This window comes from Martinezella sp. CNPSo 3795 (assembly GCF_057784475.1).
In genome coordinates, this window is sequence record NZ_JBXSOQ010000010.1 from 57,168 (window position 1) to 172,510 (window position 115,343).

Here is a 115,343-nt window from a genome sequence, read left to right on the forward strand (position 1 = left end):
TTCTGATTTCAGAGACCCGGCTTCGCATCGAGGCAAGTTCGTCGATCCACAGCTTTCGACGGCCCGGATCGCCAAGCACAGCCGCCACAATGGCCGCACCGTGAGCAGGTGGCATCGAATAGCTGGCGCGCGCATGGTACGCGAAATTAGCGACGCCTTTGTTCAGGTCTGTTGCCGAGTTGCCCAACACGAATGCCGCGCCGGTTCGCTCGCGATAAAGCGAGAAGGACTTGGAGCATGATATGGCCACGATGGCCTCATCCGCTGCATTCAACACGGTCAGCATGCCTTCGGCATCCTGTACAAAGCCGCGTCCCAAACCTTGATAGGCGTTATCGAATAGCGGGATGAGGCCTTTCCGCGCGACTACCTCAGCAATCGCCGACCAAGCCTCTTTCGAAATAGCTGCTCCGGTCGGATTGTGGCAGCTTGCATGCAGTAGGATTGCGTCGCCTGATTGTGCGCTCTCAAAGGCAGAAAGCATCTCATCGACATGGACGGCTTGGCTCCGGGGATCGAAGAAGCGATATGTCTTAATGCTCAAGCCAACCGTCCCGAAGATCGCATTATGGTTTGCCCAGGTCGGTGTTCCAATCCAAATGGTCCGGTCCTTGTCATGGGCGAGGATTTCAGCGCTAAGACGCAAGGCAGCAGTTCCACCCGGCGTCTGCACCCCAGCCAATTTTTCGGTCACCGTTCCTTCGCCGAACACCTCGTGTGTCAAAAGCGATACGAATGACGGATCACCCTCGGGACCGATGTAGGACTTTGTGTCCTGAGTTTCCCACAGATGATGCTCTGCGGACTTGACCGCTGCCATGACAGGAGTCCTACCGGTTCCGTCCCGGTATACACCTACGCCGAGATCGATCTTATCGAGACGCTCATTGCTCGCGAATTTCTTGATAAGGGCAAGCAGGGGGTCTGGTTTCCGGTCAGGCAATCCTGCCAAAAGGTACTGCTTAGTCACGCTTTTCCTCCTATTCTATAAAGAAACCGGTCACCTTCGCTCAACGCCGGCAAGGACGCTCAGGCTGCCTCCTGAAGCGCCTGGTCCACGCTACGTTAAGCGCATCAGAGCGGACGCTGGCAATCGTTAGGAAAATATTTTCCTGTGATGAAATGCTCAGAGGTCCGGCCGTGAGTTTCATGACGGGAAAATATTTTCCAGACAATTGATCTCGTGGCGGATTGCCGTAACCTCTCCAAAAAATCGGCCAAAAGGCTGCATCGAAAAAAACAATGGGAACTGAACAAGGAACTCACAAAGACGGCGACGCTTTTCTGGCAGGATCGTTAGGAAGATCTCACGTCCAAATGGAATAGCTGGGTAGCCAGCAACTAAATCTCCTCCCGCACCTTGCGAGACGTCCCGGCCAGCAGGCGTCTCGCTTTTTTGTGATGCATGACATGACTGCTCGATCCGTAGCCCGCTTACAAACTTGGCCTGAAGAAATCCGGTCTACGACGAAGCTGTCTTGGCCACTCATCCTTGGTCAAATCGCTCAGCGTCTGATGCTCATCATCAACGTTGTCATGATAGGCCATCTAGGTGCGAAGGAACTGGCCTCTGGTACGCTGGCAATGGCCATGCTTAACCCGATACTGCTATGCACAGGCGGCATCTTGACAGCTGTGGCTCCGCTCACGGCCCAGGCAATTGGGGCAGGGGATAAATCGGGCGGTCGCGCCTTCTTCCAACAGGGTATGTGGCTCAGCGTAATCCTGTCGTGTCTCGCGGTTCCGCTGCTCTATAATACGGGAACGGCGCTTGAATTCCTGGGGCAGTCTCCTGAGCTGTCACGGCAGGCAGGAGAGTTTGCGAAAGCACTTTGCTTCATGCTTCCACCTTATATGGTGATGCTTGTGGCAAGAAATTTTCTTGCCGCACACGGCCAGACTGTTGTGGCTTTGGCGATCCTGGTGGCCGGCGCCGCATTGAACTTTGCCATCTGCTACCTGATCGTTGAGAACGTCTGGGGCTTAGGGCAATACGGCCTGTTTGGGATCGGCCTGTCTACGGCATTGGCCAATCTTGCCATCGCGGTGGCGCTTCTGTTCTACATTTCGTCGAATCCACACACCAACGTTGTTGCTCCCTACCGCGGTCTTCACCGGATGGACCTTCTTTCGCTCAAGGCAGTCTCCATCGTCGGGACACCTATTGGGGCAGCCACCCTTCTCGAAGTGGCATTCTTCAGCGCAAGTTCTCTCCTGATGGGTTATCAAGGCGACGCTGTGCTGGCTGCCTATGCTCTGTCGGGACAGCTCAACGGTCTCGCATTTGCGATCCCGACAGGGATCGGCGTTGCGGCGATGGTGCGCGTTGGCTGGGCCTACGGCGCGCGAAGTTGGATCGCGATGCAAAGGGCGTGCTTTGCAGCAATAGGTTTGGGCGTCGGGACGGGATTGTGTGTTGGGCTCATGTACGCCATGTTTCCGAGCCTTTTTATCTCCATCTTTATCGACGTCACCGTTGCCGAAAACGATGCTGTTGTGAGGATAGCCACGCTATTTTTGTATATAGTGGCGACCCTGCAGCTCGTGGACGCAGTCCAAGGTATCGTTTCGAATGTCCTACGCGGCATGTCCGATACCTTTGTACCCCTGCTTCTGGTCCTGACCGGATACTGGGTTTTCGGCTTTCCGGTGTCCGTTATACTATCAGGTCCTGCAGGATACGGTGGAACGGGCGTTTACATTGGCCTATTGATTGGCGTTGTTGTGGTCGCGGTGGCACTCACTGGAAGGCTGTTGTACCACCTCGGCGAAATGAAAGAGGCAGCGGAGCGAGCGTTCCTTCCTGCTTTCCCACATGAGCTGCCTGTCGTTCTAGGCGCGGAGATTAAAGACCACTGACAGGTACTTTACTGGCGCGTTGATAAGCTTTTCATGGCCATGGATTGAATTTGCGTCGAACACCATCGTATCGCCGGGGCGCAACTCAACCAAGGCATCCGCATACCGGTAGACCATCGAACCTTCGAGGACGTACATGAACTCGATCCCGGTGTGCTGAAACCCTGGGCTAACACTGGAGTCGCTGCTCAGAGTGACAAGGTATGGCTCAACATACTTCTCCCCTGACAGCAGGTGCCCGAGAAGTTCATAGTCTAGCCCGACCTTCGAGCCCCGCCGCTGGACCGAAATGCCTTTTCCGGCCCTCACCAGGGAGTAGTCAGCACGTTGCTCGTGGCTCGCAAAAAGGCGGGCGACCGGGACCTTGAGAGCAGCCGAAATGGCGACCAATGTTCCAAAGGAGGGTGTTGTCGTTCCGCGTTCGATCTTCGATAGCATGCCGTTGGAAAGTCCTGCCGCTTCAGCCAACTGATTGGCTGCCATGCTCAAGCTCAGCCGGAGACTTTTGATCTCCTTGCCAACAGCAACGGCCAGAGCCTCACCGGAGGGAGCTTTGACGGACGAGGAGGAACTTGCGGATGGAGTCGCCTTTTCGTCGACCTCATCCTGCGTGTTCGGACGGATCATCATGGAAAGAGCACCGCGCTTTACGCGTTTGCCCTCTACGACTTTCTTCTTTCCATCATGCACGGCTTTCCTACTCCATTTTCCATGCACTGTAGAGTGTTTTAGCGTCCATAGTAAGAGCTGGCGGGGCGTCGAACGCGTCAAGCATGGATAGGACTTCCGCCGATGCCGAGCGCGGCTTCCTTAATCGCTTCGCTGTGCGTCGGATGGGCATGACAAGTGTATGCCACGTCCTCGGCTGTTGCGCCAAACTCCATCGCTTGGGCTATCTGGCCAATCATCGTCCCAGCGACCGAAGAGATGATGTGCGCCCCCAAAACGACATCAGTCTTTTCGTCCGCGATCAGTTTGACAAAACCATCGGTCTCCCGATTCGCCTTTGCTCGGCTGTTGGCGACCATGGGGAATTTTGAAACTTTGTAGGATCGACCCGACAACTTGAGAGCGTCCTCCGTTAGACCAACACTGGCGACCTCTGGGTCTGTATAAACTACAGCAGGGATGACGTCGTGATTAACGTCGCGTAGTATGCCCGCCAGGCGTTCAGCCAGCGCGATGCCATCGTCCTCGGCACGGTGCGCCAGCATCGGGCCAGCTGTGACATCGCCGATGGCGTAAACGCCCTCGATTGCGGTTCTCGCCACGCGGTCAACGGGGATAAAGCCGCGCTCGTCGACCGTGATGCCGACGATCTCAAGCCCGAGCTCAGAAGTGTTGGGACGCCGTCCGGTGGCGATAAGAACGGTATCGGCCTCGATCTCTTCGAGCTTCCCTTTTTCTTTAAAAGAGACTTTCGCAGAGGAGTCAGCCCGGTCGATGGTCTGGACTTCAACCGATGTTCTGATCTTGAAGCCTTGCTTCTGCAGCAGTTGCCTCATCGTCTTGCGAACATCGCTGTCCATTCCCGGTAAAATCTCGTCCAGGTACTCCAGGACTGTCACCTCCGCACCAAGCCTGCTCCAAACGGAGCCGAGTTCGAGACCAATCACTCCGCCACCTACAACTATGAGACGTTTTGGAACGGATTTCAGAGTAAGCGCTCCCGTAGAGTCGACCACGACGCCGCCGTCGTTGTTGATCTCAACCGAACGGAAGGGTGAGGGGTCTGACCCTGTCGCGATAATTATGGATTTCGCAGTGTGACGTTTTCCTGAGACTGAAATTGCATGAGCGTCTTCGAACCGCGCCCAGCCATGTAGCAGCTCCACTTTATTCTTCTTGAACAGGAACTCGATACCCTTGGTAAGGCTGCGGACCGTCTCGTCCTTCTGCAACATCATCGTCGGCAGATCGAGTGAGACGCTTTCGGCTTTTATTCCGAAGCTGGACCAGGTGCCATGGGCTGCCGCGTGATAAAAGTGCGAAGCGTTGAGCAATGCCTTCGACGGTATGCAACCCACGTTCAGGCAGGTGCCTCCCAATGTCTCTCGGCCCTCTACACATGCGGTCTTCAAACCAAACTGAGCGGCCCGGACCGCGCAGGCGTAGCCGCCTGGTCCGCCACCGATGACGATGACGTCGAAGTCATAGTTGGCGCTCATCAGGACCATGTCTCCAGCGTCCGCACGAATTCCGTTAGCCACGTATTGGTCTGGTGACCGTCGAGGGAGCGATGGTCAATCGTCAGAGATATATAAGCCATCGGGCGAATCTGGATGGTATCGACACCATCGACTTCGCGGACGACGACCCGTTTTTCCAGCTTGCCCACTCCGAGAATCGCCGATTGGGGCTGATTGATGATAATTGGAGCTGCGAGCAGGGAACCTGAAACGCCGTGGTTGGAGATGGTGAACGTCCCACCCTTGAGGTCATCGCCTTTCAACGTGTTGGACCGCGCCTTATTTGTCATGTCCTGCAGACGAGCTGCTATACCCTGCAGGGACAGGTGCTGGGCCTGCCGGATCACAGGGACTACCAAGCCCTTGTCTCCCAGCGCGGTGCCGACGCCAATGTTGACGTCTCCGAAAACCTCAAGACTTTCGTCGTGCCACTGGCTGTTGATCTCGGGCACTACCTTCACGGCGGCGACGCACGCAGCCACGATGTACGCAGTGTACGATAGATTGACACCCTCAGCCTTCATACGAGACTTGTTTGCGTCGCGATGGCGCACAATCGCTGTGAAGTCCGCTTCGAACACCGCAGTGACCTGAGGCGCTGTCGAAAGGGAGTGCGACATATGCTTGGCGATGGCCAGGCGCATTGATGAGTGCGGCACCTTACGAGAGGAGCCGGTCTCCACGCCCATGACCTGGGCGGGAGTTGGTGAAGTGGCGCCTGCTTGCACAGGAGCGACCGTAGCAAGAGGTGCTGCGACCGGTGCCACAGCCTTTTTGGGCTTCCCTTCGTTGGCTAGGTCCATATCGGCTCTGGTCACGCGTCCACCCTTGCCGGTGCCGCTAACCGTTGACGGATCAATGCCATATTCCGATGCAGCCCGTCTCACTGCTGGTGAGTAGTGCTCGTTCGGTGTTGCTTCTGCGACTACAACCACTGGGCTGGTTGCTGCTGCCGTCGGCATCACCGAAGCGCTACCGCATGTGAGGCGGCCAAGGATCGAGCCTGGCGTCGCGTCAACGCCATTGGTCATAGTGATCTCGGTCAGAATGCCGTCGCAAGGGGCAGGTACCTCTTGCGTTACCTTGTCGGTTTCCAGCTCAACCAGCGCATCGCCTTCAACGACGTTGTCACCAATCTCCTTCAGCCAGTTCCGAACAACGGCCTTGGTCCCTTCCTGCTCAATAGGAGCAAGGATATCAATTACGTCGGCCATACTTAGAACTCCAGAAGCTCGTTGATACGTTTGGAGATACGTTCGACCGAAGGAACCGCCCAGTCTAGAAGGATAGGGTTATGCGGGCTGGGGATATCCGGCATGGTGAGGCGGGAAACGGGGGCATCTAAGTCCATGAAAGCTCTGTCGGCGACAACGGCAGAGATTTCAGCGCCGAAACCAGCCGACCCCAAATCCTCGTGAATAATGAGGCAACGCCGCGTCTTCCTCACCGAGGTCAGGACAGCGTCCTGATCCCAAGGCATCAGCGTGCGAAGGTCGATCACATCAGCTGAGATACCTTCTGCCGCCTCCTCACAACGTTGGACCATAGCACCCCATGTTACGATGGTGATGTCGTTGCCGGTGCGGGTGAATTTCGCTTTCCCGAATGGCAGTGTGAAGTTGTCGCCAGGGTAGCGGCGTCGAGCCCAAGCGTGGTCAAGCATGGCGCGATGTTCGAAGAAGATAACGGGATCATTGCCCCGCAGCGATGTGCGAAGCAGCCCTACCGCATCCTCTGCGTTCGAGGGGACCGCGACTTTCCAGCCGGGCTGGTGCACAAAAGCGACCTCGTTCGTCTGACTGTGCCAAGGGTCGCCGCACTTGAAGAAACCACCAGGCATGCGCACGACGATGGGTGCGGCGAAGCGGTTATTTGTGCGCCAGCGGATGGTACCACAGTCATTCAACTGTTCGGTCGCCGGTTCAGCGTACTTGCGGAATTGAATTTCAGGCACGGGTACAAGGCCAGCAAGGGCCATTCCGACGGCGCGACCGATGATGCCTTCTTCTGACAGGGAGGTGTCAAACACGCGCTCGATGCCGAATTTCTCCTGAAGACCAAGCGTAACGGCATGAACGCCGCCCTTGGGGCCAATATCCTCACCGAAGATCACGACGCGTTCGTTGATTGACATCTCATGATCAAGTGTCTTTCGGATCGCGGTTACCATGTTCATCCGCGCACCGGATGGCTCAGGCGTCTCGGTGCTCTGCGGCGCGACATAACCGTCACGGTGCTGACCACCCATGACCTGCATTTCGCCACTAAAGAAAACATTCTTCGTAAGGGTCGAAGGGTCGGCTACAGGTCGGGCTTCAGCTGCTTCCCGAGCCATTTCGGCAGCCTGTCGTGCACTGCTTTCTGTTTCGTCCCACTCGTCAGCTGTCATGACAGCCGGGACAAGATATTCTTTCAAACGGGGGAAGGGATCACGATCCCACTCCTGTTTTACCGTGTCTTCGCTCTTGTAGGTCTGAGTATCCTGGAAGCTATGTCCTTGCAGGCGTGGAACGGTCAGTCGCAGCATGGCTGGCTTGCGCTGATCGCGCACAAACGCAACAGCTTCTTGAGTAAGGCGAGCGGCGGCTGCCGGGTCGCAGCCATCACCGTCGAAGATTTTAAGATTTTTCCAGCTCGCCAGGTTGGCAGCGATATTCCCGCCCGGCGTCTGGACGGTTGAAGGAACGGAGATGCCGAAGCCGTTGTCCTCGATGTAGAACAACATCGGGAGCGATTGAGTTGTGGCGGCGGTGATCGCCGCCCAAAAGCCGTTCGAGGCAACCGACCCGTCGCCACCGAGCACCACCCCGATGTCCTTCGCATATTCGGCTTTTCCAAGCGTCTTGGCATAGTAGTTCATCGCTTGGGCCCAGCCTGCAGTGGGCGTGTATTGCGCTCCAACACCACCGCACATCGGGAGCGCGGATGCACCCGAGAGGTTGGGATAATTGAATACTACACCGATGTCGCGTCCGTCTGAGTATCCGCCCGCGCGGCCCATCGCGGAGCCAAGCGCATCAACAGGATCGACGCCAAGAGACAGGAGAAGGGGCCGGGAGCGGTAATACCCGCAAGTAGCATCGTGCGATCCGGTCAGCTGCATGCCCAAAAGAATTTGAGCCATGTCATGTCCGCGAGCGGAAAATTGATAAAGGACCTTCTTCTCCGGGACGAGGCGCGTCTCTTCCATTTCATCGAGAGCCCGAGAGAGCTGAAGGTAGTATGCGGCTTTGCGCCAGTCGATCTGCTCATCTGGTGAGTTTCGCTCGTGCGATTTGATAGCGACGTGATCCATGTCGTCCTTCCGAAATTCGTTCGGAACAGCATATTAAAATCGGGCGCGGGATTCTTTTCAATGTTGGCCGGTTTGGTGTAGGAAATGAAATAGATCGTTCACAGTTGCGGGGAAACATGAATGGAAAAGATCACGCTAGACTCGGTCGATAGAGCAATCCTCAGAGCTGTGCAGGAGCAGGGCGATATCAGTCAGGCACAGCTCGCACAAAAAGTAGGGGCCTCCGCCGCGTCTTGCTGGAGACGGATTACAAAGCTCGAAGAGGCGGGGGTGCTGACCAAGACAGTGCGACTGGTGGATGCTGATGCTATCGACAAAGGCCTCAACGTGTTTTGCCAGGTGCGGATGAAATCACATGATCCTGGCGCACGACGTGACTTCGAACGGTTCATAGACAGCCATCGGGAAGTGCTGGAATGTTACTCGATGTCGGGTGAGTGGGACTATCTGATACGGGCAGTCGTCGGCGATGTCCGTGAGTATGAAACACTACTCATGAAGGGCATCCTGACCCACGATGCTGTCCTAACCTCATCCTCCCACTTCGCGCTGAAAGCGGTAAAATACACCACAGCTCTGCCGGTCTAACTACCGGACTTCATCACTTTTTTCGCTCTGCCTTGCTATGACGAACGACGGTTCTAAGCAGCGAAACTGGATTTTCACGTCGTGAACTCTTGATGATATTTTACTTTAAATCAGCCATATAAGCTTTAGGAGCAGCATAATTAACACCGCCCTCTAACCCTCCAATAGCTGTCGTTCGATTTCCTGTGATGAAAATATTTGCGGTCAGATTGACCGGACAGGGTGAACGGACAAACAATCATGACAGCTCAATGACGAGCCAAAAAAAGAGGGAACAAAATGATGGAATTCCGAAAACTCAAGTCCGTCTTGGCAATGTCGGTCGTAGCGCTTGGCGCTCTCTCGACCACCGTCATGGCCCGTGATCTCCGCATCGCCACCGAGGGCACCTACGCGCCTTGGAGCTTCGTCGACGAACAGGGAAAACTGACTGGCTGGGACGTCGATATCGCCAACGCGCTTTGCGAAGAAATGAAGGTCAAGTGTGAAATCGTCGCTCAGGAATGGGACGGTATCATCCCAGGCCTGAATGCGAAGAAGTACGACATGATTGTCGCCAGCATGACGGTAACCGAGAAGCGCAAGCAGCAGGTTGCGTTCTCGAAGAAGTACAAAAACACGACCAGCCAGTTTGTTGCCGCCAAGGGCACTTATCCCGACACCTCCCCCGCCGCTCTGGCTGGCAAGCGTATTGGTGTTCAGCGCGGCAGCAGCCAGGACACTTTCCTGACCGACAACTACAAGGACTCGGAAATCGTTCGTTACGACAAGACGACCGATCCTGAGATGGATCTCATCGCTGGTCGCGTCGATCTGATGATCGCAAACCGCGTTACGTCGATGGTCGGCTTCCTTGCAACTCCTGAAGCTGCAAATTTTGGTCTCGTGGGCCAGGAATACTCCGGCGGCGTTCTGGGTGAGGGCAATGCGATTGCGTTGCGCAAGGACGACACTGAGCTTCTGAAACAGGTGAACGCGGCGCTCGATGCGATCTTCGCCAACGGCAAGTACGACCAGATCACCTCCAAGTATTTCAAGTTCAAGCTAATGTAAGGCAAACGGCGTCCAGCGAAGCGGCGGCCAGATCGCCGCTTCATCTGTTTTTCTGATAGGTGCCCAAATGATCACTTTCGCTACCTTCGGCCCGATAGGGACGAACCACGAACGCGTGACCAACGAATATATTCGTTTTCATGGGATTGAAAACGCGCGGATCGAACTGGTTCCGAACTTTGACGTGGCCACCAAAGGTCTTCTGAACGGTGATTTTGATTTTGTGGTGCAATGCGCCGTCCATCCGGAAACTCCGGAGACCATGGGAGCCCATTTCAATAAGATGTTTGCTGTCGATTCCTTCATCTCTCGCAGCAAAGAACTCGCCGTTCTGACCCGCAAAGACGTTGAAAATCCCAAGACCATCGGACTGTTGTCTCCTGCGACCGAGAGCTACATAGATCACGACAAGTGGGAGACCCTTATCCCTGGCGTCTCGCTCCCGATCATCTTCGACAACCTCTTGAACGGCGCGTATGACTCGGCGCTCGTTTATCTGGAATATGCTGAGCAATTTCCCGACCGCGTGCGGGTCGAAGAGGTCATTGGCTCACCGGACGACGTCTGGATCGTATACGCCCGCGAACGCACGTCGGGCGGGAACTTGCAGGCGTTTAAGAACGCGCCGATCCGCCGTCTCCTCACTGAAAAAGGCGCTCGCTTTAGCGCGGAAAGGGAGGCGGTATGACTGTTTTTTCAGGATACGGCATTCAGCTTCTCAACGGAGCGATGGTCAGTGTCGCCGTGACCATAGCGGCGCTGATTGTGGGCACGGTGTTGGGGGTGTTCCTTGGCGCGGTTAAAACCTATGCGAGCCGTCCCTTTCGATATGCCGTGGAGGCTTACACGGCGATTGTTCGGGGCGTTCCCGACCTGATCATCATCTACCTGATCTATTTCGGAAGCACGGTTGCCCTCACGAAACTGACCGGCGACTACGTCGACGTGAACGGGTTCACAGCGGGTGTCTGCGCGTTGGCCTTCATTTTTGGCGCCTATGCGAGTGACATCATTCGCGGTGCCATCCGCCAGGTCCCACGTGGACAAACCGAAGCGGCAATGGCTCTCGGGTTGAGCAGCAAGGTCTGTTTCATCAAGATTGTGATGCCCCAGGCCTGGCGGCTTGCACTCCCGGGCTTCGGCAATCTGTCCATCATTCTTCTTAAACAGACATCGCTGATCTCGGTTATTGGCTTGGAAGAGCTTCTTCGTGCTTCCTCCGTCGTATCGGGAGCGACACGCCAACCATTCTACGTCTACTCCGCGGCTGCCGTCGTCTATTTGATTTTGACGGGTGTGGCGACTTTGGGCCTCCGATACGCTCGTAAGCGAGCTGATCGCGGCTTTGCATAAGGAGGCCAGAGATGCTTGACTTTCAATTGATGTCTGATGCCTTCCCAAAGCTCATCGAAGGCGTTGGGCTGACCGGCAAACTTGCCATCCTTATCCTTTTGCTGGGCATGATCCTGGCGATCCCGATTGCATACGCTCGCAACGCTCAGAGCGTATGGCTCCACGGACCGGCCAACACCTACATCCTGCTTATCCGGGGCATCCCGTCACTCTTGCAGGTGTTCCTGGTCTATTACGGCATGGGACAGCTCGGCTTCGTTCGGAATTCTGCTCTTTGGCCGATTCTTCGTGATCCATTTTGGTGTGTGATTATCGCTCTGGGCTTGAACTCGGCGGCTTATACAGCCGAAATTATCTCGGGTGCACTCCGACTGATCGCAAAGGGACCCGTGGAGGCAGCTTACGCCCTAGGCTTGTCCTGGTGCCAGACGCAGAGGAAAGTGACGATTCCGCTCGCCATTCGCGCGGCCCTTCCAGCCTACGAGAACGAAATCATCTTGACGGTCAAGGCTACGTCGCTTGCCAGCACCGTCACGCTCATGGACCTCACCGGGGTTGCTCGCCTCGAAGTCTCCAACACGTATGCACCGTACGAAATCTTCCTGACAGCCGGTGCAATCTACTTCTGCATAACGACCACCCTTTCGTGGTTGTTGAGACGGCTGGAGCAGCGCCTTTCGCTCGAAAACATGAAAACCCTCAACCCCACGCCGCTGCAGCAAACTGAAGCTGTTCACGCTTGAGCTTGGTGGTACGAGAAAGGAACCGAATATGACCAACAGTGCATTGGCTAAGGAACAAACGGCGGGCGAAAATGGACAATCCGGCCAAATTAAGGTCGTAGGGGTTGGCAAACGTTTCGGGCCCTTCCAGGCCTTGAGTGATGTTAATCTTGAGATCGCTTCGGGGGAAAAACTCGTCATCTGCGGGCCGTCCGGTTCTGGAAAGTCCACGCTAATCCGCTGCATGAACGGGATCGAAAGCCACGATGCTGGTACTATCGTGGTCAACGGCGTTCCCCTCGACAAGGTGAAAGCGAACAGAGACCAAATTCGGCGTGAAGTTGGAATGGTGTTCCAAAGCTTTAATCTCTTCCCGCACATGAGCGTGTTGGAAAACTGTCTACTCGCTCCGATGTCAGTGAAGGGTATGAGTCGCCAGGATGCCAAGGAAGTTGCGATGCATTTCCTTAGCAGGGTGCGAATCGCAGAACAGGCATTGAAGTACCCTTCACAGCTTTCGGGCGGCCAGCAGCAGCGCGTTGCGATTGCACGCGCGATGTGCATGAAGCCGAAAATCCTCCTTCTGGACGAGCCGACATCGGCGCTCGACCCGGAGATGGTCAAGGAAGTTCTCGATACGATGGTCGGTCTTGCGCAGGGCGGTATGACCATGGTGTGCGTCACTCATGAAATGGGCTTTGCTCGTGAGGTTGCCGACCGCGTCATCTTCATGGACCGCGGATCGATTGTCGAAGAAGCCCCGCCGGAAGAGTTCTTTGGCAATCCAAGAACGCCCCGTGCGCAGGACTTTCTGGCACAAATCCTACGGTAGGTGGCCAGACAAGAGAGGCGGAGACGCCACCTTTTATGGACCGCAATCTCCGCAATCGAAGTGTCGGGCTCACAATGTCAGCAGATTTCAAGGTCTTCCACGGCAAGGTCGCTTACCTCGGACCCGCTGGATCGTGGACGCATCAGGCTTGTATCGACCTTTTCCCGCTTGCCGAGAAGGTGCCGTTATCTCGTGATGAGATGGTAAGCGCATGCGACGAGGGCAGGGTAGACCTCATCTGCCTTCCCGTAACCACATCCATAGTCGGTGTTACGCCCTATATGGACCTGGCGCTTTCGATGAAAGGTATGCGCGTCATTGCAGAGTATCCAAAGATGCTCGGCTACAGCCTTATAGTGAAGCCTGGGACGAAACTCGAAGACCTTGCAGAGATATATGCTCATCCGGTCGCGTTCGAAGAAGTGCGTCCTTGGCTTGACCGTGAGCTGCCGAATGTAAGGCGCATCGAAGTATCAACGGGCGGGCGGGCGGCGAGCTTGGTCGCGGAGAGCACTATAGCCGATAAGGGATCATTCGGGCCCAGAACTGGGGCAGACATTTATAAACTGGCTACGCTCGTCGATGATATCGAAGAAGGCCCGCATAATGTCACCCGATGGTGGGTGCTTGGCCGCATAGGGCCTGCACCTACGGGAGACGACAAAACGTCGATGGTTGTCGAGTTGGACGACAGCGATTTTACGCCATTTATGACCTCCATGTTTCGGGGAAATATCAACGTCCTGACCGTCTACGAACGTCCGGCCAAATCCGCTTTGGACCGCCATTTCTATCTCGTTGAGGCGCAGGGGCATCAGGACGACGCTCCCTTACGCTTGTTCTTGCAGGACAATCCACATGTCGATGTGCGAGGATCATATCCTCGCCGGTATTAGCGAAAGTCGCTTTATCTTGAATTTCCTATGGCCGTGGCGTTATGAGGATGGCTTATCCTCGCGTGGAGCGCCGCCGATTGGCCGAAGAGAATAGCAAGGGACGTTCGTCAGCGGAAAAGGCTGTATCGGCCCTCTTAGACGATAAGCCTATCAAAGCTGCCAGCTTTATCGTGACGGTCTATGGCGACGCTGTGGAACCTCGCGGCGGCGTCGTCTGGATCGGGAATTTGATCGAGGTTTGCGGCGCAGTGGGCATTAGTGAGACGTTGGTTCGGACAGCCGTTTCGAGGCTCGTTCGCGGCGGCCAGCTTGTTGGGGAACGGTCGGGCAAACGCAGCTTTTACAGATTGACCCCCTCGGCTCGGGTTGAGTTTTCGCTTGCCGCCCAACAGCTCTTTTCTCCTGGCGATCACGACCGGTGGCGATTCATTTGCCTCACCGGCGTGGCCATCGAAGAGGAAGTTCGCGATCTTGAACGGCATGGATATGCTCGCCTCACCCGGGACATGCTGGTCGGTCTGAGACCCCTTCCACCCACGATGAATGCGAATGCGATCGTATTCGATGCAAGCATAAGCGAAGGCGAGGCTTTTCTTTGCAGGTTCGCGGGGGACCGTTTTGCCTTAGCACCGCTGGCAGACTCCTACCGCGCCTTTATTGATCGATACTCGAAGTTGGCTACCGGACAAGTGACAGGTCCAGACGCGCTATCGCTGCGCCTCCTGCTGGTACATGATTTCCGATCTATCGTGCTGCGCGATCCGAACCTGCCTGTTGCCGCGTTGCCCGACGATTGGCCCGGCATCCAGGCTCGTAGGCTGTTTTCCAAGCGGTACCTGGATTGGTCGGCAGCTGCTAATCGACAAATTGGTCTAATGTTCGTCAATGAAGGCGGGCCGTTGCTCCAGCAAACGCATGCCACTACGACACGTGAAAACCAACTGCAGGCATACTCGACCTAGCCCACCCGCGATCAAGTTTCCTGCGGCGGAATTATTTTCCGCATAATTGACCGGTCGCCATCAGCCATTGCTCTCGTGTTCGAAAATGCGAGAGGCTTGCAATGCTAAACGTTGGTCAAGATGAGATACCGCTTAAACCGCACCCGCCATCTGCTCGTAAAGTCAACGTCGTGCCTAAGGCGGCTTGGGATTGTCATGCGCATGTCGTCGGCGATCCGAACGTCTTCCCCTTCATCGAGGATCGGGCCTACACCCCGGTGGCGATGACCGACAACGAGTTTCTCAACGCTTTGGATGTCGCAGGGATCGATTTTGGCGTCCTGGTCCAGGTTAGCGTTCATGGCACCGATCACCGCGCGCTTTTACAATCGCTTCAAAAACATCGAGACAGTCTTGTCGGCGTTGCAGCCTTATCGCCATACGACTGATGCCGAGGTTGCCCGCCTTTCCCGGAACGGCATGACGGCCACTCGTCTATTGGATCCCCTCGTGTATCGCGGCGGCACCATCCACGGGCTTTTCTCAGAGTCAGTTATCCATCATGGCGGCCTTCTATCTACGGTTGAGGCGACCGCTGCTGTTACTTTCAAACGTCACACGAAAGCTAAAAAATTGATTTGATATGTGACATATCGAATGCTAATAAGGTGACCGAACGGTCGGTTAAATTTGCTGACATTGTCGCATCGAGGAGGAAGGCGTGAGCCAAGCATACATTTGTGACGCCATACGAACGCCGATTGGTCGTTATGCCGGCCTACTGTCGTCGGTACGTGCCGATGATTTGGCCGCGATCCCCTTGGCCGCATTGATGGCCCGCAACCCTCAGGTCGATTGGGCTAAGGTCGAGGATCTCATCTTCGGGTGCGCCAATCAGGCGGGCGAAGACAACCGCAATGTCGGGCGTATGGCCGTGCTTCTCTCTGGCATGCCGGTTACCGTTCCGGGAACGACGATTAACCGCCTTTGCGGCTCGGGAATGGATGCTGTGGGCATGGCGGCGCGTGCGATCAGGTCCGGCGACTGTGAGTTTGTCATTGCTGGTGGCGTAGAAAGTATGAGCCGTGCGCCGTTCGTCATGCCGAAAGCGGAATCGACGTTTTCTCGTTCCAACGCTGTTTACGATACGACAATCGGATGGCGCTTCGTGAACCCCAAGATGAAGAAGGCTTTCGGCGTCGATTCAATGCCTGAGACGGCCGACAATGTCGCTGCCGATTTTCATGTGAGCCGGGAAGATCAGGACGCCTTCGCGGCCAGGAGCCAGGCGCGCTGGTCGGCCGCCCAAGCGGCAGGAATATTCGCTGACGAGATCATCCCTGTATCTGTCGCGCAGAGGAAGGGCGACCCGATCATCGTTGACCGCGATGAACATCCGAGGCCGGGCACAACACCTGACCAGCTGGCCAAGTTGAAGGGCGTCAATGGTCATGATCTTCCGGTGACAGCAGGAAACGCTTCTGGCGTCAACGATGGCGCGGGCGCTCTGCTGATTGCGAGTGAAGCGATGGCAAAGGCTCAGGGTTTGACGCCTAAAGCCCGCGTAGTAGCGATGGCCGCAGCAGGCGTCGAACCCCGTATCATGGGTGTTGGCCCGGCCCCGGCAGCTCGTCGCGTTCTCGAAAAAGCGGGGCTCACCCTCGATCAAATGGATGTCATTGAGCTGAATGAAGCCTTTGCTTCTCAAGCGCTTGCTGTTCTTCGCGACCTTCATCTTCCGGATGACGCCTCGCACGTCAATCCGAATGGAGGTGCGATTGCTATGGGGCACCCATTGGGAATGAGCGGTGCACGCCTTGTGACCACGGCAGCGTACCAGCTCCACCGTCAAGGCGGTCGTTACGCTCTCTGCATGATGTGCATTGGCGTCGGTCAGGGCATTGCGATGATCATCGAGCGCGTCTGACGCGCGAACCAGGAGGAAAGACCATGTATGCACAGATGGTAAAGACCGACGTGGCTCGGGTCAGGTCTCTCGACGAGATGGATCCCGTTGAGCGTGGCTTCCAGGAGCGCGTCGACGCAGGCCAGAAGATCGAGCCGAAGGAATGGATGCCGGAGGGATACCGTAAGACATTGGTTCGTCAAATCAGCCAGCATGCTCATTCTGAAATTGTCGGGCAGCTGCCTGAGGGAAACTGGATCACTCGTGCTCCGACCCTCGAACGTAAAGCCATTCTTCTGGCGAAGGTTCAGGACGAGGCTGGCCATGGTCTATACCTCTACTGTGCGGCGGAAACTCTCGGGGTTTCCCGCGACGAGATGTACGAGCAGCTCCATTCGGGGAAGGCAAAATACTCGTCGATCTTCAACTATCCGACGCTGACGTGGGCTGACATTGGAACCATCGGGTGGCTGGTCGATGGCGCGGCCATCATGAACCAGGTTCCCTTGCAGCGCTGTTCCTATGGTCCGTATTCGCGGGCCATGATCCGCATCTGCAAAGAGGAGAGCTTTCACCAGCGGCAGGGTTACGACGCACTCATGCGCATGGTGAAGGGCACACCGGCGCAAAAGGCGATGGTTCAGGATGCATTGAATCGCTGGTGGTGGCCGTCGCTTATGATGTTCGGCCCCTCCGATGACGCCTCCGTCCATTCGGCTCAGTCCATGGCATGGAAGATCAAGCAGAACTCGAACGATGAGCTTCGCCAGAAATTCGTCGATCAGACAGTGCCGCAAGCCAAATACCTCGGTCTCACTGTTCCTGATCCGGACCTCAAGTGGAACGAGGAAAAGGGCGGCTACGATTTCGGCAAACCCGACTGGGAAGAATTCTTCAATGTCATCGCGGGCAACGGCCCCTGCAATGCAGAGCGCCTGAACGCGAGGAAGAAGGCGTGGGATGACGGGGCATGGTTCCGAGATGGATTGACCGCTCATGCCAACAAGGTGGCAGACCGTCGAACCGCTTCAAAGATCGCAGCTGAGTGAGGCTTGTGGGCACAATGGGAGATAGGAACATGTCCAACGAATGGCCTCTTTGGGAAGTCTTCATCCGTGGTCAACACGGTCTAAATCACCGCCATGTCGGAAGCTTGCACGCTCCCGATGCGGAAATGGCCGTACACAACGCCCGCGATGTTTATACGCGTCGCAACGAGGGCGTCAGTATCTGGGTCGTAAAGTCCAGCGACATCACGGCCAGTGCACCTTCCGAAAAGGGTCCATTGTTCGATCCGTCGAACTCTAAGGTCTACCGTCACCCGACGTTCTTCAAAATTCCGGACGAAGTAGGGCACATGTGATGGAAAGCGACCTCAAGCCAGCGGTCGACCAGGCCGCTCTTTTCGAATTCCTTGTCCGCCTAGGCGACAACGCTTTGATTCTCGGTCATCGGGTATCGGAGTGGTGCGGGCATTCTCCGGCATTGGAGGAGGACATCGCGCTGTCGAACACGGCCCTCGACCTCATTGGGGAGACACAGCTCTGGCTTGGTTTGGCGGGTCAAATCGAAGGGAAGGGCAGGTCCGCTGATGACTTGGCGTACCTGCGTGACGGCAACGAGTTCCGGAACATCCTGCTTGTCGAACGACCAAATGGCGACTTCGGGAAGACGCTGATGCGTCAGTTCCTCTTCGATACCGCGCACTACCTGCTCATGAAAGCCCTGCAGAATTCCACCGAACGAAGGATCGCGGAAATCGCGGAGAAGACATTCAAGGAAGTTGCGTATCACCTTGAACGCAGCCGAGACGTAGTCATTCGTTTAGGTGACGGGACCGACGAGAGCCATCGACGAATGCAGGAGGCCCTCAACGATCTCTGGCCCTACACAGGCGAGATGTTCGCAAGCGACGACGTCGAGCAGAGCCTGTCGGCCGCTGGTGTCATCCCACATCCGCAACGCTTGAAGTTGGGATGGGATGAGATCGTCTCGGAGACGCTTTCCGAGGCGAGACTCAAGAAGCCGGACGACAGGTATATGCACAAAGGTGGCCGCCGTGGCGTCCATACCGAGCATCTCGGCTTCATTCTCACGGAAATGCAGTTTCTTCAGCGGGCCTACCCGGGCGCGGTCTGGTAGGAGGCGCTCATGGCCACGGCAGTCCGTCCTTCAGTTGAAGAGGTTTGGTGCTGGCTTTCGGACGTGCCGGATCCGGAGATACCAGTCATTTCGCTGACCGAACTCGGCATCGTTCGCGATGTCGAATGGCGGGAAGATGAACTGGTCGTCACGGTAACTCCAACCTACTCGGGGTGTCCCGCAACGTCGATCATCAACGTCGACATCGAGCGTGCGCTGACCGAGAAGGGGCTTGATAAGGTTCGACTTGAGCGCAGGCTTTCTCCTGCGTGGACCACGGACTGGATCACGGCCGAAGGCCGCGAAAAACTCCGGACGTATGGGATCGCGCCGCCAATTGATGGCACCGCTGCCGATGGCGTGCTGATGAAACGGATTGATCGGCTTTCAGGCCGCTCGAACCTGACAATTGCGTGTCCTCGTTGCGGATCGACCAACACCGAGAAAGTCAGCCAGTTCGGTTCCACGCCTTGCAAGGCGAGCTACCGCTGTAGCGATTGTCTCGAACCCTTCGACTACTTCAAGTGCATCTGACCCGAGGGCTGGCATATGGCAAGATTTCATTCGCTTACTGTAACCGACGTCCGCCGCGAGACGCGAGATGCCGTCGTCGTCACACTCAAGCCCTCCGACGAAGATCGCTCGATCTTCGACTTCACCCAGGGCCAATATCTGACATTTCGCCGAAAGTTCGATGAAGAGGAACTTCGCCGGTCTTATTCGATTTGTGCTGGCAAGGACGAGGGTGTCCTTAAGGTAGGCATCAAGCGCGTTGATGGCGGCTCCTTCTCAACCTGGGTGAATGAGAATTTGAAGGCTGGCGACATCCTTGAAGCCATGCCTCCGATGGGAACGTTTTTCACTGCTCTCGACCCCGATGCACCGCGCCATTATCTCGGGTTTGCCGGAGGAAGCGGCATCACGCCGGTTCTTTCGATTATCAAAACCGTTCTGTCACGGGAGCCGAAGGCCCGGTTCACCCTGGTCTATGCGAACCGACAGATCAGCTCGATCATGTTCCGTGAAGAGCTGGAAGACCTGAAAAACATCTACCTCGGCAGGCTTTCGATTCTGCACGTCCTGGAAAGCGAAGCGCAAGACATCGACCTGTTCACCGGTCGTGTGGACGCGCAGAAGTGTGCCGCGCTGTTCAAGGGATGGATTGACCTTACGTCGGTAACGACTGTCTTCATCTGTGGTCCAGAACCCATGATGTTGGCCATCGCGGGATCATTGAAAGAGCACGGCCTTCGTGACGACCAAATCAAGTTCGAGCTTTTCGCGTCCTCGCAGTCTGGTCGGGCGCGGCAGAAGGCGGTGTCTGCAACCGGTGCCGACCATGCAGCGACGTGTCGAGCCACGATCACGTTGGATGGTGCGACGCGAACATTCAATTTCCCGAAGCATGGTCAGAGGCTGCTTGACGCTGCGCTCGAAAACAACATGGACGCCCCCTACGCCTGCAAAGCGGGGGTCTGTTCGACCTGCCGAGCAAAGGTCCTCGAAGGTGAGGTCGAGATGGAAGTCAATCATGCCTTGGAGGATTACGAGGTCCGTCAAGGTTACGTTCTGACGTGCCAGTGCTTCCCGCTCACCGACAATCTGGTCGTTAGCTACGATCAGTAGGCCAGGCTTAAGCGAATTGGAGGTCAATGATGTCCGATACGATCCCCATCGAAGAGTATGTCGCCCAAGGTGGTGTTCTATCGTCGCCAGACAACGTCACGCCACGATATCGCGGTGAGCTGTTACGGCTGATGGCCAGCTTTGTCGATAGCGAGCTGGCGGGTTCAGCAGGTTTCGCAGACGTGATCAATGACGCGCCTGGTATCCAGGAACGGATATCGGCTGCCCGCATCGTATTAGAAAAGACCGACCATGCTGGACAAGTGCTGAAGGTCATGGAGACCATTCGGCGCGAATGGGTCTCGGTATGCAGCGCATCATCCGTGGTCGAAACGAATGGAGAGAGACACGGAGATCGGAGCTTCGCGTCAAGGCGACGATATGCGTCTTTCTGTTTTCCATTATCCTCTGCGTGGTTGGACAGACGCTGTTGTGATGAATGTCTTGATGGGCTTGGCGACGGTCATCCAGCTGGACGAACTTTCCCACGTTTCATACCAGCCGCTGGCAGAGGCTTTCCGGGCTATCCGATTGCGCGAACTGCGCCATCAGGAATTGGGCGTGCAAGGACTCAATCGGATCGTCGCTTCCAACGAGCAGCGCGATCTAATGAAAAGCTCAGTCGAATACTGGCGTCCTCGCATAGCTGCGAGCTTTGGGCACTCAGATTCCAAAAGGTTCGAGACGCAATCGCGCTTTGGTCTGCGTCACAAGCCGAACGAAACATTGCTAGCCGAATGGGTTGCTGCGACGGAGCAGCAGCTTGGCTCGCTTGGCCTGAATTGAAAGGGTAACAAGAATGAACATCAGTGTCAGGCAGCCGGGCCGCCTAGAAAGTTATGTCTGTGGCGGTTGGGTAGCAGGTTCGAAGGAAGGTAACGCTCTTCTCGACGCTTCGACCGGGACACCGGTTGCCTTCATAGATTCTACCGGTATCGATTTCACAGCCGTGCTGGCTTACGGTAGAGAAAAGGGTGGGTCCGCCCTCCGACGGCTGTCGTTCCATGAGCGTGCCTTGATGCTCAAAGCACTTGGCATGGCTCTGCTGGAGAGAAAGGACGAGTTTTACGCTCTCTCTACCGCAACCGGGGCGACCAAGGCCGATAGCTGGATCGATATTGAGGGCGGTATCGGCACATTGCTATCCTATGCGTCGAAAGGTCGACGCGAGCTTCCAAATACCCGCGTCCTCCTTGATGGAGACGTCGAAGGGTTGTCAAAAGACAATTCATTCTCGGCGCAGCACATCCTGACCCCGCTGCTTGGGGTGGCGGTTCACATCAACGCGTATAATTTCCCTTGCTGGGGAATGCTGGAGAAACTGGCCCCGACGCTCCTCGCCGGCGTTCCTGCCATTATTAAGCCAGCAAGCCAGACAGCCTATCTGACCGAACTCATGGTCCGCAGAATCATCGAGACAAGCATTCTTCCAAAAGGTTCGCTTCAGCTGATTTGCGGTTCAACAGGCGATCTGCTCGATCATGTTGATGGTCAGGACATCGTCACCTTCACCGGATCGGCCACGACCGGCCAGCGCCTGAAGACAGGCAAAGCGATAGTGGCCAATTCCGTTCGCTTTACCATGGAGGCTGACAGTCTCAATGCTGCGGTGCTTGGTCTGGATGCGGCGCCTGGTACCGACGAATTCGAACTCTTCGTCAAGGAAGTGGTGCGCGAGATGACCGTCAAAGCTGGACAGAAGTGCACAGCCATCCGCCGCGTCATTGCTCCACGCTCTTATACCGAAGCTCTGGTCGCCAGCCTTCGAGACCGGCTGGCGAAGACATCCGTTGGCAATCCGGCCGATGAAGGAGTCCGCATGGGGCCGCTGGCGAGCTTGGATCAGCGAGACGAAGTCCGTGCTCGTATTCGCGATTTGATGGCAGATGCTGAGATCGTTTCTGGCGACCCGGAAAACCCCGCGATTGTGAGTGGCGATGCCGCTGGTGGAGCATTCCTCAATCCCGTTCTTCTATATTGCGACAAACCTGCAGCGGCCGGGGCCGCTCACGACGTGGAAGCATTCGGCCCGGTTAGCACTGTCATGCCTTACGAAACAGCCGAAGAGGCCGTCTATCTCGCTCGTCGAGGCAAGGGGAGCCTTGTCTCGTCCGTCTTCACCAACGATTCCGGTTTCGTTCAAGAGGTGGTTCTGGGCCTCGCGCCCTATCACGGCCGTGTCGTGATCGGTAATCGTGTCAGCGCGAAATCATCCACCGGACATGGTTCGCCCTTGCCAGGACTGGTGCACGGTGGGCCAGGTCGGGCCGGAGGTGGGGAAGAGCTGGGCGGCATGCGCGGCGTCAAACACTACATGCAGCGTACAGCGGTCCAGGGGGCTCCCTCGATGCTGGCCGCAGTGACCGGGAAATGGTTGCCCGGAGCAGCGGCAAACAGTGACGGACCCCACCCGTTTCGCAAATCGCTTGCGGAATTGAATGTCGGCGACCAGCTCATCACAGCAAGCCGGACCGTCACGCTGGATGACATCGAGCACTTCGCAAACTTCACCGGTGATACCTTCTACGCTCACATGGATGAGGAAGCTGCCAAGGCAAACCCGTTCTTCGAAGGCCGGGTGGCGCACGGTTATCTCATTGTTTCTTTCGCTGCTGGCCTTTTTGTGGACCCGGATCCGGGACCGGTTCTGGCGAACTACGGTGTCGATAACCTTCGGTTCCTGAAGCCCGTGAACCCCGGAGACATGTTGAAGGTCCAGCTGACTTGTAAGGAGATAAATCCCCGCGCCAGCGCAGAGCACGGCGAGGTAAGGTGGGATTGTCTCGTAACGAACCAGAACGGTGAGCCGGTCGCGCAGTATGACGTTCTGACGATGGTTGCGAAGGTCGGGAAGTATCAGCTTTGAAAGCAGGCCTGCGACAGAAGGGGCAAATCTATTCGGTGACGGGTGGTCCCGGTCTTTGACCCAAAGCCTTCGTTCATCCAGCTGCGATTATCGTAGTAACGTAATAGTTGTCCACGCTTGTTGTGCAACTAATGAAATTACCTGGGGTAGAGAGGATTTGAAGATGATCAAGTCACACGCATGTGATAAGCGGTCGGGGCTGGCACACATCCGGCTAGCATTGTGGGTAAAGGTTCGACGGGCCTCCGTTTTCGGTGCGGTGGCTAGCTCGCTAACTCTGGCGGTGCCGGCTGTGGCTGAGCCAGCAGTAGCTACATATCTGGCAAATGGCGAAGTTCCTGCTGCAGTGCAGGAGCTCCGGAGGCACATGCTGGATTCGGATATTAATGTGCTCACGTTCCGCAGCATGGACAAGATCTTCGAGACCAGGCTTGTCCCCCGCGCAGGTCCGGTGTGGCAACTTGACCGTGGTGAGACCCTCATTCTCCCTTCCTATGAGTTCAACGGGCGGACTTTCGCCAGCGAGCAATTCTTCGAGCGAACGTTCACCAATGCGCTACTGGTTATCCGCAACGGAAAAATTGTATCCGAGACGTACCGGAACAATACAGACGCGAGTACTCACTTCATTTCGTTTTCCATGGCAAAATCACTTACGTCTATCCTTGTCGGCATTGCCGTGGAGCAAGGCTCGATAGAATCGATCGAGGATTTCGCTACGAAGTACGTCCCGGAGCTGAAATCGTCTGCCTATGATGGCGTGACGATCCGGCAGCTGCTCGAAATGCGATCCGGTGTAGACTATGAGGAGCGCTATGACTTTGGCGCTAATCCGAGCGCCGCCGCGCAGGTGTTCGAGAAGACTTTGGTGCAAAATCGGCAGCGATTTGTCGAAATGGCCCCACAATTAAAGCGAAAAAATGCGCCAGGGACCGTCTTTAACTATTCGACAATGGACACAGCGATTCTCGGGTGGATTCTAGAACGCGCGACCAACAAGCCTTTAGCTGCGTTCATGAGTGAAACCCTCTGGCAGCCCGCGGGAATGGAATCGAATGGTTTTTGGATCGCCGACGGACCTCCGGGCGTCGGCCGTGAACTTAGTGGCATGGGCTATAACGCCGTCCTTCGCGATTTTGGCCGCATCGGCCAGATGATGCTTGATCAAGGAAAGGCAAATGGCCGACAGATCGTTCCCGCACAATGGGTGAAGCTATCAACGACCATGAAACCTTTTACGCCGGGCGCCACAACAGGTTACGGCTTCCAATGGTGGCACCGAGACTCGACCGGCGCGTACGTTGCCATCGGACTGCAAGGTCAGTACATTTATGTGCAGCCGGCGACGAAAACCGTCATCGTCAAGCTTAGCTACTTTCCTCCGAAAGATAATAGCGCAGTGAGCGAAGAAACATTGACCTATATGCAGCTTATTTCCAAACTCTAGTATTCATACATCGATCTGAGGCGGTCCATGCTGACGGTACCAATTGCGCTCAGAAAGCAAGAAGGACCGATCCGCTGCTGAAATATTGCCCACTATCACTGAAAGGATCGTGGATTGAACCTGTGTGAGTCCCGCCAAGCCAGTCATTCGAAGTGAAATGTTTATCTGCTTAAAATATAAGACGCCAACCTGAGGAAGGATTCCTCAAGTCCGCAGAGAGAAAGCTACTGATTTGCAAGCCGGGCGGCACTACGGGGCTTGAGCTTGCGGTTACTGGGGTCTTTAGATGCCAGGCTTTGGCTGCTTGGTGGTCGCTTTAGAAGCGGCCATTTGCCAAGCATTCAATCACAGATCGATAAGCCGTTGGCGCAGTACTGCGTTCTCACACTGGTGGCTAAGACTTGGGCGGCTTCTTGAAGCCATTTCTGGAAAGTGACCTAATACATCTGGCCGCCGCTACCTTGGAGTGAAATCGTGTCCCAAATCTACGCATATGACGGTGTGATACCCGTCATCGACCGAACCGCATTTGTTCATCCAGCGGCAGTGCTTATCGGGGATGTGATTGTTGGGCCGGGCTGCTACGTGGGGCCTTGTGCGGTCCTTAGAGGGGATTTCGGGCGAATTTTGCTGGAGACTGGCTCGAACATTCAGGAGACTTGCGTCGTTCACAGTTTCCCCAACTTAGAGGTCATTGTCGGAGAGTCCGGTCACATCGGTCATGGAGCCGTACTGCATGGATGCAAGATTGGTCGAAACGCCATGGTCGGGATGAATGCGGTCGTGATGGATGAAGCTGTCGTCGGCGAGAACTCCATTGTCGGAGCAATGAGTTTCGTGAAAGCCGGGTTTGCCATTCCGCCAAACAGCCTCGTCGTCGGTTCGCCCGCAAAAGTCATTCGTGAGCTAAGTGACGAGGAAATCGCATGGAAGCGACAAGGCACCGGCGTCTATCAGCGCTTGGCCCTCGACGCCAGGGATAAGCTGGTAGCGACAACCGCGTTGACAGAGGTTGAGCCCGATAGGCGGCGTATGAGCGCACCGGAGTATGATCCTTTAATTCTGGAGAGACTTAAGTTCAACGAACAGCCTTAAGGCCTTCTAGCATCAATGTTGTCGCGATATCAGCGTACTCGTCTCTGCTGATCGGGCCATTAGGGCGGAACCACATGTACACCCAGTTCATCATTCCGAAGAGTGACATGGTGACTGGCATCAGCAATGGGCGGTCCTTACTTAAGTCGGGATTTATTTCGCGAATGACTGACGAGAATCGCTTCACAATTTGCCGTTCGATCTGTTGCAGCTCAGCCAACTGGGTCTCCGAGAGCGCGGTGGTACCCATCAGCTGAACCTGATGCTCGTTGTCGCGACCTTCATAGTTTCTCAAAACCGCTTTCACCAGCAACCGTAGCCGATCATGCGGAGCCAAGTCCAGTTTGTCGGCGGCCTCGATCGCTGCATCAAGTTCCGTCAGGTGAATGCGAACGATGTCGAAGATCAGCGCGTCCTTGCTCTGATAGTAATGATAGAGCAGGGCCTTTGACACACCTCCTTGGGACGCAATCATAGACATAGACGCTTTCTCCATGCCTTCCTTGGCAAATACAGCCGCAGCGTTCGCGAGGATTCCTCGACGCTTTTCTTCAAAGTCAACCGCTCGTGTTCGTGCCATGCAACCCTGTTTCTCTCGTTCACGCAGTTTTAGAAAGCTAAACTTCCTATAAACTGAGATTTGGGGGTCGGGCTATCCCGACCTCCCGGTCATTCCTTCGGTCGTTTATCCACCACCCGTTTTGCCTTGCCTTCGGAACGAGCAACACCACCAGGCGAATGCACCTCGATCTTTGTCGAAACGCCCACGATGCTCTTGATGTGATGCGCCAATTCCTTGGCCGAACCGGCCCGAACACCGTCTTCAGCCGCATCATCGATGCATTCGACATGGACGATCATGTTGTCCATGCGACCAGCACGTGTCAGCTCGATCTGGAAATGCGGTGCCAGGCCACGGCATTTGAGAATCTGCTCCTCGATCTGTGTCGGGAAAACATTCACGCCACGCAGGATCATCATATCGTCGGAACGCCCGGTAACCTTCTCCATACGGCGCATGGTACGGGCTGTGCCTGGAAGGAGACGTGTGAGATCGCGGGTCCTGTAGCGAATGATCGGCAGGCCCTCCTTCGTCAACGTCGTAAATACCAACTCGCCGAGTTCACCGTCAGGCAGCACTGCTCCCGTCTCGGGATCGATGATCTCCGGGTAGAAGTGATCCTCCCAGATGTGAAGACCGTCCTTTGTCTCAACGCACTCGTTGGCAACTCCTGGTCCCATAACCTCGGACAGGCCATAGATGTCAACAGCATGCATGTCGAAAGCCCGTTCGATTTCCTCGCGCATGGCGTTCGTCCATGGTTCGGCACCAAAAATTCCAACGGCAAGGGAGCTTTCCCTGGGATCAACGTCCTGACGACGGAACTCGTCGAGAATCGAGAGCATGTAGGATGGCGTTACCATAATGATGCGCGGCTTGAAGTCCTGTATCAACGTGACCTGACGCTCTGTCATCCCGCCGGAGATCGGGACCACAGTACAGCCGAGCTTTTCTGCGCCGTAATGTGCCCCAAGCCCGCCCGTGAAGAGACCGTATCCGTAGGCGACATGGACAATGTCCCCGGCTCTACCACCGGAGGCCCGGATCGAGCGCGCAACGACGGTCGCCCACGTATCGATATCCTTCTGCGTGTAGCCAACAACGGTCGGCTTGCCGGTCGTTCCTGATGAAGCATGGATTCGAGCAAGCTTTTCACGCGGAACCGCGAACATGCCGAAAGGGTAAGTGTCCCGAAGGTCTTTCTTCGTCGTGAACGGAAATTTGGCAAGGTCCGAAAGAGTTTTCAGATCAGACGGGTGCACGCCAGCTTCATCGAAACGTTGACGATAGAAAGACGAGTTTTCGTAGGCGTGTGTCAGGGACCACTTCATACGCTTGAGCTGGAGGCCCCCGATCTCGTCGCGAGATGCAGTCTCAATCGCCTCAAGGTCGCCGCCAGGGCGTGGTTCAAGATTTTCCATATTGTCCTCCTCCAAGGAATTAACGCGTCAGCCGGCTACCGATTTTCAGGAATGTGCGTGCCTTTGACCGTCCGAGAATGACCCCGGAATTCGGCAATCTGTTCACCCTGTTGGTTGACGACGGTCACGTCATAGATACCTCCGCGACCCCGTCGGGAGACTTCCTTTGCGCTCGCTGTAAGGACATCGCCTTCGAAGGCCGGAGCGATAAACGTCACTGAACAATGTTGGGCCACTGTCCACTGGTTGTAGCCGTTGCAGGCGAAGGCGAGGGCCGAATCCGCCACCGTGAATATGTACCCACCATGACAGGATTGATGACCATTCAGCATGCATCGCGTGACTGTCATCTGGATCGAAGCTTTGCCAGGTGCCACCTCGATCAGCTTCATGTTCAAGAACTGAGACGCGTGGTCATTTGCCCACATGGCTTTGGCGCATGCCTCAGCAAGCTCTTGCGGTGAGAGCTGTTCAGCAACGCTCATTGTCCCTTGAACTCCGGCTTCCGTTTGTCGAGGAAGGCAGAGACACCCTCGGCATAATCAGCACTGTGGCCTGCCTCACGCTGAAGGTCGCGTTCGAGGTCAAGCTGTTGATCAAGAGAGTTCGTTGCGGCAGCCTGGATTGCTCGCTTTGTAAGTCCCAGTCCTTTCGTCGGACCGCTTGCGAGCTGCTGTCCCAGCTTCGTGGCTTCATCCAGGAGCTGTTCGTCGTCAACAGCCTTCCAGATCAGGCCCCAGTCAGCTGCCTTTTCCGCACTCAAAGGCTCAGCGGTCAGCACCAGGGCCTTTGCACGTGCTTCCCCGATCATGCGAGGCAAGCTCCAGGTTCCGCCCGAGTCCGGGACAAGGCCTATCTTTGCGAACGCCTGAATGAAGCGAGATGAGCGAGCGGCCAACGTGATGTCGCAGGCAAGTGCGATGTTTGCGCCTGCGCCAGCGGCGACCCCATTCACGGCGCAGACGATCGGCTTTTCGATTGTCCTGATAAGGCGGAGCAGGGGGTTGTAATAGGTCTCGATTGTGTGCCCGAGATCAGGCGTACCTTTGCGGGGATCGCGGTCTCCCAGGTCTTGCCCAGCGCAGAAGCCCCGACCCGAGCCCGTCAGAAGGACCGCGCGAATCTCTGCATCATCGCGCGCACGCTCAAGGCCCCGTCGAAGGGCGAGATGCATATCCTCGTTGAACGAGTTGAGCTTGTCGGGTCGGTTGAGCGTCAGGCGCAATAAGCCCTGGCTGAAGTCCTCAAGGACAGTATCGATCTCGAGCATATTTCCTCCTCGGCCGCGACAGGGCGATAAAAAAGACTTGCATAAACCGACCGGTCGGTCAATTGTATTCTCTGCAACAAGGGAGGCTTTCTTGAGCGAATTGTTTGAAAGACATTGGGTCCTGCTGGAGCGGGCTGTGCAGGCAACCCAAGAGCGCACATATTGGTCAGCATTTTCCGAGGTTCCCAGCGGGAAAATATATGGCGAATCCGCCAAGGCCGATGCAGCTGCCGCGTTCGATTCAAGACTTGGAAAGCCGTTTAATCTGCCTGATCATCCGGCTGAGGCGCCTATCGGAAACGAGGTTTCACCATATGGATTTCGCCTTGGCATCACCTATCCATCTGCCTCCATCAACACCTTGGTGAACGCCTCAAAGGCAGCTTCAAAAGCGTGGGCGGAAGTCGAGCCGGAGGCTCGTGTCGGGTCTTGCCTGGAAGCGTTGGTTCGTCTGAACAATCGAAGCTTTGAAATTGCGAATGCGGTGATGCATACGAGCGGACAAGCGTTTGCGATGGCTTTTCAGGCTGGTGGGCCTCACGCTCAAGAACGAGGACTTGAGGCTGTCGCCTATGCCTACGCGGAAATGAAGAAGGTGCCGTCCAAAGCCATTTGGTCGAAGCCCCAAGGCAAGGGCGAACCCATTGTGCTGGAAAAACATTGGCGAATCATACCAAAGGGCATATCAGTCGTCATCGGATGCAACACTTTTCCGACGTGGAATAGCTATCCCGGGCTTTTTGCGAGCCTAGCGTGCGGCAACACCGTGATTGTGAAGCCTCACCCCTCCGCTATCCTTCCCTTGGCAATGACAGTCGACATCGTACGCCAGGTCCTTGCTGAGCAGGGTCTTCCACCAGATGCAATTTTGCTTGGTCCAGATACGGCAGGTTCTGAAATCACGCGGGACCTCTTAAGTCACCGCGATGTCGCTATTATAGATTACACCGGTTCAACGTCATTCGGGGAATGGATTAAAAACAACACACAAGGTGACGTTTACACAGAGGAAGCCGGGATAAACTCTGTAGTTATAGGCTCGACCGAGAACTTTGCCGGGATGTGCGACAATCTGGCGTTCTCTCTGTCGCTCTATAGTGGGCAGATGTGCACGTCTCCGCAAAATATCTTCATCCCGAGTAAGGGGATTGAGACGAACGAAGGTGCAAAGACGTTCAACGAGGTCGCAAATGGCATCGCCTCCGCCGTCGACAGGCTACTTGCGGACCCGGCCAGAGCGGCGGGCGTCTGTGGAGCGATCGCGAACCCTGCCACACTAGAGCGTGTAGACAGCGGCAGGACGCTCGGTCGTCTCATCCGAGACTCTTCAGCAGTCGAGGGGCAGGGCGATGCCAGAACTGCTACGCCACTTATCGTGGCAGTCGAACCCGACGCCAGCGACACTTATGGCGAAGAACGGTTCGGTCCGATTTCGTTCGTCATACCGGTGGATGATGTTCGAGATGGCATCGACCGCGCAACTGCGTTGGCGTCGAAAAAGGGAGCTATAACAGCAGCTCTGTATAGCACGAACGTTGACGACATTGATTTTGCCGCAAATCGATTCGCCCGAGCTGGGGTGAATCTGTCAGTCAATCTCACCGGCGGCATTTTCGTCAACCAGAGTGCCGCGTTCAGCGATTTTCATGTCACTGGCGGCAATCCGGCGGGAAATGCAAGTCTAACCGACGCTGCATTCGTGGCGAATCGGTTCCGTGTGGCGATGTGGAGAAAACCATTTCAGGAAGCTGCTGAATAGGTCGCCCGTCCAACCGAATCTTCTTCCTTTCGCTCATCGACCACATGAGATTCTCATATGACCGTGACCACTTCATATCAGGGCCAGATTGCTGTTGTTTCAATCGATAATCCGCCCGTCAACGCCTTGTCCAAACACCTGCGGCACGACCTTTTAGATGCTGTTATCCGCCTGGATGCTGAGCCCGCTGTCGAGGCTGTTGTGCTGGCATGCGAGGGTCGCACGTTTATCGCTGGCGCTGATGTGAATGAATTCGGTAAGCCACCTGAGGCACCGCATCTGCCGGATGTTGTCGCATCGATCGAGCATGCCAAGAAACCTTGGGTGGCTGCGATACACGGCAACGCGCTCGGTGGTGGCTTGGAGATAGCTCTGGGCTGCAGTTATCGACTCGCCGCGCCCAAGACAAACTTCGGCCTTCCGGAAGTGAAACTTGGGATCATTCCCGGCGCAGGCGGCACAGTCCGTCTGCCGCGACTGATCGGTGTCGAGGCTGCCGTTGACCTCGCGACGTCCGGAGCAGTGATCGGTACCGATAAGGCGCGGGTTCTCGGTCTGATAGATACCGTCGTGGAAGGTGATCTTCGGGAGGGCGCAGTCTCCTATGCGCAATCGATTATCGGTCTGCCGAAGCCGCCACCACTCTCCCTGCGCAGTGCACCACAAAAGGACGGCGACTTCTGGGGCCAAGCCGAGTCCACTGTCAGATCCAAGTCAAAGGGGGAGATAGCGCCCTCTAAGGCGTTGGCTTCCATTCGTAACGCCACCGAGGTCGACTTCCATGCCGCAATGGCTTTCGAGAGAAGCACATTCCTGGACCTTCGGGCTTCCAAACAGGCTGCGGCGTTGCGACATGTGTTTTTTGCGGAACGCGCTGCCCCGCGTCCTCCGGAACTGAATGGCGTACCCGCGCTGGAAATTCGTTCGGCTGCGGTCGTCGGCGGCGGCACGATGGGGGCGGGCATCATTGCTGCTCTTAGAAACGCCGGACTTCCTGTTATCCTGATCGAGAGGGATGAAGAGGCTGCAGAACGAGGTCTGTCCAACGTCCGCGCCATTTTCGACGGCTTGGTGAAGCGTAGCCGGTTAACGGCTGAACTCGCCGCAGATCGCCTTGCGGGGGTGCAGACGTCCACGGATTACGACACGCTCAAAGATGTTGATCTGGTGATCGAAGCCGTCTTCGAAGATTTGGTTGTCAAGCAAGCTGTCTTCAAGAGCCTTTCTGAAGCTTGCAGTGCAGAGGCCCTTCTGGCCACCAATACGTCGTATCTCGACCCCAACCAGATTGGGGCGCACGTAGAGAACCCGGAGCGGTTCCTCGGCCTGCACTTCTTCAGCCCAGCCAACGTCATGAAGCTTTTGGAAATCGTGCCGACCTCTGTGACAAGTCCAGAGGCCGTTGCAAGAGGGATCGCCTTGGCTCGCTTGCTCGGGAAAATTCCAATCCGCGCCGGTGTATGCGATGGCTTTATCGGCAATCGCTTGCTTAAAGTTACCCGTGCGCAGGCCGAGCGCCTTCTCCTTGCAGGCGCAACGCCGTCTGCTGTCGACGCCGCCATGAGGCAGTTTGGTATGCCGATGGGACCTTTTGAAGCTCAGGATCTTGGCGGACTTGATATTGCCGCCTTTCAGAGGAAGGCGGCGAGGACTCGGGGTGAGGCAGTATTTGCCCCCATCGCTGATAGGCTGTGTGAGATTGGACGCTTGGGCCAGAAAACATCGGGCGGCTGGTACGACTACGCTCCCGGTGACCGCAAGCCACTTCCGTCGGACGTCGTTGCGGGAATTATCGCCAGCGAAGCTGGTGATCGCCCGTCTTTTCCATGGGACGGTGAAACTATTGCCGAAGCTATCATCTTCCCCATGATCAGCGAGGGAGCGGCGATTTTGGACGAAAGGATAGCCCTTTGTGCTGCCGATATCGATCTCGTGGAAATCCACGGATACGGCTTCCCGCGTTGGCGAGGTGGCTTAATGCACTATGGACTGGAGGTCGGTCTCACTAACGTCGTTGAACGGCTTAAGGATCTGTCGTCGCAGGGGCTCGCTCCAACGCCATCACGAGGCTTGGTTGAAGCGGTCGTTTCGGGCTCGTTCGGGGGCTGATGGAGCAGTCTCTCTCGTGGCGCGATCGTGCATCGACGAGTTTGCCCATGTCGGCGGAGGGCCCGATCCGCGCGACAGGCCGAAGCCGGTTGCTCCGCGGTGCATATTCGTACCTGATCTTCATACCGATACGCTAAAGGTGAAAAGCCGGATTTTCATTATCGTCCTTTAAGTGAAACGCGGCAAAAGCGGGACCATTTCAATCGCCCGCCGGAGCATTCCCCCTTGAACAAACATCGCGCAATTTGGAAAAACGAGCCACTCTTCAAATAAACCGTCACCGTCGTTTACTACTTCCGCATCGCTGATTGAACGCGGGAAGGCATCCCAACTTATAAGGGGTGGGGCTCGCTTTGACTTTCATTATCAGACTTTGCCGTCTATATCTGTTGGCAAACGTGGCCCTATTTGCGAGTAGGTTTTAGTCCGTGAATGACGTAACTACAACAAAGATTGAAAACACTACCTTGGCCTCATCGGGTAAGCCCCTGTCTATGCAGCGGCAATCATCCGTGCGTCGGACCATGGAGATTGTTCTGGATACCTGGAACTTCCTGATCCTTCGGGAAGCCTATTTTGGGGTGCGCAGGTTCGACAAGTTTCAGCAGCGGTTGGGAATTCCGCGGCAGACCCTCTCCTCCAGACTGTCTGCGCTTGTCGCAAACGAAATCCTAAGCACCGGGAAACGACCGAACGAACCAGGGCAGCAGTATTTTTTGACGGTGCGTGGCAAAGATCTTTTCCCAACAATGCTCTCTCTTATGGAGTTTGGTGACAAGTGGCTGACCGGCTCAAGCGAGCCACCCCTCCAACTCATCCACAAGAGCTGCGGCTGCAATTGCCATCCTGTAACCGTCTGCGGTGAATGTCTTCAGCCATTCACCGCCAAGGAGGTGGCACCGAGGGACGGGCCTGGGGCAGGCTATGCTCCAGTTGAAAATCGCCCCACATCGCGACGAAGCTCCGATCCTAGCCTCTTGGAGAGGGTCCGACCGTGTTCGGTGGCACGCACGCTGGGGATTATTGGAGACCGCTGGAGTTTTCTGATCCTCAGGGAAGGATGGAACGGCGTGCGGCGTTACGAAGAAATGCGGGAAAATCTCGGGATCGCGACGAATATCCTGTCCGACCGTCTGGCGCGGCTGGTGCAGGCCGGCGTGTTTCGGAAGGTCCCGTACAATTCCGGCGAGCGGTTCGAATATCGGTTCAGTGAAATGGGTCTCGATCTCTACAAGCCAATGCTGGTGATGATGGCATGGGGGGACCGTTGGCTGGCTGACGGCAAGCCCCCAATGAGGCTGCGCCACAAGGCCTGTGGTCAGGACTTCTCGGCGATCGTCGTGTGCTCGGAGTGCCGCAAGCCGATCGCGGCCAAGGATACCGACTATGTGCTCCGATATCAGTTCGACCTATAGCCGGTCGGCCATCGATTACGGCGCGCCTGTCGCTTCCGTGGAAGTCTGACGTCTCTCGCGGAGCATCTGGAAGATTCTTTCGGGCGTGACCGGGAGTGTCTCCACGGACACGCCGAGATGAGCCAGTGCGTCGGATACGGCGTTAGCGATTGCCGCCGGTGCACCGATCGTGCCGCCTTCGCCCATACCGCGGAAGCCACCGATATTGTTGGGTAGATCGGCCTCGATATGGACGATGCCGATTTCGGGCACGCTGCTCGCGACCGGCACAAGATAATCCGCCAGGCTGGCGGCCACCGCCTGTCCCTGATCGTCATGGACGATTTCTTCGAGCAAGGCCGCCCCAATTCCCTGCGCCACCGCGCCATGAACCTGTCCGTCCACGATCATCGGGTTGATGATCTTGCCGCAATCCTCCGCCACCACATAGCGGAGGATCTTCACGCCATAGGTTTCTGGATCGACCTCGACCATGGCCAGATGCGTCGATGAGCAGGCTGTTCCGAGATAGGGGTCATAGGTCTCCGATGCGGTCAGGTCCTCGCGCTGGTCGCGCGGAATACGGCCCATCTGGCTATAAACGGCGGAAGCGACCTCTTTCAACGTCATCGACAAGTTCGAGTTCCGGCTGCTGATAATGCCGTCGTGGATGTCCAGGTCCTCCACTTTTTGCTCCATCAGATAGGCTGCTGCGCGCAGCACCTTTCCTTTGACAACGCGAGCGGCAAGCGTTGCGGCGCCGCCGCCGAGCACGGCCGAGCGACTGGCATAGGTGCCGCTCGCCATTGGGACAAGAGCGCTGTCGCCGTGCTTGACCTCAATGTCTTCCAGCTTGCAACCGAGTTCGTCAGAGATAACCTGCGCCAGCGTCGTCTCCAGACCTTGACCGTGGGAAGAAATGCCGAAGGCGGCCGTGATCGCGCCGGTCGCGTCAATCTCGATTTTCGATGTTTCGGTCCCGGTATTGATCGGCATGCCAGGGGCAACCGAAATACGCGATCCGATGCCAGTGAGTTCCGCATAGCTCGCAAGCCCGATGCCGACCCAGCGGCCGGCCTTTCTCGCCTCGTCACGCTCGCGAACCAGCACTGGATAATCGACATGTCTGCAAGCGCCTTCGAGACACTCCTGAAAGGCAGACTTGTCCCAGATGATGCCGGAGGCAGTGCGGTAGGGAAATTCGTCATCCCTCACAAGATTCTTTCGGCGAAACTCGACCGGGTCCATGCCCAGTTTACGCGCCGCCATTTCGATCAGACGCTCCATTGCGAAGGTGGACGAGGGGCGCCCGACGCCGCGATATGGGCCGGTGGGCGGTTTCGGGGTCAGCACGCCGCGAATGCGGCCGCGGTAATGTTCCATCCGGTAGGGGCCGGGAAGGAAACTGACGACCTGCACCGTTTCGAGCGCCGCGGTCCATGGATAGATCGAATACGCGCCCACATCGCCGATCACATCAGCACGGAGGCCGATCAGCGTACCGTCTTTTGTAACCGCCAGTTCCGCCTCGATCAGTTCGTCGAACGCCTGGCTGGTGGCGGAAAGATCTTCGAGACGGTCGCTGATGTATTTTACGGGCCGCTTCAGCTTCCGCGCCAGTGCGCAGACGAGAATTTCCTCGCCGTAGAGCGATCCCTTGCCACCAAAGCTGCCGCCGACATCCGGCGCAACGACGCGCATCCGCGTTCCAGGAAGATCGAGACAGCCGGAGAGCACGTCGCGGATGACGCCTGGTATGTTTGAGGAGGTATAAAGCGTCAGCGATTGCTTGCGACTATTCCATTCGGCGAGATAGGATCGGTTCTCCATTGCCACAGCCGTCTTGCGGGTCATTCTGAACCGGCCCCTTACGGTCACCGCCGCGTCCTTGAAGGCTTCGTCGACATCGCCGCGCTTGAATTCGCGGCGGATGATCGTATTCGTTCCCGCCTCTTCATGCACGAGCGGCGCGTCATCCTTGACCGCATCGACCTGCCGGATCGCGAAGGGAAGGGGCTCGTATTCGATGGTAATGTGTTCCAGCGCGTCCTCGGCGGCATAGCGGCTCTCCGCCACGACGGCAACGACCGGTTCGCCGACATAGCGGACCTTGCCACGTGCTAGCGGCCAGATCGGCGTGGCGTAATAGCCCGGCATCCGTGAGGTCGGAATGGCAGGCTTTATCTCTCCCTCGATATCGCTTGCATCATAGATCGCGACGATACCCGGGACCGAGAATGCGTCACCAACATCGATGTTGAGGATTTTCGCATGAGGCTGGTCGGAGCGGCGCAACGCGACATGAAGCATACCGGCAGGCGCCATGTCGTCGACATATTGCCCAATCCCGGTCAGAAGACGAGGATCCTCCGTGCGCTTGACGCGCTTGCCGACCAGTTTGGGGCGAAGCTCGACGGAATGGTCAGAAGGGGTCATTCATAACACTCCGGACCTTTTTTCAGTCCCTGCCACTGAACGTCGTCATGGCCTGAGATAATCGTATCGCCGCTGTCGCGTAAGGCCTTGAGCCGCGCGAGCGATGTCGCTGCCTTTTCCATGTCCCACGTGTTTTTCGGCGCAAGACCAGTTTCGACATTGGCCTGAAGGGGTGCCGCATCCGAAGCGAGAACGAAGTTGCCGTCCTTCTCCAGCTCGACGCGCGCCACGCTCATGCCCGGCGTATGGCCGGGCATTGGCATGACGACGATACGGCCATCGCCGAACACGTCATGGTCTGCATGGAAAGTCTGGAAGCCCTGCGGCTGTTCCCATTCCGTTCGAAGATAGCCAAGATTTTCTGCACCCTCGGCCTTGGCTGCCGCGGCCTCAGCTTCGTGGCACAGGATGGTCGCCTTGCGGAAATAGGAATTGCATCCGCAATGGTCGGGGTGAAGATGGGAGCAAATGACGACGTCGATGTCGTCGGGCTGCAGGCCGATGGCTTCGAGCTGGTGGACGACGGTCTGCTCCGGTGAAAAGATTGGCGTCATGACCTTGCTGAGGCCGCCCCAACGCGCCTGCGGATCGATCGCCGCTTCCGGATTGCAGCCGCTGTCGAAGAGCACATTGCCCCGGATATGGCGCATCAGCGCGGCATGCACGGGCAGTTCGGTGGTTTCTTCCTTTGCAGCTCCCGCTACAAAGATCGAGCGGCGCATCCGCAGGCGGCCGCCCTCGAGAAAATGCATCTTCATTAGAGAGGTCCTCTTTCCCGCGCCAACTCGCGCACGGCATTGACGATGTGCTCATAGCCCGTGCAGCGACAGATGTTTCCGGAGAGCGCTTCACGGATCTCCTCGTCGCTTTCCAGCGAGTGGTGGCGAAGAAGATCGGTGATAGCCATGATGAAGCCCGGCGTGCAGAAGCCGCATTGCAAGCCATGGTGTTCCCGAAACGCCTTCTGGACGCGCCCGAGCCTGTCGATGCTTCCCTGGCCCTCGATGGTCTCGATCTCCAAACCTTCTGCCTGAACGGCGAGCGTGAGGCAGGAGCGCGCGCTACGCCCGTCAAGAAGGACGGTGCACGCGCCGCATACACCGTGTTCGCAGCCGACATGGGTTCCCGTGAGCCCGAGTTCATGCCGCAGGACATCGCTGAGGAGCACGCGGGGCTCAACTGTGCACGTATAGGACTGGCCGTTGACGCTGAGAGTGATCTGCTTGTCAGCCAAGGCGTGATATCTCCCCATTGGCGCGGCCCCATGCTGCACGCAGCCCACGCCTTGCCAATACGCCAGACAGGTGCCTGCGATAATCCGCTGATGCGTGGATATCTGAGTTGGGGGTGAGGATGTTTGCCAGTCTCTCTACCACCATATTGAGGACGGGTTCGGAAAGATCGGTGCCCTCAACAATCTCCTCGATTTCGGGCAGGCGCAGCGGGGTTTCACCGACGCCCATCATGCCGATGCGAACGCCGCTCGCCGTACCGTTTTCGATGCAAAAAGTTGTTGCGAAGCAGGCAAGCGCAAAGTCGCCGTGGCGGCGGGCGAATTCTTCGAAGGCCCATCCCGCATCCTTAGGCATGGCATCGATTTCTACTGCGATGACGAGTTCGTCGTCTTCAAGGGCATTGACGAGTGAACCGGTAAAGAAGTCCGCGGCCGGGATGCGGCGCTCGCCACGCTCGGAAAAGGCAATGATAGTGCCGTTGAGGAAGCGGGTCATCAGCGGCATTTCGGCTGCCGGGTCCGCATGCGCGACGCTACCGCAGAACGTGCCACGGTTGCGCACAGTCATGTGCGCGACGTGACGCATAGCGTCAGGAATGATCGGCAGGTGCCGGGCGACGAGCGCATCGGTGGCCGTCATGCGATGACGGACAGTTGCCCCGATCTTCAGCCGGCCGCGGTCGAACTCTATCTTATCCAATCCCACGATCCGGTTGATATCGATAAGGATGGCGGGCTTCACCAGCCGGAAATTGATCATCGGCATCAGGCTCTGCCCACCGGCGATGATCTTGCCGTCACCAGCCGATGCGGCGAGTGCCGCCGCTGCTTCCTCCACAGTTGTCGGTGCGATATAATCGAACTGCGCGGGCTTCATGGATTCGCCCGTGGCGCCAGCGTGGCCGCCGCTCTGACTAAAGGTCGTGCCATAAGTGTTCCTCCGGCATCATCTCCAACAATGAGGCTCATTGAATATTTGACTTGCATTATTAGACTTAAAAAGAGAATGTCAAGCACGCTGCTCGCGCCGTGCGGGGCGTTCCCGTTCCGATGACAGTTGAGGAGGATTATCCATGGAAATGTCTGGCCAACAATTGATCCCGGCCACCAAGGAAGAGGTCTGGGAAGCGCTCAACGATCCTGAGGTGCTCAAGGTCTGTATCCCCGGCTGCCAGGAATTGACGAAGTCATCTGACACGGAAATGGCTGCCGTCACGGTCATGAAAGTCGGGCCGGTCAAGGCACGGTTCCAGGGGGCGGTAACACTGTCAGATCTGGATCCTCCAAATGGCTACAAGATAACCGGCGAAGGGCAGGGTGGCGTTGCTGGATTCGCCAAGGGGATTGCTGTAGTCAAGCTTTCCGCAACGGATGGCGGGACCGTATTAGACTACATCGTGGACGCGCAGATTGGCGGAAAGCTTTCGCAACTTGGCGGTCGATTGATCGACGTGACGGCGAAACAAATGGCCGGCCAGTTCTTCAAGCGATTTGCCGAGGAAATTCAGGTGCGACAAAACCCGCAGGAGGCCTCCATGGCCGCGGGGTCGGTAGGCGCCGATTCAATGCCGCTACAGGCCAAAGCCGGTTCGTCGCAGTTGGATATGCCTGCGCTGCCCGTTGTTCGACCTCGCGCCCAGGCGGCAGCGACGGCCGGCTCCGGCGTCTCGCTGCCGGTGCTTGGGCTGGTGGTCTTTGCTTCAGTGTTTGTCGCCCTTTGGGTCGTCTATGGTGGGTTGTTGCCGAGCCTTTCTTCCGCGCCCGATCTGCCGGCGCGCATCTCGCCCGATCTTGCCAGCATCGTTCAGCTGGTCATGGCGGCGAGTATCGGCTACCTCTTCGGGCGAACGTCAAAGTAGCCTTTCCCCGCCCCAGCAAAAAAGCCGAAGCGCGAGCTTCGGCCTTTTAATTTTTGCTTGCACAGGAAGACTTCTATTCGCTCCTACGTCGCTCCAGTAGGAGCTTAAGTTCGCCGAACACGCCCCGTCTGAACATCATCACACAGACCACGAAGAACAGGCCGATGATGAATGTGATGGGCAGCCCACTGGTCGACAGGAAATGCTCGAGCCCGAGGACAATTGTTGCGCCGACGATCGGGCCAATGAGCGTTCCCATGCCCCCGAGAAGGGTCATCAGAATAACTTCCCCGGACATGTGCCATGTGACATCGACCAGCGATGCGAGCTGGAAGGAGATCGCTTTCAGTGAACCGGCAAAGCCCGCCAGAGCTGCTGAGAGCGTGAATGCGATCAGCTTGTAACGCTCCGGCTTCAGGCCCAGCGAGATAACACGCGTTTCGTTTTCGCGAATTGCGGACAGCGTATGCCCGAAAGGCGACTTGACCGCGCGCCAGATAACGAGGAGACCGATGACCGTGCCGCCGAGCACGGTGTAGTACATTGCGGTGATGTTCCTCAGATCGATCAGGCCGAGCAGATAACCGCGGGGCACAGCCTGAATGCCGTCTTCACCGCCTGTGAACGGCATCTGGACCGCCATGAAATAGACCATCTGAGCAAGTGCCAGCGTGATCATGGCGAAATAGATGCCGTGACGGCGGATGGCAAGCGCTCCAAAGGCGAGCCCCAGCAAGGTCGCAAACAGCGTTCCAGCCAATACCGCCAGTTCGAATGGCCATTGCCATACCTTTGCAGCCTGGGCCGCGATGTAGGCACCGCCGCCGAAGAAGGCGGCGTGTCCGAAGGACAGAAGACCTGCATAGCCGAGCACAAGGTTGAAGGCCGCCGCGAACAACACGAAGCAGAGGATCTTGATGAGAAAGAGCGGATAGACCACGAGTGGCGCAATCAGCATGATACCCGCAATGGCGAGCATCAGGATGCGGCCGATCATCTGGCCGTGACCGGAGGTGGTGGCCGCATTGGAAAAGGTTGCGCTTTTCATGTCATGCCTCCCGGCTGAACAGGCCAGCTGGCCGGATGAGGATCACGAGCACCATCACGACGAAAACCGCGATCGAGGAGGCTGCCGGGTAGAATGTCTTGGTGAGGCCTTCGATGATACCAAGACCAAGCGCAGTGACGATCGCGCCGCGGATCGACCCCATGCCACCGATCACGACGACGGCGAAGACCGTGATGATGATGCTCGAGCCCATGCCGGGGCTGACCTGATAGAGAGGTGCCGCGAGCGCGCCGGCAAAGCCAGCGAGCCCGACGCAGAAGGCATAGGTTAGCGTCAGCATGAGTGGCACGTTGATACCGAAGGCCTGGACCAGCGACGGGTTTTCGGTCGCCGCCCGCAGATAGGCGCCGAGCTTGGTCCTCTCGATCGCAATCCAGGTCAGCAGACAGATAATGAGCGAGATGACGATTACCCACGCGCGGTACATGGGCAGAAACATGAAGCCGAGATTGATGCCGCCCGTCAGTGCCGCTGGAACTGGATACGGTTTTCCGGCTGCGCCGAAGACGTGTCGGAACAGACCTTCCAGCATCAGCGCGATGCCAAATGTGAGGAGCAGGCTGTAGAGATGGTCCATGCGATAAAGCCGCCTCAGAAACAGCTTTTCAACCACAACGCCGGCGAAACCGACCAGTATGGGGGCCGCGACGAGTGTTCCCCAATACCCAAGACCGAGCCTCGACAGCATGTACCAGGCGACGAAGCCGCCCAGCATGTAGAACGCTCCATGGGCGAAATTGATGACGTTAAGCATGCCGAAGATGATCGCCAGCCCGAGGCTGAGCAGAGCGTAGAATGAGCCGTTGATCAGCCCGAGTAGCAGTTGGCCGAGGAGAACGGGTATCGGCACCCCGAGAAAATCTGTCATGTGATTTTGACCTGTTGAAGTGGGCGCATGGCAATCAAACCCCCAGATATCGGTTTAGCCGGTCCATGTTGGCGTCGAGCGCATCATTGGAGATTTCGTCGATGACCTTTCCTTGGTCGAGGACGAAGTGCCGGTCGGCGACGGAGGCCGCAAAGCGCAGGTTCTGTTCGACGAGAATGATGGTCATGCCGCGATCCTTGAGGATGCGCAGCCCCGCGCCGATCTCCTCGACGATGACGGGGGCGATGCCTTCGGTCGGCTCATCGAGCAGGATGAAATCGGCGCCGGTGCGCAGGACGCGTCCGATCGCCAACATCTGCTGTTCGCCGCCTGAAAGCCGCGTGCCGGGCGTGGTGTCGCGGCCCTTGAGATTCGGGAAGAGGCTGTAGATTTCCTCTACACTCATCCCGCCCGTTTGCCAGGCTGGCGGGAACATCAGATTTTCGATGACGTTCAGCGTTGAAAAAATGCCGCGCTCCTCCGGAACGTAGCCGATGCCGAGCCGGGCGACTTTGTGCGCCGGTGTCCGCAAAAGATCGACACCTTTGTAGATGCTGCTGCCGGCCCGCTTGCTGACGACGCCGATCAGGCTGCGCAGGGTCGTGGTCTTGCCGGCGCCGTTGCGGCCGATCAGGGTGACAACCTCGCCCTTCCTGACGTTGAATTCCACGCCGTGAAGCACGTGGCTTTCGCCATACCAAGCCTGAAGATTGCTGACGTTTAAAAGTGTTTCAGCCATGGGTTCCTCCCATATAGGCCTTGCGAACTTCGCTGTTCGTCGAGACGTCAGCATAGGTGCCCTCGGCAATCACCTCCCCGCGGCGCAGCACCGTGATCGTGTCGGAAAGATCCGCGACGACGCCAAGATTGTGCTCGACCATCAGCACCGTGCGACCCGTGCCAACGCGGCGGATCAACGCCGCCGTCCTGCCGATGTCTTCCGTGCCCATGCCGGCCATGGGCTCGTCGAGCAGCAGCACGTCCGGTTCGAGCGCGAGCGTCGTCGCCAGTTCCAGCGCACGCTTGCGTCCGTATGAAAGCTCGCTGGCTTTTGTCCGGGCCTTTTCGGCGAGACCAACGCTTTCAAGGAGCGCCATCGTCTCTTCGTCAAGGCGTTCCAGACACCGGTTGGACTTCCAGAAGGAGAAGGTTTCCCGCTCGCGGGCCTGCAGCGCCACGCGCACGTTTGCAAGGGCGCTGAGGTGCGGAAAGACCGACGAGATCTGGAAGGACCGGACGAGGCCAAGCCGGGCGATGTCGGCAGGCGCCATCTGTGTAATGTCGCGACCCTTAAAAAATATCTGACCGGAGCTTGGCGAAAGAAACTTGGTCAGCAGATTGAACAGCGTGCTTTTGCCGGCGCCGTTCGGTCCGATCAGCGCGTGGATGGTCCCCGGCCGAATCTGGATGTCGACATTATTGACGGCAATGAAACCGCCGAACGAGCGCGTCAAACTACGCGCCTCGATGATGGGTGCGTTCTCCGGCACGAGTCCTCCCTACCGGCTTGATTTTCTCCTCCGGTGGCCGGGTCGAAACCGGGCCACGTGCCTCATCTAGTAGAAGAGGCAATTTCAGAAAAACACATAAAGTCTAATAATGCAAGCTTGCGTGACGGCGAAAACTCTGCTTATCTTACTCAGGCATAAGGGTGCAGCGCACCATAACGCCGGTTCTTAATCAGAAACAAGTATGATAGCGCAAGTTTAACGTCGGCACTTGAGGAGGAGTTCCAGTGCCGCATCTGGGAGGATGGATTGATGAAGCATCTGCGAATTTTGCTGTCTTGCACGGCGGCTTTCGCCGCTATGGGAATGGGTGCCCAAGCACAGGAATCGCGGCCGATTCGGATCGGCGTCCTGACCGATGTCAGTGGCCAGTTCTCGCATGAGGCGGGCGAGGGGGCGATTGCTGCGGTGAAAATGGCCGTTGAAGATTTCGGCGGCAAAGTGCTCGACCGTCCGCTGGAAGTGGTCGTGGCCGACCACCAGAACAAACCTGAGGTCGCCGTCTCCACCGCTCGGGAGTGGTACGAGTCGCAAGGCGTGACGATGATCAACAATCTCATCAATTCTGGTATCGCGCTGGCTGTCACGCAGGTTGCCAAGGACGAAGACAAGATCGCGATCGTTAACGGATCCGGCTCGTCGCGTTTGACGAACGACGGCTGCACGCCAAACAGCATCCATTACTCGTACGATACCTACGCACTGGCCAATGGCACCGCGAACGAACTGATCCGGGAAGGCAAGAAGAACTGGTACTTCCTGACTGCCGATTATGCCTTCGGGCATGCGCTGGAGGCGGATGCAAGCCAGATCGTCAAAACCAACGGTGGCACTGTTTCGGGCGCGGTTCGCTATCCCATTGAGACCTCCGACCACAGCGCCTTCATGCTGCAGGCGCAGGCTTCGCCTGCGGATGTCGTTGCGATGGCAGGGTCCGGAACGACCTTCGTCAATGCCGTGAAATCCGCCGCCGAATTCGGTCTTGCATCCTCGGGCAAAGCCGTGGCCGGCCTGCTCGTGTGGGATACAGACGTCCATTCACTCGGGCTTGAAACCGCACAGGGCATGATCCTGACCAACGCCTTCTACTGGGATCGCGACGAAGAAACCCGTGCCTTCGCCAAGAAATTCGAGGCGCTTGTCGGCCGTCCGCCACATATGGGCGATGCGGGCGATTACTCCTCGACGATGCATTACCTTCAAGCGGTAAAGGCTGTCGGAACCACCGACACGAAGCAGGTGATGGCGAAGATGAAGGAAACACCGGTCAATGACTTCTTCGCCAAGGGCGGCAAAATCCGCGAGGACGGCCGCATGGTGCATGACATGTATGTCTATCAGGTCAAGACACCGGCTGAATCGAAGAGCGAATGGGACCTTCTGAAGCTTGTCACCACCATTCCAGGCGATCAGGCCTTCCGTCCTCTCTCCGAAAGCCAGTGCCCTCTGGTCAAAAAGTGACCCAAAGACGTGCCCGGCTCTCCTGCGCCGGGCACACCCAAGCATCGAACCCGGTTGCGATCGGCAGGAAGAGATGAGCAGTCATGACTGACATTAAGGTCGAGAAAACTGATGGCGTCGCCATCGTTACACTGAACAGGCCCAACCAACGCAATGCCGTGACCTATGCCATGTGGTGCGAGGTTGCCGAGCGGTTCCGCCAGTTCGACTCGGATCCGGATGTCCGCGCCATTCTGCTAACCGGGGCCGGCGCGGACTTTTCCGCCGGCGCCGATATCAACGAGTTCGATGCGGTAAGGGGCGGTGCGGAGGAAAGTACGCGTTACGAGGTCGCCGTCGACGCTGCGGGCGATGCCATCTATGACGTCTCGAAGCCGACGATCGCGGTGTTGCGCGGCTATTGCCTTGGTGGCGCCGCACATCTGGCCATGTCCTGCGATTTCCGCATTGCAGAACAAAGCGCCGTGTTTGGTATTCCTGCCGCCCGCTTGTCGATCGTCTATGGCGTCTCCGCGACACGCAAACTCTTTTCGCTCGTTGGTGTCACAGAGGCGAAAAGAATTCTCTATTCGGCTAACCGTTTTACCGCCAGTCAGGCGCTTGGCAACGGCTTCATCGACACGCTGGCGGATGATGCCACCGCGGCCGCCTTGGAGCGCGCCAATGCCATGGTCGCGAATGCACCCCTGACGATCAAGGGCGCGAAGTTCATCCTCAATGGCTGCGCCCGGGGCGCTCTCGACCGCGCCGAAGCTGAGAGGCTGATCGATCACGCAAGTTCCAGCGACGACTACGCCGAGGGACGCAAGGCCTTCGCCGAAAAACGGTCACCACGATTTACGGGCCGCTGAAGGCCTGTTTTCAACGAACCCATCAATCCGCTGCAAAGGCAGCATCTCATCCCAAGGAGACATTCAATGGAAACCAATCTCAAGGGCAAGGTAGCGCTCGTCACGGGCGGCGGCCGCGATGTCGGCGGCGATATCGCGAAAGCTCTTGCGGCCGAAGGCGCCATGATTGCGGTAAATTACGCCCGGTCGAAAGACGAGGCCCAAGCAGTTGTGCAGTCAATCGAGGCTGGCGGCGGCAAGGCGAAGGCGTATCAGGCGGATATCAGCGATAATGCTCAGGTCAAGACGATGGTCACCGCGATCAAGTCGGACTTCGGAACGATCGACATCCTCGTCAATAATGCTGGTTACGTCAAATACCAGCGCTTTGTGGATTCGACGCCGGACGAATGGAGAAAACAGATCGACGTGTGCCTCTATGGGGCGATCAATTGCTGCCACGAGGTTGCGCCAATGATGATCGCCCAGAACTCCGGCAGGATAATCAATCTCGTCGGCGACAGCTCCCGCATCGGCGAGGCCAATCTTGCTCTGGCGGCGGCGGCGCGTGGCGGCACGATCGCGCTCGGCAAGTCGCTTGCTCGGGAATTCGGTCGCAACAACATCACCGTCAACACCGTCTCGCTCGGCCTGATCGAGACCTCGCACTCCGATCCCGACTTCCTCGAAAAGAACCGCGAAAAGATCGTCAAGGCCTATCCGCTGCGGCGAATCGGCAAGCCTGACGACGTGGCGCCGATGGTGGCTTTCCTTGCCTCTGGCGCATCCTCCTGGGTAACCGGTCAGGTCATCAGCGTCAACGGCGGCTTTGCGATGGTCTAACCGGAGGAAGGGGAGGAACTGAAATGATACACTTCGAGCTCATTGCACCTGTCGGAGAGATTCTTCGGCGGAACGCTCGCCTGTACGCGGAGAAATTGGCATTCGAGGACAAGACGAGATCAGTCTCCTATGCGGAGCTTGACCGTGAAACGGAGGGCCTGGCGGCACGTCTGATCGCTCTTGGTCTACAGAAGGGTCAGGCGGTCGCGATCTATCTGCCGAATTCCGTCAATTGGGTCGTGGCATGCCTCGCCGTGGTTAGGGCCGGCGGCGTGGCGGTCCCGATCAGCATTGAATCGACGGAAGCCGAAACATGCTATCGCATCACCGATTCCGATTGCGTTGCCGTCATTACTCTACCGGACCTGCGCGCGGCGACCGAGTCCTTGCTGCGGCGGCTGGATCGGAGCGCCGTCCTCATCACGGCGAACGATAATGCCGTCTTCGATCTCGTGAACTCTGTCGACTTCGAAGACGATCAGGACGTCGACCGCCACGCCTATATCGTCTACACCTCCGGGACGACAGGCCAGCCAAAGGGCGTGCTGCTCTCGACGCGGTCGATGCTGTGGGTCACAAGTGCGTGCTGGGCTCCGATCGCTGGGATGAACAGTAACGATGTCGTCCTCAACACGCTGCCGCTCTACCATTCCTATGCCCTGAATATCGCGGTGCTGTCGATCATCGCGACCGGTGCCAGCGAATACATTATGGAAAAATTCTCCACAACGCAGGCGACAGAACTCCTCCGCACAGGCCGCTTCACGTTCATGCCCGGCGTGCCGACGGTCTTTCATTATTTCCTGTCGACCTGCCAGGCGAGCAATGAGAAGCTCCTCGACTCGGTCAGGGTTTGCGTGTCGGCCGGCGCGATCATGCCCGGAACCCTTAATCACGATTTCGAAGAGTTTTTCGGCGTGCCCTTGCTTGACGGCTATGGGATCACCGAAACATCGACAATGGTGACCATGAACTGGCCCGGCCGCTGGCGGGTCTCCGGATCGTGCGGTCTGCCGCTTCCGGGGCTCACGGTACGCCTCGTAGATCCAAACACCGGTCTCGATGTACCGGTCGGCATAGAGGGTGAGCTGATCTGCAAAGGGCCCAACCTGATGCAAGGTTATCACAACAAGCCGCTCGAAACGCAGAAGGCTGTGGTGAACGGTTGGTATCATACGGGTGATCTTGCCAGGAGCGATGAGAACGGCTTTCTGACGATCACCGGCCGGCTCAAGGAACTCATCATCCGCGGCGGCCAGAATATTGCCCCCGCAGAGGTCGAGGAAACAATCCTCCTTCACGACGCGATCATGGATTGCGCAGTGATTGGAATGCCTCACACCATGCTCGGGGAGGTTCCCGTCGCCTGCGTGGTGCTGAGGTCGGCGGACCTCTTCGACCAGAACACCCTGCTGCGCCACTGCAAGGAACGCCTGTCCGCCTACAAGGTGCCCGACCGCGTGTATGTCGTCAACGAAATTCCCCGCACCGGCTCCGGCAAGATCCTGAGGATCAAACTCAGGGAAAGCCTGCCCGGCGCATGATGCAGTACCATAGGAGATGCCCATGAACCCGTTTGTTTTCAGCACGACCAGCCAGATCGTGTTCCGGCCCGGCGCTTCAGCGGAAATCGGTGGTCTCGTCAAGCCGAAGCTCGGGAACCGGGTCCTGTTCGTCACCGACCCTGGGTTGCGCAAGCTCGGTCTTTGTGATCCGGCGCTGACGTCGCTTTCTAAGGCCGGCATCGAGACGACCGTTTTTGATAGTGTCGAGGCGGATCCGTCGCTTGCGACTGTGCTTGCAGCCAGCCATGCTGCGAAATCCGCCAGCGTGACGGGTGTTATCGGCTTTGGAGGCGGCTCGTCACTCGACGTTGCTAAGGTTGCAGCATTGCTCAGCGGATCCGGCGAGGACATCGAAGGCGCCTGGGGCGTCGGCAATGCCAAAGGGCCGCGGCTGCCACTTGTTCTCGTGCCGACGACTGCGGGGACTGGCTCGGAAGTCACCCCTGTGTCGATCGTCACCGTCCAGGGCGACGAAAAGCGGGGTGTATCCTCGCCGATCATCCTTCCCGACATTGCCATCCTCGATGCCGATCTGACCGTCGGTCTGCCGGCGCACATCACGGCTGCAACGGGGATCGACGCCATGGTGCATGCCATTGAGGCCTATGCGTCCAGGAACGCCAACAATAATCCGCTGTCGAAGATGCTTGCCCGTCAGGCGCTTCAATTGCTCGGCGCAAACATCGAGAAAGCGGTTTTCGATGGCAAGGATCGTGACGCCAGAGGTGCCATGCTGCTTGGCTCGATGCTGGCCGGCCAGGCATTCGCCAACTCGCCCGTGGCGGCCGTCCATGCGCTTGCCTATCCGATTGGTGGGACTTTTCATATCCCGCATGGGCTCTCCAACGCGCTCGTGCTGCCACACGTCCTGCGCTTTAACGCACCCGAGGCTGCGTCCCTCTATGCGGACATCGCAGCGGACGTCTTCCCCGATCTCGCGTCGGAACAAAGCACCCAAAGCCGCTGCGCCGCTTTCATCGAGCGGCTTGCCGATCTTTCCTCGAAGCTGGGATTGCAGCCTCGCTTGCGCGATGTCGGTATCGGTGAGGAGCACCTCGCCGCCATGGCGCGCGATGCGATGAAGCAGACGCGGCTTCTCGTCAACAATCCGCGTGACGTCAATGAGGCGGATGCGCTTTCGATCTATAAGGCGGCATGGTGATGGCAGAACGCGCAGCGCCCGCAAGCAGGTCCTCCTACAAGGTCTTTCGCACCATCGCGACGCGCTGGTCCGACAATGACACCTACGGTCACATGAACAATGTCGTCCACTACAGTTTGTTCGACACGGCCGTGAACAGCTTCCTGATCGAAAACGGCGCCTTGAATATCAAAGACGACGCGCATGTCTTTCTCGTGGTCGAAACGGGTTGCCGGTATCACGCTGAGATGACGTTTCCCGATATGGTTACCGCCGGAATTCGCGTTTCGAGACTAGGCAGCTCATCGGTTCGCTACGAGATCGGACTGTTTCGAAACGACGAAGACACGGCGTCTGCGGAAGGCTTTTTCGTCCACGTCAATGTAGACCGCATCTCGCGTAGGCCGAGCCCGTTCGGCGACGCGGCCCGTCGGCTGCTGGAACCGCTCGTCGTCTGAGCAAGAACAAATTTCACGAAAGGACAGTCAAAATGGCAGCACTCAAACTCAAGGATCCATCCCTTCTGCGCGGCCAATGTTTCATTGCGGGCGAGTGGCTGGACGCTGATGACGGCCAGGCGATTGATGTCGACAATCCGGCAGACGGCACGACGATCGCTACCGTTCCGAAGATGGGCCGCACCGAGACCAGACGAGCCATCGCGGCGGCGGAGGCGGCATTGCCGGCCTGGCGCGCACTGACCGGCAAGGAGCGGGCGGCGATCCTGCGCAAATGGTTCGAGCTCCTGATGGAGAACCAGGACGACCTCGCCTCCATCATGACCGCAGAGCAGGGCAAGCCTTTTCCGGAAGCCAAAGGCGAAATTGTCTATGCCGCGTCTTATATCGAATGGTTCGGCGAAGAAGCAAAGCGCGTCTATGGCGACACTATTCCGGCTCCGACCGCGGACAAACGTATCGTCGTCATCAAACAGCCGATCGGGGTGTGCGCAGCGATCACGCCATGGAATTTTCCGGCTGCAATGATCACCCGGAAAGTCGGACCAGCGCTCGCCGCGGGCTGCACGATGGTGATAAAGCCGGCGAGCCAGACGCCATTGTCGGCGCTAGCCCTGTGCGTGCTGGCCGATCGGGCCGGCGTGCCGAAGGGCGTGTTGTCGTGCGTGACCGGATCGGCCTCGGACATCGGCGCTGAGTTGACCTCAAATCCCACCGTTCGAAAGCTGAGCTTCACCGGTTCGACGGAGATCGGCAAGGCCCTGATGGCGCAATGCGCGCAGACGGTCAAACGGACGTCAATGGAGCTTGGGGGCAACGCGCCGTTCATCGTCTTCGACGATGCCGATGTCGAAGCGGCGGTCAAGGGTGCGATTGCTTCAAAATATCGAAATGCCGGTCAGACCTGCGTGTGCGCCAACCGCTTTCTGGTCCAGTCAGGAATTCATGACGCTTTCGTCAAGCGGTTGGCAGAAGTAGTGTCCGGCCTCAAAGTCGGGAGCGGTTTTGATGAAGATGTCCAGATCGGTCCACTGATCGACGACAAGGCCGTCGCGAAAGTCGAGGAGTTGGTCTCGGATGCCGTCGGCCGTGGCGGCCGTGTCGTGGCAGGAGGACGCCGCCACGCCCTCGGCCACCGCTTTTTCGAAGCAACGGTCCTTGCCGATGTATCGCCCGATGCTCAGATCTTCGCTGAAGAAATCTTCGGGCCTGTTGCGCCCGTCTTCCGTTTCGACACCGAGGAGGAGGCGATCCGCCTCGCCAACAACACCCAGTTCGGGCTGGCCGCCTATTTTTATGGCCGTGACATCGCGCGCGTCTGGCGCGTCGCCGAGGCGCTCGAATACGGCATCGTCGGCATCAACGAGGGTCTAATCTCGACCGAGGTCGCTCCTTTCGGTGGCGTGAAGGAAAGCGGCAACGGTCGCGAGGGATCGAAGTACGGCATGGATGATTATCTAGAGATCAAATATATGTGCATGGGGATTTCATGATGGTCAATCTGGTCCTCATTGGCCCCCCGGGAGCCGGGAAAGGGACGCAGGCCGAGCGTCTCGTGCGGGACTACGGGCTTTTGCATATCTCCACCGGAGATCTGCTGCGCGAGGCGATCAGAGCAGAGACATCGCTCGGGCTTGCGGCCAAGGCGGCAGTCGATAGCGGGACACTCGTCCCGGATGAGGTCGTAGTCGACCTGGTTGAACAACGTTTGTCTGACAGAAAACCGGAACAAGGATTTATCCTGGACGGCTTTCCGCGAACGGTTGCGCAGGCCGAGGCGCTAGAGCGCCTGCTTTACAGCCTAAACAGGCCGCTCGATCACGTCGTCATATTCGATATCGCGATCGACCTCCTCGAAGCGCGGATTGCGAAGAGAGCCGAACAGTCGCGCGCCGTCGGCGCTCAAACACGCTCCGACGATAACGCCGAGGTGTTGAAGAAAAGAGTCGAAGAGTTTGCTCGCGCTACGGCGGCGTTGTCGCCGTTCTACGAACATCGCCGGTTGCTTCGTCGTGTTGACGCTGCGGCCGGCATTGACAACGTCGCCGCCCAAATCGGCGCTTTGCTGGAGCGGTGAATTAAGTCTGGTGGTGAACTTCTGACCAATATTGATGGGAGGTCGCTAGTGACCCGGCAGGATTTTTGTGAGAACGATGTGGTGGTCCCGACGGTCGCGCTTGTGACAGACGAACCGGCCAGAATCCTGCGCTATGCGCGCGATTCTTTTCTTGCCGGTGTCCCAGTTGCCTTGGTTACGCTGGTTGAGGTTCGCGGCGGCGCGGCGCGCGCGGTTGGAGCACAGATGGCAGTGCGAGGAGACGGCCGATACTGCGGCTTTGTCTCCGGTGGCTGTACCGAAGCAGCCATTGCCGCGGAAGCTGTCGAGGCTCTGCGCAATGGGCGTGATCGATTCCTGCGGCTTGGAGAAGGTTCGCCATTCTTCGATATCGTGCTTCCTTGCGGGGGAGGGATCAACCTCTCAATTCACATCCTCAAAAATGCAGATCCGGTGGGCCAGGTTTTGTCACATCTGGCCTCCCGACGCCCCGCTAGTCTTCGGTATACGCCTGGATCAGAATCAATTGAGTTCGGTGGAGAGGGCAGCCGGAACCAAATCGGCTGGTTCGACGGAACTTTCATTACGCGCTACCAGCCGGTCATCCGCCTCCTTCTTTGCGGACGATCGGTCGAACTGGCAACAACCGCCGCTGTGGCGACGGCGGCCGGCTATCAGGTCGAGCAGATGGACCCGACCATCGAAAGTAATGCGTTCGCTTCTAAGATTGACATGTTTTCCGCAGTTGCGTTGCTGTTCCACGACCTTGACCGGGAGTTGCCATTGCTCCAGGGCGCGTTGTCCTCCGATACATTTTACATCGGCGCTCTGGGAAGCAGGCGGACCCACGAGAAACGGATCGCCTTGCTTCGCAAGCATGGCTTTGATGACGCGGATATCGCCAGGATCAAAGCGCCGATAGGCATCTTCGACAAGGCCAGAGATGCTTCATCGATAGCGCTTTCTGTAATTGCCGACATCGCAGCGACCAGAACTTTGGCTCAACAGGGATGGGCGGAAGGATAGATGTTCGACTCCGTGGCCCCGGCTATGATTGGTTCCGAGCTGTGTCAGAAGCATCGCGCATTGTCGGAATAGTTCGGGCGGCGTCGCGAACACACGAGAGATCGATCAGATTACGCTTTCAGTATTCCGCCAGCGGCGCGTATCGCCTCGGGCGTGTCCACGTCCAGCAATGCAGCTTCCCCGATCTCTACGGAAACGATTGGCAGGCTGGACGTTTCTATAATCTGACGAGCTCCAACATCGCCTTCGAGGTGCGCCACCGCCTGGAACAGCGATTTTGGAAGTATAACGGGATTTCCCGGCTTGCCGTCTCCCGTCGCGCGGACGACCACTTCGCCATCGGCGATACTGAAAGCCGCAATAAGCTGATCCAGATCGTCGCTTGTCAACCCAGGCATATCGGCGAGCATGACCAACACCGCATCTGCTCCTAGAGCATTGCAGCGTATAACCCCTGAAGCAAGTGATGTTGCCATCCCTTGCTCGTGTATCGGGTTTTCGACACACTCGACAGCCAAGCCATCGAGCGCACCTTCAATTTCAAGTCGGCGATGGCCTGTGACAACGATCACAGTATCGGCAGTCGAACCGAGCGCCACCTGGGCGGAACGTCGTACGAGAGCAGTGCCGTTAAATTCCGCAAGCAACTTGGACGCACCTGCCTTTCCTATTCGACTGGAACGTCCCGCCGCAAGCAAGATAACGAAAACACGGGGATCGAGAAGGCGCTCTTTGGGTCGCTGATCATTGTCTTCTCTGTTAGACATTGTTTCTCCTACCATATCCGTGCGCGCTACCCGTCAGCCTCTGTGCGTCCGGCGCTCCTTGAGCCTGCAATACCCTATGATTGAGATCAATGGCCGGATTCAATGTTAAGAGGACGCCGTCGCTTTGTCGCAAAGGAATTGTTCGATCTGTCAGGCGACCTCGTCGGCTTCGGTGATCGGAACGCGGCGTTCAACCTGTCGACCGGTCGTGGCGATGAGTTTGCGTATGGCGGACGGCCCTATCCGAGCGACAGACCGAAGCCCTCTGTCCCACGGGACATGTTCACGCCCGATCTTCGTATTGATGCCCTGAAGGTGCAAAAGCAGAAATTCACTGATTTGCGTTTGCAAGCCAGAGGTCGGAGGTTCGGAATTGGTTCAACTGCAAAACGTTGGCTGAAAGGAGGCTCGCGCGGCACGCGGCTTTGCGGAGCGTGTCAGGATTGGCACCAGTCCTCATCCGCGGATTGGAGGCGCGTCCAAGTGTACGCCGCAGTGACGCGATATCCGATAGATTCTGCGGTGCAGACCTCGAGCGAAAAGAGGAATCGTCAGGTGATGCGCCGGATGCTGTCGGCGATTTCCTTGGGCTCGAATACTTTCTTCCAGTCGTCCCTCATCAGAGCAGGAATGCCAAATTCGATCGCCTTGTTGCACGCGTCTGAGAAGACACCAGGCGTTTCCTCGAAAATCACCGCGCCTAGGACGTTCAGGTGGCCGAGCAGGAAATCCCGAGCCGCTTCCTTCGGGACTCCCCGTGCGACGCATTCGTCCATGGCCTGGCGCATGACGACAAGGAGCGAAGCGCAGACCGTTTCCGACAGGCCGGGTTCGAGCAAGGCGATTTGTTCAACCGTGACCCGGTGCGATCGCATGACAGGTGCCCAGATCACTTTGGCCACCTCTTCCCCAAGAGCATAATGTTCTTCGGGGCCTTGCATCAGCGCGGAGACTATGTGCTGCTTGGCCGCCATTCCTCCGAAGAAATCGCGCTTCGCGTGCGGGTCCGTCTCGTCGTTGAAGATCGGAGGATGGCATGGATGGGTCACGAAGTACGTGAGGTCCGGACGATCCGGCAGGTGTCCGGCCGCCGGAGCCGCGGCATCGAGCGCAATCACCATCGTGCCCGGTCGGAGTTTCGGCTCAATGCTCGAGGCCACTTTGCCTATTGCCGTGTCCGGGACGGCCAATATGACCACGTCGACGCCCTCAAGCGCCTGATGGACATCAACGGCGCGGATGCCAAGTTCTTTCTCGAGGCGAGTTTTGCCGCTGGCGCCCACTTCAACGTGGCGGACGTCGAACCGCGAGCCCTTGAGATTTTTCGTCAGCCGGCATCCCATTTTTCCACCAGCCCCGAACAGTGCAACTGAAGTCATGATCTCACCTCATTGAATGATATGACGTTATACCTTTTCCAAGACTAAAACAGCAAGTTGTTGACACCGATCCGACCGCATTGGTGCTCTTCGCACTTTGTCAGCGCCGGCTTTCAGCTTTCTGTTTTCAGGGCGTGCTTAACGCGAAGGATGGTGATCGCAACGGCTCCCACAACCACCGGAACAGCAACAAGCATGATCACGGGATTGATGTGGAAGCCAGCATGGCCCGCCGTCTCATATAAAAACTTGAGCAAGCTCAGCAGATAGTAGCTGATCGCGATGATCGAAAAGCCTTCGACCGCGCGCTGGATTTTGACCTGCGTCGCAGCTCGATCAGCCATTGCCTGGATCTGTGTAGCGTTCTGGAACTCGATCTCGACCTGAATTCGGGTTTGCAGGAGGTCGAGCAGGTGCATCGTCGCTCTTGACAGGTGCTCGAGCCGCAAGACTGTCGCCTCGCAGGTGCGAACCGCCGGCTTGAATCGCCGCTCGACGAAAGTGCCAAAGCGTTGGAAACCAGGGACATGGGTTTCCCGCAGAAGCGCGATCCTCTCTTCAACGATTTTGGCGTAGGCCGCGGTTGCCCCAAACCTGTTTCTGGTTTCAGCGGTGGCCGAGATGATATGCGACGAAAGAACCGTGATCTCGTCGAGCAGTTGCTTGTGCTGATGTGCAGGAGTACGCAAGTTGCGATTGGTCAGATGAACGAGTTCCGCATCGTATCCGCCGAGAATGGGGGCGAGACGTCGCGCCTCCGGCAATCCGAGCAGCGCCATTGATCTGTAGGTTTCGATCTCAAAGATACGACGCACCATGCGCCCCAGGCGATGTGCATTGAGGTCCTTGTTAAACAGGATGATCCTGCTTGAATTATCTCCTCGCACCCGAAAATCGGAACAGACTTGTGCCGAGCCACCGCCGATCGAGGACGCAGCGGTATCGCCGAAACCGAAGGTTTTCAAAACCGGTCCCAGCTCGTCAGGAGAGTTCCCGAGGGCAAGGATACTTACGTGGCAAATAAGCCGAGGAGAGTTCAATCCTGCGAGCCGCGCAAGATCACTTTCCGTGAGATCGGATTCGGGCCAACGCTCGGGGTCTGAGTCCAACTTCCGTAGGCGTGTGACCGTCACGAATTCAGTATGCCGTTCGACCCTGACTGAAATCTCGCCATCGACTTCAAGGGTATCGTGAAACTCCTCGATCGCCCCATCCAAAGGCATGAATGCAACGTGCTCGACGATCGCCGGACCGATGAAATATATCGATGGCCGAGCGTGAAGCTCGGAGTTGAAGTCGGCTGTCTCCGGTTTAAAAGTAGCGGAGCTGCAAACATCTTGTGTGGAAGCGGACGTCGTCGCCGAAACTGCTTCTTCTGCCCAACTTAAAGTCACGTCTATTTCCCCATCCCATCAATACACGAAACGGCGAACCTATATGAACCGGACGGAATCAACTTGAAAACCCCGCTGGTGCAAAGAATCCACCAGCCCGGCGTGCTCGAAGAGCTGCTGAACATCCAGCCGCTAAGAAACTTCCGTTCGACCGTGGCGCCAGCTGTACCTCGGACGATATCCAAGAACGTCTTTGGCCAACTGGCTTGAAACAAGGCTGCCATGCTCTGCGATTTGTCCTTGGATCGGAACATCGGGATAGTAAGTGGCCACGAGGGCACGTGTTGGTCGCGCCATCACGGTATCATCTGCTGCGATCACGAAATGATGGAACCCGCTGAGGTCTGAGTTCAATGCAAGCGAAATAGCCTGAGCACAGTCTCGGCTGTCAACGTAAGACCACAGGTTCCATTTCTGAAGGTCTGGATTCTGTTCTGTAGCCTTGAACTCTTTGTATTGGTGGGGTTCTTTCACCCAGGAAAACCGCAGACCAATCATCTTGAGAGAAGGATCCCAACGGCAGAACTCGGCTGCGACGGCTTCGTCCACAAGTTTGGAAAGAGCGTAACTACTTTCCGGCTTTGATTTGACGCTATCGTCGACCGGGAAGTAGGGAGGTGGCTCGGTAAAAGGAATGCCGAGCAGGGTCTCGCTGCTTGCAAAAATAATGTTTTTGACGCCTGCGATCTTTGCCGCTTGGAAAACATTGTAACTGATGGCGGTATTTGTGTGAAATATGTGTGTGCTCGGAGCGACGCTCGCGCCCACAATCGCAGCAAGATGAACAATCGCATCAATCTTCGGTTCGAGATCAACGACCGCGTCCAAAACCTGGCCGTAATCCCGCATATCAACGCGAGCGAATGGCCATCTGGTGTCCGACGATGGTACCTCATCAATCCCGATAACCTGATGCCCCTCTTCAAGGAGGCGCTCAATCGCGGCCCGTCCGACTCTTCCACTGCTTCCAGTTACGAGAATTTTCATGAGACAATCTCCTATCGTGGCTGGCTCAACAGTAGGACGCCAAGGCGAAGCGTCGCAACTCAAGCGCCGTCATGTTAACATTCGAGGACATCGGCGAGCTCCGCCAGATCCTTGACAGCTATGTCGCACTCGTCGTCGGCCACTAGATCAGTCGTCTGATCCGGCCCATGTTCGGTCGGCCTGCGGACAAAAACGGTTTTCATTCCGCACCCTCGCGCAGCTTCAAGGTCGTCGTTATGCGCGGCGACCATGGCGGTCTCCTCGATTGATAGGCCGGCACTCTCCGCCGACCTGAAATAGACTTCGGGGCGTGGCTTGTAGTTCTTCGCCGTCTCCGCACCCAGAATGACATCCCAATGCAATTCGGCAAATTTAGAGAGCCACAGCATACCCGCTACGTGTCCGTTCGAGATTGTACCGACGGCGAATTTCCGCTTGAGGCGGTCGATCGCCGCGACCGAGTCCGGCCAGGGGGCGAGTCTTTCCCAGGCCTTGTTGAGATCATTGAGGCCCTGCGCTGTAAACCGTGTCGCATCGACGCCGCTGTAGGCCAGAGTCACCTTCAGATTCTCCAGATTCAAGACGTCAAGGGGCACCCAGGAGCGCTCACCCGTACGCACTCGTTCCATCGCCGGCTGGTACAGCGAGCGCCAATCGCTCGCGAACTTGTACGGATCGAGTACGATGCCTTGGGAGGAAAAGACCTTGTCGACATGACGGGCCACACTGCCTCGCCAGTCGACGACGGTGCCGAACACGTCGAAACCGAGAAGCTTTACGTCCTTGAAATCTGGCATCTCAAAATCTCCTTGTGTGTGGCCGGACGCTTCCGTCCGGCCATTCATTTCAGACAGTCTTGGGTTTCACGAACATCAGCGCGATCAGCGCGGTGGCCGCCCAGACGGCGGCTACGAGGTAGATGCCCGCATCCGGACTTCCGGTCAGGGTTGTCAGGTAGCCGATGATGAAGGGCGCGACGAACCCAGCGGTAAGGCCGATGCTGTTCACGAACGCGATACCTGTTGCGGCTGCCTTGCCCTTGAGGATCGCGGTCGGGAGCGTCCAGAAGACGGGTAGCGATGCCATCACACCGCTGATCGCCATGCTCATGCCGAGGACAACCATGACGATGTTCGCCTTGAAGATGGTGCTGACGATGAAGCCAGCGATGCCGAGCACGCAGCTACCGAACAGGTGCCAGCGCCGTTCGCCGACGTGGTCCGAATGGCGGTTGACGATCAACATCACAACGACCGCGGCGCCATAAGGTACCGCTGATAGGATGCCGAGTTGAATGGTATCGGTCACGCCAGCGTTTCGGATGAGCGAGGGCATGTAGAAGAAGACGCCCGTCTGGGACAGAACGATACCGAACAATATCCCAGCCAAGAGCAGTACGCCCTTGTCGGAGAAGATTGCCTTAAAGTTGATATCGTGCTTGCGCGTGTCTTCGGCGTCGAGATTGCCGCGTAGCGTCTTCTTTTCGGACGTCGAGAGCCAGGAAGCCTCTTCGATGCTGTTGGTCAGCCATTTAAAGACCACGATTGCCATCAGCACCGCAGGAAGGCCTTCCAAAAGGAACATCCACTGCCATCCCGACATGCCCCAAGCTCCATGCGTTCCCGCGATGATGAAGGCGGAAACTGGAGCACCCAGGACGCCTGCGAATGGAGCGGCGAGATAGAGAAGTGACGTGATGCGCGCCCGGCGATGCGCGGGATACCAATTGAGCAGATAGAAAATCACGCCCGGAAAGAGGCCAGCTTCGCCGACGCCGAGCAGGATTCGTAAGACGTAGAATGACGCTTCCGAGTACACGAAGAGCATCGCCATCGAGATGCAGCCCCAGGTGAATAGGATTCGCGCGAGCCACCGTCTCGCTCCGAAGCGATGAAGCATGAGGTTGCTTGGCACTTCCGCAAGAGCGTAGCCAATAAAGAACAGGCCGGCGCCCAGGCCATACACCGCTTCGCTGAAATTCAGCTCGGCATTCATCGGGACCTTCGCGAAGCTGATGTTGATGCGGTCGAGATATGAGATCGTGTAGCAGGCGAGCAGAATTGGCAGCAGCCTCAGCGTCACCTTCTTATACAAGCTGTCCTCGGCGTCCTCGCTTACTTTTACAATGCCGGATATCGGCGGGTTGTCTGCCCGTTCCATCATGCGTCCTCCTCTTGGTGTTTCGGTTTTAGTGCCGCCCCTCCAGCCGGTCACTTCGACGGATCGATTAGGGCACTCCTCTGCTCCTCCGTAAGCGGTCGGATTTCGTGGTTGTGCAGCAGCAAGAAGAGCTTGGCGGTTTCCTCAAGCTCCTCCGTTGCGTATTGGGCCTCGGTGAGTGTCTTCCCTGCGACGACCGGGCCATGGTTTGCCATCAGCACTGCATGATGATCCGCGGCGGCGGCTCCCACCGCCGCCGCCAGGGCTTGGTCTCCGGGAGGAAAGTACGGCACGAGCGGCAGGGTGCCGACGCGCATCACGTAGTAGGCGGTCAATGGGGGCAGGACGTCTCGGTGATCGACCTTTTTGAGAATGCTGGCGGCCACCGAATAGGTTGAATGCAAGTGCACGACAGCGCGTCGCCCATCCTTGCCGCAGTACATGCACTGGTGAAGGAACGCCTCCTTCGTCGGCCTGTCCCCGCTCTCGTGAATGCCGTCCGCGGAGAACAGGGAGAGTCTTGCGGGGTCGAGGCCGCCAAGCGACGCGTTGGTTGGTGTCATGAGCATGCGACCATCTGAGAGTCGGACGCTGATGTTGCCGGTCGACCCAGCTGTCAGACCACGGTCAAAGAGAGATTTGCCAACGTCGACGATCTCGTCTCGAACCTTCGTTTCCTCGGATATCGTCGCGGTCATCAGAGACGATCCCATGCATCGATGAAGAAACGCGGGCCACCGAAGTTGCCGGACTTGAGTGCTAGCGAAAGTTGCCGTCCATTGCTGGTCGCGCCGACCCAAGGAACGCCGGGAGCGATCTCGTTTCCAATAGCAAGTTGGTCGACGCCAAGCGACTTCACGACTGCGCCCGAGGTTTCGCCGCCGGCGACGATCAGCTCGTTCACTCCGTTCTCGACAAGCTTGCGTGCGATTGCCGACAGGGCTTTCTCGACGAGGTCGCCGGCCTCCGAGACACCCATCCTGCTCTGGTTCGCCTTCACCTCGTCTGGCTTAGCGGTGGCGTAGAACAGGAGCGGTTTCCGGCCGAGCCGTCCGGACGACCACTCGATAGCCTCCCGGACGACATCTCCTCCTTCAGCGAGCCTTGCAACGTCGATGCGGAAACCTTCATGATCGGCCAGCATTGCCGCAACCTGATCGTTGGTGGTGACGGAGCAACTCCCGGAAATAACCGCGCGATGTCCCTCCCTGCCGAGCGAGAGAGGAACTTCCGGGCTGGCCTGGTCACGAACGAGATAATGAGTCAGCCCGTAGGCGAGACCGGATGCTCCGGTGAACAGCTTAAGATCCTTGAACCCTATTGCGATCTCGATGAGGTCCCCGTCGGTTATCGCGTCAACGACAGCGATCTGGGGCGTACCCTTGTCCGCTGTGGCAAGCCATTTGCTGATCGCGGATGCCCCAAGCTTCACGGTGTCATAGTAGCAGCAAGAGATCTCGGCGTTGGACTGCGGGCCGAGGACCCTCAGCAGGTTTGCGTCCGTCATCGGCGTCAGCGGATGATTGCGCATTCCGGACTCGCTTAGGGGGACGTCGCCGACGAACAGATTGCCCTTGTAGATCGTACGAGCGTTCGCCGGAAACGCCGGGCAGGCGATGGTCAAGGTTTCGCCAATCTCCGCCAGCATCGCATCCGTAACCGGCCCGATGTTGCCTTCGGCCGTGGAATCGAAGGTCGAGCAGTACTTGAAGAAGAATTTCTCCGCTCCTCGCGCCCGAAGCCACCGGACAGCCGAGAGCGATTCCTCGACCGCCGCTTGCGTGGCGATGGTCCTCGTCTTTAGCGCGACCACAATGGCATCGGCGTCGATCTGCCGGTCGCCATCGGGAACGCCAATGACGACCGTGGCTTTCAGCCCGCCCCGTGCGAAGATGTTGGCGACGTCCGTCGCGCCCGTGAAGTCGTCTGCCACGCAGCCGACGAGCAGCTTTCCAGAGATTGCCATGGATCACCTCATGATGAAGGGGTTGGCAACGTTCTCGGCTGTCGAGATCATCACGCTCTTCGTCTGCATGTACTGCTGGATCGACGCCATGCCGTTCTCGCGTCCGATGCCGGAGTGCTTGTAACCTCCGAGCGGCGACATGTAGCTGATCACTCGGTAAGTATTGACCCAGACGGTGCCAGCCTGGATGGCGGCCGATACCTTCAGGATGCGGCGCATGTCCTGCGTCCAGAAACCGGCGGCAAGCCCGTAGTTCGTGTCGTTCGCGATATGCACGGCTTCCTCGTCCGTATCAAACGGGATGACCGAGAGCACGGGACCGAAGACTTCCTCCTGCGCGATCCGCATGTCGTTGCGGACGCCAGAGAAGATGGTTGGCTCGACGAACCATCCGTTGGAAAGTTCGGGATTGCTCGGTCTGCCGCCACCGAGAACGCATTCCGCGCCTTCGTTCTTAGCGATATCGATGTATCCGAGGATCTTTTCGAGCTGCGGCGGCGTCGTTACCGGACCGACTTGCGTGTGCGTCGAAAGGGGATCACCCATGCGCGCCGTCTTAGCGAGATTGACGATCTTCTCCAGGAACTGGTCGTGGATGCTGCGCTGGACGAGAAGGCGGGAACCGGCGATGCAAGTCTGGCCGGTTGCAGCGAAGATGCCCGAGATGACACCGTTCACCGCGTTGTCGATCTCAGCGTCATCAAAGACGATGTGGGGGCTCTTGCCGCCGAGCTCGAGCGTGACCTTCTTGAAGTTGCGAGCTGCGAGTTCGCCGATCTTGCGTCCGGTGCCTTCGCTGCCCGTGAAGGCGATCTTGGCGGCGTGTTTGTGCGTGGTCAGCGTCTCGCCGACATCCGCACCGAAGCCAGTGAGGACGTTGAAGACGCCCGCTGGAAAGCCTGCCTGTTCCACAAGCTTGGCGAATTCCAATGTGGAGGCGGAGGTGAACTCGGACGGCTTTGCGACAAAAGTATTCCCGGCAGCGAGCGCCGGCGCCAGCTTGTAGGCAAGCAGCAGAAGGGGGGAGTTCCACGGCGTGATGCCCACGCACACGCCGAGCGGTTCATTCCGAGTGAAGTTGAAAGTCTCCGGCTTGTCGATTGGGATGACCGCGCCTTCGATCTTGTCGGCGAGACCGCCGAAATAGTAGTACCACTGAGGAATGTACTTGAGTTGGAACAGCATCTCGTTGATGAGCTTGCCGTTATCAGTGACCTCAATCCGAGCGAGATGCTCGGCGTTCTCTGCAATGAGGTCACCAAGGCGTCGAAGAAGATGACCGCGTGCGCTGGCGGTGAGCTTCGGCCATGGGCCGCTGGTGAAGGCCCGGTACGCAGCCTCGATCGCGCGTTCGGCGTCTTCCTTGCCGCCCTTCGGGATCGCTGCCCAGACCTTGCCGTTGAAGGGGTTCTTCGTCTCGAACGTCTCGCCGCTGGCAGCGTCCTCCCAGCGGCCGTCGATGAACATCTTGTATGTCTGCATTGTCTTTCTCTCTTCTAGCATCCGAGCTGTCGAGCAAGGTCTTCGAGATCGTCGGCGACGTAGTCCCAGTCCTGCTCGGCCGTCAGGTCGGTTGTCTGACCCTCGCCGTATTCGGTGGGTCTTGCGATGAATGCGGTTCGGAGACCTAGGCTGCGCGCGGCGGCCAGGTCGTAGTTGTGCGCGGCGCACATCATGACGGCGTCCGGCTCCAGATAGAGGAGCTTGCAGACACCGAGATAGGTCTCGGGATCGGGCTTGTAGTGTTGGAATAACTCGCAGGAGAACACGTTGTCCCAAGGGAGGTCTGCGTGCTTCGCCATGTTGACCAGGATGGCGACATTGGCGTTCGACAGGGGGCCAATAATGAACTTCGTCTTCAGCCTGTGCAGGCCGCGCGAGGCGTCCGGCCAGCCTTCCAGACGATGCCAGACCCTGTTGATATGCATCATCCGGTCGTGATCAAACTCGGGGAGTGCCATCTCATCGAAAACTGCCTTAAGTGCGTCGAAATGCAGTTCGTCGAGGTTCGTCCACGGCAGCTCGCCGCTGCGCACGCGCGCCTTCTGCGGATTGTAGCGATCACGCCAGCGGTCGACGAGATCGGCCCAATCGACGTTCATATCCTGGGCGTTTCCCCATGCCGTAAGATCGCGAATGATTGAGCCGCGCCAGTCGACGACCGTGCCGAAAGTGTCAAAGACAATCGCCTTGATACCGGACATCACAATTGTTCCTTCTTTCCTGACGACATCCGTTCGAACGTCTCGACGATCTTATCGGTGACCCAGTCGCGAACGGTCTCATCGAAGCTGAGAAAGTGCGGCGTCTTCAGGTGGAAGTCGAAATCAGCCTTTGAGCCGTAAACTTCATAGAGGTAGATCCGCTCCGGTCGCTTTGGGTCGCGGCAGACGTCGAACACTTCGCAATTCTGTTCGTCACGGAGCGATTTGGCGGCGTTCTCGATTATCGCCGCGTGGAAGCGCTCTGCGAACTCGCTCAGGACGATGAATTCGACGACGACGACGTATCCGGTGCAAGCGGCCGCGCTCATGCGACTTCCTTTCGGACAGCGCCGAGCGCGCCGATGACGCTGCGGGTCATGTCCGCGCAGTTGGCTCCGCCGCCGTATTCCATCGGAACCGCGGTTTTCGTGGAGAGGGTGTGCTCGACCGCAGCCTCGATAAGACGCGCGGCATCAGCAAGTTTCGGCTCGCAATGCTTCACCGCCAGCCAGTCTAGCATCATTGCTCCCGACAGGATCATGGCGCTGGGGTTGGCGACGCCTTTCCCGGCTATGTCGGGCGCCGTTCCGTGAGCGGGCTGGAACAGTCCGTAGTGCTCGCCGATGTCGGCGGAGGCGGCCATTCCCATGCCGCCGATCAGTCCAGCTGCGAGGTCCGACAGAATGTCACCGAACATGTTCTCAGTCACAAGAACGTCGAGGGCCCAGGGCTTCTTCACCATGTTAAGCGCAAGCGCATCGACGTAAGCGTAGTCCTTCTGGACGTCCGGATGCTTCTCTGCCACTTCGTCGAAAATCTTCCTGAAGAAGGCCATCGAGCTGAAGACGTTGGCCTTGTCCACGCAGGTAACAATACCGGGCCTCCCACGGCTCTTGCGCTGCGCGGCGAGCTGGAAGGCGAATTCGGTGACCCGCTCGGTACCGGCGCGGGTGATCTGCATCGTGTCGTAAGCTTCCTGGTCGTCTCGGATCTCACCGCGGCCTCGGGCGTAGAACAGGCCCTCGGTCTGTTCGCGGATAAGGACGAAATCGATCCCTTCTGCACGCGGATCTGACAACACCTTCGGAAGTCCCGGAAACCAGCGGATGGGGCGTACCCCTGCGAATAGGCCGAACTCCATGCGCAGGTCGAGCTGGGGAATGATCTCCGTGCCATCAGGGAAGCGGATGTCTGGCCAGCCCATGGCGCCGAAAAGGATCGCATCGGCGTTGCGGCATGCTTCAAGAGCGCTCGCGGGCAGGGCTTCCCCGGACTCGGCGTAGAATTGTGCGCCTGCCTGATGGGTTTCGAAGGACATCGTTGGTGCGCCAGCCACCTTTATGGCAGCGTCGATAACTTCGAGGCAAGCGGGCATGACCTCGCGGCCGATACCGTCTCCAGGAAGGACTGCGATCTTGAACGAGTTTTTCAGGGATGACATTATTCAGCCTATTCTAAAGATGATTGAGCCCGAGGCGTTCGAGGAGCGCGAGCAGTTCTGTGCCCGCACGCTCGCGGTGCGCCCTATGAATGTTTCTGGCCTTCTCGCGGTCTCCTGCGCGAATTGCCTCCACCAGAGCGGCGTGTTCGCGCGTGGAATTCACGGGCTTTGGACGCATCTTCAAAGTCAGCATCCGAACGCGATGTGCCCGGTCGATGAAGTTAAGCACCACCGACTTCAGCATCTGGTTTCCGCCCAGCTCCAAGAGCTGTTCGTGGAACCGCGCATCGGCCTGCGCCCAGCCTTCCAGATCGTCTTCCGACAATGCGTGATCCATGTCGGCGGTCGCCTTTTCCAGACCCTGAAGCTGCTCGTCGGAAAGGCCGCGTCCGGCGGCGAGTTCGGCCGCCGTGCTTTCGAGGGACGTGAGGATCTCGTAGATCTCCTTCATATCCGCCGTCGACACGGGAAGAACACGCATGCCGTGACGGGGGATCACAGAAACGAGACCGTCCTGCTGCAGGCGCATGAGCGCCTCGCGGACAGGGGTGCGACTCATGCCGAGCTGAGAAGCAACCTCCTGCTCGGTTGCCTGGAAGCCAGGTGGCCATTTGTTGTTCAAGATAAGCTGCCGAAGCTTAAGGTGAGCCGTCGCGGTCATAGTTTTCGCAAAGGATTCCTCCCTGATCTCGGCCGTTTTGGATTGACTGGTCGACGCCATGTGATTCCCCCTGGTCTGGCTGGTTTGCTTAGCCTTCGGCATATCTGCGCCAACTGTGCTCAGGCTTATATCCGAGAACGGACTTAGCCTTCTCGATCGAAAGCAAGGTTTCGGTCCCGTGGGCCGGACGCTTGAACGGAACGCCCGGATACCATTTGGCCACGAGCTCTTCGTTTGATGTGCTCATCACGCTATCGTCGTTAGCGATGATGAAGACTTCAGCACCCGTACCCTGCCATTCAAGCGAGAGCCTGATGGCCTGCGCGCCGTCGCGCGCGTCGATGTAGGTCCACAGGTTGAAGCGACGGCTGCCTGGGTCCTTCTCGAAGTCCGGGAAGCCCGCATATTCGCTCTCGTCCATAACGTTAGAGAAGCGGAGGCAGACGATCTTGAGATCCTTGTCCCAGCGGCAATACTGCTTGGCCATCTCCTCGCCGAGGTGCTTGGAGAGTGAGTAGGACGTTTCGGGGCGGGATTCATACTCCTCGTCGGCAGGGAAGTAGTCCGGCTTGATCGCGTAAGGGATGCCGAGCAGCGTCTCGCTTGATGCCCAGACAATGTTCTTGATGCCGAGCAGCCTGCAGGATTCGAACACGTTGAAGGTCGAGATCGTATTCACCCGGAAGACCTCGGCCGGGGGAACACGGCCCGGCATCGGGACGGCGGCCAGATGCACTACGGCATCGGTCTTCCGGTCGTGATTCCAATCGTAGCCAGCGATGGCCTCCATGGTCGCCCGCATGTCCTCGAAGTCGACCTTGATGAACGGGCACCTGTTCAATTGCGGCTCGACTGTATCGGCGTTGACGACGTCGTGGCCGTTCTCGAGAAGATCCTTGATCGTGGCCCGGCCAAGTTTGCCGCTTCCGCCTGTCACTATTACTCGCATTAAAATATTCCTCCTGAATATCTGTTATGGTTAGCGGCTGCGGCCGACCGCGACGGCGAGGATGATGAGCATCCCGCGTGCGATAAGCTGCTGGCTGTAGTCGAGACCGCCAAGGATAAGACCGTTGTTGATGACACCGATGAGCAGGGCGCCGACGATGGAACCGATCACGGTTCCGCGTCCTCCGAAGAGGCTCGTTCCACCAAGCACCACGGCTGCAATGACGGACAGCTCGTCGCCCTCGCCAAGCTGGAAGCGTCCCGACTGCAGGCGTCCGGCATAGAGCATGCCCGCGATCGCAGCGGCTGTTCCGGTAAGCAGCAGCACCTGGAACTTGATCTTTCGGACATCAACGCCACTGTAGCGGGCTGCGATCGCGTTGCCACCTGCGGACATCACCTTGCGGCCGAATGGAGTCTTGCGCAGCGCGATGTGGGCGATGGTGCCGAGAACGGCGACCCATAGGACGAGCACGGGAACGGGACCGATGTTGCCTGAGCCGAAGATGAAGATGAACGTGTCATCGATGATCGGAACAGGGGAGGTGCCGCTCACCCACATTCCGACGCCGCGCGCGATCCCCATCATGCCGAGCGTCACTAGGAACGACGGAATGTTGAGGTAAGCTGTGAGGCCCCCGTTGATCGCGCCGACCAGCAAACCGAGCGCCAAACCCGCCAGAATGCCAGGGACAAGGCCATAATGCGTCAGCACCAGGCCAGCGATCACGGATGACAGTCCAGCGATCGCGCCGACGGAGAGATCTATTTCGCCTGCGGAGAGGACGAAGGACATCGCCATGGATACGATCGCGACGATCGCCGTCTGCCGAAGGATGTTCAGCAGGTTATTCGAAGAAAGGAAACCGCGGTCCTGCAGCAGGATCGCAAACACGATGAAGATGACGACGAAGCCGATATAGACGACGTAATCGCGCCAGTTGCTGTGCCAGGGTCTGCGGAGAGATTGTGAGTCAGCCGCTGGCTTCAAGACTTTGACCTCAGTGGACATTTTGGGTTGCCTTCTGAATCGCGACCTGCAGACCGAGTTCGGTGCGGATCAGCGGAGATTGCGTTTCATCGCCGGCACTGGTGGCCCAGCTTTCGATTTCGTCGCGTTCGATCTCGCGCGCGAGCCGTCCGTTGTTCATGACGAGGATTCGGTCACTGGTTGCCAGCAACTCGGCTGGCTCGGACGAGATAACGATCACAGACTTGCCGGACGAGGCGACGCTCCGGATCAGTTCGACGATTTCGGACTTGGAGCCGATGTCGACGCCCGCTGTCGGTTCGTCGAGAATGACGACCGAAGGGTTGGTCGCCAGCCACTTCGCAATGACGATCTTCTGTTGGTTTCCGCCGGAAAGGTTCCTCACCTTGTTTTCCGCAGAGGGCGTCTTGATCCTAAGTTGCTTGATGAGATCGGACGTCAACGAACCTTCCCGCCGACGGTCGATGAAGGGGCCGCGGACGAGCTGGTCTATCTGAGGGAGGCCGAGATTTTCGCCGACGCTATGCTCGACGACGAGGCCTTCGTCGTGGCGGCTCTCGGGAACGAGCACGATGCCGGCCTTAATCGCGTCCGAAGGCGACTTGAAATCCACGGCCCTCCCGCTGAGCTCCACGGTTCCCGTAGTCTTCTTGTCGACGCCGAAGAGGAGGCGGGCGAGTTCGCTCCGGCCTGCGCCCATGAGGCCCGCAATGCCTACGATCTCGCCCTTGTGAACGTCGAAGCTGACATCGCTGGGCTTTCCCGAGGCCCCGGAAAGGCTACGCACGGTCAGCGCGGGATTGCCGCTGCGGTCAATGGGGCGCGCCTGGTACTGGAAGCCCGTAACACGCTTGCCGACCATGTGCTGCACGATCGAGTCAAGCGTGAACTCTGAAGTCCTTCCGGAAGTCACGTTCTGACCGTCACGCAGTATCGTGATCTCGTCCGCGATGGTCATGATCTCGGTCATGCGGTGCGAAACGTAGATTACGGCTGTTCCCGCGGCGGTGAGCTTCCTCAACATGCCGAACAAAGTGTCGGCTTCCTGTGCGCTCAGAGACGAGGTCGGTTCGTCGAGGATCAAGATCCTCGCCCTCTGGTGGATGGCCTTCGCGATCTCGGTGAGCTGGGCCTGGCCAGGGCTGAGTTCGGAAACAGGTGTCCGGGGATCGACCCTGAGATTGAGCTGTCCGATGATTTCTGCTGCCTGTGCGTTTTCCCGGCGCTCGTCGACCAAGATCGACAGGTGGCGGGGCTCGCGGTTCAGGAAGATGTTCTGGGCAACCGACAGCGTGGGGATCAGGCTAAGGTCCTGGAAGATCATCTCAATGCCGAGCCTGCGGGAGTTCTCCGGAGAGTTCGACGACATGTGCTCGCCGAAGACCTCGATGGATCCCTCTGTCGGTGTGACGACACCCTGCAGGATCTTAAGCAGGGTAGACTTGCCCGCGCCGTTTTCCCCGACCAGCGCATGGATGGTTCCAGGCTGGATCGTCAGGCTGACACCGCGCAATGCGTGCACGCCGCCAAACGATTTCCGGACGTCGCTCATCCTTACGGCCGCGACGCTTTCGGTGATTGATTGAGGTTTCATGGTCGTTGTCCGCCGCCGGGGACGGGAGCGACCGGAGTCGCTCCCGCGCACCTTTAGTTCATTGCGTCGGTGAGGATCTTCGGAGCTTGGTCGCCGTTCGACTGCGGCCATGCCTCGATCAGGTTGTCGCGGGTAACCGCAAGCGCAGGGAGCACGACGTAAGGAGGTGCGTCCTTTCCAAGGAGAGCGTATCCCGCAAGAATGCCCTCGGCATAACCTGCGCCGTACGGACGCTGGGAGCCCGTGCCCTTCACATAGCCCTTCTTGGCCATGTCGAGCGAGATATTCACACCCAGATCGCACGTCGTGATCACGAGATCCTTGGAGGCGCCTGCCGCACGCGCTGCCGAGAGCACGCCTTCGGTCGGAACGTCCCATACAGCCCAGATGCCGTTGAGGTTCGGATGTGCGGTCAGCATGGCGGAGGCTACTCGCTCAGATTCACTGGAGAAGTCCGGACCGCCGACGCCCGTTTCCTGCACGACCTTGATATCTGGGTAATCCTTGATTGCTTCCTTGAAGCCCACGAGGCGCTCCTTCGTGGCGAAGAGGTCAGAAGCGTGCGGAATCAGGCCGATATCCCCCTTGCCATTGAGAGCCTTGGCCATGAGTAGCGCGGCGACCTTGCCCATGCCGCGGTTGTCCGAGGAAACCAGGCTGACGTAGTCCTTCCCGGCAACCATTCCGGCGCCTGTCTGGTCAAGGAAGATGATCTTAATCCCTGCAGCCGCGGCCTTCTTGTAGGCTGCTGCCGTGGCAGACTGCTCGGCCGGGACGGTGATCATAACGTCCGGTTTAAGCGCCATGACGCTCTCAATGTCGGAAACCTGCTGTTCGGCGCGGTAGCCTGCGTCGGTCGTGGCTACGATTTCGATGCCAAGCTCTTCAAGAGCCTTCTTTTGTCCTGCCATCTGGGCCTTCGCCCAGTCGGATGCCGTGTAGTGCATCACGATCGCGGCCTTGGCGTGCTTGGCCTTGATCTTCTCGATCTCGTCTGGCGACAGCTTGAGATCGCTGGCGAGCGTAGCCTCTTCGCCGTTCGGTCCCTTGGCCGGATGGCTCTCGATATCCTTGATCTGCTGGTCGATGTCGATCGCGAACACGCTGGGCGCATATGATGCGCTGAGAGCGAGGGCGGCGACCACCATCAGGCTACGAACTGGCTTGCGAATTTCTACGTTCATTGGACTCCTCCCAACGAGTAAACCGCGAATGCGTACGTCTTCGCATCCGGTAACGTATACATTAATCCAATTTGGGACGGAGTCAACCTGCTAGTCGGGCTTGAGACAATCAAGACCACCAAACTAGCGTGAGATGTGTTCCTAGGAGACATGAGGGACACTCGCGGGCGCAGTGCGGGCTACACAGACGGACTGGGAGTATCGGGTTGAAAAGGCGGCTGCTGAATCTGAATTGTGGGGCCGAGCGGAAAAGGTTCGCCCGGTGGCTTGATGGCAGGCTTCGTTCCGATCCGAGCCTTGGGCGATCCACGATCATTTGGAGTAAGCAAGCAGACTGCTGACTGATAAGTAACGTTCAGCGTTGCATTGAGCAGAATTCACGCACCGCCACTTGCACACGCCATGTTCATCCGCATTAATGTATGCGTTAGCGCATGCATTGCGGACTTCAGGTGAAAATTGCTCACCTATTTCGCCAAAATATGCGTTTGAATTTGAATTCCGAAAATAACAAGGTTCGGCTCCAGGGGTGACTGGAAGGAACTCACCCGGGTAGGTCCAAGCGAAGCGCAGTACAATCATACGATTATCCTTTGGAACGCGATTCCGAAGACGGGAAAGTACTGCCCAATGTTCACAAAGGGAGGATGAGCAGATGAGCGTATCTGCCAACAAAGTCGTGCACCCTCAAACCAATTCTGTCCTGGCCGGTCTGGAGCCAGCGGTATTCTTTGGCTTCTTCGAGGAGCTAAGCGCAATCCCGCGCGGATCCTACAACGAGAAGCAGGTCAGCGACCATATCGCTAACTTTGCCCGTGCCCGCGGTCTTGAGGTCTATCAAGACGAAATCTGGAACCTTCTCATCAAGAAACCTGGAACGCCCGGTTACGAGAATGCCCCGACGCTTATCCTGCACGGCCATACGGACATCGTCTGCGAAAGCGATGAAGGGGTCGAACATGATTTCGAGAACGAAGGCATCAAGCTCCGCCTCGACGGCGACTTCATTCATGGAACGGGAACCACGCTCGGCGCCGACAACACGGTCGGCGTTGCGTTCGCCATGTCGCTTCTCGCTTCCGACAACATCCCGCATCCGCCGCTGGAAGTGGTTTTGACCGTCCAGGAGGAAGTCGGCAAAGGCGGTGCTCAGCATTTCGACGGCACGAAACTGACAGGCAAGCGGCTGCTCGACATGAACTGGCATGACCCGAAGTCGCTGTTCGCAGGCTGCGCCGGCGACATCTCCGCGCACTTCAGAATCCCGCTGCAATGGTCCGAGCGTCCTAACGGACAAGAAGCTGCACGGCTGCGAGTATCGGGCCTTAGCAGCGGCCATTCGGAGTTCGATATTCATCTCGAGCGGGCGAACGCGATCGTACTGCTCGGTCGCTTGCTCCGCCTCGCGATCAAGGAAGGTGACGTAAGCATCGCCAAAGTTGAAGGCGGCGTGAACCGCTATGTCATTCCAGGCGAAGCCGAAGCGCTAATCAGTTTTGATCGCTCCGTATCAGGGGCTTTGCGCAGCAAGATCGAAGCGGAGGCTGCAGCCATCGCGGCCGAATACTCGACAAGCGATCCGAACCTGAAGATCACATTTGAGGAAGACCCGGGCCTGTTCTTTTCCGTCTTCTCGGAGAAGGTCGCAACAGGCGCGGTCAATGCAATGTGCCTGTTGCCGAATGGCGTCCAGAGCCGCAGCCTTATTGTCGACAACCTCGTTGAGAGCTCTAACACCGTCGCACTTATCTCCAACGACCAGGAACGCATCGAGATCACCTCGACGATCCCGAGTGCGGTCAGCTCGCGCCGCTACAACATCGTCGATCGCATCCGGCAGCTTTCGGAAGTGATCGGGCTGGGCGCATCGGTCGAGACATTCGCGGATTGCCCGGAGTGGCCGTACAACCCGCAGTCCCGAATGCTGGCGGCCGGACGTGCGGCATACGAGCGGGAATTCGGTGAGCAGCCGCACGTCGAAGTCTCGCATTCGAGCCTTGAACTCGGTCTCTTCCGCAAGAAGGTGCCGGACATCGACATGCTCTCGATTGGACCGGAGGCGTTCGACGTCCACACGACGCGCGAACGCCTCAACCACACCACCGTCGAAGCCACCTGGCGTCTCCTCAAGGCGCTGCTCTCCGAACTGAGGACGTGAGGCTCCCGCTATGACCATTCCCGCATACTTTGGAAACTTTCCGTTCCCGCCGGACGAGAAGAGACCCCATCATCTGACGGCGGACCGCTTCAAGATGTTCATCTATACGGGCAACAAGCCCTATTCGAGCGACTTGAACTACCTGCTTGCCAGCACCGACAAGATGACCACGGGCATCTACCAGCTGGCACCGGGCAGCAACTTCGACCCCGCTGACATCCATGCGGGGGACGAGGTCTACTACGTTCTCGAGGGCGAGGTGCACCTGCTTAACCCGGAAACCGGGCAGACCGAGCGGATGGGGCCGGGGGACTCGATCCTCATACCGATGGGCGTGCCTCATCGCGGCTACAACTTCACTGACAAGGCAGCGGTCATCCTCTTCTGCATAGCGCCCCGGATTTGGGACGAGAAGGGTCCGCCTACTGGCTACTTCGGTGCAACGCGTCTCTTCAAGTCCGAACGGAGGGCTGCCGAATGAGCCTGAAAAAGCTTGCGAACTACCCGGTCGATGGCGCCGAGGCAAGGACCAAGGGTGACCTCGTGAAGGTTGCCCGCGAGGATCGGGTGAATCTCATCTTCGGGCAGGATCATCCTGTCCTGATGGAGCTGTGCGTGACCAACGATTACATGCACGTCGGAGAGATCGTGATCCCGGTCGGCGGCGTTGGTCCCAGAGCGAGCGAACCGAACAGCCACGATGGCGACGCGATCTTCTACATCCTTAAAGGCCCGGCCACTTTTTACGTCGCCGATGGCGACGAGACATTCCACGTCCGCGACGGGGAGGCGTTCTTCCTGCCGGGGGGCGTCAGCTATCAGTGCCTGAATTACGGCTCCAATCCCATCCGGATGGTTTTCACCATCGCGCCTGGCCTCTGAGCCTTTGATTTCATCGCTTCAATGAATTCCTCCGCGGGATCGTCCCGCGGACAGGAGGAGTGTGTCTTGTCACAACAAGGGAGGAACCTCGTGACAATTTTCAAACGACGTACCGTGCTTGCCGCCGCTCTCAGCCTGATGGCGACCGTCAGCTTCAGCCCTGCGTTCGCGCAGGATCCCGACTACAATGCAGTGTTTCCCGGGATCTTGATGAACAAGGATATCAAGCCGACAGGTCAGGAAATGAAGCCGGTCAAAAAGGACAACCGCCCTCTGAAGGTTGGCTTCCTTCCGACCGCTATGGACACCTACTATCAGCGCGTTCTTGCAGGCGTGAAGGAAGAGATCGACAAGCGCGGCGGCGCGGACACGATCGATCTGCTCGTTCAGGCTCCGAGCAGTCAGTCGGCCACGGATGACCAGATTAGAACCATGGAGGCTTGGATCAACGATGGTGTCGATGCCATAGCGGTCGCGCTATACAACGAAGGCGCTCTCCTGCCGTCCATCCGTCGCGCGACGGAAGCGGGCATCCCGATTTTCCTGTTCAACTCCCCGGTCGCCGACAACCCGTATTATGTCAGCGACATCGGCTACGACCAGTCGGACGGCGGCCGCGCGCAGGCCCAGTGGCTCGTCGACACCTATGGCGACAAGGAAGTGAAGGTAGGCATCCTCGAAGGCCTACCCGGTCCCCACACGAGCCAGCGCATGAAGGGCTTCAACGAGATCATCTCGAAGCATCCGAACTTCAAAATCGTGGCTCAGCAGCCAGCGGGCTGGGTGCGCGCCCAGGGCCTTTCGGTGACCGAAAACATGTTCACGGCCAATCCGGACATCCAAGTGCTTGTCGCTCTCTATGACGAGATGGCACTCGGCGGACTGCAGGCACTCAAGGCCAAGGGCCTGAACGGCAAGGTCGCGATCGTGGGCTACGAGAACATGAAGGAGGCCAACGACGCGATCCTGACGGGCGACTTCGCGGCGACGGTCGATACGGGGGCCAAGGAAGAAGGCAGGAACATCATCCGTGCCGTCGACGAGTTTTTGATGAAGGGTCATCCGCTGCCGAAGAAGATCTTCGTCGCTCCCAAGACCTACGATGCCAAGAACATCAAGACGTTCGACCAGAGTGACTACGTCTACGTCCCCCAGCAGAAGATGTGATCACGACGCGGCCCCCACGCCGGGGGCCGCACTCACTCCGAGGATCTTAGAGATGACCCACAATCCGCTGCTTGAAATGAAGGGTATCGGCAAGCGCTTCGGCAACACGGTCGCGCTGCGCGATATCGACCTCGCCATAAGCGCGGGTGAAGTGCTCGGCCTGGTCGGTGAAAATGGAGCGGGGAAGAGCACGCTCATGAAAATCCTTGCCGGAGCATATTGTCGCGATGGCGGTACGATCTCGGTGCGTGGCAAGGCTGTCGAGCTCGCTGATCCGAAGGCCGGAGCAGACGCTGGCATTGCCATCATCTACCAGGAACTCAGTCTGTTCCCCGATTTCGATGCTGCCCAGAACATTTTCGCGGGCCGGGAACTGCGCACCAGCGATTTCGTGCTTGCTCCGTTGGCGCACGCCCGCATGCGCAAGGAAGCACGCCGCATCCTGTTCGACGAACTCGGTGTCGACGTACCCGTCGACCGTCCGGTGGGAGAACTCAGCCTATCAGACCGCCAGATGGTGGAAATCGCCAAGGCAATCAGCACCAACGCCGACATCATCATCATGGACGAGCCAACGGAGGCTCTCGAGGAAGTCGAGCGCAAGCAACTTTTCGCCACCATCAAGCGCCTTCAGGCTGCTGGTAAGGCGGTCATCTATGTTTCGCACCGCATCAAGGAACTACTCGGCATCTGCAGCCGGGTGATGGTTTTGCGGGATGGGCGCACTGTCGCCGACCTCCCGGTCGCAGATCTCGACGTCGACAAAGTCGTCAGCGCCATGATTGGCGGATCGCTGTCCAAACAGTTTCCTCCCCGTGTCCCTGCGAGGTCCGAACCCTCTCTGGAGTTACGGGGCCTCTCGAGGGCCGGAGCCTTCGAGGATATCTCCTTCTCGCTCTCGAAGGGCGAGATCTTCGGCATCGCGGGGCTGGAGGGCTCGGGCAAGAGCGCTCTGCTACGGTCCCTTTTCGGCCAGCGGCCCTACGACAGCGGGACTGTTGTGATCGACGGCAAGGATGCCCGCATCGTCGACGTCACCGACGCGATCAGGGAACGGTTTGCTTTCCTGCCCGCCGAGCGCAAGGTGGAAGGGATCTTCCCCGAGCATTCCGTGGGCTGGAATCTGTCTATCGCAAACCTCGGTGTCCTCGGCAAAGTCACACTGAAGCTGGCCCGCGAGAGAGAGATTGCCGGAGACTACATCTCCAAGCTGGGCGTCAAATGCGACGGCCCGCAGGCGGAGATCGCGTCGCTCAGCGGCGGCAACCAGCAGAAGGTCATGCTCGCCCGATGGCTCCTGACCCAGCCGAAGGTCCTGCTCCTCGAAGAGCCGACCAGAGGTGTCGACGTCCGAGCAAAATCCGAGGTCTACACACTGGTTCAGGCCGCTGCCAAAGACGGTTGCTCCGTAATCGTCGTCTCGGCGGACAACGCAGAACTCCTCGGACTGTGTCACCGCGTGGCGGTGATGTTCGAAGGCAAAATCACCACGGTGGTCGATGCCGCCACGTCCAAGGAAGAGACGTTGGCCCTGCATTCGGTCAGGCCGCCGGAAACCCTGAACACCATGGGAGGCATCAATGGCTGAAGTTGCAGTCACTCGTCCACGGCTAGGCTTCAAGATCGGCCGCGCCAGCGGCAACGCTGGTGTCTACGTCGCATTCGTCATTCTTCTGATCGGGCTGGGTTTCGCGGCTCCCCGTTTCTTCACCTTCGGCAACATGACTGACGTCCTGCGGCAGGCAGTTCCCATCGCCGTCATTGCTTTCGGTGCGACTTTCGTCATCGGCATGCGGGGCATTGACCTCTCCGTCGGCTCGACGCTCGCGCTGACCGGGCTTGTCACCGCCAATGTTCTCGTTCTCGGATACCCCGTTCCCGTCGCCTGCTTGGCAGGCCTCGCGCTCGGTGCGTTCATCGGCCTCGTCAACGGCTTTTTGATCACCAAGGTAGGGATTACTGACTTCATAGCGACGATGGCGATCATGGTCGTCAGTCGCGGCGTCGTCATGGTTTACACACAGGGCATCCCGATCACGGGCGCCTCGGATCCAGCCTTCCGCGCCATCGGCCAGAGCTATCTCGCGGGCATTCCAATCCCTGTAATTCTAACCGCCATCGTGTTCGTTGGGGCCTACTATCTTCTCTACTACACCCGTTTCGGCCGCTTCGTTCTGTCGATCGGCAGCAACCCCGATGCGGCGCGGCTCGTGGGTATCCCCACGGACAGGATCAAGATCGCAGTCTACGTGCTGGCCGGGGCGCTCTCCGCCTTCGCCGGGATCATGCTGACCTCCCGTCTGGAATCGGCGATGCCGGAGGCAGGACAAGGCTACGAGCTGGACGTTATCGCAGCGGTCGTCATCGGTGGCACCGGGCTGTCCGGCGGTCGCGCGACGCTCTTCGGAACAGTCGTCGGCGCCGTTCTGATGGCTGTCGTTCGCAACGCCCTCAACTTGCTGAACGTCAACACCTTCTGGCACCAGATCGTGATCGGCACCATCATTCTCGTTGCCGTCGCAGCCGACCGCTTCAACCGCAGCCGGAAGGCTTAAGAGGTGGCGAACGTGAAGTATTCCGCACTGCGCAAGGCCGTCCTCGACGCCAACTTCGAACTCTATGAAAGCGGGCTCGTCATTTCCACGTTCGGAAATGTCAGCGCCATCGATCGCCACAACGGCATCGTCGCCATCAAGCCAAGCGGCGTCTCCTATAAGGCGATGAACGCTGGTGACATCGTTGTCACCGACCTGGATGGCACCATCATCGACGGCGACATGCGCCCGTCGAGCGACCTCGACACCCACATCGAGCTCTACAAGAGCTTCAAGGCCATTGGCGCGGTCGTTCACACTCATTCCTTCTACGCCACGGCCTGGGCCCAGTCCGGCCGTGCGATCCCGGCGATGGGTACCACCCATGCCGACTACTTCAACGGCACCATCCCGGTGACCCGGCAACTGACGGACGCCGAGATCCGCGACGACTACGTCCGGAACACCGGGAGGGTGATCGCCGAAGCACTCGGCAACAATGATCCGCTCGCGATTCCCGCGGCGCTGGTCAACGATCATGGCCCGTTTTGCTGGGGTGTCGACGCAGCCGATGCGGTCCACAACGCCGAGATGCTGGAGGCGGTCGCCAGGATCGCGTTCCATTCACGCCAGATCAACCAGGAGAGTCTCGAAATTTCGGCGGCACTCCTCGATCGGCATTTCCAACGAAAGCACGGAAAGTCGGCCACGTACGGCCAGCCCGCGCGATCAAAGCAGGTATGACGATGTCGATTGTAGCTGGTGTTGATTTTGGCACGCTGAGCGTCCGCGTAACGCTCGCCGATACGGAGCGAGGCCCTCTAGGCACCGCCATCGCAGAATATCCGCTCGGCAGATCCCGCTCCGAGCCCGACCTAGCGACGCAATCGCATGCCGACCATATGGACGCTCTGGTCCAGGCCATGCGGCGCGTGTCTGTCGAGTGCGGGATCGATTCGACGACGGTGCGCTCGATTGCTGTCGACACGACAGGGTCATCGGTGATCCCTGTCGATCGGAATCTAAATCCGCTCAGCGATTACTATCTTTGGTGCGACCACCGAGCCAAGGCCGAGGCCGAGGAAATCACGGCGACCGCGCACGAGACCCATCTCGAAGCCATAGAATGGTGCGGGGGCACCTACTCGCATGAGTGGGGATTCGCCAAGCTTCTCCATTGGCTCCGGCACAATCCCGGACTCCGCGACCGTTTCGGCACCGCGATGGAACATTGCGACATGGCTGCCGCCGTCTTGACAGGTGTCACGGACAGCTCCGCGGTCGTTCGAAGCGTGTGCGCGATGGGCCATAAGTGGATGTGGAACCCGAAGTGGGGCGGGCTGCCTTCCCAGGCGTTCCTTTCACGCGTCGATCCGCTTTTCGATGGAGTTCGGGAGAAGATCGGTGGGACCTACCAGACTTCTGCCAAGGTTGCCGGCCGCCTGAGCCTCGAATGGGCGGAGAAGCTCGGATTGACCGCGGGAATTCCGGTCCCGGTCGGAGCCTTCGATGCGCACTGGGACGCAATTGGAGCAGGCTGCCGTTTGGGCGATGTCGTGAACGTGATCGGGACCTCGACCTGCATCATCGCGGTGAGCGAACGCGTCAAGCTGATTCCGGGAGTTTGCGGCGTAGTGCCGGGAAGCGCCCATCCGGACCTGGTCGGCGTCGAGGCTGGACTATCCGCGACGGGAGACATTTTCGACGCTATTGCTCGCCGCGCATCAACGACGGTCTCAAAACTGTCCGAGGGCCTGGCGAGGATTGAGGGCGGAAAGACGGGCCTCATGCGGTTTTCCTGGGATAATGGTGATCGCACCGTTCTGGTCAGATCTGATCTTGGAGGCATGACGATCGGCTGGCACCTGGGGCATACTGCACAGGACGAGCTCTATGCTGCGATCGAAGGAACGGCGTTCCACACGCGTATCATTCTCGAGCGGATGGAACAGCACGGCGTTCCCGTCAACCGGGTCATCAACGCCGGCGGCGTGCCGCAGAAGAACGCCTTGCTCAATCAGATCTACGCCAACGTGCTCGGCAAGCCGATCCTTGTGCCCGACGGCCTGCCAACCGGACTGGGATCAGGTATCTTCGCAAGCCTTGCATCGAAGGACCACGGAAGCATCGAGACGGCTCAAGCGGCCATGTGCGTCGGCTTCAAGAGGTTCGACCCGGATCCGGCGACTCGCGAGCGCTATGAGATGCTCTACCAGCTCTACAAGCAGGTCTACATGGGATTCGGCACCTCTGGCCGAAGCAACTTCTCCGAGGTCCTCGGCGATATCAAACGCATTGCGGCAGGCGAGGAGGTGCGTTCCGACTTCGGACAGCGGGCGCAGCGGAAGGTAGCCTCACTATGACGAACGCATTTGCGCAGTCGGGCGGGGCGCGCGTCCGGGACTGGAAGACCTCATGACGGCGCTTCCCTCGATACGCGCGATCCAGTCGTTCGTAACAGCCAGCCGCTTGGGTTCGTTCCTAGAGGCGGCGGCGCAGCTCCAACTCACCCCCTCGGCGATCAGTCACCAGATTCGCCTTATGGAGGAGGACCTCGGAGAGAAGCTGTTCCACCGTATCGGACGCAACGTGTCGCTCACGGATATCGGCGAGCGATACTATCGCGACCTTGCGGAAGCGCTCTCGATTATTGAGCACGCGACGAACGAGGTGTCGAGACGCAACAGCGTCGACGTTCTCAGTGTGGGATGCGTTCCGAGCCTCGCATCGCTCTGGTTGATGCCGCGCCTGCCGATGTTCGAGGAACTCTACCCGAACATCGAGACAAGGTTGCTCTCATCGTCGGATCCGGCCAAGCTGAACGACGGTTCGGTCGACGTCGACATTTGCTTCGGCAGCGTTCCCAAGCTCGGCTCGATCGCTGCGGAAGAGTTTCCCCTAGAGACGATCGTAGTCGCGTGTTCGCCGGAAATCGCATCGGGGGAGAAGGCCATCCGAAAGCCGTCCGATCTTCTGGGCCAAGCTTTAATCCGATCGGAGCAGACACTATACAGCTGGCACCAGTGGGCCAAGGACCACAATCTCGAAATTGACCTTACGCGCGGCCCGCGGTTCCGTGACGCGTTCATGTCGATCGCGGCGGCTGTGGAGGGCAGAGGGGTCTGCCTCGAGAGCTACCGCCTGCTTGAGCGCGACGTCGAGAAGGGCAATCTGGTTCTGCCATTCGGCATGACGGGACCCAATATGGGCTGCCACAGCCTCACCTACGTTAGGTCTCGGCTCCGTTCGCCGAAGATCAGCGCGTTCAAGGCCTGGCTAGAGACGGTCTGGACTGATGACAGACAGGTAGTCGAGATCATTCAAAGCAAATCGTCAAACGATGGCCGCCGTCGTATGGCGTGAGAGGACTGTGGATGAGCTGGGAACCCTTCAAGATGTTCGAAGCGATGATTGAAGACCTGCCTCCATTTGACAAAGGGACCTTGGCTGTAGCCGTCCAGATGAGCGATCGTTTGGTTTTGCAGAACAAGAGCTTGCGGGAGCCAGCCTGCAGAATGGGTTGCCAGCGTGCTCCTTCGAGCCTTGGATGCCCTGAAAAGCGACCCTGTACCACGGGGCTACCGGCACCTCGTTTGGGTGCAGAGATCGCCGGCGGAAATGCTTCTTCTGCTCGATCTAAATTCACGTGCATCTCCGATTTTCTGACCAAAGGCGCGAACCACGCTGGCTGACCGTTACCGCCACCTGGTTGCGAGCGAAAGAGCCTGTGCGTTCAAAAGGTAATGCGTTACGAATTATCACAAGATAACAAAATAGATGTTCTTTTGTGATTCTCTGTTGTGATTTTCCGCGAAGTGCGCCACAATAGGATCGGTTAAAAGGGAGGAAGACTTGTCAGCAGCAGTTTCAATCCGTGATCTCGCGAACGCCATCCGTGTCCTGTCGATCGACGGGGTTGAGGCGGCAAAATCCGGTCACCCCGGTATGCCGATGGGTATGGCGGATGCGGCGGCCGTCCTTTTCGGCAGGCACCTCAAATTCGACGCAAGCGAACCCAGGTGGCCAGACCGAGATCGGTTCGTTTTGTCGAATGGTCACGGCTCAATGTTGCTTTACAGCCTTCTGCACCTCACCGGTTATGAAGACTTAAGCATTGAGGAGATTCGCAATTTCCGCCAATGGGGCTCTAAAACACCGGGCCACCCGGAATACGGCCACACAGCCGGCGTCGAGACGACGACGGGCCCATTGGGGCAGGGAATCGCCTCCGCAGTCGGAATGGCGATAGCGGAACGACGCCTTTCAACTGAATTCGGCGCCGCACTTGTCGATCACCATACCTACGTCTTCTGCGGAGACGGATGCCTCATGGAAGGCGTCGGTCAGGAAGCCGCCTCGCTGGCGGGTCATCTTCAGCTCGGCAAGCTGGTCGTGCTCTACGACGACAACTCCATCACAATCGACGGCTCAACTGCCATCGCTTTTTCGGAAGATGTGCTCGCGAGATTCGCCGCATACGGATGGCACACGCAACGCGTTGATGGTCATGACCCTGAAGCGATCGACGCGGCGATCTCGAACGCTAAAGCGGAAGCATCGCGACCGTCCCTTATCGCTCTGAAAACCATCATCGGATACGGCTCGCCCTCGAAGGCAGGAACCAGCTCGGTGCACGGCGCGCCGTTGGGAGCGAGCGAAGCCGCCGCGACAAAGGCAGTCTACGGCTGGACGGCAGATGCTTTTGAGATTCCCACCCAAATCCTGGAAACATGGCGCGCGATCGGTGGAAAGGGTGCGACGGCTCGCAAGGAGTGGGAGGCACGGCTCGAAGCAACGGAAGCGGATGTCAAAGACGAGTTTCAGCGTCGCGCCACCGGCTCGTTGCCGCCGCAATACACGGACGCGGTGAGCGCCTCCAAGGCGAAGCTGCTCGACAAACCGCAATCGGTGGCGACCCGCAAGGCGAGCCAGATTGCGCTGGAGACGCTGACGGAGTTGCTTCCCGAAATGATCGGCGGCTCGGCGGACCTCACCCACTCCAACTTGACCCGTGTTCCCGCCGTCGACAGCGATTTCACCGCTACGGGAAGCGGGCGTTATGTCAGCTATGGTGTGAGGGAGTTCGCCATGGCCGCCGCGATGAACGGCATGGCGGTTCACGGCGGCTTCATCCCATATGGCGGCACTTTCCTCGTATTCTCGGACTACTGCCGCAACGCCATTCGCGTGGCGGCCCTGATGGGCGTCCGCTCCATCTTCGTGATGACGCATGACTCTATCGGTCTCGGCGAAGACGGTCCGACCCACCAGCCCGTCGAGCATCTCGCAAGTCTCAGGGCCATGCCGAACTTGCACGTGTTCCGGCCCGCGGACACGATCGAAACGCTCGAATGCTGGGATCTTGCGATAACCAGCAAGAACACCCCGTCCGTTCTGGCGCTGTCGCGACAGAATGTCCCTCAGCTCCGCTCGGAGCGTGATGGGGCCAATCGCTGCGCCCGGGGAGCCTATGTGCTCCGGGAAGCAAGTCGCGAGCGTGCGGTCACACTCATCGCCACCGGTACGGAGGTGGCGCTTGCGATCAAGGCTGCCGAAGAGCTGGAGACGAGAAACATTCCGGCCGCAGTTGTGTCGATGCCGAGCTGGGACCTCTTCGAACGCCAGGCCAAGGACTACCGGAACGCGGTCCTGGGGGAAGCACCACGCATCGCCGTAGAGGCGCTCTCGAAGTTCGGCTGGACGAGGTATGTCGACAGTGAAGACGACGTGATCGGGATGTCCGGCTTCGGGGCTTCCGCGCCGGCGGAGACGTTGTACGAAAAGTTCGGGATCACTTGTGACGCGATCGTCGCTCGCGCCGTCGCAAGGGTGAGGGGTGACGAATGAGTGCGCAGGTGACTCTCGCGAACAACCAAGCCCAAGTCTTGTACGGGTCGGTTGATGCGTACCTCTCGACCTGGGTCGGTCTGGACACGGCCCGCCAGGGCGTGGCGGCGTTGATCAATGGTGTCTTGGATGCTGCCTGCCTTTTGTCCGACCGCATCGCTGCGGGCTCCCTCGAGGGCGATCCTGCGCGCCTGGTGGGATCCAATTCCGACGGTGATGCGCAAAAGGCCATCGATGTCTCGTCGCACGAATTGTTTATCGAGATTCTGGAACGAGCAGGGGCCGCGCAGGTCCTGTCGGAGGAGGCGGAAGCGCCGCTTCTGTTTAAGGGCCAGCGTTTCGCCGTGGCGATCGATCCGATCGACGGTTCGGGAAACGTCGGATTGGGTACACCCGTCGGGACGATCTTCTCGATCATTCCACTTAGCGAAGCGGAAGACCCTTTTCTGGTCCCTGGAAAGCGACAGACCGCCGCCGGTTATGTGTCCTTCGGCAACACGGTGGATCTGGGCTTCTCGGTAGGAGAGGGCGTGCTGCTGGCAACGATGCATCCGCAAACCGGCGAATTCCTGATCGTGAGAAGACACGTCCAAGTACCTTGGGAGACATCGGAGCTTGCATATAACGCTTCCAACGAACGCCACCTTCAACCGGGTATGAGGCTGTATCTTCAGGATTGTTTGGCTGGCAAGGACGGAGCGCGTGGCCGCGATTTCAACATGCGTTGGCTTGGATCGGCAGTCGGCGAGCTTCACCGGATCCTGATCAGGGGTGGTGTATTTTTCTACGCCGCCGACAAGCGACCGGGGTACCAAAATGGGCGGCTTCGCCTGGTTTACGAGGCAAACCCCATCGCGTTCCTGATGGAGCAGGCGGGAGGGCTGGCGACGGATGGCACTTCAGCGATACTCGACAAGGTCCCTACTTCCCACCATTGCCGCACGCCGCTGGTCTTCGGTTCGGCGACCGAGGTCGAATTGATCGCAACCTATCTCAATTCCAATCCAACCAGCGAGTGAGATTTCATGGCTAGGATTACTCTTCGCCAACTGTTGGACGACGCGGCAGAACAAGGCTACGGCGTCCCGGCGTTCAACATCAACAATATGGAGCAGGCGCTTGCCATTATGGAAGCGGCCGATGACACGGATTCCCCTGTCATTCTGCAAGCGAGCCGTGGGGCGCGGGCCTACGTCAACGACATCATGCTCAACCACATGATGGATGCGGTGACGGAGATCTACCCGCATATTCCGGTGTGCGTCCATCTCGACCACGGGAATGAACCCAGCACCTGCGTCACTGCAATCCAACATGGCTTTACGTCAGTGATGATGGACGGGTCGATCCGCGCGGACGGAAAGACGCCGGCGGATTGGGACTATAACGTCAAGGTCACGAAAGACGTCAGCGATATCGCTCATTGGGCAGGCGTCTCGGTGGAAGGGGAGCTTGGCGTCCTAGGCTCGCTGGAGACCGGTATGGGCGAGGCCGAAGATGGTCACGGCGTTGAAGGCAAGCTGGATCCACATCAGCTTCTGACCGATCCGGACGAGGCTGCGAAATTCGTCAACGAGACGAAAGTTGACGCGCTTGCCGTCGCGATGGGAACCAGCCACGGCGCCTACAAGTTCTCACGTCGCCCGGACGGAGATGTCCTCGCAATGGATGTTATCGAAGCGATCCATCGGAAGCTGCCCAATACGCATCTCGTCATGCACGGTTCTTCAAGCGTGCCGGAGGAATTGCAGGAAATCTTCAATCGGTTCGGCGGCCAGATGAGGCCGACCTGGGGCGTGCCGCTCGAGGAAATCCTGCGGGGAATCCGGCACGGCGTGCGAAAAGTCAACATCGACACGGATTGCCGCATGGCCATGACCGGGCAGGTGCGCAAAGTGCTGGCCGAAGATCCGACTGAATTTGATCCCCGCAGGTACCTGAAGCCCGCGATGACGGCGCTTTCGAAGCTTTGTCGCGAAAGATTCGAGGCCTTTGGAACAGCCGGACGCGCGAGCTCCATCCGCGTCATCCCACTGGCAGAGATGGCGAAGCGGTATCGGGCTGGGTTTCTATAGGTCGGGCAACCTCAACTGAAATGGAAACGCGGTGAAGCGGGACATGACCGAGAAGAAACGCATCTGGATTGGCACCAGCTGGAAGATGAACAAGACACTCACCGATGCCGAGCATTTTGTGCGCGATCTCAAGGCAAGCTCGACGGATCATCCACGCATCCAGCGCTTCGTCATTCCGGCTTTTACAGTTCTTCGCGAGGTTAAGGCGATGCTCGCGGGAACATCCGTGAAGGTTGGCGCGCAGAATATGCATTGGGCCGAACGGGGCGCCTGGACGGGCGAAGTCTCGCCGCTGATGCTGAAGGACTGCAAGCTCGATCTGGTCGAACTCGGCCACTCTGAGCGGCGTGAACATTTCGGCGAGACTGATGAAACAGTGGCTCTGAAGACAGAAGCCGCCGTCCGGCACGGTCTCATTCCGCTCATCTGCATAGGTGAGACGCTAAAAGACCGCGACAGCGGAAACGCGGCCGAGATTTTGGCGACGCAGGTGCGTGGAGCGCTTTCGAAGCTGACCGCTCCGCAGAAGGATGCCGAGATCCTCCTTGCGTATGAGCCCGTCTGGGCCATCGGCGAGAAAGGCGTTCCGGCAACCGCTGATTACGCTGACGCGCGTCAGGGCGAAATTGTCGCCGTCGCCGCGCAGGTGATTGGCCGAAAAATCCCGTGTCTCTATGGCGGTTCGGTCAATCCCGAGAATTGCGAAGAACTGATCTCGAGTCCGCACATAGACGGGCTTTTCATTGGCCGTTCGGCGTGGAGCGTCGAGGGATACCTCGACATTCTTCAGAAATGCGCCGCCAAACTCTAAGGAGAAAGAACATGAAGGTAGCCGTTGCAGGAGACAGCGCTGGCGAAGGTCTCGCCAAGGTTTTGGCCGAACACCTGAAAGGCCGCTTCGACGTGTATGAAGTGTCCCGGACCGATGCGGGCCCAGATGCTTTTTATGCCAATCTGTCCGAACGCGTGGCCTCGGGCGTTCTCGATGGCACGTATGACAAGGCGATTCTCGTTTGCGGAACCGGAATCGGCGTCTGCATCGCAGCAAACAAGGTCCCGGGCATCCGGGCCGCTCTGACGCACGACACCTACTCCGCCGAGCGCGCTGCCCTTTCAAATAACGCGCAGATCATCACGATGGGCGCCCGTGTGATAGGATCGGAGCATGCCAAGGCGATCGCCGAGATGTTCCTGGGCAAAACGTTCGACGAACGTGGCCAATCAGCGGGCAACGTCAGGGCGATCAACGATCTGGACAGCAAGTATCATCCCGGCGCACCGACCTAAGCCGCTAGTCGGATAGGCGCAGATCGACCCGGCTGGCACGCCCTGATCGCTGATAGTCCTGGCCCGCCTGGGAATGGGGCGGGCCGTGCGCCTCCGCATCGAGGCTCAGCGGCCGCCTCGGTTAAACAGTCCGCTGTGATATTACGCCCAGGACCGAAAACAAGGCATCTCTAATCACACTAGGAAGATCAAGGAACCCCCGTCATTTCAGCAACGACGTGCGGAAGTGCTCCATGTTCTCCTCGACGCTCTCGCGGCTAAGGTCGCCGGTCTTTCTGTCGCGGATCATTTCGAACATGTGTTCATGAAGCCCGACAGCCCGCCACTTGCCACTGACCTCAAGCGATTTTTGGACCCATGGTGCGACCATGTTCAGCACGAAATCCGCAACCACGGCGATCAACGGATTTCCCGCAGCCTTGTATATGGCTCGATGAAAGTCGAGGTCGGCCTTGAGCAGTTCTTCGATCGGGGAGTTCGGATCATCCGACAGTCTCTTCAGCCGGTCGATGCACTCCCTCATGATGGCAAGATCTTCGTCTGTGCGCCGCAACGAGGCGAGTTCCGAACAGTTGCGGTCGAACACGAACCGCAGTTCCATCAGCATTTCGGGCGTCGAACTCTGAAGATAGAGCTGGAACATCGCAAGCGGCATTGCCGGAAGGCCTTCGTCTTTCCGGATATAGTTGCCAAAGCCGTGTCGGGTCTCGACGAGACCCGACACGGCAAGTGTCTTGATCGCCTCCCTAATCGGAGTACGGCTGATGCCGAGCAACTGAGCCAGCTCCTTTTCATTGGGAAGTTTGTCGCCGGGCCCAAGGTTTCCTTTGGCAATTTCGCCCGTGATATAGTCGAGCGCAATGTCCAACCTGCTTGGGATTTTTTTGGGATCAACAGACAGCATTCCTAGTCACGCTCCAATCAGAAAATTGAGGAAGGTACGAGGTCATACCGCGTTTTGCGTTTTGCGACAAATGCCGAACGGTGGAACTGGCCACTTATCGAAGTTATTCGCTGATCTGTCCCAGTCGCTTCGAGGCCTTTGGATCGAATGGGAACATGAGGCCAGCGGCCAAGAAGCCGCCGTCGACGTTCAGCGTGTGGCCCGTGATATAGGCAGCCTCGTCGCTCGCCAGGAACACCGCGGCGTCGGCGATTTCCGACGGCTCGCCGTAACGGCGTTGCGGAACAAGTCGATGATAGGCTTCACGAGTCTCGACCGTATGCATGACCTTCGACACCTCGGTTAATATCGGGCCGGGGGCGATGTTGTTGACGTTGATACCCGATTCGGCGAGTTCGACCGCCATCACCTTCGTGAGGAGCTCGACGCCTGCCTTGGAGGCGCCATAAGCGGAACGGCCGACCCCGCCCTTTTGACCGGACAAGGAAGCGATGTTGATGATTCTCCCGTAGCCCTTGGCCGCCATGATCCGCGCGAAAGCCTGCGCTACGAGAAATGTCCCCGTCAGATTGATCCGGACAACACGCTCGAATTCCTCCCTCGAGCTTTCAAGGAACAAGGTGGTCGCGCCCACGCCTGCGTTATTAACGAGTATCTCGACTGTACCGAACCGGCCGACTGCTTCCTTAACGATAGCCTCGACGTCTTCATCGACCGAAATATCGGCGCGGACGGCCAGCGCCCGGTCGCCAAGCCGGACCGCGGCCTCGTTAGCAACCTCCCGATCGCGGTCGACGATGACGACGTTCGCGCCTTCGCGAACGTAAGCTTCAGCGATTGCAAGTCCAATGCCTCGGCCGGCGCCGGTCACCACCGCAGTACGCCCAGACAGTCTCATTTTGTCCTCCAATTCTTGAGATGAGGTATAAGGTATAAGGTATGACCTTGACAGGGTTATGAGCCGCTTCTATTAGTATTGTCAAGAGTGGAGCACGGCCGAAGTATGGAGGCAGATATCCTCGGCCGGGAGATTGGGAGAATTCGATGCCATCAGGTGGTAGGCTCAAGGCCGTGTTTTACGGCGACGACTTCACGGGCTCGTCCGAAAATCTGGCGCAGTTCCATCGGAGCGGTGTGAAGGGCAAGTTGTATCTGGCGCGTCCTTCCGTGGCGAAAGCGGCCGCGGATTCTCGAGCCTATGACGTTCTTGGTTTCGCCGGCACCGCGCGGGCATTGTCGGGAGTCGACCTCGATGAGGAACTCGACAGCGCCTTTTCGATCATGCGCACCCTCGATAGTCCGTTCATTCAATACAAGATCTGCTCGACGTTCGACTCGTCCCCGACCGTTGGAAGCTACGGTGCCGTCCTGGAGCGCGCCGCGGCCCACTTCGGGAAAAGGGACGTTTCGGTCCTGGCCGCTACTCCGGACTTCGGGCGCTACACATGTTTCGGAAACCATTTCGCGCGCTTCGCCGACCGGATTGAGCGGCTTGACCGTCACCCAAGCATGTCGTGCCATCCCAGGACGCCGATGCACGAGGCCGATTTGCGCAAACATCTGGCCGGGCAGACGGACAGGGAATTCATCAATGTCACGCTGCCCATGATCCGGAACCGTTCAGCCATGGAAGACCGCGTGTTTAAGGCTTTCCAAGAGGGGGCAGGGGTCATTTTCGATGGCCTCGAAAACACTGATCTCGCTGCTGTCGCCGATTTGCTTTGGGCGCGGTGTCCCAAGCTCCCTATGTTTGCGCTTGCAGCTCAAGGCCTTGCGCAACAACTTGGAGCGCTTTGGGCCCGTTCGGGGTTGCTATCTTCGTCCATGCCGGTGAAGACCGAAATCACCGGGGTCGAAAATCTTTTGGTGTTATCCGGCAGCTGCGCCCTTCAGACTGGACGCCAGATCGCGGCGGCGGAAGCTGCGGGCTGGAAGATGGTCCACTTGGATGTTTCCAAGATAGAGTCAGACGACCAGGCTGCGGCTGTTGCTCGAGAGGCCGCTCTAAAGGCGATCGAAGGCCTTGATCGTGGCCGCCCCACAATCATCTACACGGCCCGCGGAGAGTCGGGCCGCGTGACCGGTGGCGATGTGCCGGCGGAACGTTTGGGAGCCATCTACTGCGACGTTGTTCGGGCCGTGCGCCGCGTCATTTCCTTGCCCCGCATCGTTTTTTCCGGCGGGGACAGTTCGAGCTACGCGGTGCGGACAGTCGGAGCGGAAGCGCTCGAGATCGCAGTTTTCGATGAAGTTCAGAATTGCCATGTCTGCCGTCTGGAAGCGCCAGGAGATGCCGAGGTCGATGGCCTCGAAGTCATGCTGAAGGGTGGGCAGGTTGGTGGCGATGACTTCTTTCTGCGCGCCAAGGCGGGCACTGTGGGTTCAGTGGCAGCATAAGGATCGGGCGATGCAAAAGAAGATCATCCTAGAAGCCAGGGTCAACGAGTACGCTCCGCGTACTTCCAACCCAAATATTCCATACACCGCCGACGAGATCGTTGAGGCTGCTATTGCCGCTCGGAAGGCCGGAGCAGCGATCCTCCATTACCACGCGAGAACTCCTGATGGAGGCGCGACCAATACCGTCGAAGCGAATGCCGAAATCATCCGCAAAGTCAGGGGCGCAACCGATCTGCTGATCCTCCCGACTCTTGGTTTCATTTCGAATGACTCCGACGCCAAGAAACGCATCGACACGGTGGCCACCCTAGCACTGGATCCGGCCACGCGGCCTGACATCGCTCCGATCGATACCGGATCGGCCAATCTCGAAAGTTGGGACACCGAAAAACGCACATTCGAAAACCCCGAGAGGCTTTATCTGAACACGACCGAAAGCCTCGCGCATTATGCGCGCACCTTGGCCGAAATACGCGTGAAGCCGAAACTGGTTTCGTGGTCCGTTGGATTTACACGTCGCGCCGTCGCTTTGATGGATGCAGGTCTAGTGACGGGTCCTGCTTACTTTCTCCTCCACCTCACGGGAGGGCGATACATCACCGGGCATCCGCCAACCGAGGCTGGTCTAATGGCGCACCTTGCATTCCTCCCGGACGACAGACCGATCGAATGGACGGTGAATTGCCTGGGGGGCAATCTACTGAACATCGCTCCTGCGATTTGCCGGCTGGGCGGCCATATGGCGATTGGCATCGGCGATTACCCCTATGGTGAGCTCGGTACACCCACCAACGCCGATATAATATCCCGTGCTGTCGACGTCGCCCAAAAAGTTGGACGCGAGCCTGCCACACCGGACGAGGCGCGCGCGATCCTGGAATTAGAGAGCGCCTAGAGCCAGCGCAAAATGACGCGCGCCTACAGCGGCGTAGCTTTCAATTTTATGAGGTATGACGTCATATCATGGTCAACGCAACTGAGAAGATTGAAGCCCTGTCAACCGTGCCTGCTTCGCCGGAACGCGTGCTTCTCCGGGCAGAGGGCGTGCAAAAGTCGTTCAACGGTGTTCCGGCGCTGGTCGACGGACGACTGAGCCTAAAGGCCGGCACGGTCCATGCTCTGTGCGGTGGTAACGGAGCGGGCAAGTCGACCTTTCTCAATATCACGATGGGATTGCTCCGCCGCGATGGAGGTACGGTTGAGATCGATGGTGAACAAGTCGACTTCAAAAGCGCGGCGGACGCTCTGCGCCACGGGATCGCCATTATCACTCAGGAGCTTTCTCCGGTTCCCGAGATGACCGTCGCCGAGAACCTTTACCTTGGCCGTGAACCGAAGAGGCTTAGCGTTTTTGTCGATTTCGCTCAGATGCGAAAGGACGCTCAAGCTTTCCTCGACGAACTGGGTTTCGAGGTCGACGCCCGTAAGAAGATGGGAGAACTGAGCCTCGCCCAGGTTCAGCTCGTCGAAATCGCCAAGGCGCTCAGCTACCGCGCACATATTGTCATTATGGACGAGCCGACTTCGGCGATCGGCGAACACGAAGTCCACGTCTTGTTCAACGCGCTCCGTAAAATCACCGCGCGTGGCTCCGCGATTATCTACGTGTCGCACAAACTCACCGAAATCTTCGAGATTGCGGATGAATACACGGTATTTCGTGACGGCCGTTTTATCGAGACCGGAAATGTTAAGGACATCGACCGTCGTCATCTCGTGACACAGATCGTAGGCCGAGAAGTCAAGCTGGTCGAAAAGGGCAAGCCTCTCGAAGACGCGCCGATCCTCCTTTCCGTCTCGAATCTGGCCAGAGGTACCCACTTTCGGGACATCTCGTTGGACGTGGCATCGGGCGAAGTGGTCGGCATCTACGGCCTACTCGGGTCCGGACGAACCGAATTCCTCGAGACGATATTTGGACTGCATTCGCCGACTGGAGGTGAGGTTGTTTTTAACGGCGGCAGGGTGAGACCGGGCAGCCCCAAGGAAGCGATCCAACGTGGAATGGCGATGGTGACCGAGGATCGCAAGGATAGCGGGCTCGTGCTGTCGGCGTCGATTGCTCATAACATTACGCTGTCCTCGCTCGCCTTGATGGCTGTCAGCGGCTTTATCCGAGGCGACAAAGAGCGGAGCGCGGTCAAAGACATGATCGCCTCCCAGCGGATCAAATCGTCTTCGCCGGACGTCGCCGTGGAAACCTTGTCGGGTGGCAACCAACAGAAAGTCGTGCTGGCCAGATGCCTCCTGACGAATCCGAAGCTCCTGATTTGCGACGAGCCGACGCGCGGCATCGATGAAGGTTCGAAACAGGAGATCTACGCGTTCCTGCGCGACTTCGCGGCAAAGGGTAACGGCGTACTCGTGGTTTCTTCCGAGGCACCGGAGATCATGCAGCTGAGCGACCGGATCGCGATTTTCAAGCAGGGGCAGCTCGTCAACATAATCGACGGTGCCGAGGCATCACAACAGACGCTCATGGATTTGGCGAGTTGATCGACAGCGCCAATCTGTCAATGGGAGGATTCGAGTAATGAACACAATCGCTATCGGAAAATCAGGAAGTTTCCGTGCCGGAGAGATCATAAGGCAATTCAGTATTGTGGTGGTTTTCTTCCTGATCGTGGCATTCTTTTCGTTCGCCAGCCCGTATTTCATGAGTTGGCCGAACTGGCTCAATCTGGTTCGCCAGTCGTCGATTAACGGCATTCTGGCGATCGGTGTCACCTTTGTGATCCTGACCAAGGGCATTGACCTATCCGTTGGATCGGTCATGGCCATCGCCGGCATGATTGCTGCGAGCCTGGTCACCGAAACGAACGAACACTTCGTCCTCATCGGCATCTTGGCGGGACTTGCCGTCGGCGCCGGACTAGGGCTCGTGAATGGCGTTCTCGTGGCCGGGATCAAGGTCCCGCCGTTCGTGGTGACGCTTGGAATGCTGAGCGTGGCCCGCGGTCTGACCTTGATCTTCTCCCAAGGAAGCCCGATCCCCAATCTTTCCGACGCCTACAAGTGGATCGGCTCGGGCCAGGTCATGTACATCCCGGTTCCGATCATCATCCTGTTTCTCGTATTCATCATCGGATGGGTCGTTCTGAATTACACGACCTTCGGTCGCTACGTCTACGCTGTCGGCGGCAATGAGAAAGCAGCGCGTACGAGCGGCATTTCAACGAAAATCATCGTCGGCGCAACCTACGTCATCTCCGGCCTCTTGGCAGGCCTGGCTGGGCTTGTGTTGACCGCGCGGACAACCGCGGCGCTGCCGCAGGCGGGTATCGGCTACGAGCTCGACGCCATCGCCGCCGTCGTCATCGGAGGCACCAGCCTCGCAGGCGGCCGTGGTTCATTGCTTGGCACTCTGATCGGCGCGCTGATCATTGGCACCATCAATAACGGCATGGATCTGATGGGGGTGTCGTCCTATTACCAGCAGGTGCTCAAGGGCACCATCATCGTGGTCGCGGTCATCGCCGACCAAATCCGCAAATAACGAATTTCGGAATTGCCGCCGACGTGGTCGGCGACAATGCCCGGTCATGCGAGGCGTGTTTGGGCAGTTTTTAAACCAGAGGAGATCAATAAAATGCAGACGTTTAGGAGGAGCCTGCTCAAGGCAGGTGCGGGACTGGCGCTTGCCGCGGCAACACTTGCCGCACCGAAATTGGCGGTCGCGGAAGACAAGATCCGCATCGCAGCCCTGTCGTTCGGTGAGTCAGGCGAATACATGAAGGCCTGGTCGACGGAAATCAAGAACCACCCCGCCGTGAAGTCCGGCGAGGTCGAGATCACCGTCTTCGACGGCAAATATGACCCGCTGACCCAGGCCAACCAGATCGACACCGCGATCACCCAGCAGTTCAATGCGATCATCATGGCTCCGTTCGACCTTGAGGCCTCGGCACCGCCGATCGACAAGGCCGCCGAAGCGAAAATCCCGCTGATCGTGTCGGCGCTCAAGACGAAGTCGACGAACTACACCGCGTCAATCATCGTCAACGACACCGAAGGCGGCCGCATCATTGCTGAAGAGCTCGGCAAGCGTCTTCCGAACGGAGGCAACGTCGTGCTCATGGAAGGACCGATCGGCCAGTCCGCCCAGATCGAGCGCCGCGCCGGCATCGACGCTGGCCTGGCCAAGTTCCCGAACCTCAAGCTCATTGAGAACAAGACCGGCAACTGGAGCCGCGCCGAAGGTCAGGCTCTGATGGAGAACTGGCTGCTCGCCCATCCGGGCCAGATCAACGGCGTCCTCGCCGAGAACGACGAAATGGCGCTGGGTGCTATCGAAGCGATGAAGAGCTCCGGCATCGACCTCAAGACGGTTCCGGTCTTGGCGATCGACGGTATTCCGGACGCCAAGCGCGCCGTGAAGAAGGGCGAGATGGCAGTCAGCCTTTACAAGTACGCCCGTGCCGAAGGCCAGGGCGCGGTCGATCTCGCTCTTCGCGCGATCAAGGGCGAAGGCTACAAGCCGCAGTCCGAAGTCTGGGGCTCGCTGATGGAATGGAAAGACGGCACCCAGAAGGACTACACCGTGCCGTGGCTGATCCTCGATTCCACCAACGTAGAAAAGTACATGTAATTGGACAACGGCGGACGGCCCGCGCCGGCCGTCCGCCTTACAAGACCAAGAAATAGGATCGACCACGATGTTGGAAAGAAAACTTGGAAAGACGGATGTGACGCTCACCTCGCTCGGGCTGGGAACGTCGCCGCTCGGAGGCTGCAACGTCGACGTCGGCTTCCCGACATTCGAAGCGGTGGTTCTCAAGGCCTACGAGCTGGGTGTGCGTTACTTCGATACGGCACCTTTGTACGGGCTGGGAAAGTCGGAACACTCCCTCGGCCATGTCCTGCGGAACAACGATCTCGTGGGCAAGGTCGTCGTCAGCACCAAGGCGGGACGCATCCTCAAGCCGGAAAGCCGCGCCAAGCGTGCCGAAAGCCTGTATGGCATCGACTGGGTTAAGGCGCTGCCGTTCGTCGACGAGTACGACTATTCTTATGATGGCATCATGCGTGCGTTCGAGGACAGTCAGCAGCGTATGGGGATGGACCACATCGATATCCTCTATCTCCACGACGTGAGCGGCGAATGGCATCGTGAGGCGTACGACACGCATCTGTCGGCGCTCAGGGCCAGCGGCTACAGGGCTTGCGACGAGTTGCGCCGGACGGGCTCCGTCAAGGCGATCGGCCTCGGTGTGAACGAGACCGCTTCGGTCCTGCAGGTGGCGGAGGAGTTCGACCTCGACTGCTCCATGGTGGCCGGACGCTACACCCTTCTGAACCATGGCGCGCTTGAACATTTCTACCCCGAAATGCAGCGTCGCGGCATCGGCATCATCGCCGCCGGCATCTACAACTCGGGCATTCTCGCCGAGGGCAGCAAGTCGATGACGACGACGCGGACCTATGATTGCCAGCCCGCGCCTGAAGCGATTGTCCGTAAGGTCGAAGCGCTCGAGGCTGTCTGTGAACGCCATGGCGTATCGCTTCCAACCGCCGCCACCCAGTTCGTCTACGCGCATCCAGCGGTGACCGCCGTCGTCCAGGGAGCACTGACGCGCGACCACGTCGTGGGGAATGTTGCCGCGATCTCGACACCGATCCCGGCCGCATTCTGGGACGATTTGAAGTCCTCGGGCCTCATCCCCGCGGCCGCGCCAGTACCGACGACGTGACTCCCATGAGGATAGAATTGGCTCAACCGAGGCCCTCTGACATCCTGGTCACTTATCGGATCGAAACGGCGGGGAGCCCTGAGGCATTGGCCGCAAAGATCGCGAGCGACCAATCCACCGGAACGTTCGTTGAGTTGCCGGGCGAGACGCCGGAGCTCAAAGCTCGGGCGGCCGCCAGGATCGTGGCGTTCCAGAACCTGGATGTAATCGACGCGCCGTCTCTTCCCTCTGAGGGGAGAGCGTTCAATCGCGCCCAGGCCACGATCGCCTATCCGCTTGAAGCGGTAGGCACTGACCTATCGGCCCTGACGACGATTGCCCTCGGCGGCGTTTGGTCGATCAAGGGGTTTTCCGGGCTGCGGATTGTCGGGCTTGAGTTGCCGTCGGAGTTCGAAGGCGTCTACCCCGGTCCCCAATTCGGCATTGACGGTTCCCGGCGACTTACGGGTGTCTATAACCGGCCAATCATCGGCACTATTATCAAGCCCGCGCTTGGCCTAACCCCGCATGAGACAGCGGATGTGGTCGCCGATTTAGTCGCTTCCGGCGTCGACTTCATCAAGGATGACGAGAAGCTGATGTCGCCGCCGTACTCCTCGTTGGAGGCGCGGGTGAAAGCCATCATGCCGTTCATCCGTGACGAAGAGCAGCGCACGGGAAAAAAGGTGATGTATGCCTTCGGTATTTCCGATGTCGATCCCGACGAGATGGTCCGCAAGCACGACATGGTGGTGCGCGAGGGCGGCAACGCCGCGGTGATCAACATTAATTCGATCGGCATGGGCGCATTCCTGTTTCTGCGTCGACGTTCATCTCTGGTTTTGCATGCCCATCGAAACGGTTGGGATCTTCTCACTCGGCACCCAGGCCTGGGGTTCGACTTCTCGGTTTACCAACAGCTTTGGCGCCTGCTCGGCGTCGACCAATTCCAGATCAACGGGATCTCTGCCAAGTACTGGGAACCAGACGACTCTTTCGTGCAGTCGTTTCATGATCTCCAAAAGCCGATCTTCGATGACGGCGATCGCCCTCTACCTGTCGTTTGCTCGGGCCAGTGGGGCGGGCAGGCACCGGAGACTTATCGGAGGACGGGGCAGACGATAGACCATCTTTATCTCTGCGGTGGTGGGGTGGTCAGCCATCCCGGCGGGCCGTCGGCGGGCGTGAGAGCTGTCCGCGCAGCCTGGGACGCTGCAGTCGGCGGAATTGATCTCCATGAATATGCCAAATCTCACCCGGAGTTGGCGCAGGCGCTCGCCAAGTTCGGCTCGAAAACCGTATCAGAAGGAAAATAGAAGATGGAATACCGTCAACTTGGCCGGTCAGGTCTGAAAATCTCGCAACTGGTTCTCGGCTGCATGAGCTTTGGCGTCGCGGATCGCGGCAACCATGCGTGGACCCTGTCCGAAGACGACAGCAGGCCCTTCATCAAAGAGGCGCTCGAGCTGGGCATCAATTGTTTCGACACGGCCAACGCCTACTCGGACGGCACCAGCGAGGAGATCGTGGGCAGGCTGCTGAGAGAGATGGTGCCTCGTGACGAAGTCGTCATTGCCACCAAAGTTTACGCAAAGATGCGCAATGGAGCGAATGCGATCGGACTCTCTCGCAAAGCAATAATCGCAGAGGCCGAGGCGAGCCTGAAGCGCCTGGGGACCGACTACATTGATCTCTACCAGATTCATTTCTGGGACAACTCTACGCCCATCGAAGAGACGTTGGAGGCGTTGACCGATCTGGTTCGGAGCGGAAAGGTCCGCTACATCGGGGCAAGCAATTGCTACGCGTGGCAATTCGCAGGCGCGCTCTACAAGTCCGACGCTGCTGGATGGTCGCGTTTCGTATCGATGCAGGCCCAGATGAACCTCCTCTACCGCGAAGAGGAGCGGGAGATGCTGCCTCTCTGCCAAGCGGAAGGTGTGGGGATCATCGCGTTCAGCCCGCTTGCTCGCGGCCGCCTCAGCCGGCCTTGGGAGGAGAGCAGCTTGAGGTCACAAACCGACAACGTGACGGCCCGGTTCTACGGCCACGCTGATGACGCGGACCGGCAGGTGGTGGACGTCGTCGCAAAGATCGCGGACGCCAAGAACGTTTCGCGATCGCTCGTCGCGATGGCTTGGCTTAACAGCAAGAGGGGCGTGACGGCTCCTATCATCGGCGCAACAAAGCTTCAGCACCTGAAGGACGCCGTCGCTTCTTTGGACGTCAAGTTGAACGACGGCGAGATCCGCGCACTCGAGGAGCCATATGTGCCGCACAGGGTGGTGGGCTTGAACTGAGTTATCTCCGGGGGGCGCATTTGGAAAAGTCCGGGGCAATCGGACCTTGGCTTCCGCACACGTGGACATGTCGTTTCGATCTAGCCCTAGAGACAAGGGACGCCGGCCGACGAAGGCGTCTCGTTAGACGAGTGGACCAAGCAAGTGACGACTCCACTATCATCGCGAGGAAAAAATGCCCGTGACCCGCCGATTTGACGTTAGCGACAGCGCGATCGAAGCTGCCGCACATCTAATGCGAAATGGTGAAGTTGTGGCGTTTCCGACCGAGACGGTTTACGGGCTCGGAGCGGATGCCAGCAACCCAGCAGGGATTGAGCGGATCTACGAAGCCAAGGGGCGCCCCCGTCATAACCCGCTGATCATCCACGTCTCCGATCTGGAAATGGCGCGCCGAATGGCGCATTTCCACCCGGAGGCAGAGGTGGTTGCTGCGAGCTTCTGGCCCGGACCCCTGACATTGCTTCTTCCCAAGAGGGCCGACGCGGGGCTTGCCTCCGCGGTCACTGCAGGCATGAACAATGTCGCGATCCGTTTTCCCTCATCCAGTGTCGCGCAACGGCTGATCCGAGCCGTTGGATTTCCGGTGGCAGCCCCATCGGCCAATCTCTCGGGAAAAATCACCTCGACACGGTTCGCGGAGGTCTCTCGCCAGTTGAACGGGCGGATATCGGGACTCGTCGAAGAAGACACATGCGATCACGGCCTCGAATCCACCATTCTGTCGCTAGTCGAGGCCCCGATCATTCTACGCCATGGGTCCGTTCCTCAGGAAGCACTGGAAGCCCTCCTCGGTCCGATGGGCGAGGACAGTACGCCCCAGAAGGTCGCGGCCCCGGGCCAGTTCAAGAGCCATTACGCTCCGGAAGCAACAGTGGAGATGAATGTCAACAGTCCCATTGGCAATATGGTTTGGATCGGTTTTGGACCGGCAAGCAAGGGGTGCGATTTAACGCTGTCCTCTTCTGGTGACCTCCAGGAAGCTGCCCGCAACCTCTACGCCGTCATGAGCGAAGCCGACGCTCTCGCAAGGCCAGGTGACGTAATCGCATTTGCCTCGGTGCCGCTTGTCGGTCTTGGTAAGGCGATCAATGACCGATTGAAACGTGCTGCCGCGCCGCGTTCAACCTAGCCGATCGTGACCAATTATGCGTTGGGCAGCGCACATGCCTGCGCGAAAAAACGCTTGCATCTAAAGGTATGACCTTATACCTTACACCTCGCTGACAGAGGAGTCAGAGGAGGATGTGTTCATCATGCTTTTTCTGGTGAGTGGGGCGGACATTGGCACCGCAAGGCGCGTCCTCTCATGGCGTATTTCAATGAGGGTCTTTCCCGAAATTAGGACGGCGAGGCTGAAATCACGTCGTCCCGACACTTCATATCGACATCAAGGATGAACACATGACTGAACTTGGAATTCGGCCTCTCGGTAAAAGCAAAGTACAGGTGACTTCGCTGGGGCTGGGCACAGTGCCGCTCTCTGGCTTCAACGCCGATGTCTCCTACGATGAATTCGAAGCTACCATCCTCGCTGGCTACGCGGCGGGAATACGCTACTTCGATTGCGCACCGATGTACGGCTTTGGCAAATCCGAGCATTATCTCGGTCACGCCCTCCGGGCGAACAAGCTCCGCGAAAACGTGGTGGTGAGTACCAAGGTCGGGCGCGTGTTGAAGCCCGCAAGCAGGACGAAGAAGCTCGAGACCGTCTATGGCATCGATTGGATCGACCCGCTTCCGTTTCTCGACACCTACGACTACACCTATGACGGCGTGATGCGTGCATTCGAAGACAGCCAACAGCGTCTGGGGCTTGACTATATCGACGTTCTTCTGGTTCACGACGTTGGACGTGCCTGGCACGGGGACGAAAGCGAGTTCTACTGGGATCAACTCCGTGCCTCCGGTTATAAGGCACTCGACGAGCTTCGGTCCTGCGGCGCCGTCTCAGCCATCGGTCTCGGGGTCAACGAAACCGAATCCGTCGTCGGCGTCGCGCGTGAATTTCCGATCGACTGCTCGCTGATCGCCGGCCGATACACGCTCTTGAACCATGCTCCTCTTGAGGCTGCGTTCGACGAGTTGCTCCAGCGGAACGTATCCGTGATCGCGGGAGGTATCTTCAACTCAGGGATCCTGGCGACTGGAGTTGGCGGCGCCACCGCCACGTACGATTACGGCAAGGTTCCGACGGCCGTCGTCGAAAAGGTGAAGGCCATCGAAAACATCTGCTCAAGATATTCGGTGAGCCTGCCTGCAGCTGCGATGCAGTTCGTCTACGCGCATCCCGCCGTAGCCACTCTCGTCATGGGCGCGAAGAACCAATTCGAAGTTGACCAGAACGTCAACGCTATCAACGAGGCGATTCCCCCAGCGTTCTGGAATGATTTGAAAGAGGCAAACCTTCTCCCGCCGAACGCTCCGTTGCCGACGACTGGCCGATAATGAGCAGCGGTACGGTCCGCCGCAACTTCAAATGTGATGCGATCGTCGATCCTGTCGCGTTGAGCGAGGCGCGCGCAGGCTTCGAAGCGCTGGTACGGACATATGGCGAGCTCATCGCGGTGTACTCGTTCATGCATTTCGCGTCGAGGGAGAAGACTATGCGCCTCCTGGCTGGCGAACTCGCGGATCGCGCCGCCGAGATAAAGCGGTCGATTCGTCACGTGTGGTCCGTCGCACTCGGTTTTACGCGCGATACCCACGCGCTGGTTCATCTCGAAAATACCGACCGCCTACTTGTCGAGGCGGAGGGGCAGCTTCAACGCGGCGTGTTCGGTTCAGCTGCGACGCTGGTGGGTTTGCTTTCAAATGCGACGGCCGAACTGAATCGTTCGGCCGCTATCCTGGGCACGACGACCTTCGATACCAGCGCATGCTGTGGAGGGTCACTATTTAGACACGGGGAGGAAAACCATGGGAGCACATTCGATCTGGGTGCTTGAATACTCACGCAGCCCGGTGCACCCGGTCAGCGGAGTGTTTTATGGCGCCCACAATCAAGGCACGATGAACCTGCCGTTCGCCTACATTCTCATTAAGACAGGAAACGCCGTGGTATTGGTCGACGTCGGGCATGACGCCGCGGATTTCGGAGGCCAAATCGCCAACTCAATCGGCGTCACCGGATGGACACCTCCGGACATCGTTCTCGGGGAATGCGGGATAAGACCCGCGGACGTCACGCATGTCATCCTCACGCACGCGCACTTCGATCACATCGGCGGCCTCAAGTTCTTTCCGAATGCGAAAATTTTCATTCAGAAAAAGGAATTGGAATCCTGGATGTGGATTTTGGCAAAGGGTCGCCGCTTCCGTTCATTGCAGGCGGGATTGAACCCGGCGGACATCCTCTATTTAACCAAGGCGAATATCGAAGGCCGGCTGGAATTGGTGGAGGGGGAACGTGAGAATTTGGTGCCCGGCATTCATGTCTATCCCGCCTTCGACACTCATACGGCAGGATCGCAATATGTGGTGGTCGAGACCGGTGATGGAGCCGACAAGTATGTCTTGTCTGGCGATGTCATCTATACCTACAGCAATCTTACGGGCGGGGACGCAAATGACCCCTGCTTCGTACCTCCCGGCCTAGCCAATGGCAGCCAGACACGCCTGATCGAGTCCGCCGATGAGATGCTCAAAATCGTCGGCATGGACGAACGCCGTATCGTTCCCATGCACGAGGAAAAGTTGTCAGAAATCTATCCGTCACGCGTGACCGATCGCGAGCTCATGCTCGTCGAGATATGTTTGGCCGACGGAGAGCGGTCCAGAGTGTGACCGATCAGAGGTCCGCTAACGCGAAGCCACTCAGTTCACAATCGTCCTCCCAGACGATGCGCAGAGGGAAAGGCCGGGTGTCGATTGATCCCGGCCTTTTTCCAATTTCACTTCTTCACATCTACCTGAGCAGGGGGATTAGCTGGCTGACGGAGTTCTTCGCGTCGCCATAGAACATTCGGGTGTTCTCCCTGAAGAACAGAGGATTCTCGATCCCCGAATATCCGGTACCCTGTCCACGCTTCGATACGAACACCTGCCTCGCTTTCCATACCTCGAGAACAGGCATGCCGGCGATCGGCGAGTTCGGGTCGTCCTGCGCCGCCGGGTTCACGATGTCATTCGAGCCGATGACAATGACGACGTCCGTCTCCGGGAAGTCGTCGTTTATTTCATCCATTTCGATGACGATGTCGTAAGGCACCTTTGCCTCGGCAAGGAGCACATTCATATGGCCAGGCAATCGACCCGCCACAGGATGAATCGCGAAGCGCACGGTCTTGCCGGCGGCGCGCAGCTTGCGCGTCAGTTCCGATACCGCAGCTTGCGCCTGAGCCACAGCCATTCCGTAACCCGGTACAATCACCACGCTCTGCGCGTCGTTGAGCGCGGCGGCCACCCCGTCGCCGTCGATTGCGATCTGCTCGCCTGTGATTTCCATCTGCGGTCCAGCGGAGTTGCCGAAACCACCAAGTATGACCGAGAGGAAGCTGCGGTTCATGGCCTTGCACATGATGTAGGACAGGATCGCGCCCGACGATCCGACGAGGGCTCCGGTCACAATGAGCAAATCGTTGCCGAGCAGGAAGCCCGTGGCCGCCGCTGCCCAGCCGGAATAGGAGTTCAGCATCGACACTACGACGGGCATGTCGGCACCGCCGATCGCCATGACCAGATGTGCTCCGAGAAGAAACGCGATCAAAGCCATCAGATATAGCGTCCATGATCCCGCGTCGATCATGTAGAGGATCATCAAGGAGAGCGAGATGACAATCATGGCCGCGTTGCACAGGTGGCGGCCGGGCAGGATCAGCGCCTTGCCGCCGACTCGTCCAGAAAGCTTTCCATAGGCAACAATCGATCCTGTGAACGTGACCGCTCCTATGAAGACTCCGATAAAAATCTCGGCTTCATGAATGACTTGCTCGCCCGCAGTTGCGAACGTGTGCGCGGTGAGATCGGAATTGATGCCTATCAGCACCGCGGCGAGGCCCACAAAACTGTGCAGCGCCGCCACCAACTGCGGCATCCCCGTCATCTCGACGCGCTTTGCCAAGACTGTACCAAGGATCGCACCGACGACCAGAGCAAATCCGAGTGTCCCGGACAACCCGACACCGGGGCCGAAAACGGTGGCTACGATCGCGATGCCCATGCCCGTGATGCCGTACCAGACGGCACGCTTGGCGCTCTCCTGACCGGAGAGTCCGCCGAGCGCGAGAATGAAGAGGACTGATGCCGCGATGTAGGCGGCGGTTTGAATTCCGTTGGTCATAGGAGCCTCCCGCTCAGGATTTTTGAAACATCATCAGCATGCGTCGGGTCACCATGAACCCGCCGACGATGTTGATGGTCGCGATCAAGACCGACAGGCTCCCGAGCAACGGTACCAGCCAGCCGGGGGAACCTATCTGCAAAAGAGCACCGAGCACGACGATCCCGGAGATCGCGTTGGTGATTGCCATCAACGGCGTGTGAAGGGAATGGCTCACTCCCCAGATCACCTGGAAGCCGACGAAGCACGCAAGGACGAACACGATAAAATGCGCCATGAAAGCAGGCGGCGCGTAAGCGCCGACCAGTGCCATAAGGAACCCTCCCGCTAAGAGCAGGCCGACCTGCGTGCGTGTAGCAGAGCGGAAGGACGCGCTTTCAGCAGCGCGTTTTTCCTCGAGCGTGAGTTCCCGTGTCTTCTCCTTGGGCTTCTGCGCGGCAATCGCCTGCACCTTGGGCGGCGGTGGAGGGAAGGTGATGTCACCCCGAAACGTCACAGTTGCGCCGCGGATAACATCGTCGTCCATGCTGTGAACGATCACACCATCCTTGCCCGGAGTAAGGTCGGCGATCATGTGCCGGATGTTGGTGGAATAAAGCAACGATGACTGGGCTGCCATCCTGCTCGGATAGTCCGTATAGCCGATAATTGTCACACCGTTGTCCGACACCACCTTCTGATTGGCGACCGTGAGCTCGCAGTTTCCACCGCGTTCCGCAGCGAGATCGACAATGACGGATCCTTGTTTCATCGCCGCGACCATGTCTGCCAACCAAAGTCTCGGAGCATCGCGGCCCGGTATCAAAGCGGTCGTGATGACGATGTCGATCTCCGGAGCGAGCTCGCGGAACTTGGAGAGCTGCTTCTCGCGGAACTCCGGCGACGAGGGTGCCGCATATCCACCTGTCGCTGCGCCGTCGGTCTGTGCGTCAAAGTCAAGATAGACGAACTGAGCTCCCATCGATTGGATCTGTTCGGCCACCTCAGGCCGGACATCGAAGGCGTAGGTGATCGCGCCGAGGCTGACGCTGATGCCGGTCGCCGCCAACCCCGCCACGCCGGCGCCGATGATCAGCACCTTTGCCGGCGGTACTTTGCCAGCCGCGGTGATCTGCCCGGTGAAGAAGCGACCGAAATTCGCACCGGCTTCGATGACAGCCCGGTAGCCAGCGATATTCGCCATGGAAGACAGAGCATCCATTTTCTGTGCGCGGCTGATGCGCGGCACCATGTCCATGGCAATGACGTTCGCGCCGGAAGCTCTTGCGCATTCGAGCAACTTTTGGTTCGCCGCGGGATAAAAGAACGAGATCAGGGTCTGCCCAGGCGAAAGTAAAGCAACCTCATCATCGGACGGCGGGCGGACCTTGATGATCACGTCGGCGGCCGCAACAAGCGCCTGCGCGCTCTCGACGATCGCGACGCCTGCCGCACGGTACGCGTCGTCTGAGATGCCAGCCCTAATCCCGGCGCCCGTCTCGACAATCGGCTCGTGTCCAAGTTTTTGAAGTTGCCGTGCGGAGTCCGGCGTCAATGCGACGCGCGCCTCACCGTCCAACCGCTCACGCAGCGCTCCTATCTTCATTCAAAATCCCTCCTGTTCCAAATAGTGCCTCAGCGCTTCCAAGCGACGATCTTTTGCGCGGCTGGGTCGGATGATGGCGGCCAATCCTCGCTCGCAGCCGGCACCTCAATAACATTAAGCGGGTGGCTTCACAAGAAAATCAAACAAAATCACACAAAATAATGTGATGATGTTATTTTGTATTGTGGCGATCTTGATGTTAAAGATTCGGGTTCATCGCGTCGGAGGACTGAAAATGAAGAGAGATGATCGGAGGCAGGCCATCATGGATCTGTTGGTCGAGCAGAGAATGGTGGACCTGGACGACCTATCCGATCGATTTGCAGTATCGAAGATGACTATTCACCGAGATCTGGACGATCTTGAGCAGGCGGGCATGCTCCGCAAAATTCGTGGCGGGGCGACGATTGAGGCAGGAGGCCAATTCGAAAGCGATTTTCGGTTCCGGCAGCAGCAGGAGGGCGACGCCAAACGCCGCATGGCCGAAGCGGCTCTCGAACTCATCGACCCCGGAATGACGGTCATGATCAACGATGGGTCAATGGCGTCGGTGCTCGGCGAAATGCTACCGCAGAAAAGGCCGCTGACGGTGATCACCAATAATGCCGCGGTGATCGACCGGCTCAAGACGGAATCGGGCGTCAACCTGATCGCAGTCGGCGGAAGCTATTCGATGAAGTTCAACGGTTTTTTCGGCGTTGTCGCCGAAGAAACCCTGTCGCGCCTTAGCGCCGACATCGCCTTCATATCTACGCCAGCCGTTTCAGGTGCGCGTGTTTATCACATGGATGACAACGTGATCCGCTCGAAACGAGCAATGATCGCAAGCGCTGCGCGTCGGTGCCTATTGGTCAACCACAAGCGTTTCAATCACACTGCTCTTCATGTCCTGGCCACTGTCGACGAATTCGAAGTCATCATCACTGACCAAGAACCGCCGGACGGCGCCCGCGTGGCGTTAGAGCGAGCCAACGTACCACTTCGCGTGGCATCACTCGAGAGCGAGTAAATATTCGGCGAATGATCCTTTCGAATAAGCCGGGCAATGAAGTCGCTGAAATCTAATCAGCTCCGTCGATGGCCCCGACCTTTGTCACGGCGAATACTGGCACACACTGAGCCGTTACGAAACTCCGCAATGGGGTAACCGCGTTTGGTGATCCGGCTCACCGGACCCAAGCTTGAGTCATTGGCTTTGAAGTCCTTCATAGCATTCCGAGGGGAAGCGGGCGTCCTCGTCTGCATATTCGCTTGGCCACATACATCGCCGGGCAAACCGATTTAACCACGAATTAAAGGTATTAGGTATAAGGTTATACCTTAGGGCAGTTCAAAAAGATTCGTCAGGTCGCGGAGGGGATAATGCGAGATATTCGGAAATTTGGCGTGGCGCTGCGTTTGTCGATCGCTTTCGGGTTGCTGCTAACAGCGATGGGAATTCTTTCTTTTTCATCAATCAATCAGGTGAATGAGATAAACGCCAAGCTCAGCCTCATTAATGGCACTAACAGCCAAAAATACAGGAATGGCGTTGATATGCTCGGAGCGGTCCGTGATCGAGCGGTCGCTTTACGCGATATTGTTTTGACCGACTCAGATACGGATCAAGCGACCACGATCGTGATGATGAGAAAGCTGCAGACGTCCTATGCCTCCAATGCGGTGGAATTGCAGAAGGCCGTAAGTTCTGACGATTCCAGCACTGCCGCTGAGCACCGTCTGGTTGACGGTCTGAAGGCATTTCAGAGTGAAGCGGAGCCACTAATTGCGGACGTTATCAAGCTGACACTTGATGGAAACAGAGAACAGGCCAAGCCACTCCTCCTGAATGAACTTCGACCCAAGTTGACGGCATGGATTGGTGGTTTGAGCAAATTGATCGATTACGAGCAAGCATTGAATCAGGGCGTGGGCGGCAAAGTCAAGGCGGCTTCTGACGAGTTCAAATCACTGACACTTACGGCCCTAAGTGTGGCTGCTTTATTTGGAATAGTCGCGGCAGGGCTCACCACCCGTTCAATCATAGCGCCTCTGGCGAAGCTTCAGCAGTCAGTCCGACAAATGATAGCCGGCGATATGCAGATTGACCGGGTACTTGAGCGACGGAGGGATGAAATCGGTCGGCTCGCCAGGCAGATATCCAGCCTCAAGACGCATATTTCAGAAAAAGCTGAACGCGATGCCACGGCGGAACATCATCGACAGGGCGCTGAGCGGCAGCGATTAGAGAAGGAAGCTGAGGAGCGCCAGCGGACTGCCGAAGAGACGAGTTCTGCCGTTGAGCAAGTTGCTGATGCTTTGAAGCAATTGTCGCAGGGCAACCTGCACATTCAGCTCAATTGGCCTTTTGCTGGGGCTCTTGAGCCGCTCAGACTGGACTTCAATTTGGCTGTCCGCCAACTTCGCGACGCGATGTCTGAAGTCAACTATAATGCACAGGCGATTGCTGCCGGCGCTGAAGAAATCCGTACATCGTCCATCGATCTCGCGACGCGGACGGAGCAGCAGGCTGTAGTTGTGGAGCAGACGGCGTCGGTCCTGGCAGATATGACAAGGCAGGTGGTGGACGCGAGCCACAGAGCACATGAAGCAGGGGTACTGGTAATCGAAACCAAAGAGAATGTAGAGAGGTCAGGCACTATAATGCGCGAGGCTGTTGAGGCTATGTCGAAGATACGAGTCTCGTCGGTCGAAATAGGCAACATCATCGGCGTTATCGATGAAATCGCCTCTCAGACAAACCTTTTGGCCTTAAACGCAGGTATCGAGGCGGCTCGCGCTGGTGAGACTGGTCGTGGCTTTGCGGTGGTAGCGCAGGAGGTCAGAGATTTGGCGCAAAGGTCTGCGGCGGCGGCAAAGGAAATCAAGTCCCTGGTCGAGGTTTCTAACATACACATAAATGATGGGGTTCAGCGCGTGCACCAAGCCGGCAATGCCTTAGGCCAAATCGTTGTTCAGGTGCAGAGTGTGAATCAAGACGTCGACGCTATTGCTCAAGTTTCTCGCGTGCAAGCTGACGGGCTCAAGGACATCAATTTCTCAGTAGGAAAAATTGAATCAGCCACGCAACAGAACGCAGCGATGGTGGAAGAGTCGACCGCTGCCGTCAACAATCTTGCGAAAGAGGCAGCTTCGCTTTTCGAAATGTTATCCAGGTTCCAGATAGACGACGGGAGAGCAAACACTAGCTGCGCTGACCAGCCATCGTTCTCTGTGGTCCAAGCATCGTCAACGTCGATCCTGCAAAGCAGGGTCTCAAGGCTAACAGCATGACCCGCCTCTAACAAATTACCGCAGAATGAGTTAGAGGCGTAAGGAGGCGCGAATGCGCGCTCCGAGATATTCTCTCATGGGCGGTCGACGCGATATCTGAGATGTACGGAGCCAAGCCGGGCTGGCTCGACGCTGAGAAGCGTGAGCCTCACCTTGTCCGCGAGCCCATCGTCACCACCCTCGAATATAGCCGGAGAATTCGACTTGCCTCCGATCGCCGGAAAGACGACCACACTGATCTCGTCAACAAGACCCGCGTTCAGGAAATGCCCATTCGTTTGTGCTCCGCCTTCCAGCATCAGACGCTTCACGCCGAATTGTTCGCCAAGAACGTCTAGCGCGTTTTTTAGATCGACGGCATCGGCCTGGGACACAATATAGGAAACGCCGGCCTGCATCAGGCCCGCCAGGTATACGTCGTCTACGTCTCGTGCGGTCAGGACGACAACGTGAGCGCCCTCGATGTCGCCCTTGTCCCAGCGCAGCCGACCGTCTTTATCAACGATCACGGCGAACTCGTTGGCATCTGGATCGGCGATATGGACCGGTCTCTCGGCTATGCCGGTTATTTCATAAGGTTGGTCGACCGCGTCGGCAAATTCCTCTCCCGTCGCTCTTCCGGAAAGCCACGCGTCGGCGCCGATTTTCTCATGCAAGTAGTCGTAGACGTTCACGAGTTCATCAATCGAATGGCCGGTTGCCTCGGCCCAGTCATCGACGATCAGTCGGCCGTCCAGCGGCGACATCATGTGACAAATCACATATGGTCTTGTCATTGGACTATTTTCCCCGCTAAACATTCGCCGTCAGCGTCCGGCGTTTAACCATGCCGCGAACTTTTCTTTCCAGTCGGGATGCCAACGTGAGAGCGCCGGCCGGTTCAGGATCATATCATCGGCTGCCCAGCGGATCCGCCTGGCGTCAGTCTGCGACGTGACCGCGTTATCCGGGCAAATTATGTAGAAGTCCCCGTCGAGAAGACGGCCCAAGAAGTATTCCACCACTTGCTCGGCGGTCCATGCCTCATCTGGCTTCGCTACGCCCTGCGGCTTAAGAGCCATGTTCATCGGTGTCCATGTGTAACCTGGGACGAGAAGATGTGCCGATACACGGCCTCCCGTCACATTCAGCAATTCGTGCGCCAGCTGTTCGGTCAGTACCTTAACCGCTGCCTTGGCCACCGAATACGCAGCGTTGCCCGGAGGAGTCGTAATACCTTCCTTGGAACCAAGGTTGATGACCGCCGAAGTGCGGCTCGACTCGATCAGGTATGGCACGAAAAGATGCTGCGCGGCCAGGATACCTCCAAAATTTACTTCGATCTGACGTCGCCACTTTACGGGATCGTCCCAGGGGCCCGCTCCTTGAGTAATGCCTGCGTTATTTACAAGCACGGCCACCTCGCCAAATCGGGAAAGCGTCTCGTCGCGCAACCTGGTCAGCGCTGAGAGATCTGACACGTCTCCGCTCACGCAAAGGGCTTCGGCGCCAAGTGTTGGGGCAACATTCTGGAGCGCGTCCGCGTCTAGGTCGAACAGCGCAAGCCGCATTCCGCGGGCGGCAAAAGTCCTCGCAATTGCCAATCCGATGCCGTTCGCAGCGCCCGTGACGACTGCAACGCGGCCGGGAGCAACGATCCCTTCCATTCTCTCGCTCATGTTTTTCCTTCTTATTGTCGACTGGCGGCTCACCAGTGGAAGTCGCGCCGTCGAGCAGTCGTAACATCCCGCGAATGCATGCGGTTCCCATTCTTTCGGTTCGGTGACGACCGCCGGTAGAAACTATTCCATCGCCTACAGGCCAGCTTCAGCCATCGGGCCATTTGCCTTGCGGTAGCACACCACCGCTCATCGCCGGAAAAAGATAGTTTACTTCGCCGACCGCTTAAAGTGACGCTGATTGCACACACTGATGATTATTGCTCACGCAACGCGAACGAGCTTGAGACGCCGTGCTCGGGGTCGCTGGGTCTCTGTCCGCGTCATTAAAAGGTGGCCAATGCAGGTGGTCCGCTTTTGTTTTTTTGCAGGTCACCTCGATGAATTTCGCTCACCGCCCCGGTCGATTTTGCTCATGTAACAAAAGCGGCTCTCCCTGACTTTCTTAGGCGACGCCTTGGGACGACCTGGCGTCGAGCAAAAAAGCAATGGAGTGAAATCATGACAGACAATAAACCCCTCGCATTGGTGACTGGCGGTTCGTCGGGGATCGGCCTCGAGCTTGCAAAGCAGTTCGCTCAGAATGGTTTCGATGTCGCCATCTCCGGCTCCAGCGACAAGGTAAGCGAAGCGGCCGACAGCCTCCGACGCTTAAGCGCCGAGGCCTATCCATTCAAGGCGGACGCCTCGACGTACGAGGGCGTTGAGAGCTTCTGGACCTTCACCCAGGAACTAGGCCGCCCAGTGGAAGCCGCTGCTCTAAACGTTGGCGTCGGTATTGGTGGTGCCTTCGTGGACAACAACCTCGATGATGAGCTTCGCCTGCTCGCAATCAACGTCACGGGTACCGTCCATATGGCTAAACGTGTCGTCCAGCACATGGTTAAGAACGGCCGCGGCAGGATTCTCATCACCTCCTCCGTTTCAGCGACACAGCCGACTCCGTACGAAACCGTCTACGGCCCTTCAAAAGCGTTCGGGTACATGTTCGCGGAGTCCCTGCGGGAGGAGTTGCGCTCGACCGGGGTCACTGTGACGGCGTTGCTTCCAGGCGCCACCAACAGCGACTTCCACGCAAACGCCGGAATGGGGGGCACAAAGCTGGGCGGCCAACAGAAGAACGACAAGACGCTCGTTGCCAAGCAAGGGTTCGAGGCCCTCATGAACGATGTGGACCATGTCGTTGGCGGAGATCAGGAGACCAAGCTGCAGGCGATAGAAAACCGGACGATCCCAGAGCCTGTCAAAGCCGCCCGCCAAGCCGAACTGACTCGACCACAGTGAAGGAGCCCGTTATGTCGAATCTCAGAGAGAAGGTAACCATCGTCACAGGAGCTTCGTCGGGAATTGGAGCGGCGACAGCTAGACGCCTTGCGGAGAAGGGTGCACGCGTAGTCCTTGCCGGCCGCAACGAGGGACGCCTCGCGAAGATCGCCGAGGAAATCACCACATCGGGCGGCATCGCCAGCCACCACGTTGCCGATGCGACCGATTTCGAAAGCACCAAAGCGCTGGTCGCTTTCGCCAAGAGGACATACGGCCCGGTCGATATCCTGGTCAACAATGCGGGGCTCATGCTCTTCTCATATTGGAAGGATGTCGCGGTCGGCGACTGGAACAAGATGATCGACACCAACCTGCGTGGCTACTTGCATGCAATCGCTGCGGTGCTGCCTTCGATGTTGGAGCGAAGGTCGGGCCGAATCTTGAACATGAGCTCTATCGCTGGCGTCCATGTCGGCGAGGCGGCAGGCATATACGGCGCGACAAAGTTTTTCATCCGCGGAATCACCGAAAGCCTCAGAAAGGAGGTCGGGGTCGGAAATGGAATTCAGATCTCGATGGTCAGTCCTGGCGTAATCGACACCGGCTGGGCCGACAAGGTCCAAGACGAAACGGGTAGGAAGATCGCTGCCGAGCTTAACAAGCAAGGCATTCCGCCGTTGTCGGTCGCGGATGCCGTGATCTATGCCCTAGACCAGCCTCCGGAGATCACGATCAATGATATCGTCGTGCACCCAACTCGGCAGGACTGGTAGATCGTCGGCGCTGGATGCTGGTCGGTTTTCAGCGCCGTTGATTTTGAGCCTCCAAGACTGCCGGCGGGCAGTAAGTTCATTCAAGGCTGAATGCTGTTCGGCGTCTACGCAATCTCACCTGTCCATTGGGCCATCTCTGGTGGCCTGAGGATCACGAAGGTCTTATTGCGTAACCGTGGGCGGCTTGGAGGTCATCGTTATGTGCGGCGACCCTCGCCATCTCGTCAACCGAAGACCACCGACGAGACGCTAAAGTCGTACACGCTGGGCTCCGATCGTTCAACGTGCCGAAATCGGGCATCTCGAGGTTGACCCATCCTGCCTGCATCAGCACCAACTCGTTTAGGGCATATGTTTAACTGCCTTTTTCCCGCATCAAATACCCGGGAAAGACAAGACCAATCGGATTAGGAATGAAGGAGCCGTTTGCAACTCCGTCTCGGTTTGTGTAAAGGCAATTTTAATTCAGCGCAGGCTTGAGTAAAGTTCACCCATGGCATCGACGCGAGCGGATCTTGCCGACCTTGAAGCTTTCGTGGCGATCGCGCGGGCGGGAGGGTTCCGAAAGGCCGCCGCAATTCGCGGCGTCTCGGGTTCCGCTCTCAGCCACTCGATCAGGGGTTTGGAGAACCGCCTCGGCGTTCGTCTGTTTCATCGGACAAGTAGGAGCATCAGTCTCACCGCTGCCGGCGAAGTGCTCCTTGCCGAGCTTGAACCACGTTTCCTCGGCATACAGGCCGCGATCGATCTTCTTGACAGCTTCAGAAGCGGGCCTAGCGGCAGAGTGAGAGTGAACACTCTCCGTGACGCCGCCCAGCTGCTGATTGCTCCCCGAATGCCAAGTTTTCGGCGCAGCTACCCAGATGTCGAAATCGAAATCAGCGTTGACGATCGCTTTGTCGACATGGTCGCGGAAGGCTTTGACGCCGGAATCCGTTACGGCGGAACCGTCCCCGAGGGAATGATCGCTTCGCGCCTGACGCCCGAACTCGAATGGGTCGTCGTCGGTTCTCCAGCCTATCTCAACAAGCGCGGGCGACCCGAACGGCCGACGGACCTCTTAAAACACGAGTGCATCCGGATCCGAACCGGTACAGATCACGTCTACAAATGGGAACTCGGCAACGGGGATCGCATGGTGACTCTCGATGTTCCGGGACTGCTCACGCTCGGGGATTCGGAACTGTCGATCCGCATGGCGGAGGAGGGATGCGGTCTCTTCTATTGTTTGCGGGCACGGGTCGAGGACAAACTCGCCGCTGGCGTGCTCGAGGTAGTATTGCCAGACTGGACGTCGCAAGGGCCAGGTTTTCACGCCTATTACGTTTCGCACCGACAAGTGCCGTCGGCTCTTCGGACATTTCTCGATCACCTAAAGGCGCCGATCTCGGATGTATGAAGGCGGACGACCCTACGGCTAAGGCGCGCCTTTAGCGGAACATCTCGCAGCTCCCGCAACGGCGACCGCAACGCGTTCCCAATATTTCTTTGCGCTGATTTACGGCGTACGAAACCTAGTTCGCGAAGAATACGAGCAGATGATTGCAGGACCTCAGCGGTCGGGGTGCATCCATTTGACACTACGACTGACGCGCCGACCTGCATGAGCCTGCACGATAAAAGCGAATTTAGATGAAAAAACCTCATCCATCTCACGAAATAATGCGTTTGAAATGGCGCCAAAAAGCGAAGATGGTTCGTTGCAAGGAGGGCCTCTGAGCTTGGATCAGCCGAAAGCATAAGCTGGCCCCGAGCCACGCTTTTCTTGGCTTCTAGGGGTGAGCCCAGTTCCGCGCCGTTCTTACACAGAGAAACCATGTCAGGATCACAGCGGCGATTTTGCCGCGGCATCGATGTCTGCCGGGATGATAGTGCAACCTCCTGATCAAAGAAGACCCGGTACTCCCGGCTACCAAATGCTCCGACAGTCATCCTCGATGGGCATACAGACATTGTCTATGAGGGCGTCGAGCACGACTTTCAACATGAAGGAATGCGGACAACATCCGCTGGACAGGTCCCGGCGGCCGCCCTTTTGTTTCAGAGCAAGGCCAATGAAGCTAAAGCCCGTTGAAGCAATATACATGCGGTGGATCTCCCAGGGCAGAAGCATCACCGATATCGCGAAAATCGAGCAGCAAAGTGCGGAGGAAATCCAGCAGAATCTAGATGCCCTTTGCCGGCGTCTGGGCGTTACGTCTGTCGTCGAGGCGGTCGAAGAAGCTCGGTCCTCCAATATCATCTAACCCGGCGGGGCCTTAATCTGCCCGGGCTGCTGCCACATCCGGACTCGCGCGAGAAGGCCCCTGCGGGTGGTGTGCGGGCAAGGGACCTGTTCACACCGGATCTTCATATCGATACGCTGAAGATTAAGAGTCGGAATTTTCAGTAGACGCACCTGCCGGAGGAACATAGGGTTTGGAAAGTAATTTGACGATGATCAAGAGTAATGAGAACCGCTCGGCGACGGCGATATCAGGGGGAGATTGCCAGTCGATTATCAGCTATCAGACAATCCGCATTGATATCTGCTTCGAAAGCCGCCATATCTATGCGAACGCTTGGTGCGAAGGTGGTCTTTTTTGGTGATGGTGATGGAGTCAGACCTACAGATTGCGAGACAGAGTGCGACTTTGCGTGTGAAGGTCGAAGAGACCTTGCGGCAGGCGATCGCCAAAGGCCGATTTAAACCTGGACAGCGGCTTGTCGAGCGCGAGCTCTGTGAAATGCTCGGCGTCGGACGGACTTCAGTTCGTGAGGCGCTCCGCCAGTTAGAGGCCGAAGGGATCATCACCAGTTTTCCTCACAAGGGACCGGTCGTGAGCACGATAACCTATGAAGAGGCTGCCCAACTGTATACGGTGCGCGCCCTTCTCGAGAGCTTCGCTGGACAGCAATTTGCGGAAAACGGCACGGCCCAGGATATTGCGACGCTGCAGGCTGCGGTAGTTGAGTTCGAGGCTGCTGCTGAAAGCGGTGTCGGGAGCCGCTTGATCGACGCCAAGAACGCTTTCTATAACTGTCTAATGGACGGCAGCAAGAACGTGTTCGTCAGGCAATTGCTGACCTCTCTTCACAACCGTATCAACCTGTTGCGGATGACCTCCATGACGCAGCCGGGGCGCCTCTCCCATAGTATCGCGGAAATTCAAGAAATCGCGGAGGCCATCAAGAATCGCAATGGGCCGCTGGCAGCAGCTGCTTGTAAACATCACATCGACCAAGCCGCGAAGGTGGCACTGGAGTACCTCAGAAAGAACGCGGCCAACGAATCTTAAATTTTCTGATTGACAGATTGTCTGATAATCCTTTTATTCCGTCTTGAAGAAGAGCAGGCGTTTTGATGCCTGTCTGAACTTTGGAGGAAGAATTGTCAGCGACAGTCAACGCAACCCGCGTGGCGTTCATCGGTCTCGGCGCGATGGGTCAGCCGATGGCCCAACACCTTGTGTCGGCAGGGTTCGAAGTAGTCGGCTTTGATCTCTCGCAGGATGCTCGGCAGACTCTTGCGAAAGCGGGCGGCCATGCCGCCGAGACGATGCCGGACGCCATGAAAGGCGCCGATTACGTCATTACCATGCTGCCCAATGGCAAGATCGTCCGGGATGCCCTCCTAACTGGCAATGCCTGCGGCGGCCTAAGGCCGAGCGCTCTTGTCGTCGACATGAGTTCTTCTGCGCCAAACGACACGCGCGAACTTGGGGTCGAACTCGTCGCACGGGGACTAAGGCTGGTGGACGCTCCGGTGTCCGGCGGCGTCAAGCGCGCCGTTTCGGGAACTCTGACCATCATGGTGGGCGGTTCCGAAACAGATATCGAAGAGGCGGAGCCTCTTCTCAAGGTCATAGGATCGCAGATTTTTAAAACCGGCCCTGTTGGATCGGGCCATGCGATGAAGGCAATCAACAACTTCGTTTCCGGCGCAGGTG

The 115,343-nt window shown here is 58.0% G+C and carries 106 protein-coding genes and 1 pseudogene (2 of these 107 cut by a window edge); 67 read left to right on the plus strand and 40 right to left on the minus strand.

The features are described from left to right. A protein-coding gene (locus AC13QY_RS24080) for an aromatic amino acid transaminase (RefSeq protein ID WP_488494004.1) crosses the window boundary here: on the minus strand, positions 1-970 show its 5' portion. It extends 218 nt beyond the left edge of the window; only the first 970 of its 1,188 coding nucleotides appear in the window; the start codon lies at positions 968-970; its stop codon lies beyond the left edge, outside the window. A gap of 440 nt (positions 971-1,410) precedes the next feature. On the opposite strand from AC13QY_RS24080, the gene AC13QY_RS24085 reads away from it, so the two are divergent. After that, positions 1,411-2,859, plus strand: coding sequence for an MATE family efflux transporter (locus tag AC13QY_RS24085; RefSeq protein ID WP_488494005.1), 1,449 nt, complete (start codon positions 1,411-1,413; stop codon positions 2,857-2,859). Here AC13QY_RS24085 and AC13QY_RS24090 read toward each other — a convergent pair. From AC13QY_RS24090 to AC13QY_RS24105, 4 genes are all read right to left on the minus strand, one after another. Beyond that, a complete protein-coding gene (locus tag AC13QY_RS24090; RefSeq protein WP_028755254.1) occupies positions 2,833-3,549 on the minus strand; it encodes a helix-turn-helix domain-containing protein in 717 nt (238 codons plus the stop codon). The genes AC13QY_RS24085 and AC13QY_RS24090 overlap by 27 nt on opposite strands. 77 nt (positions 3,550-3,626) lie before the next feature. Continuing rightward, complete coding sequence (gene lpdA / locus AC13QY_RS24095) at positions 3,627-5,027, minus strand: dihydrolipoyl dehydrogenase (RefSeq protein ID WP_488494006.1); 1,401 nt, start codon at positions 5,025-5,027, stop codon at positions 3,627-3,629. Further along, positions 5,027-6,262 (minus strand): dihydrolipoamide acetyltransferase family protein, encoded by a 1,236-nt coding sequence (locus tag AC13QY_RS24100; protein ID WP_488494007.1) that lies wholly within the window; start codon positions 6,260-6,262, stop codon positions 5,027-5,029. The genes lpdA and AC13QY_RS24100 overlap by 1 nt, the downstream gene beginning before the upstream one ends. Positions 6,263-6,264: 2 nt before the next feature. Continuing rightward, positions 6,265-8,343: an alpha-ketoacid dehydrogenase subunit alpha/beta gene (locus tag AC13QY_RS24105; protein WP_488494008.1), complete on the minus strand. Its 2,079-nt coding sequence runs from the start codon at positions 8,341-8,343 to the stop codon at positions 6,265-6,267. A 120-nt stretch (positions 8,344-8,463) separates the two neighbouring features. On the opposite strand from AC13QY_RS24105, the gene AC13QY_RS24110 reads away from it, so the two are divergent. From AC13QY_RS24110 to AC13QY_RS24200, 19 genes and pseudogenes are all read left to right on the plus strand, one after another. Next, positions 8,464-8,931, plus strand: a complete 468-nt coding sequence (locus tag AC13QY_RS24110; protein WP_371074912.1) for an Lrp/AsnC family transcriptional regulator — start codon at positions 8,464-8,466, stop codon at positions 8,929-8,931. A 279-nt stretch (positions 8,932-9,210) separates the two neighbouring features. Beyond that, the gene (locus tag AC13QY_RS24115) at positions 9,211-9,984 is read left to right on the plus strand and encodes a transporter substrate-binding domain-containing protein (RefSeq protein WP_488494009.1); all 774 of its coding nucleotides are present in this window, start codon (positions 9,211-9,213) and stop codon (positions 9,982-9,984) included. A 67-nt stretch (positions 9,985-10,051) separates the two neighbouring features. Then, positions 10,052-10,672: a hypothetical protein gene (locus AC13QY_RS24120; protein ID WP_488494010.1), complete on the plus strand. Its 621-nt coding sequence runs from the start codon at positions 10,052-10,054 to the stop codon at positions 10,670-10,672. Then, entirely contained in the window at positions 10,669-11,337 is a 669-nt protein-coding gene (locus tag AC13QY_RS24125) for an ABC transporter permease (protein WP_488494011.1), read from the plus strand. Before AC13QY_RS24120 ends, AC13QY_RS24125 begins: the two co-directional genes overlap by 4 nt. Before the next feature lie 11 nt (positions 11,338-11,348). Further along, on the plus strand, positions 11,349-12,080 hold the full coding sequence (locus tag AC13QY_RS24130; RefSeq protein ID WP_028755246.1) for an ABC transporter permease: 732 nt from the start codon (positions 11,349-11,351) through the stop codon (positions 12,078-12,080). Between the two features lie 28 nt (positions 12,081-12,108). Beyond that, the gene (locus tag AC13QY_RS24135) at positions 12,109-12,891 is read left to right on the plus strand and encodes an amino acid ABC transporter ATP-binding protein (RefSeq protein WP_037136728.1); all 783 of its coding nucleotides are present in this window, start codon (positions 12,109-12,111) and stop codon (positions 12,889-12,891) included. Positions 12,892-12,926: 35 nt separating this feature from the next. Then, positions 12,927-13,787: a prephenate dehydratase gene (locus AC13QY_RS24140; protein ID WP_488494012.1), complete on the plus strand. Its 861-nt coding sequence runs from the start codon at positions 12,927-12,929 to the stop codon at positions 13,785-13,787. A 77-nt stretch (positions 13,788-13,864) separates the two neighbouring features. Next, positions 13,865-14,749: a PaaX family transcriptional regulator C-terminal domain-containing protein gene (locus AC13QY_RS24145; RefSeq protein WP_488494013.1), complete on the plus strand. Its 885-nt coding sequence runs from the start codon at positions 13,865-13,867 to the stop codon at positions 14,747-14,749. Positions 14,750-14,850: 101 nt separating this feature from the next. Beyond that, the gene (locus tag AC13QY_RS24150; RefSeq protein WP_488494014.1) at positions 14,851-15,177 is read left to right on the plus strand and encodes a hypothetical protein; all 327 of its coding nucleotides are present in this window, start codon (positions 14,851-14,853) and stop codon (positions 15,175-15,177) included. A 272-nt stretch (positions 15,178-15,449) separates the two neighbouring features. Then, complete coding sequence (pcaF, locus tag AC13QY_RS24155; protein WP_488494015.1) at positions 15,450-16,655, plus strand: 3-oxoadipyl-CoA thiolase; 1,206 nt, start codon at positions 15,450-15,452, stop codon at positions 16,653-16,655. A gap of 23 nt (positions 16,656-16,678) precedes the next feature. Then, on the plus strand, positions 16,679-17,683 hold the full coding sequence (gene paaA / locus AC13QY_RS24160; RefSeq protein ID WP_488494016.1) for a 1,2-phenylacetyl-CoA epoxidase subunit PaaA: 1,005 nt from the start codon (positions 16,679-16,681) through the stop codon (positions 17,681-17,683). Between the two features lie 29 nt (positions 17,684-17,712). Further along, positions 17,713-17,997 carry a 1,2-phenylacetyl-CoA epoxidase subunit PaaB gene (gene paaB / locus AC13QY_RS24165; protein WP_028755240.1) on the plus strand — a complete coding sequence of 95 codons (285 nt, stop codon included), beginning with the start codon at positions 17,713-17,715 and terminating at the stop codon, positions 17,995-17,997. Then, entirely contained in the window at positions 17,997-18,776 is a 780-nt protein-coding gene (gene paaC / locus AC13QY_RS24170) for a 1,2-phenylacetyl-CoA epoxidase subunit PaaC (RefSeq protein WP_488494017.1), read from the plus strand. The genes paaB and paaC overlap by 1 nt, the downstream gene beginning before the upstream one ends. Before the next feature lie 9 nt (positions 18,777-18,785). Then, positions 18,786-19,310 carry a 1,2-phenylacetyl-CoA epoxidase subunit PaaD gene (paaD, locus tag AC13QY_RS24175; RefSeq protein ID WP_028755238.1) on the plus strand — a complete coding sequence of 175 codons (525 nt, stop codon included), beginning with the start codon at positions 18,786-18,788 and terminating at the stop codon, positions 19,308-19,310. Positions 19,311-19,325: 15 nt separating this feature from the next. Next, positions 19,326-20,402 (plus strand): 2Fe-2S iron-sulfur cluster-binding protein, encoded by a 1,077-nt coding sequence (locus AC13QY_RS24180; RefSeq protein ID WP_488494018.1) that lies wholly within the window; start codon positions 19,326-19,328, stop codon positions 20,400-20,402. Between the two features lie 29 nt (positions 20,403-20,431). Next, positions 20,432-21,188: pseudogene (locus AC13QY_RS24185) on the plus strand (Phenylacetic acid catabolic protein). Positions 21,189-21,201: 13 nt separating this feature from the next. Beyond that, positions 21,202-23,268 (plus strand): phenylacetic acid degradation bifunctional protein PaaZ, encoded by a 2,067-nt coding sequence (paaZ, locus tag AC13QY_RS24190; RefSeq protein WP_488494019.1) that lies wholly within the window; start codon positions 21,202-21,204, stop codon positions 23,266-23,268. 163 nt (positions 23,269-23,431) lie between these two features. Continuing rightward, complete coding sequence (locus tag AC13QY_RS24195; RefSeq protein WP_488494020.1) at positions 23,432-24,715, plus strand: serine hydrolase domain-containing protein; 1,284 nt, start codon at positions 23,432-23,434, stop codon at positions 24,713-24,715. Positions 24,716-25,189: 474 nt separating this feature from the next. Further along, complete coding sequence (locus AC13QY_RS24200) at positions 25,190-25,810, plus strand: acyltransferase (RefSeq protein ID WP_028754270.1); 621 nt, start codon at positions 25,190-25,192, stop codon at positions 25,808-25,810. On the opposite strand, the gene AC13QY_RS24205 is transcribed toward AC13QY_RS24200, so the two are convergent. From AC13QY_RS24205 to paaG, 4 genes are all read right to left on the minus strand, one after another. Then, positions 25,794-26,390: a TetR/AcrR family transcriptional regulator gene (locus tag AC13QY_RS24205; RefSeq protein WP_028754271.1), complete on the minus strand. Its 597-nt coding sequence runs from the start codon at positions 26,388-26,390 to the stop codon at positions 25,794-25,796. The two genes, AC13QY_RS24200 and AC13QY_RS24205, sit on opposite strands and share 17 nt — an antisense overlap. 89 nt (positions 26,391-26,479) lie before the next feature. Then, positions 26,480-27,793: a phenylacetate--CoA ligase PaaK gene (paaK, locus tag AC13QY_RS24210; protein WP_028754272.1), complete on the minus strand. Its 1,314-nt coding sequence runs from the start codon at positions 27,791-27,793 to the stop codon at positions 26,480-26,482. A 35-nt stretch (positions 27,794-27,828) separates the two neighbouring features. Beyond that, entirely contained in the window at positions 27,829-28,278 is a 450-nt protein-coding gene (gene paaI, locus AC13QY_RS24215; protein ID WP_028754273.1) for a hydroxyphenylacetyl-CoA thioesterase PaaI, read from the minus strand. Further along, a complete protein-coding gene (gene paaG, locus AC13QY_RS24220; RefSeq protein ID WP_488494021.1) occupies positions 28,275-29,063 on the minus strand; it encodes a 2-(1,2-epoxy-1,2-dihydrophenyl)acetyl-CoA isomerase PaaG in 789 nt (262 codons plus the stop codon). Before paaG ends, paaI begins: the two co-directional genes overlap by 4 nt. Positions 29,064-29,154: 91 nt before the next feature. Here paaG and paaN point away from each other — a divergent pair, with 91 nt between their 5' ends. The 3 genes from paaN to AC13QY_RS24235 all read left to right on the plus strand — a co-directional run bounded on the left by paaN (position 29,155) and on the right by AC13QY_RS24235 (position 34,346). Continuing rightward, entirely contained in the window at positions 29,155-30,822 is a 1,668-nt protein-coding gene (gene paaN, locus AC13QY_RS24225) for a phenylacetic acid degradation protein PaaN (RefSeq protein WP_488494022.1), read from the plus strand. Between the two features lie 57 nt (positions 30,823-30,879). Further along, positions 30,880-32,931: a 3-hydroxyacyl-CoA dehydrogenase NAD-binding domain-containing protein gene (locus AC13QY_RS24230; protein WP_488494023.1), complete on the plus strand. Its 2,052-nt coding sequence runs from the start codon at positions 30,880-30,882 to the stop codon at positions 32,929-32,931. A 524-nt stretch (positions 32,932-33,455) separates the two neighbouring features. Further along, a complete protein-coding gene (locus tag AC13QY_RS24235; RefSeq protein ID WP_488494024.1) occupies positions 33,456-34,346 on the plus strand; it encodes a winged helix-turn-helix transcriptional regulator in 891 nt (296 codons plus the stop codon). Positions 34,347-34,361: 15 nt separating this feature from the next. Here AC13QY_RS24235 and AC13QY_RS24240 read toward each other — a convergent pair whose 3' ends face one another. Genes AC13QY_RS24240 through AC13QY_RS24255 form a run of 4 tightly spaced genes read right to left on the minus strand, consistent with a single transcriptional unit; the run spans position 34,362 to position 38,872 of the window. Then, on the minus strand, positions 34,362-36,761 hold the full coding sequence (locus AC13QY_RS24240) for a xanthine dehydrogenase family protein molybdopterin-binding subunit (RefSeq protein ID WP_488494025.1): 2,400 nt from the start codon (positions 36,759-36,761) through the stop codon (positions 34,362-34,364). Then, a complete protein-coding gene (locus tag AC13QY_RS24245; RefSeq protein ID WP_028754279.1) occupies positions 36,758-37,519 on the minus strand; it encodes an N-acyl homoserine lactonase family protein in 762 nt (253 codons plus the stop codon). The genes AC13QY_RS24240 and AC13QY_RS24245 overlap by 4 nt, the downstream gene beginning before the upstream one ends. Continuing rightward, positions 37,519-37,995, minus strand: coding sequence for a (2Fe-2S)-binding protein (locus AC13QY_RS24250; RefSeq protein ID WP_028754280.1), 477 nt, complete (start codon positions 37,993-37,995; stop codon positions 37,519-37,521). Before AC13QY_RS24250 ends, AC13QY_RS24245 begins: the two co-directional genes overlap by 1 nt. Next, positions 37,988-38,872 carry an FAD binding domain-containing protein gene (locus AC13QY_RS24255; protein ID WP_488494026.1) on the minus strand — a complete coding sequence of 295 codons (885 nt, stop codon included), beginning with the start codon at positions 38,870-38,872 and terminating at the stop codon, positions 37,988-37,990. Before AC13QY_RS24255 ends, AC13QY_RS24250 begins: the two co-directional genes overlap by 8 nt. 196 nt (positions 38,873-39,068) lie before the next feature. Here AC13QY_RS24255 and AC13QY_RS24260 point away from each other — a divergent pair, with 196 nt between their 5' ends. Next, positions 39,069-39,854, plus strand: coding sequence for an SRPBCC family protein (locus AC13QY_RS24260; protein ID WP_037136187.1), 786 nt, complete (start codon positions 39,069-39,071; stop codon positions 39,852-39,854). A gap of 73 nt (positions 39,855-39,927) precedes the next feature. On the opposite strand, the gene AC13QY_RS24265 is transcribed toward AC13QY_RS24260, so the two are convergent. Genes AC13QY_RS24265 through AC13QY_RS24280 form a run of 4 tightly spaced genes read right to left on the minus strand, consistent with a single transcriptional unit; the run spans position 39,928 to position 43,281 of the window. Then, entirely contained in the window at positions 39,928-40,902 is a 975-nt protein-coding gene (locus tag AC13QY_RS24265) for a branched-chain amino acid ABC transporter permease (RefSeq protein WP_488494027.1), read from the minus strand. Between the two features lies 1 nt (position 40,903). After that, complete coding sequence (locus AC13QY_RS24270) at positions 40,904-41,791, minus strand: branched-chain amino acid ABC transporter permease (RefSeq protein ID WP_488494028.1); 888 nt, start codon at positions 41,789-41,791, stop codon at positions 40,904-40,906. A 34-nt stretch (positions 41,792-41,825) separates the two neighbouring features. Further along, complete coding sequence (locus AC13QY_RS24275; protein WP_051264204.1) at positions 41,826-42,530, minus strand: ABC transporter ATP-binding protein; 705 nt, start codon at positions 42,528-42,530, stop codon at positions 41,826-41,828. After that, positions 42,523-43,281, minus strand: a complete 759-nt coding sequence (locus AC13QY_RS24280; RefSeq protein WP_028754285.1) for an ABC transporter ATP-binding protein — start codon at positions 43,279-43,281, stop codon at positions 42,523-42,525. Before AC13QY_RS24280 ends, AC13QY_RS24275 begins: the two co-directional genes overlap by 8 nt. A gap of 270 nt (positions 43,282-43,551) precedes the next feature. Here AC13QY_RS24280 and AC13QY_RS24285 point away from each other — a divergent pair, with 270 nt between their 5' ends. From AC13QY_RS24285 to AC13QY_RS24325, 9 genes are all read left to right on the plus strand, one after another. Next, positions 43,552-44,760 carry an ABC transporter substrate-binding protein gene (locus AC13QY_RS24285; protein WP_488494029.1) on the plus strand — a complete coding sequence of 403 codons (1,209 nt, stop codon included), beginning with the start codon at positions 43,552-43,554 and terminating at the stop codon, positions 44,758-44,760. Positions 44,761-44,843: 83 nt separating this feature from the next. Beyond that, on the plus strand, positions 44,844-45,611 hold the full coding sequence (locus AC13QY_RS24290; protein WP_488494030.1) for an enoyl-CoA hydratase-related protein: 768 nt from the start codon (positions 44,844-44,846) through the stop codon (positions 45,609-45,611). Between the two features lie 66 nt (positions 45,612-45,677). Further along, on the plus strand, positions 45,678-46,433 hold the full coding sequence (locus AC13QY_RS24295) for an SDR family NAD(P)-dependent oxidoreductase (protein WP_488494031.1): 756 nt from the start codon (positions 45,678-45,680) through the stop codon (positions 46,431-46,433). A 23-nt stretch (positions 46,434-46,456) separates the two neighbouring features. Beyond that, complete coding sequence (locus AC13QY_RS24300; protein ID WP_488494032.1) at positions 46,457-47,977, plus strand: class I adenylate-forming enzyme family protein; 1,521 nt, start codon at positions 46,457-46,459, stop codon at positions 47,975-47,977. Between the two features lie 22 nt (positions 47,978-47,999). Further along, positions 48,000-49,160, plus strand: a complete 1,161-nt coding sequence (locus AC13QY_RS24305; protein ID WP_488494033.1) for an iron-containing alcohol dehydrogenase — start codon at positions 48,000-48,002, stop codon at positions 49,158-49,160. After that, a complete protein-coding gene (locus tag AC13QY_RS24310; protein ID WP_028754291.1) occupies positions 49,160-49,597 on the plus strand; it encodes an acyl-CoA thioesterase in 438 nt (145 codons plus the stop codon). Before AC13QY_RS24305 ends, AC13QY_RS24310 begins: the two co-directional genes overlap by 1 nt. Before the next feature lie 32 nt (positions 49,598-49,629). Further along, on the plus strand, positions 49,630-51,090 hold the full coding sequence (gene gabD / locus AC13QY_RS24315; RefSeq protein WP_028754292.1) for an NADP-dependent succinate-semialdehyde dehydrogenase: 1,461 nt from the start codon (positions 49,630-49,632) through the stop codon (positions 51,088-51,090). Continuing rightward, positions 51,087-51,674: an adenylate kinase gene (locus tag AC13QY_RS24320; RefSeq protein WP_246790712.1), complete on the plus strand. Its 588-nt coding sequence runs from the start codon at positions 51,087-51,089 to the stop codon at positions 51,672-51,674. The genes gabD and AC13QY_RS24320 overlap by 4 nt, the downstream gene beginning before the upstream one ends. Positions 51,675-51,722: 48 nt before the next feature. Further along, positions 51,723-52,679, plus strand: coding sequence for an XdhC family protein (locus tag AC13QY_RS24325; protein WP_488494034.1), 957 nt, complete (start codon positions 51,723-51,725; stop codon positions 52,677-52,679). A gap of 110 nt (positions 52,680-52,789) precedes the next feature. Here the strand turns inward: AC13QY_RS24325 and AC13QY_RS24330 are convergent, their stop codons facing one another. The 17 genes from AC13QY_RS24330 to AC13QY_RS24410 form a co-directional block, all read right to left on the minus strand. After that, on the minus strand, positions 52,790-53,446 hold the full coding sequence (locus AC13QY_RS24330; protein WP_028754294.1) for a nucleotidyltransferase family protein: 657 nt from the start codon (positions 53,444-53,446) through the stop codon (positions 52,790-52,792). A 551-nt stretch (positions 53,447-53,997) separates the two neighbouring features. Next, entirely contained in the window at positions 53,998-54,825 is an 828-nt protein-coding gene (locus AC13QY_RS24335; protein WP_488494035.1) for a phosphogluconate dehydrogenase C-terminal domain-containing protein, read from the minus strand. A gap of 113 nt (positions 54,826-54,938) precedes the next feature. After that, entirely contained in the window at positions 54,939-56,219 is a 1,281-nt protein-coding gene (locus AC13QY_RS24340) for a DUF3422 domain-containing protein (protein ID WP_488494036.1), read from the minus strand. Between the two features lie 132 nt (positions 56,220-56,351). Beyond that, positions 56,352-57,206: an NAD-dependent epimerase/dehydratase family protein gene (locus tag AC13QY_RS24345; RefSeq protein ID WP_488494037.1), complete on the minus strand. Its 855-nt coding sequence runs from the start codon at positions 57,204-57,206 to the stop codon at positions 56,352-56,354. A 74-nt stretch (positions 57,207-57,280) separates the two neighbouring features. Next, positions 57,281-58,003, minus strand: a complete 723-nt coding sequence (locus AC13QY_RS24350) for a haloacid dehalogenase type II (RefSeq protein ID WP_028754304.1) — start codon at positions 58,001-58,003, stop codon at positions 57,281-57,283. Positions 58,004-58,052: 49 nt separating this feature from the next. Then, positions 58,053-59,369 (minus strand): MFS transporter, encoded by a 1,317-nt coding sequence (locus AC13QY_RS24355; RefSeq protein ID WP_488494038.1) that lies wholly within the window; start codon positions 59,367-59,369, stop codon positions 58,053-58,055. A gap of 47 nt (positions 59,370-59,416) precedes the next feature. Next, positions 59,417-60,064, minus strand: a complete 648-nt coding sequence (gene otnC, locus AC13QY_RS24360; RefSeq protein ID WP_488494039.1) for a 3-oxo-tetronate 4-phosphate decarboxylase — start codon at positions 60,062-60,064, stop codon at positions 59,417-59,419. Next, positions 60,064-61,332 carry a 3-oxo-tetronate kinase gene (gene otnK / locus AC13QY_RS24365; protein ID WP_488494040.1) on the minus strand — a complete coding sequence of 423 codons (1,269 nt, stop codon included), beginning with the start codon at positions 61,330-61,332 and terminating at the stop codon, positions 60,064-60,066. Before otnK ends, otnC begins: the two co-directional genes overlap by 1 nt. Positions 61,333-61,335: 3 nt before the next feature. Beyond that, the gene (locus tag AC13QY_RS24370) at positions 61,336-62,814 is read right to left on the minus strand and encodes an aldehyde dehydrogenase (RefSeq protein WP_488494041.1); all 1,479 of its coding nucleotides are present in this window, start codon (positions 62,812-62,814) and stop codon (positions 61,336-61,338) included. Positions 62,815-62,828: 14 nt separating this feature from the next. Next, complete coding sequence (locus AC13QY_RS24375) at positions 62,829-63,539, minus strand: haloacid dehalogenase type II (protein WP_488494042.1); 711 nt, start codon at positions 63,537-63,539, stop codon at positions 62,829-62,831. Beyond that, a complete protein-coding gene (locus AC13QY_RS24380) occupies positions 63,536-63,865 on the minus strand; it encodes a putative quinol monooxygenase (RefSeq protein ID WP_488494043.1) in 330 nt (109 codons plus the stop codon). Before AC13QY_RS24380 ends, AC13QY_RS24375 begins: the two co-directional genes overlap by 4 nt. Next, the gene (locus AC13QY_RS24385; protein ID WP_488494044.1) at positions 63,862-64,977 is read right to left on the minus strand and encodes an isocitrate/isopropylmalate dehydrogenase family protein; all 1,116 of its coding nucleotides are present in this window, start codon (positions 64,975-64,977) and stop codon (positions 63,862-63,864) included. Before AC13QY_RS24385 ends, AC13QY_RS24380 begins: the two co-directional genes overlap by 4 nt. Positions 64,978-64,990: 13 nt before the next feature. Further along, complete coding sequence (locus AC13QY_RS24390; RefSeq protein ID WP_488494045.1) at positions 64,991-65,698, minus strand: GntR family transcriptional regulator; 708 nt, start codon at positions 65,696-65,698, stop codon at positions 64,991-64,993. Between the two features lie 28 nt (positions 65,699-65,726). Further along, positions 65,727-66,587 (minus strand): NAD-dependent epimerase/dehydratase family protein, encoded by an 861-nt coding sequence (locus tag AC13QY_RS24395; protein WP_488494046.1) that lies wholly within the window; start codon positions 66,585-66,587, stop codon positions 65,727-65,729. Positions 66,588-66,617: 30 nt separating this feature from the next. Next, complete coding sequence (locus AC13QY_RS24400) at positions 66,618-67,598, minus strand: ABC transporter permease (RefSeq protein WP_028754314.1); 981 nt, start codon at positions 67,596-67,598, stop codon at positions 66,618-66,620. After that, positions 67,588-69,171 carry a sugar ABC transporter ATP-binding protein gene (locus AC13QY_RS24405; RefSeq protein WP_488494047.1) on the minus strand — a complete coding sequence of 528 codons (1,584 nt, stop codon included), beginning with the start codon at positions 69,169-69,171 and terminating at the stop codon, positions 67,588-67,590. Before AC13QY_RS24405 ends, AC13QY_RS24400 begins: the two co-directional genes overlap by 11 nt. 53 nt (positions 69,172-69,224) lie before the next feature. Next, positions 69,225-70,355 (minus strand): substrate-binding domain-containing protein, encoded by a 1,131-nt coding sequence (locus AC13QY_RS24410; RefSeq protein ID WP_488494048.1) that lies wholly within the window; start codon positions 70,353-70,355, stop codon positions 69,225-69,227. A gap of 655 nt (positions 70,356-71,010) precedes the next feature. Between AC13QY_RS24410 and AC13QY_RS24415 the strand changes: the two genes are divergently transcribed. From AC13QY_RS24415 to derI, 14 genes are all read left to right on the plus strand, one after another. Continuing rightward, positions 71,011-72,513, plus strand: coding sequence for an aminoacyl-histidine dipeptidase (locus tag AC13QY_RS24415; protein WP_488494049.1), 1,503 nt, complete (start codon positions 71,011-71,013; stop codon positions 72,511-72,513). A gap of 10 nt (positions 72,514-72,523) precedes the next feature. Continuing rightward, on the plus strand, positions 72,524-72,994 hold the full coding sequence (locus AC13QY_RS24420) for a cupin domain-containing protein (protein ID WP_028754319.1): 471 nt from the start codon (positions 72,524-72,526) through the stop codon (positions 72,992-72,994). After that, entirely contained in the window at positions 72,991-73,395 is a 405-nt protein-coding gene (locus tag AC13QY_RS24425) for a cupin domain-containing protein (protein WP_112434803.1), read from the plus strand. The genes AC13QY_RS24420 and AC13QY_RS24425 overlap by 4 nt, the downstream gene beginning before the upstream one ends. A gap of 90 nt (positions 73,396-73,485) precedes the next feature. After that, positions 73,486-74,562: a sugar ABC transporter substrate-binding protein gene (locus AC13QY_RS24430; RefSeq protein WP_162718328.1), complete on the plus strand. Its 1,077-nt coding sequence runs from the start codon at positions 73,486-73,488 to the stop codon at positions 74,560-74,562. Between the two features lie 52 nt (positions 74,563-74,614). Beyond that, positions 74,615-76,150 (plus strand): sugar ABC transporter ATP-binding protein, encoded by a 1,536-nt coding sequence (locus AC13QY_RS24435; protein ID WP_488494050.1) that lies wholly within the window; start codon positions 74,615-74,617, stop codon positions 76,148-76,150. After that, complete coding sequence (locus AC13QY_RS24440) at positions 76,143-77,117, plus strand: ABC transporter permease (protein WP_488494051.1); 975 nt, start codon at positions 76,143-76,145, stop codon at positions 77,115-77,117. The genes AC13QY_RS24435 and AC13QY_RS24440 overlap by 8 nt, the downstream gene beginning before the upstream one ends. A 3-nt stretch (positions 77,118-77,120) precedes the next feature. Further along, positions 77,121-77,840: an L-ribulose-5-phosphate 4-epimerase AraD gene (gene araD / locus AC13QY_RS24445; protein ID WP_488494052.1), complete on the plus strand. Its 720-nt coding sequence runs from the start codon at positions 77,121-77,123 to the stop codon at positions 77,838-77,840. Between the two features lie 2 nt (positions 77,841-77,842). Further along, complete coding sequence (locus AC13QY_RS24450) at positions 77,843-79,459, plus strand: ribulokinase (RefSeq protein WP_488494053.1); 1,617 nt, start codon at positions 77,843-77,845, stop codon at positions 79,457-79,459. 52 nt (positions 79,460-79,511) lie between these two features. Next, on the plus strand, positions 79,512-80,459 hold the full coding sequence (locus AC13QY_RS24455; protein ID WP_488494054.1) for a LysR substrate-binding domain-containing protein: 948 nt from the start codon (positions 79,512-79,514) through the stop codon (positions 80,457-80,459). Between the two features lie 537 nt (positions 80,460-80,996). After that, the gene (tkt, locus tag AC13QY_RS24460) at positions 80,997-82,943 is read left to right on the plus strand and encodes a transketolase (RefSeq protein ID WP_488494116.1); all 1,947 of its coding nucleotides are present in this window, start codon (positions 80,997-80,999) and stop codon (positions 82,941-82,943) included. Beyond that, complete coding sequence (locus AC13QY_RS24465; RefSeq protein ID WP_488494055.1) at positions 82,940-83,962, plus strand: class 1 fructose-bisphosphatase; 1,023 nt, start codon at positions 82,940-82,942, stop codon at positions 83,960-83,962. The genes tkt and AC13QY_RS24465 overlap by 4 nt, the downstream gene beginning before the upstream one ends. 6 nt (positions 83,963-83,968) lie before the next feature. Beyond that, a complete protein-coding gene (gene fba, locus AC13QY_RS24470) occupies positions 83,969-85,018 on the plus strand; it encodes a class II fructose-bisphosphate aldolase (protein WP_488494056.1) in 1,050 nt (349 codons plus the stop codon). A 43-nt stretch (positions 85,019-85,061) separates the two neighbouring features. Then, complete coding sequence (locus AC13QY_RS24475) at positions 85,062-85,829, plus strand: triose-phosphate isomerase (RefSeq protein ID WP_488494057.1); 768 nt, start codon at positions 85,062-85,064, stop codon at positions 85,827-85,829. 11 nt (positions 85,830-85,840) lie between these two features. Beyond that, a complete protein-coding gene (gene derI / locus AC13QY_RS24480; protein WP_028754331.1) occupies positions 85,841-86,305 on the plus strand; it encodes a D-erythrulose-4-phosphate isomerase in 465 nt (154 codons plus the stop codon). A gap of 202 nt (positions 86,306-86,507) precedes the next feature. On the opposite strand, the gene AC13QY_RS24485 is transcribed toward derI, so the two are convergent. Together AC13QY_RS24485 and AC13QY_RS24490 are read right to left on the minus strand one after the other, a co-directional pair. Next, positions 86,508-87,209 carry a FadR/GntR family transcriptional regulator gene (locus AC13QY_RS24485; protein ID WP_028754332.1) on the minus strand — a complete coding sequence of 234 codons (702 nt, stop codon included), beginning with the start codon at positions 87,207-87,209 and terminating at the stop codon, positions 86,508-86,510. A gap of 103 nt (positions 87,210-87,312) precedes the next feature. Continuing rightward, positions 87,313-88,107 (minus strand): SDR family NAD(P)-dependent oxidoreductase, encoded by a 795-nt coding sequence (locus tag AC13QY_RS24490; protein ID WP_028754333.1) that lies wholly within the window; start codon positions 88,105-88,107, stop codon positions 87,313-87,315. 146 nt (positions 88,108-88,253) lie between these two features. Between AC13QY_RS24490 and AC13QY_RS24495 the strand changes: the two genes are divergently transcribed. From AC13QY_RS24495 to AC13QY_RS24550, 12 genes are all read left to right on the plus strand, one after another. Further along, positions 88,254-89,606, plus strand: a complete 1,353-nt coding sequence (locus tag AC13QY_RS24495) for a four-carbon acid sugar kinase family protein (RefSeq protein WP_488494058.1) — start codon at positions 88,254-88,256, stop codon at positions 89,604-89,606. A gap of 10 nt (positions 89,607-89,616) precedes the next feature. After that, positions 89,617-90,504 (plus strand): beta-keto acid cleavage family enzyme, encoded by an 888-nt coding sequence (locus tag AC13QY_RS24500; RefSeq protein WP_488494059.1) that lies wholly within the window; start codon positions 89,617-89,619, stop codon positions 90,502-90,504. A 68-nt stretch (positions 90,505-90,572) separates the two neighbouring features. Next, complete coding sequence (locus AC13QY_RS24505; protein WP_488494060.1) at positions 90,573-92,105, plus strand: sugar ABC transporter ATP-binding protein; 1,533 nt, start codon at positions 90,573-90,575, stop codon at positions 92,103-92,105. Between the two features lie 37 nt (positions 92,106-92,142). Beyond that, positions 92,143-93,105: an ABC transporter permease gene (locus AC13QY_RS24510; RefSeq protein WP_488494061.1), complete on the plus strand. Its 963-nt coding sequence runs from the start codon at positions 92,143-92,145 to the stop codon at positions 93,103-93,105. A 93-nt stretch (positions 93,106-93,198) separates the two neighbouring features. After that, positions 93,199-94,197 (plus strand): substrate-binding domain-containing protein, encoded by a 999-nt coding sequence (locus AC13QY_RS24515; RefSeq protein ID WP_488494062.1) that lies wholly within the window; start codon positions 93,199-93,201, stop codon positions 94,195-94,197. 67 nt (positions 94,198-94,264) lie between these two features. Continuing rightward, positions 94,265-95,299, plus strand: coding sequence for an aldo/keto reductase (locus AC13QY_RS24520; RefSeq protein ID WP_488494063.1), 1,035 nt, complete (start codon positions 94,265-94,267; stop codon positions 95,297-95,299). Positions 95,300-95,304: 5 nt separating this feature from the next. Continuing rightward, a complete protein-coding gene (gene oiaX / locus AC13QY_RS24525) occupies positions 95,305-96,594 on the plus strand; it encodes a 3-oxo-isoapionate-4-phosphate decarboxylase OiaX (RefSeq protein ID WP_488494064.1) in 1,290 nt (429 codons plus the stop codon). Between the two features lie 3 nt (positions 96,595-96,597). After that, positions 96,598-97,578, plus strand: a complete 981-nt coding sequence (locus AC13QY_RS24530; RefSeq protein ID WP_488494065.1) for an aldo/keto reductase — start codon at positions 96,598-96,600, stop codon at positions 97,576-97,578. Positions 97,579-97,753: 175 nt separating this feature from the next. Beyond that, positions 97,754-98,710 carry an L-threonylcarbamoyladenylate synthase gene (locus tag AC13QY_RS24535; RefSeq protein WP_488494066.1) on the plus strand — a complete coding sequence of 319 codons (957 nt, stop codon included), beginning with the start codon at positions 97,754-97,756 and terminating at the stop codon, positions 98,708-98,710. 272 nt (positions 98,711-98,982) lie between these two features. Next, positions 98,983-100,026 carry an aldo/keto reductase gene (locus AC13QY_RS24540; protein WP_488494067.1) on the plus strand — a complete coding sequence of 348 codons (1,044 nt, stop codon included), beginning with the start codon at positions 98,983-98,985 and terminating at the stop codon, positions 100,024-100,026. Next, a complete protein-coding gene (locus tag AC13QY_RS24545) occupies positions 100,026-100,526 on the plus strand; it encodes a hypothetical protein (protein WP_488494068.1) in 501 nt (166 codons plus the stop codon). The genes AC13QY_RS24540 and AC13QY_RS24545 overlap by 1 nt, the downstream gene beginning before the upstream one ends. Next, entirely contained in the window at positions 100,498-101,364 is an 867-nt protein-coding gene (locus tag AC13QY_RS24550; RefSeq protein ID WP_488494069.1) for an N-acyl homoserine lactonase family protein, read from the plus strand. The genes AC13QY_RS24545 and AC13QY_RS24550 overlap by 29 nt, the downstream gene beginning before the upstream one ends. Positions 101,365-101,485: 121 nt before the next feature. Here the strand turns inward: AC13QY_RS24550 and AC13QY_RS24555 are convergent, their stop codons facing one another. Together AC13QY_RS24555 and AC13QY_RS24560 are read right to left on the minus strand one after the other, a co-directional pair. Continuing rightward, complete coding sequence (locus AC13QY_RS24555) at positions 101,486-102,859, minus strand: NAD(P)(+) transhydrogenase (Re/Si-specific) subunit beta (protein WP_488494070.1); 1,374 nt, start codon at positions 102,857-102,859, stop codon at positions 101,486-101,488. A gap of 13 nt (positions 102,860-102,872) precedes the next feature. After that, positions 102,873-104,444: a Re/Si-specific NAD(P)(+) transhydrogenase subunit alpha gene (locus AC13QY_RS24560; RefSeq protein ID WP_488494071.1), complete on the minus strand. Its 1,572-nt coding sequence runs from the start codon at positions 104,442-104,444 to the stop codon at positions 102,873-102,875. Positions 104,445-104,679: 235 nt separating this feature from the next. On the opposite strand from AC13QY_RS24560, the gene AC13QY_RS24565 reads away from it, so the two are divergent. Together AC13QY_RS24565 and AC13QY_RS24570 are read left to right on the plus strand one after the other, a co-directional pair. Beyond that, positions 104,680-105,453 (plus strand): DeoR/GlpR family DNA-binding transcription regulator, encoded by a 774-nt coding sequence (locus tag AC13QY_RS24565; protein ID WP_028754348.1) that lies wholly within the window; start codon positions 104,680-104,682, stop codon positions 105,451-105,453. A gap of 353 nt (positions 105,454-105,806) precedes the next feature. Continuing rightward, positions 105,807-107,717 carry a methyl-accepting chemotaxis protein gene (locus tag AC13QY_RS24570; protein WP_488494072.1) on the plus strand — a complete coding sequence of 637 codons (1,911 nt, stop codon included), beginning with the start codon at positions 105,807-105,809 and terminating at the stop codon, positions 107,715-107,717. A 74-nt stretch (positions 107,718-107,791) separates the two neighbouring features. On the opposite strand, the gene AC13QY_RS24575 is transcribed toward AC13QY_RS24570, so the two are convergent. Further along, positions 107,792-108,517, minus strand: a complete 726-nt coding sequence (locus tag AC13QY_RS24575) for a RibD family protein (protein WP_488494073.1) — start codon at positions 108,515-108,517, stop codon at positions 107,792-107,794. Between the two features lie 6 nt (positions 108,518-108,523). Then, positions 108,524-109,375 (minus strand): SDR family NAD(P)-dependent oxidoreductase, encoded by an 852-nt coding sequence (locus AC13QY_RS24580; RefSeq protein ID WP_488494074.1) that lies wholly within the window; start codon positions 109,373-109,375, stop codon positions 108,524-108,526. 501 nt (positions 109,376-109,876) lie between these two features. Between AC13QY_RS24580 and AC13QY_RS24585 the strand changes: the two genes are divergently transcribed. The 6 genes from AC13QY_RS24585 to AC13QY_RS24610 form a co-directional block, all read left to right on the plus strand. Then, on the plus strand, positions 109,877-110,659 hold the full coding sequence (locus tag AC13QY_RS24585) for an SDR family NAD(P)-dependent oxidoreductase (protein WP_488494075.1): 783 nt from the start codon (positions 109,877-109,879) through the stop codon (positions 110,657-110,659). 11 nt (positions 110,660-110,670) lie between these two features. Next, the gene (locus tag AC13QY_RS24590; RefSeq protein WP_488494076.1) at positions 110,671-111,414 is read left to right on the plus strand and encodes an SDR family oxidoreductase; all 744 of its coding nucleotides are present in this window, start codon (positions 110,671-110,673) and stop codon (positions 111,412-111,414) included. 493 nt (positions 111,415-111,907) lie between these two features. After that, entirely contained in the window at positions 111,908-112,813 is a 906-nt protein-coding gene (locus AC13QY_RS24595; RefSeq protein WP_488494077.1) for a LysR family transcriptional regulator, read from the plus strand. 685 nt (positions 112,814-113,498) lie between these two features. Next, positions 113,499-113,660 (plus strand): hypothetical protein, encoded by a 162-nt coding sequence (locus AC13QY_RS24600; RefSeq protein WP_488494120.1) that lies wholly within the window; start codon positions 113,499-113,501, stop codon positions 113,658-113,660. A 348-nt stretch (positions 113,661-114,008) separates the two neighbouring features. After that, positions 114,009-114,692 carry a GntR family transcriptional regulator gene (locus AC13QY_RS24605; protein WP_488494117.1) on the plus strand — a complete coding sequence of 228 codons (684 nt, stop codon included), beginning with the start codon at positions 114,009-114,011 and terminating at the stop codon, positions 114,690-114,692. Between the two features lie 92 nt (positions 114,693-114,784). Continuing rightward, positions 114,785-115,343, plus strand: the 5' portion of a protein-coding gene (locus AC13QY_RS24610) for an NAD(P)-dependent oxidoreductase (protein ID WP_488494078.1). The gene runs 329 nt beyond the window's last position; 559 of the gene's 888 nt are visible here — the first part of the coding sequence; the start codon lies at positions 114,785-114,787; its stop codon lies off the right edge, out of view.

Excerpts from the sequence above, each read along its gene's own strand:
- AC13QY_RS24085 (WP_488494005.1), top strand. The coding sequence starts at position 1,411 with ATGACTGCTCGATCCGTAGCCCGCTTACAAACTTGGCCTGAAGAAATC.
- lpdA (WP_488494006.1), bottom strand. The coding sequence starts at position 5,027 with ATGAGCGCCAACTATGACTTCGACGTCATCGTCATCGGTGGCGGACCA.
- AC13QY_RS24100 (WP_488494007.1), bottom strand. The coding sequence starts at position 6,262 with ATGGCCGACGTAATTGATATCCTTGCTCCTATTGAGCAGGAAGGGACC.
- AC13QY_RS24105 (WP_488494008.1), bottom strand. The coding sequence starts at position 8,343 with ATGGATCACGTCGCTATCAAATCGCACGAGCGAAACTCACCAGATGAG.
- AC13QY_RS24110 (WP_371074912.1), top strand. The coding sequence starts at position 8,464 with ATGGAAAAGATCACGCTAGACTCGGTCGATAGAGCAATCCTCAGAGCT.
- AC13QY_RS24115 (WP_488494009.1), top strand. The coding sequence starts at position 9,211 with ATGATGGAATTCCGAAAACTCAAGTCCGTCTTGGCAATGTCGGTCGTA.
- AC13QY_RS24120 (WP_488494010.1), top strand. The coding sequence starts at position 10,052 with ATGATCACTTTCGCTACCTTCGGCCCGATAGGGACGAACCACGAACGC.
- AC13QY_RS24125 (WP_488494011.1), top strand. The coding sequence starts at position 10,669 with ATGACTGTTTTTTCAGGATACGGCATTCAGCTTCTCAACGGAGCGATG.
- AC13QY_RS24130 (WP_028755246.1), top strand. The coding sequence starts at position 11,349 with ATGCTTGACTTTCAATTGATGTCTGATGCCTTCCCAAAGCTCATCGAA.
- AC13QY_RS24135 (WP_037136728.1), top strand. The coding sequence starts at position 12,109 with ATGACCAACAGTGCATTGGCTAAGGAACAAACGGCGGGCGAAAATGGA.
- AC13QY_RS24140 (WP_488494012.1), top strand. The coding sequence starts at position 12,927 with ATGGACCGCAATCTCCGCAATCGAAGTGTCGGGCTCACAATGTCAGCA.
- AC13QY_RS24150 (WP_488494014.1), top strand. The coding sequence starts at position 14,851 with ATGCTAAACGTTGGTCAAGATGAGATACCGCTTAAACCGCACCCGCCA.
- paaA (WP_488494016.1), top strand. The coding sequence starts at position 16,679 with ATGTATGCACAGATGGTAAAGACCGACGTGGCTCGGGTCAGGTCTCTC.
- paaB (WP_028755240.1), top strand. The coding sequence starts at position 17,713 with ATGTCCAACGAATGGCCTCTTTGGGAAGTCTTCATCCGTGGTCAACAC.
- paaC (WP_488494017.1), top strand. The coding sequence starts at position 17,997 with ATGGAAAGCGACCTCAAGCCAGCGGTCGACCAGGCCGCTCTTTTCGAA.
- paaD (WP_028755238.1), top strand. The coding sequence starts at position 18,786 with ATGGCCACGGCAGTCCGTCCTTCAGTTGAAGAGGTTTGGTGCTGGCTT.
- AC13QY_RS24180 (WP_488494018.1), top strand. The coding sequence starts at position 19,326 with ATGGCAAGATTTCATTCGCTTACTGTAACCGACGTCCGCCGCGAGACG.
- paaZ (WP_488494019.1), top strand. The coding sequence starts at position 21,202 with ATGAACATCAGTGTCAGGCAGCCGGGCCGCCTAGAAAGTTATGTCTGT.
- AC13QY_RS24195 (WP_488494020.1), top strand. The coding sequence starts at position 23,432 with ATGATCAAGTCACACGCATGTGATAAGCGGTCGGGGCTGGCACACATC.
- AC13QY_RS24205 (WP_028754271.1), bottom strand. The coding sequence starts at position 26,390 with ATGGCACGAACACGAGCGGTTGACTTTGAAGAAAAGCGTCGAGGAATC.
- paaK (WP_028754272.1), bottom strand. The coding sequence starts at position 27,793 with ATGGAAAATCTTGAACCACGCCCTGGCGGCGACCTTGAGGCGATTGAG.
- paaI (WP_028754273.1), bottom strand. The coding sequence starts at position 28,278 with ATGAGCGTTGCTGAACAGCTCTCACCGCAAGAGCTTGCTGAGGCATGC.
- paaG (WP_488494021.1), bottom strand. The coding sequence starts at position 29,063 with ATGCTCGAGATCGATACTGTCCTTGAGGACTTCAGCCAGGGCTTATTG.
- AC13QY_RS24230 (WP_488494023.1), top strand. The coding sequence starts at position 30,880 with ATGACCGTGACCACTTCATATCAGGGCCAGATTGCTGTTGTTTCAATC.
- AC13QY_RS24235 (WP_488494024.1), top strand. The coding sequence starts at position 33,456 with ATGGAGATTGTTCTGGATACCTGGAACTTCCTGATCCTTCGGGAAGCC.
- AC13QY_RS24240 (WP_488494025.1), bottom strand. The coding sequence starts at position 36,761 with ATGACCCCTTCTGACCATTCCGTCGAGCTTCGCCCCAAACTGGTCGGC.
- AC13QY_RS24245 (WP_028754279.1), bottom strand. The coding sequence starts at position 37,519 with ATGAAGATGCATTTTCTCGAGGGCGGCCGCCTGCGGATGCGCCGCTCG.
- AC13QY_RS24255 (WP_488494026.1), bottom strand. The coding sequence starts at position 38,872 with ATGAAGCCCGCGCAGTTCGATTATATCGCACCGACAACTGTGGAGGAA.
- AC13QY_RS24260 (WP_037136187.1), top strand. The coding sequence starts at position 39,069 with ATGGAAATGTCTGGCCAACAATTGATCCCGGCCACCAAGGAAGAGGTC.
- AC13QY_RS24265 (WP_488494027.1), bottom strand. The coding sequence starts at position 40,902 with ATGAAAAGCGCAACCTTTTCCAATGCGGCCACCACCTCCGGTCACGGC.
- AC13QY_RS24270 (WP_488494028.1), bottom strand. The coding sequence starts at position 41,791 with ATGACAGATTTTCTCGGGGTGCCGATACCCGTTCTCCTCGGCCAACTG.
- AC13QY_RS24275 (WP_051264204.1), bottom strand. The coding sequence starts at position 42,530 with ATGGCTGAAACACTTTTAAACGTCAGCAATCTTCAGGCTTGGTATGGC.
- AC13QY_RS24285 (WP_488494029.1), top strand. The coding sequence starts at position 43,552 with ATGAAGCATCTGCGAATTTTGCTGTCTTGCACGGCGGCTTTCGCCGCT.
- AC13QY_RS24290 (WP_488494030.1), top strand. The coding sequence starts at position 44,844 with ATGACTGACATTAAGGTCGAGAAAACTGATGGCGTCGCCATCGTTACA.
- AC13QY_RS24295 (WP_488494031.1), top strand. The coding sequence starts at position 45,678 with ATGGAAACCAATCTCAAGGGCAAGGTAGCGCTCGTCACGGGCGGCGGC.
- AC13QY_RS24300 (WP_488494032.1), top strand. The coding sequence starts at position 46,457 with ATGATACACTTCGAGCTCATTGCACCTGTCGGAGAGATTCTTCGGCGG.
- AC13QY_RS24305 (WP_488494033.1), top strand. The coding sequence starts at position 48,000 with ATGAACCCGTTTGTTTTCAGCACGACCAGCCAGATCGTGTTCCGGCCC.
- AC13QY_RS24310 (WP_028754291.1), top strand. The coding sequence starts at position 49,160 with ATGGCAGAACGCGCAGCGCCCGCAAGCAGGTCCTCCTACAAGGTCTTT.
- gabD (WP_028754292.1), top strand. The coding sequence starts at position 49,630 with ATGGCAGCACTCAAACTCAAGGATCCATCCCTTCTGCGCGGCCAATGT.
- AC13QY_RS24320 (WP_246790712.1), top strand. The coding sequence starts at position 51,087 with ATGATGGTCAATCTGGTCCTCATTGGCCCCCCGGGAGCCGGGAAAGGG.
- AC13QY_RS24330 (WP_028754294.1), bottom strand. The coding sequence starts at position 53,446 with ATGTCTAACAGAGAAGACAATGATCAGCGACCCAAAGAGCGCCTTCTC.
- AC13QY_RS24335 (WP_488494035.1), bottom strand. The coding sequence starts at position 54,825 with ATGACTTCAGTTGCACTGTTCGGGGCTGGTGGAAAAATGGGATGCCGG.
- AC13QY_RS24345 (WP_488494037.1), bottom strand. The coding sequence starts at position 57,206 with ATGAAAATTCTCGTAACTGGAAGCAGTGGAAGAGTCGGACGGGCCGCG.
- AC13QY_RS24350 (WP_028754304.1), bottom strand. The coding sequence starts at position 58,003 with ATGCCAGATTTCAAGGACGTAAAGCTTCTCGGTTTCGACGTGTTCGGC.
- AC13QY_RS24355 (WP_488494038.1), bottom strand. The coding sequence starts at position 59,369 with ATGATGGAACGGGCAGACAACCCGCCGATATCCGGCATTGTAAAAGTA.
- otnC (WP_488494039.1), bottom strand. The coding sequence starts at position 60,064 with ATGACCGCGACGATATCCGAGGAAACGAAGGTTCGAGACGAGATCGTC.
- otnK (WP_488494040.1), bottom strand. The coding sequence starts at position 61,332 with ATGGCAATCTCTGGAAAGCTGCTCGTCGGCTGCGTGGCAGACGACTTC.
- AC13QY_RS24370 (WP_488494041.1), bottom strand. The coding sequence starts at position 62,814 with ATGCAGACATACAAGATGTTCATCGACGGCCGCTGGGAGGACGCTGCC.
- AC13QY_RS24380 (WP_488494043.1), bottom strand. The coding sequence starts at position 63,865 with ATGAGCGCGGCCGCTTGCACCGGATACGTCGTCGTCGTCGAATTCATC.
- AC13QY_RS24385 (WP_488494044.1), bottom strand. The coding sequence starts at position 64,977 with ATGTCATCCCTGAAAAACTCGTTCAAGATCGCAGTCCTTCCTGGAGAC.
- AC13QY_RS24390 (WP_488494045.1), bottom strand. The coding sequence starts at position 65,698 with ATGGCGTCGACCAGTCAATCCAAAACGGCCGAGATCAGGGAGGAATCC.
- AC13QY_RS24395 (WP_488494046.1), bottom strand. The coding sequence starts at position 66,587 with ATGCGAGTAATAGTGACAGGCGGAAGCGGCAAACTTGGCCGGGCCACG.
- AC13QY_RS24400 (WP_028754314.1), bottom strand. The coding sequence starts at position 67,598 with ATGTCCACTGAGGTCAAAGTCTTGAAGCCAGCGGCTGACTCACAATCT.
- AC13QY_RS24405 (WP_488494047.1), bottom strand. The coding sequence starts at position 69,171 with ATGAAACCTCAATCAATCACCGAAAGCGTCGCGGCCGTAAGGATGAGC.
- AC13QY_RS24410 (WP_488494048.1), bottom strand. The coding sequence starts at position 70,355 with ATGAACGTAGAAATTCGCAAGCCAGTTCGTAGCCTGATGGTGGTCGCC.
- AC13QY_RS24415 (WP_488494049.1), top strand. The coding sequence starts at position 71,011 with ATGAGCGTATCTGCCAACAAAGTCGTGCACCCTCAAACCAATTCTGTC.
- AC13QY_RS24420 (WP_028754319.1), top strand. The coding sequence starts at position 72,524 with ATGACCATTCCCGCATACTTTGGAAACTTTCCGTTCCCGCCGGACGAG.
- AC13QY_RS24425 (WP_112434803.1), top strand. The coding sequence starts at position 72,991 with ATGAGCCTGAAAAAGCTTGCGAACTACCCGGTCGATGGCGCCGAGGCA.
- AC13QY_RS24435 (WP_488494050.1), top strand. The coding sequence starts at position 74,615 with ATGACCCACAATCCGCTGCTTGAAATGAAGGGTATCGGCAAGCGCTTC.
- AC13QY_RS24440 (WP_488494051.1), top strand. The coding sequence starts at position 76,143 with ATGGCTGAAGTTGCAGTCACTCGTCCACGGCTAGGCTTCAAGATCGGC.
- AC13QY_RS24450 (WP_488494053.1), top strand. The coding sequence starts at position 77,843 with ATGTCGATTGTAGCTGGTGTTGATTTTGGCACGCTGAGCGTCCGCGTA.
- AC13QY_RS24455 (WP_488494054.1), top strand. The coding sequence starts at position 79,512 with ATGACGGCGCTTCCCTCGATACGCGCGATCCAGTCGTTCGTAACAGCC.
- AC13QY_RS24465 (WP_488494055.1), top strand. The coding sequence starts at position 82,940 with ATGAGTGCGCAGGTGACTCTCGCGAACAACCAAGCCCAAGTCTTGTAC.
- fba (WP_488494056.1), top strand. The coding sequence starts at position 83,969 with ATGGCTAGGATTACTCTTCGCCAACTGTTGGACGACGCGGCAGAACAA.
- AC13QY_RS24475 (WP_488494057.1), top strand. The coding sequence starts at position 85,062 with ATGACCGAGAAGAAACGCATCTGGATTGGCACCAGCTGGAAGATGAAC.
- derI (WP_028754331.1), top strand. The coding sequence starts at position 85,841 with ATGAAGGTAGCCGTTGCAGGAGACAGCGCTGGCGAAGGTCTCGCCAAG.
- AC13QY_RS24485 (WP_028754332.1), bottom strand. The coding sequence starts at position 87,209 with ATGCTGTCTGTTGATCCCAAAAAAATCCCAAGCAGGTTGGACATTGCG.
- AC13QY_RS24490 (WP_028754333.1), bottom strand. The coding sequence starts at position 88,107 with ATGAGACTGTCTGGGCGTACTGCGGTGGTGACCGGCGCCGGCCGAGGC.
- AC13QY_RS24495 (WP_488494058.1), top strand. The coding sequence starts at position 88,254 with ATGCCATCAGGTGGTAGGCTCAAGGCCGTGTTTTACGGCGACGACTTC.
- AC13QY_RS24500 (WP_488494059.1), top strand. The coding sequence starts at position 89,617 with ATGCAAAAGAAGATCATCCTAGAAGCCAGGGTCAACGAGTACGCTCCG.
- AC13QY_RS24505 (WP_488494060.1), top strand. The coding sequence starts at position 90,573 with ATGGTCAACGCAACTGAGAAGATTGAAGCCCTGTCAACCGTGCCTGCT.
- AC13QY_RS24510 (WP_488494061.1), top strand. The coding sequence starts at position 92,143 with ATGAACACAATCGCTATCGGAAAATCAGGAAGTTTCCGTGCCGGAGAG.
- AC13QY_RS24515 (WP_488494062.1), top strand. The coding sequence starts at position 93,199 with ATGCAGACGTTTAGGAGGAGCCTGCTCAAGGCAGGTGCGGGACTGGCG.
- AC13QY_RS24520 (WP_488494063.1), top strand. The coding sequence starts at position 94,265 with ATGTTGGAAAGAAAACTTGGAAAGACGGATGTGACGCTCACCTCGCTC.
- oiaX (WP_488494064.1), top strand. The coding sequence starts at position 95,305 with ATGAGGATAGAATTGGCTCAACCGAGGCCCTCTGACATCCTGGTCACT.
- AC13QY_RS24530 (WP_488494065.1), top strand. The coding sequence starts at position 96,598 with ATGGAATACCGTCAACTTGGCCGGTCAGGTCTGAAAATCTCGCAACTG.
- AC13QY_RS24535 (WP_488494066.1), top strand. The coding sequence starts at position 97,754 with ATGCCCGTGACCCGCCGATTTGACGTTAGCGACAGCGCGATCGAAGCT.
- AC13QY_RS24540 (WP_488494067.1), top strand. The coding sequence starts at position 98,983 with ATGACTGAACTTGGAATTCGGCCTCTCGGTAAAAGCAAAGTACAGGTG.
- AC13QY_RS24545 (WP_488494068.1), top strand. The coding sequence starts at position 100,026 with ATGAGCAGCGGTACGGTCCGCCGCAACTTCAAATGTGATGCGATCGTC.
- AC13QY_RS24550 (WP_488494069.1), top strand. The coding sequence starts at position 100,498 with ATGGGAGCACATTCGATCTGGGTGCTTGAATACTCACGCAGCCCGGTG.
- AC13QY_RS24555 (WP_488494070.1), bottom strand. The coding sequence starts at position 102,859 with ATGACCAACGGAATTCAAACCGCCGCCTACATCGCGGCATCAGTCCTC.
- AC13QY_RS24560 (WP_488494071.1), bottom strand. The coding sequence starts at position 104,444 with ATGAAGATAGGAGCGCTGCGTGAGCGGTTGGACGGTGAGGCGCGCGTC.
- AC13QY_RS24565 (WP_028754348.1), top strand. The coding sequence starts at position 104,680 with ATGAAGAGAGATGATCGGAGGCAGGCCATCATGGATCTGTTGGTCGAG.
- AC13QY_RS24570 (WP_488494072.1), top strand. The coding sequence starts at position 105,807 with ATGCGAGATATTCGGAAATTTGGCGTGGCGCTGCGTTTGTCGATCGCT.
- AC13QY_RS24575 (WP_488494073.1), bottom strand. The coding sequence starts at position 108,517 with ATGTTTAGCGGGGAAAATAGTCCAATGACAAGACCATATGTGATTTGT.
- AC13QY_RS24580 (WP_488494074.1), bottom strand. The coding sequence starts at position 109,375 with ATGAGCGAGAGAATGGAAGGGATCGTTGCTCCCGGCCGCGTTGCAGTC.
- AC13QY_RS24585 (WP_488494075.1), top strand. The coding sequence starts at position 109,877 with ATGACAGACAATAAACCCCTCGCATTGGTGACTGGCGGTTCGTCGGGG.
- AC13QY_RS24590 (WP_488494076.1), top strand. The coding sequence starts at position 110,671 with ATGTCGAATCTCAGAGAGAAGGTAACCATCGTCACAGGAGCTTCGTCG.
- AC13QY_RS24595 (WP_488494077.1), top strand. The coding sequence starts at position 111,908 with ATGGCATCGACGCGAGCGGATCTTGCCGACCTTGAAGCTTTCGTGGCG.
- AC13QY_RS24600 (WP_488494120.1), top strand. The coding sequence starts at position 113,499 with ATGCGGTGGATCTCCCAGGGCAGAAGCATCACCGATATCGCGAAAATC.
- AC13QY_RS24605 (WP_488494117.1), top strand. The coding sequence starts at position 114,009 with ATGGAGTCAGACCTACAGATTGCGAGACAGAGTGCGACTTTGCGTGTG.